This is a genomic window from Burkholderia sp. YHN3-13 (assembly GCF_055810675.1).
In genome coordinates, this window is the sequence record NZ_JBVVNQ010000024.1 from 1 (window position 1) to 94,478 (window position 94,478).

The following is a 94,478-nucleotide window of genomic DNA, read 5'->3' on the forward strand; positions in this document are numbered from 1 at the left end:
CAGAAGGCGGCGGCGCTCGGCCTGACGCCGCTGGCGCGGATCAAGGCGTACGCGAACGCGGGCGTGGATCCGAGCGTGATGGGCATGGGCCCGGTGCCGGCGTCGCGCCGGTGTCTGGAGCGCGCGGGCTGGACGCCGGGCGACCTGGACCTGATGGAAATCAACGAGGCGTTCGCGGCGCAGGCGCTGGCGGTGCACAAGCAGATGGGCTGGGACACGTCGAAGGTGAACGTGAACGGCGGGGCGATCGCGATCGGCCATCCGATCGGCGCGTCGGGCTGCCGGATCCTGGTGACGCTGCTGCACGAGATGGCCAAGCGCGACGCGAAGCGCGGGCTGGCGTCGCTGTGCATCGGCGGCGGGATGGGTGTCGCGCTCGCGGTCGAGCGCCCGTAACCGGCTGTTCGTCACCGTCGAACCGAATCCGGGCGCCGGCCGATTGCGGCTTCGGCCGGCGCCACGTGAAGTCAGAGGGAGCCTCGATAGCTCTCGAAACCAAAAAATGGAGTGAGATTCATGTCTCAGCGAATTGCGTACGTAACGGGCGGGATGGGCGGCATCGGCACCAGCATCTGCCAGCGTCTGTCGAAGGACGGCTTCAAGGTCGTCGCGGGTTGCGGCCCGAACTCGCCGCGCCGCGTGAAGTGGCTCGAGGACCAGAAGGCGCTCGGCTACGACTTCATCGCGTCGGAAGGCAACGTCGGCGACTGGGACTCGACCAAGGAAGCATTCGACAAGGTCAAGGCCGAAGTCGGCGAGATCGACGTGCTGGTCAACAACGCGGGCATCACGCGCGACGTCGTGTTCCGCAAGATGACGCATGAAGACTGGACGGCCGTGATCGACACCAACCTGACGAGCCTCTTCAACGTGACGAAGCAGGTGATCGACGGGATGGTCGAGCGTGGCTGGGGCCGCATCATCAACATTTCGTCGGTGAACGGCCAGAAGGGGCAGTTCGGCCAGACCAACTACTCGACCGCGAAGGCCGGCATTCACGGCTTCACGATGTCGCTCGCGCAGGAAGTCGCGACGAAGGGCGTGACGGTCAACACCGTGTCGCCGGGCTACATCGGCACCGACATGGTGAAGGCGATCCGTCCCGACGTGCTCGAGAAGATCGTCGCGACGATCCCGGTGCGGCGTCTGGGCGGCCCGGAGGAAATCGGCTCGATCGTCGCGTGGCTCGCGTCGAACGATTCCGGCTTCGCGACGGGCGCCGACTTCTCGCTGAACGGCGGCCTGCACATGGGCTGACGCCCGGGCTGCGCGGGCCGGGTGGCCGCGCAGCCGGGTGGGTTCCGAAGGCCCCCGCCTCCCGGATTCGGGCGGCGGGGATTCGTCACTTGCGCTTGCGCTACGCTGCACTGAAAGGCGTTACATGACTACTACAAAGAAGACTGCCGAACGGCTCATCAAGAAGTACCCGAACCGCCGGCTCTACGATACCGAGACAAGCACGTACATTACGCTCACGGACGTCAAGCAGCTCGTGCTGGAGCAGGAGGACTTCAAGGTCGTCGATGCGAAATCCAACGAAGACCTGACGCGCAGCATCCTCCTGCAGATCATTCTCGAAGAGGAAAGCGGCGGCGTGCCGATGTTCTCGTCGTCGATGCTGTCGCAAATCATCCGTTTCTACGGCCATGCGATGCAGGGCATGATGGGCACGTACCTGGAAAAGAACATCCAGGCGTTCATCGACATCCAGAACAAGCTCGCGGATCAGTCGAAGAACCTGTACGACACCAACGCGATGAATCCGGAAGTCTGGTCGCAGTTCATGAACATGCAGGCGCCGATGATGCAGGGGATGATGACCAGCTACATCGAGCAGTCGAAGAACATGTTCGTGCAGATGCAGGAGCAGATGCAGAACCAGGCGAAGTCGATGTTCAGCACGTTCCCGTTCAAGCAGCCGGGTGCGTCGGAGCCGGAAAAGAAGTAATTAATCGTGGCGCGGCACGCCGGCCGCGGCGGCGCGAGCCGTCGGGCGACGGGGCCGCAAAGCAGCGCGGGCAGCGCAGCCGATCGTGTGTTCGGGCATGACGATGCGCGGCCGCTGCCTGCCGTGAGATGCCGCCGACGGTCGTTCATGATCGTCGGCACCGATGCGCGTGCCGGGCAACGGCGTGCATGACCGTCGTCCAGTCGATCGAGATCCCGTCATCAACGAATGAAAGCCGGGGTGCGCTGCGCCGGAGCGCGTGCGTTCGCACCGCGGCGCGGGGTGTGTGCCTGTCGCACCCGAAGCGGCGCTGCACGGTGACGCGCGGTACCGGTTCCGGTTGCGACGATACAGGCGATGCCGGGTCGACCCGGCGCGACCAAGAACAACAAACCGATTGAGAGAGCGCATGCGAGGGATTCGAATGGCATCGGCCGGCAGGCTCGCCGGTCTTGCTTCGATGTTCATGTGTGGCATGGGCCTGGCCTTGCCGGCCCTGGCGATCGATTGCGCGAAGGCCGTGCAACCGGTCGAGAAGCGCATCTGCGCGAGCCCCGCGCTGCGGGCAGCCGACGCGAGGATGAATACGGCCTATGCGGGCGCGCTGAAGGCCGCGCCGGACGCCGCGATCCGCGACATGCTCGTGCGCAGCCAGCGGCGCTGGATCGGCGCACGCAACAACCGACTCGATGCCGATTACGATGGCCATCCGATGGCGGTCGACGAAGTGCGCAAGGCCATCGATCGGCGCACGGCGATGCTGGCCGATCGGTCGGCCAAAGGGCTGATCGCGCGGGCGCTGGCCGAGCGGCAGTGGCTCGCGAAATATACGGGCGGCCCGTTGACCGGTTTCGATGGCAACTGCGATTTCATTCCGGACGACGCGAGCGGCACGCACGTGTCCTACGCGTGCTTCGGCGCGGTCCACGTGCAGCATCGTGCGCGGATCTGCAGCCAGAGCGAGGACTGGGCGACCGGCGCGGTCTATCAATACCGCTCGGTGAGTGCGACCGTCGGCGGGAAGGTGCATCCGGTGGCGTTCTGCGAGGCGCAGGCGCATGCGCAATCGTGCGATGGCGGCGGCGCGCAGTCAGGATGGGTACGGGCCGGTGCGTCCGGCGTGGATGGCCGCGCGCCTGCGCCGGCCGCGGGCATGCCGCAACTGGATGCGGAAATGTGGCCGATCGGCGACGGCGACGATGCAGTGTGGTTCGAGCGGTGTCTGACTGCGCCGGTGTTTCCGGATGCGCGGTGACGGGCAACGCTTCATGTTCCTGCACGGCCCGCGATCGCGGGCCGGGTCGTTTTTCGTCGGCAGGGGTTTCGTGCGCAGCCGATGTCGATCGATCGTCGACTGCGATGTCGCGCACGCGTGCGCTGCGTGGTCATCGGTTCGGGCCGATGGCATGCGTTGCTGCGGTGCTCAGTGCGCGGGACCGAAGTCCTGATCGTCGTCCGGCGGAGGAAGGTCGAGCACGAGCTTGACGGCGCAGTAATTCGCCTTGAGCGAAAACACGCGGCCGATCACGAGGAACGTCTGTCGCGAATGCTCGAGCTCGACGAAGTCGCCCGGTTGCGGCACATGCGCGCCCTGGTCGTAGGAGAAACTGGTGCTGGTTTGCTCGCCGACGGCTTCCGCTGCGTGTTCGGTGAATTCGATCGTGATGTGGGTGGTCATGCGAGCCCCGTCATGGGTGGTGTGAAGCGGTTGGAGGTTCCGATTCTCGCATAACGGCGCCTCGCGTCCGGGGCGATTGTCGTGCGCCGGGCTCCGGCGCACTCGAGTCCACACGCGTCGAGGATGTTCCACGAGCGTTGCAGCGAACCTCCCGTTGGAGAGCCGTGGCAGTGCGATGGCGGCGGCCCGGCCGAAGCCGGGCGCGGCGCGGAACGAAGCGAGGTTGCGGTTATTTCTCCGCAAACGTGCCCGCTTCCACCAACGTCATCTTGCCGGGGTCCAGGTACGTGCGGATGGCGGTGTTGACCTGCTCGACGGTCAACGCGCGCACGCGCTCGGGATAGGTGTCCAGGTCGCTCAGCGGGCGGTCCTGGAGCACCGTCTGGGCGATCATGGCGGCCATCTGGCCGGTCGTTTCCATGGCGACTTGATGGCGGCCGATCATGCCGTCCTTGCGGGCATCCAGTTCCGCCTGCGTCACGCCCTGTTTCCACCAGGTGTCCAGAATGCGGCGCGTGCTGGTGACGCCCTTGTCCAGCAGAGGCGGGGCGAAACTGCTGGTGATGACGAATCCGCCGTCCATCAGCGAGAGCCCGGACAGGCCGGCACGGATGCCGTAGGTCAGGCCCTCCTGATCGCGCACCCCTGCCATCAGCCGGCCGGTGAAGCCGTTGCCCAGGATGTTGACGGCCGCGCTGAGCGGCAGGTAGTCGGCATCGTTGGCGCGCAGGTCGATGGCCTGACCCAGCATCACGCTGATGGATTCCTTGTCCCCCATGGCGATGCGCTGTATGTCGGGCTGACTTGCCTTGCGCGGCGGCCCCCGCCGCACGAGCGCCTGGCCGCCGCTCCAGCCCGCGAACGCTTCGGTCACGAGGGACTGCAGGCGGCGAGGGTCCGCGCCGCCGACCACGACCAGCGTCATGTGTGCAGGCCCGTAATAGGCTTGATGAAAGGCCTTGATGTCGTCCAGCGTGGCGGCGGCGATGGCCTCGAGCATCCGCTCGCGCGGCACCGGGGCGTTGAGGTGCGCGGCGGGGTAGATCGACTGGTTCAGCGCCTCGCTGGCCCGGACCGACGGGTTTTCCGCGGCGTTGCGGACCGCGGCCTCCAGCCGCGTCTTGGCCTTGGCCAGTTCCTCCGGCTTGAAGGCCGGCCGGCGCAACTGCTCGGCCATCAGGTCGATCAGCGTCGGCAAATCCTTGGTCAGGCTTTGGCCGTAGATGCCGACGTAGCCTCCGTCGGTCCGGAACGACAACTGGGCGCCCAGGCTCTCCAGCAGCGCGGAGATCGCCACCTTGTCGCGACGGGTGCTGCCCTCCTGCAGCAACATGCCCGTCAGCAACGGCACGGCGGGATTGGCTGCCTTGCTGGCCGTGTCGGCATCGCCCAGCGGCATCACGCCGGCAACGGACACCATTTCCCGCGGCGACATCGAATAGGTCAGCAGCGCGATGCTGCCGGCCTGGGTGCGCACGATGCGATCGGCGATGCCCGCATGAGCGGCAACAGGCAGCCACAGCACGGCGAACCACACGAACCACGTCCGCAGATGGTTGAAACGAGCCTGCATCATGACGATTTCTCCGGAACGAACCAGCCGGTGGTGCTCTGGTTTTCAACGAGGTACTTGCGGGCGACGCGCTGCACATCGGCGGGCGTCACCTTCTCCAGTTCTTCGAGCTCGGTGACGAACCGTGTCCAGTCGCCCAGCGAGACCGCGTGGCCCAATCGGGCGGACGTCAAGCCGACGCCGTCACGCTGGTAGATCTGATCGGCCCGGTAAGGGCCCAGCACCCGCTGGATATCGTCGCGCGTGACGCCCTCGGTCTTGACTCGCTCCAGTTCGGTCCAGACGACTTTCTCGGCCTGCTCGTGTTTCGCGTCGGGCGGCAGGCTGACCGTCACCACGAACGGGCCGGGATCACGCAGCGCATGGAAGCTGGCGCCGGCATGCGTGGCAACCGCGGTGTCGACCAGTGCGCGATACAGCCGGCTGCTCTTGCCCTGGCTCAATACCAGGCCCAGGACGGTCAGGGCCGCCGCATCGGGGTCGAGCGCGCGCGGCGCCTTGAAGGCGATGATCAGATTGCCTGTCGCGCCGGCGCGCTTGAGCACCAGCCGTCGTGGCCCCTGCTGCGGAGGTTCCTCGGTCGTGACCACCGGGATGGGCTGGGGCGCGCGCGGAATGCCGCCGTAATACTGCTTGATCCAGCCCAATGCCTGGTCCGGCCGGAAATTGCCGACCAGGATGACGACGGCATTGTCCGGCCAGTAGAAGGTGTCGTAGAAGCGGCGCAGCTTGTCCACGCTCGCATGCTCGATGTCGCTACGCCAGCCGATGGTGGGATGGTGGTAGGGGTGTGCCTGGTAAGCCGTGGCCATGACCTGCTGGAACAACGCGGTGACAGGACTGTTCTCGCCCCGCTCGTACTCGTTGCGTACCACCGTCATCTCGCTGGCCAGGTCTTCCGGGCGCAGCAGGAGGTTGCGCATGCGGTCGGCCTCGATGGCGATGTAGCCTTCCAGCGCGTCGCGCCCCAGCGTGCCGAAGTAGTTGGTGCGGTCCATCGAGGTGGTTGCGTTGAAGGTCGCGCCCACGCGCTCCATGTAGCTGTTCAGCGAATTGCCGAGCGCCTTGTTGTAATGCTGGCTGCCCTTGAACATCAGGTGCTCGAGCAGGTGGGTGTCGCCGGTCGTGCCGGCGGCCTCGTTGCGTGAACCCACCTGGTACAGCACCTGGAAACTGACCACCGTCGCTGCAGGATCGGGCAGGGCCAGCACGGTGAGGCCGTTGGCATCCAGGCGGTATTCGTCGATGCCGCCCAGGGAGCGCACGTGGGTAAAGCCCGCGACCTCGACGGGTTGAGCCATCGCGGTGCCTGCAATCAACAGGTACAACGAGAGCCCGGTGCATATCAAACGTCGTACTGACATGAAACGTCCTTTCGTGTGGGCGGGATGAACGCGGAAGATCGGGCGCCGGCTCGACGGTCGGTCGACCTGACCTGCGCCGAGTGCGGCGAACGTGAAGTTTTTCATATTTTCCGATGCGCGTTGAGCGATGGTGCGTGGCGAGGGCATCGCCGCCGGGATGCACCCGTTGAACGTGCAGGTCACCTGAACGCGATTGTCGGGCCCGGACGTCTTTCGATGGCGCATCGCGCCGAGGTCTGCCGGCGAGCAACGGTGGGCAGGCGATTGTTTCAGAATGAAAAGGGACGCATCAAGTCGCCTCGCATGACAGGCCGTTGACGCGTCGTGCCGCCGATTTGACGGTCGACGCCGTCGCCGACCGCCTGTTTTGCCTCGCCACCCCTAAATCGCTGTAAACTCACGCTTTTGCTGCCACGCCCCCACATTCCAGATGTCCCAATCCCCCAAAGTAGGGTTCGTATCCCTCGGGTGCCCGTAAGATGCTAAATATAACCTTTCCGTGACGGGATACACTGCGGTCTTTTTCCGCGCTAGGGTGAAGCCTAGGCGCACGCCACTTCTAGGTCTGCTGTTCATAAGGTAAGATTTTCGGCACCAAGGCCAGTCGCAGCGGCGCGAGAATTTCCGCCGAGCCACTTTGCCGCGCTTGCGGAACTTACCAAGATGGTAAACAATCGAAGAAACGTGGGAAAGTGGGACGGCGCTCCGCCTCCCGATGAAGGGGCAGATCAAAAGATCGCGGATGGCCCGCTGTACAGTCCGGACGAGTTGAAGCCGCTGCTGCTTGGCGGTCATGTTGTGCTGTGGACACGAAAGTGCGTTGCTGATGCGGCCAGCTTGGGTCTGGATGAGGTGGAAGCCGGAGCTCTCATCTGGGAGGCAGTCACCAAGGGTCGGTATCATTGCTCCGAATGGTGCGCGCAGAAACCAGATGGCCCGGTGGCGGCCTGTGACGCATATGTGCTCTCCAGGAAGGAGTGGAACGAAGCTGCACACCGCGATCTTGATTGCGAGTACTTCGTTAAATTTGCGATTGGTAAGACGGGGAAGGTGGTCTTGACCATCTCTTGCCATACGAGCCGATAGGCAACATCTATGAAATCAAATCTCGGGCCGTGCCCCGTTTGCGGAGAGGGGCAACTTCACCAGCAGCACTTTTCTCAGGAGTTCACTGAGAACGGCAAGTCTTCCATGATCGACATGCGGATGGAGGTTTGCGACCTTTGCGGAGCGGAGGTCGCAGGCAAGGAGTCCGCGCGTGCGAACAAGCGTGCTGTCGCGAAGTTCCGCAAAGAAGCAGATGGGTTGCTCACGGGGGACGAGGTCGCTGCATTTCGTCGCAAGTACGGTCTTCGCCAGGACGACGCAGCTGCCATTTTTGGCGGTGGTCCAGTCGCATTTTCCAAGTACGAGGCGGATGACGTCGCGCAATCTACTGCGATGGACAGGGCGCTTCGGGTATGTGATTCGTTCCCGCCAGCGTTGTTTCAATACGCATGGATTGCGGGAAGAGTCGATGCGGTCGAGGCACACATCGAGCCCTTTGTTAGCTGCGCAGCGAGAAACATTAAGGCGAAGGGTGTGGCGCCGCGTTGCGACATTCAGACAATTAGAGACATAGTTTTCGAAACGCTGAGATTCGATATTTGGCATGCAGACGACATGGCGACTCATGTGGAGGGCGCTGAGCCGGAGATCAAGTCTTCTCATGTGATTCTCGAGGAATCAGCAATAACAACATCGTGGAGTTGGAACTGGGGTGATTCGGGTCTAAATGTTGGAATGTTCAGGATCGAAGATCCAGTGACTTCGACTATTGTATTGAAGGCAGCATAAAGCCATGGACTTGAGCCCTATCCAATTGGTCAACCTTAGGTTTTTGAAGGTTTTGGTTGAGCCAACGGAATCTATCGAAATTGAAACTCCGCATCCTCGTAATGAGAGTCCTTTTGATTTCTCCGGCGTACAATTTCAATCAGAATTGGGCCATGGATATGGGGAAACTGTCGCGCCTACGGATAATGAGTCTGGGGACAAGGTTGAGATTCAGCCATACATTGTCACATTGGCTGTTCGGTTGTTGGGAACCGAAGGTAAAGTTGCTCCTTATCGTATAGATATTAAATGTGTCGGATATTTTAACGTGCTGACGGAGATATTTCCTGAAGAGGCGCGGCGTCAAAATATCGTTGTGGTCAATGGTGCGGCTGTGGTTTATAGCGCAATCCGTGAAATGGTTTCTAATATTACTGCCAGATCGTGGCATGGTGAATTGCTGCTGCCGGCGATGAATTTCCTTGGGGAAGCGCCAAATAAGCTCGATCAGTAATTGGACACAACAATGGCGCCTTGTGGCGCCATTGTTCATTTTGTTCTCACGTTTTGCGGTTGAGTGAGAACACGCAGGTGTCCATTGCCGATCAGGAAGTTTCGGTACGAACGGATTGCGACGTCCCACACCGCGCGCATGACGCTCGGACCAGCGTCGATGACCTTGCCGTTTTGGTCGAGGACTGCAAGCGTCGCAGGCTGACCATCCGGAGTCACGATGCTGAGCCCTTGAAAGCTCACTGCGCTGATCGTGCTGGTGATAGCCGATGCTACCTGCGTGTCGGCAGTCGGAGCTTCATGTTTCGCTTGTTTCTTCGTCATTCCGACGTACCTCCCACTCGTTTGAATTCGACTACCCAGACCCACGCGTTCGTGTCCCAGCCGCAGCCGCGTGCACCGTTGAGGCCATCCCATAGCACCCGGTAGTCGTCGCGCAGCGCGATGTAGGCGTCGTGCTCGCGCAACGTCGTCGCCATGCCCTCCGCGACGCAGTCCTCCGCGCTGATCGCTTGCAGTCGCTCGGCGCGCACGTCAGTGATCTCGAGCGTGATGCGCGACGCCCAGCGCGGCATGTGGATGGATGGCGACCAGCCACGGGATTCCTTGGCGTCGAGCGCCTGGAACGTGTTGTGGTCGATGTCGACTTCGGCGCGGCCGTCGTCGGCCCGGTACGCGATGCCGGCATAGCGGCGTGTCGGTCGGCTGCCTTCGAACGTCTCGGTGCCGATGCGGCGCACCTCATGCGTTTCGCGCACCCACAGACGGTCGCCGACGTCGCCATGCGGGCAGACGTAGCAATCGCCGGTGCGTGTGTGCCAGATCGCGGCCAGGTCCGGCGCGGGCGTCCCGCCGGCATACTTCACCGAGCCGCCGCCGGCCGTTGTCGGTTCCCACACGCCGAGCGGATTGTTGTGCGGCAGCTTCACGATGCGCCGCGTCTGCGTCTTGCGACCTTCGAGGATGGCTCGTACCATCGGGCCAGAAAACAATATTGGGAGTTCACGCATGGCCATCTCTCCGCGTGGTTTGCCACATCAGCGAAGTGCCGACGAAGCAGTGCTGGCGCTTGAGCAGGAATATGGGCTTAGCCGAGCCTGTCAGCAGAAACTGGGCGCGTTCATGACCTATATGGGCATGTTTGAACGCCTCATCGAGGTCGCCGCTTGGGCAATTCTCGAAGAGGGGGTCACGGGAAAGCGCCCGTCCACCGATAAGATCGGAATTTCGGACATCATTGGACGTATCAAGAAGCGAGCCCGCGGACGTGATGGCGCGCTCGGCGACGCAATAAATTTGACTTGCGAATGCGCGGACGATCTTCTTGCATATCGAAATGCAATCGCTCACGGTTGGCTGTTTCCATCGACGCAAGATGCACCGTATTTCATGAGCAACGTTTCTTTTCACGGGGAACACCGCGCGCGTGCATTCCAGGATGCGCATATATCGGAAAATTTGTTGGATCTCGCAATTGACGCGGCAGTTGTGCTTGTTACGTCCGCGCGTGGCATTTTTTTGTCTTGCTCCGGACCAAACGCTTTCTGCGAAGACCAGATGGCACATGCGATAGATCGCCTGACGCGCGCACGAAGCGAAGCAAACGAGTTGCGCAATCTCCGAGCGCTGATGGGTGCCGACAAGTACTGACGTAGTCATTGGACCCCTCTCGGGAATTCGTCGTGCGTGCGACCGTCGAGCAGCCGGCCGGCGGCGCGCTTGCCGACCTTGGCGAAGTGGTGGTTCGCCGCGAAGCGAAAGGCAGGCTCACGAACAGGCGTCACCCCGCACCCGCTGATGGCCGCGCCGTTCGGCTCGACGGGGAGCCATTCACCCCATTGCTTGAACGTGAAGGGCACGCCGTATGCCGTGCACTGGTCGCGAAGGTCGCGCGCCCATTCGGGGTGCATCGGCCGCGCGCCAGTGCCGCTTTCGCCGCCAACGATCACCCAGTTGATCTCGGGCGAGCTGAAGCCCGTCCCGTCCTCCGCGTATTCGGTGGTCGGTCCATGAATCCACGGCGCGTCGGCGGGGCAGTCGGCGCAGGACTGCATTTCCTGCATGCAGCAGACGCCAGTCGGATCGAACCACGCTCGAAGATCGACCGGCCCCAGAAGCGGCTCCATGGATAGGAACCGGCGGTGCGCCGGCGTCATGAGAAGCTTCTCGATGTCGCGGTCGGCCTCTTCCTGGTTGACGATCGTCGCGCCGATCCAGACATTCGACCACGGCCACGGTGTATTGACGCCGCGCCCGGCGAGTTCGAGCGCCAGGCTGATCATCGGCCCGGCATTCCCGATGCGTTTCGTGAGCAGCAGCCAGTCGAGGTGCGGGGTGTTCCAGATCAGATCGAACAGGTCCGCGCGCCATGCGTCCGGGACGGCATTGTCGAACACATCGGCGAGCGACGCGCAGAACACGCGCTGGCGCCGGCCGTGCGCGGCGAAGAACTCGGCATGCGCCGCTTCCCAGGCGAGCGGCTTCCGCCAGTTCGCGGGCGACGTGCGGCGCCGCGGCGCGCCGTGGCCCCAGTTTACGGCTGTGCCGCCCGCGAAACGCGCGTTGCGCGACTCGGCGTAGCAGTGGTCACAGCCAGGGCCGACCTTCGCACAGCCCTCCCACGGATTGAATGTCGAATCGGTCCATTCGATTTTGCTCTTCTCGCTCATGCTACGATTCCTTGGATTTTTCCAGCGAGCACCAGATGAAGACGGTTTTCCTGATGCGTGGGTACGAGATGAATTGCACGCCACGCCCGACCGACGACGGCAAGTTCGCCGCGCAGGTCGAAGTGACGAAGGTGGGATTCAGCCGCGAGGCGGCATTTCGGAAACTCGGCGAATTCGACACCGAGGCCGAAGCAGTCGCCTATGCGAAGCAGTTTTCCGAAGAGTGGCTGACGCGGTACGCTTAAGTGCCGTGAGCACTCGCGCAAAAATCAATCAGTTTCGTGGGGTTCAAGATGCGCAGAGGTATTGAGCACTTCATTGACGAGTTCGATGGCTATCAAATTGTCGTCGATTGCGAGCAGCCGGCGCCTGATAGCTCTTGGGTTCTGAGCGTGCAGATCTACAGAGACGGAGAACCGGTGCTTCCGCGGCGGGATGATTCAGACAATTCATACGCCACTGCGCAAGAGGCGAAGCTAGCAGGTGTTGAGCTTGGGCGAAACATCATCCGCAATATCAACCGATAGTAGCTATCGGCTCCGTCTCCGGCAGCGTGTCGCCTGCGATCGTCACGCTCGCACCCATCCTTTCGACGTCGAGCGGATCGTCCCGGTCTTGCGCACGGCCTGAAGCCGCCGGTCGACGATGCGCCAGCCCACGACTTCGCCGAACGTGTTCGGCCGACATTCTTCTCGCGCGAGTCGCTCGCTTTCTTCACGCACTGCGCCGGTGTTGACGGCTGCGAATTTCTTCGGAGTGTCGTCGATCGACGCGACGATCAGGTCGTCGAGCTTCTTGTACTTGCTCATGATGGGTCTCCCGGCTCGGCGCATGCGGTGCACACGCCGCGCCACTCGCCGGTGGCGTCATGCACGTCGCCCGTGCCGTCGCAGGCTGAGCAGCGCGGCGTCAGCTCCGGATACAGCTTCTCGCGCAGGTCGTCAGGCGGCCCGGCCGCGCGAATCGCGAACACTTCGACGTCGGTCAGCATGATGAGGCTCCGGTGCGGGCGGCGGCGATTGCATCGCGAATATCCGAAACGAATATGCCCCAGAACTTCCGGGTGAAATAAATGCCGCCCGATTCATCGAATTCACCGCGGCAGTCCTTCGCGATGGCATCCACATCGACGTCGGAATGCGTCACCTCGGCGCGCGGCTCCGGCAGTTTGAACATGCCTCGCTGGATCTTGATGGCGATGTCGAGCGCGTCAACGAGTTCGTTTGTCAGCGTCTGCGACCGGTCCGCCTCGATCACGGCAAGCGCGGCCGCAATCACGCCGGGCGATGCGGCCGGCTCCGGCTGGCCCGGATGGGCGGCGAGACGTATTGCTGCGGCCGAGAGAAGGGCGCGTGCGTGGCCGCCGACACCATGCGGAACCAGTGCGCCTTCGGCGTCGAGTTCAAGCAGCGCTTCGATGCTGCGGACGAGCTGCGCATTGTCGCCGCGGAAATTGTCCGTCAGCACGTTGTCATTCGGCATGGTTAGCTCCATTCGATAAGCGGTTGGTCGGCGCGAACGTACAACGGATGACGTGGAGATCCGTCCTTCGTGGTGCCGAGACACCAGAGGCGCGCACCCGCTTCGTGGAGGATTGTCTTGACTGCCGACACGCGTTTGGGCAGTGCATTGGCGCCCCATGCGCATACGACATCGCCATATTCACGGGCGAACTGCCGCAGATAGGCGTCGTTGTCAGGGCCGACCGGATCTGTGTGCGACCAGAGCGCAGCGGGATCGGTCGAGCGAAGGGCATAGAGGTTCGCGACGGAGATTCCGTTGCAGTCCCATGCCTTCGCGAAGCCGCGGCATCGCCGAATCGTCGGATCATCGAGGCTCGCGTCTGCGGTGCTCGGATTTAGCATCAGGAACAGCGCGGTTGATTTCATCGGTGTCACGCAATCCGCCGGACGGTTGAGTAGATAGCGGTATTGGCCGCATTCGCTGATGATGGCGCTCATTGGTTGGCTCCTTGGAGAAGGGCAACAGCCTTTCGGATAGCCTCGCGCTCGGCTTCAAACAGGCGCGGATCACTCGTCATGCCCCTCAATTCGCGCAGGTCGTCGGCCGTCAGCCCGACCCGAGCGTCTGCCTGCGCGGGCTGCGGGGCGGCGTAGAGCGGCACGATCTTGCCATCACCATGGGCATCAGACAGCCGCTGTGCAGCGCCCTTGTCGCGGACGATCGGGGCAAAGTCATTGCTGGCCGAGCACACATATGCCACCGCTTCCGCCGCCATAGCGGGCGGGATACCGAGATAGCACGGGATCGAGTATGGCCGGACTGCTGAAGCAGTCGCGCCACCTTCGTGCAAGGCGCGCTGCTTTTGCGCGGCAGTAATGGCCCGATCGTCTTCGGCTACCCACGCGCCTACGATCGCCGCTTCCGCCGCCATAGCGGGTGGGCGGACAATGCGGAGCGCCCACAGGCCATTGCCGCGATCAATCCACTCGCCAGCGTTGAACGATCGTCCGTGTTCGTCTTCGACTTCCACGAAGCGGCCAAACTCTCGCGACGGCGGCCCGTCAAACACGATGTCGATGAATGCCCCTTCCGCCACCGTCTCGTTGGCAGATGCGGCGCGGGCTTCGCCTGCCATCCTGATAGCCTCGCGAGCAAAAGCGGCTGACGTCTTCGCATAGCTTCCGAACACATTCGGAATGCTGGCGCTGACTCGTTCGAAAACTTTGAGCCATTCCATGTCGGTCAGATCGAACGCCGCCCACTCGTCCGCCGGCTTCGGGGCAGATGCGGCGCGGGCTTGCCAAGCAATCCACATGCAGTTGGTATAGCCGTTTGCATATTGTGATTCGTCGTCTTCGTCTCTGGCTACACTCCTGCCTAGATTTCGCATCGATGCCTCGAACGCCGCCCGTTCATCCGCCGCGTGGCTCGCTTGTTCGGGAGCGAGACCATTTCCTTGGCTAAGGTTTTGGCACGGCGTGCCGTTATCTGCTGAGGACAGTGCTCGTGCCTCGATTGCTGCTCCGTTTTCTTGCCCGCTTGCGTTCCGCGTGAGTGGGCTGTTTTCGTTCCCAGTCGTCATGAATATTCCTTCGGCCAATGATGGAGAGCTGTGGTGAGAATCTTGTACTTTGCCGTTCTGGCTATGATTTTTGCAATTGCCTATCCGATGTTCCGGATGTACACCAAAACGGAAAAGACTTGCATGGACGCAGCTGTGTATCTGCACGACACGGTGGGTAGTTCGGATCCCGCCGATAGGGCGCGCCAGGAGCAGATGCTAGGCGAGTGCGCCGCGAATGCGAAAGCCGGTGCGTCATATGGCGACGCGGTCGCCCGAGGTCTCAATCTTTCGAAGTAGATTGAAAAAAGCTGGGCGCTATACAAGCCGCCCACAAGAAAAGCCGCGCATCCGAGGCACCGGAATTCGCGCGGCATGGGGATCTGTATTGCTGAGATCTTGTGGTCGCTAGTCGAACTGCTCGACACCGAGAGCGGACTCGGTGAGAATCTGCGCGAGACCAATCGGCTAATAGGCGTCGACCATGGCAGGGATTACGATTTCGAAAGTTAGTCGTATTGCTTTGATAATGGCGGCGGTCGGTGTCATCAATGTCGGGATGGGGCTGGCCGTGCGACCACCGACTAAGCTGTCGGATATGTGCGCCGTCGACGCAACGGGAAATGTCGTTATCGACAAGGTTGCTGAGGGAACCTTAACGACGCTCGACCATGACTACTTCGTTGAAGAGCCCGGATCTAACGCTGTGCTCTTGTCCCGTTGCGCCAAGGGCGCCTGTGCCCCGTTAGATCCTTCGTATTTGAAGGGCCACGTCGGAGAACCTGTCCGTGCCGAATTTTGCGACCGACATGCCGCGAAGCTCACCATATCCGACAAAATTGTCTTTCAACTGACCCAGCACTATCTCGATCAGAACTTGGAAGCGACCCAGAAGAATCGCAATCTGCTGAACACAATCGCGTTCTTCTGGATTGGTTTCTGGCTCGTGCTAATGGCAGTCGTGGAGATCAGTGCACGCTCGCAGGCTGCGTAGAGGCTAGCGTGCTACGATTTGCACCAAAACATACGGGGGTGCAATGGAGCGTGGCCTTTACAAGTACGTTGCGATGGTGCTCGCAGCGATTGTGGGTATTACTGGGTATTTCGAGATCCCGTGGTCGGATTTGTCGAAAAGCGATTGGGCTTCATGGGTCCAGGCAGTTGGCTCAATCCTGGCGATCGTTGGTGCGTATTACGTTGCTCGCGATCAGGCGAGAAGGCAGAGTGAACAGCAGAGTAGAACCGATAATCTGGCTCATTTGGCTGAAGGCGAGCTTGTCGAGATAGTCTGCCGAGATGCACGCGATGCAATAGCAGTTGCTACCCAGTACATGGTGAATTTCAAGAACGGACCGACGTTTAATTTTGACCTTGATCGCTTGACGGATGTGCAACTGTCGATCCGTAGTCTCTATGGTCGGTCCGTACCATCTATCCTTCTTCCTCGGATCGTGACGATCCAGCGAGTGTTGACATATACGATTCGAGCTGTCCAGCAGCGACAAGGTGTGAGCACAAGCTTAAGCCCTGAGTCCCGGACGAAGGCTTCGGAGCGACTGCAGTTGACTGACGTCAAGCTTACGGAAATTCAAAACTGGGTTCGCGCCGAGCGTAAGAGGCTCGAAGTGCCTCCACAGACGATTCCTGAACCTGATAAGTCGTAAAACTGATCGTCGCCTGGTGAACGCGCACCTCAATAGCGGAGCGCACCCACGACGAGGAGAAAGCTGCGGCAGAGCAAAGGGAAGGCGGAGTGACTTGACGACAGCCGCAAGAGCGCTGAGCCAGACTTTCGCTAGTCATGTAAGCCCGCTATCCCGTGATGAGCAGGCGCGGCAAATACCCGGTCAGCCAGCGTGCTACGATTCGCATCAAAGCGAGCGGGGGCGCAATGCAAAATTCGCAAATGATTTGCTGGCTCGGCGTTGGAGCAGTTGCCGGCGTGCTAATGGCATGGGGTGGCTCTACTACAGGTTGGACGAGACCGTATGACCCAGCAGTGATGGCGTACTGGGTCCAAGCGATTGGCTCAATCGGCGCCGTTTGTGCTGCGATAGCAGTGTCCGCGCTTCAACGAAAGAACGACCAAATTCGAGAGCGGGAAAGGGACTATGCAGCGCGAATGCAAACTCTTGACGGAATTGTCGCGATTCTGGAAGAGGCATATCGAGTCGTCGATGAAGCTCCGAAGTCATCATCGAGTGACGAAGATGTCGAAAAATATTTTGCTGATGGTCCCCATACGAGCGAATTCGACCATGTTTATCAAGCGCTCGACCGAATGCCGCTCCACACGGTTCCTTGGTGGCAGATCAGCCGAGCCGCGCTCGAGCTTCAAACTGCGGTGCGTCGGTGCAATCCTCTGGTTATCCAACTGATGTCGGAGTTTTATCAACGCCACAATGTGAGTCCGAAGGACTATTGGCGCCGCTACCTGAGAAATATTGATGATTCTGCTGACCTTGCGTCGTCGGCAATCGAGGTAGTCCGTTCAATGCAGGAAGTACTCCGTCGGAAACCGTCTTTGAACTCAATTTGAACCTAAGGGATTGTGACCCTCACGCAACAGGGCTCCACTGGGGAAGCAGTAACACCGGTTGAGGCGGATAGCATTATCGTGGCACCCACTGCGTACCGCGCACGATCCGGCCGACCGGTTCGAGCACAAGCACCTCGGATTCCTTCTCGCTGCGCACGAGCGCGCTGCCGCGCCGCTGGGCTTTCTCGAGCGACGTGTGACGCCGTGGTTTGCAATATCTGCCGACCGTCACGAACAGCGGCGCGCGCGCGCCGACCGGGCCGAGTGTCAGCTCGTCGATGCGCGCCTCGAGCGCCGCGGTATTCGCGCGCCAGGTGTCGGCTCGTTGCTGTGCGGCGTCGCGCTCGGCGGTAAGGCGTTCGACCTCGGCTCGCAGCTCCGCGATGACGCGTGAGGTGGTGTCGGCCGCAACGGCCGACGGCGGCAGGCTCGTGATGGCCTCGGCCAGCGACAGTGCGACGACCGGCGGCGCGGCGTTGGCCGGCGCGGCGCCGCGTGCGAGCCAGTACACGTATTCGTTGCCGCCGCCCGCGCGCTTTTCGCGCTCGACGATCGCCTCGCCGAGCATCCGGTTCAGCTCCTTCGTCACGTCGAGCTGCGGGAGCCCGGTTCCGGTCGCCACGGCCTTCGCCGTGGCTTCCGACGTCTCGGCGAGATACTTCTCGATGTCCTCTCTCACGCTGCCTCCCGTATTGCGTGCTGCGCGGCCGGCCCGACCTGACCGTCCTCGACCCAGAAAGCTTCGATGGCTTCAGGCAGGCCGCCGGGCGGCGTTTTCAGGCTCATGAAAACGAGCGCCGTGTCGATCTGGTCGCTGTACGCGAGATCGTCGAGCCAGTAGAGCAGTCGGTCGCGCTCGGGGCCGACCAGGACGTCGGCGCGATCGAGCACGAGCAGCTTCAGGCCCGAGAAATGGCTGATCGCCGCGGCGATGTGTGCATCGACGCGCCAGCGCTCCGATTCGGACAGCAGGGCATACGCGCGGCCGTCGGCGAAGATCTCCATCTCCGGCGTGATCGTCACGTCAGCCCACTCGGACATCTCGGCGAGCGCGACGAGGCGCTCGTTCATCGGCGTCAACGCTTCGCTGAGCAGGTCGGCCGGGATGCCATTCGGCGCGAGTGCGTCGGCGATCGCCTCGTACGCCGCGACGTCCTCATGCAGCGCCGCAGCCTGCTTCGCCAGATCGGCGGCGCCGGCTGCGCGCCGTTCGATTTCGCGAAGCGTCGTGATGTCGGTGTCGAGCTGCTTGCGGCGGCGCTGAAGGTCGGCCAGCTCCGAGCGCGCAGCGTCGCCGCTCTCGCGTGCGGCGGCCGCGCCGCTGTCCTCCGCGTCGTCTTCGAGTGCGCGCAGCTGCGTCGCGGCCGCATCTGCCGCTTCGACGTCGCGTTTGCGATTCGCGGCCGCATTTTGCAGCGTCTTCAAGCCCTGCTCATACTCGGGCAGCTTCGCGGCCGCCTCAGCGTCGCGCGGACCGGCTGCTGCCGCCGCCGACAGAACGCCGTTGAGGTAGCGCAGGAGAGCGCCGCACTCGGGGCACGAGCATTCGGTGCCGGCCGGCGCCGCGCCAGCGCGCACACGAAGGGCTTCGACCTTCGGCAGGAATTCTGCAACCTGCTCGTCGGCGATCTGCGCGAGCTCGACCGCCTTCGCGTAACCGGCGGCGCGCGTGCGCAGATCGGCGATTTTCGATGCGCGCGTACGTGCCGCAGTGTCCGCCGCGTCGGCCGCGCCGATCTGCTGCTGCAGTTCGCCAATCCGGTCGTCGAGCGCCGCGCGGTCGCCCGTGAGCTTCCGCAATGCTGCCTCGTCGAATTCGACCAGTGCCGGGCGCCAAGTCGCTCCCTTCTGGCTGCCGTACGTCTCGCCGGTCGCGTTGCGCCACGACTGCTTCGCGCCGCGCGCGCGGTCGGCGGCTTCCTTCTGCGCCGCTTCGAAGCCGGCGCGCAACATCGGCGTGATCGCCGCGAGCCGTGCGGCGGCCGGCGCCGGTACCGCCGCGGCGCGCAGCCCGAGCTTGTCCAGCAGCCGGGCGCGCATTTCGTCGACGCCGATTTTCACGCCCATCAGGTCGTACAGGAACGCACGACGCTCGGCGGCGCCCAAGTGCGCGAACCGCTGCGCGTCGAGCACCAGCGGAAGGCGCGGATCCTCGGCGAGCTCGCGCTTCAGTTTACCGGACGGCAGCATGACGCTGTTCGCCTGCTCGCCGCACGCGACCACGATCTGGCCGCCGTCGGCCCCCTCGGTGACGAGCGAGCCGTATTCCTTTTTCAGCGCGACGCGCACGGTGTCGCCGGTGAGCGCCATGCGCACGGCTTCCTGCAGGCTGCTCTTGCCGGCTCCGTTCGGGCCGGTGAAGAGGGTGACGGGCTTCGCGAGCCGGATATCCGCCGTGCGGATACCGAGCACGTTCGCCACGTAGATGTCGGTGATTTTCACGATTCCTCCTCCGTTCCACGCGGCCGCAGTACCGTGCGGCCGCCGTCCGAATCCATCGCACTGACGATTCCCTTCGCTTCGAGCAGCTCGACCAGGCGCGCGGCGCGGTTGTAGCCGATCTTGAACTGCCGCTGCACGCTCGAGATCGTGACCTTCTGCTGCTCGATCACGAACGCTTCGACTTGGGCGTAGAGCGGATCCTCGTTGCCGGAGCCGGCTTGTTCCTCGTGCCACTCCTTCCAACCCTTCACCCATGCGATGCACAGCTCGCCGGCCATCACGGGGCATTCGCTCTCGGGCTTGCCTTCGGCGGCCGCTTGCCGGCCGGCCTGATGCTGCTCGTCGAGCTGCGCCTTGGTCGGGCCGTCGCCGAGCTTCGGCACCTCGCGGAAATCGGCGTCGACGACGTCGCTATCGGGCTTGTCGCCGTCCATGCCGTCGCCGTCCTGGTCGGTGTACTCGCGGCCGAGGTCCAAACCGCGCTGATCCGATTCGCCGCGGATCTCGTCCATGCCGCCGGTGTGTGCGGTGGCATTCGCAACGACCAGCAGAACCGCCTTGCCTTGTGCGTCGTACAGGTCATGGAGATTCGGCGCTGCGCTGCTGAACTCGACCGCAGCCTTGACGCCATCCTTGATGGTGATCTGCACGAGGTCGCCTTGCACGACGACGCGGCCGTCGCTCGCGATCAGGTGCGTTGCCATCTTCACGTTATGCTCGACGCGCGCACGCAGCCGATCGATGACGTCGTTCTGCTTCTTCTCGGACAGCTTGACCCATAGGTCCGGCAGCAGCTTGATTTCGGTGACGAGCGCGGAGAGCAGGTCTTTCCCGATCGATTCGGCGGTCATCTGGAGCACGTGTTTGTCGGTCATGTCGAAATCCTTGGTGACGGTAGGCGCGCGTTAGTCGGCGTTGATCGGGCCGCGGGGCCGACGGGCCGCCGGCGCGGTCGTCTGGGCGCTTGCCTTGCCGGCGGCCGCCTGTTCGGCTGCCGCCGTAATGGCGCGCATGCGCGCCGAAGCGAGGGCGTTCAGTTCGGCCTTGGCAGTTTCGTCCGGCACGCCGGTGATCGCGCTGCGCGCGAGGTCGAGATCCTCGGGGGTTTTGGCCGACTCGATGTCCTCGCGGATGCCGCGCACCAGGCCTGCGACGTCGAAGTCGAAACCGCCTTGGCCGTGGCCGTCATCCTCCTGCGGGCCGTTCTCGTCGTCGACGGGATCTGCTTGCGTGGCGGTCGTCGTCTCGCGGGTGTCGGTCGTGGTCGGAGTGGTATGCGGTTGGCGTACCGTCTGCGAAGTGTCACGCGCAGCGTCGTACGCGCCATGCTGCCAACCCGGCTGCGGATCGGATTGCGTTGCGCGGCCGACTTCTTCGGCTTGCTGCGTGCGGCCGCCGCGCATCTCGTCGAGAGTCGTGCGATTGACCGAGTACGAACCGTCCGGGTTGACGTCCACGATGTCTGCTGCCTCTTCGACAGTCGTCAGGCCCATCAGCAGCTCGGGCGCGTATAGCTTTCCGAAGAACGATGCACTGCGGTACCGAAGCATCACTTCGGGCATCGTCTGCCACTTGCTGCCATTCTTCGTATACCAGCCTTCCTTCACTGCGAGCTCGATCGATACGGGCGGCGATTCGAGGCGCGTGTCGGTTCCGCGCTCGAGCGCCCAAGCGATGCACTCGATATCCTCGATCTCGACGTCCTGGCGTTTCTCGGTGCGAGAACGATTCCCGCTCGGGCCGCTCCATTCGAACGTCACGTAGGACACGGTTTTCCGGCCGAGCTTGCGGATGTCGAAGCGCAGCGGCGAGAATCGGCCGCAACCGTTCACGGCCGCGATGATCCACTGCGACGACCAGGACGGTCGCCCTTCGACGATGTACAGGTTCTGCATCACCATCAGCGGGTCTGCGCCCATGCGTTGCGCCATGTTCAGCGCAACGACGGCGTTCGCGAGCGCATTCGGGTTCTCACGCGATTCGGTGACCTCGCCGTAGCGGTTGGTTTTTTCGATTACCTTGCGGTACGCAGCGGGCACGAGCGTTGACGACGCAAGCAGGTTCGCAGCGCGTTGCATGAGCTCGAACGACTGCAACGAGCCGAAGCCGGGCGTGACGGCGGGCAAATTGGCCTCGCGCGGGAGCGGCGAGCGGACAGATTCCAGGGTGGTGGGCGTGGACATAGAGGTCTCGCGAGTTATTCGTGGAATTGACAGGTGCCGTAGCGCGGGCAGTACTTCTTGTCGCACAACAGCGATTTCGGGTTGGGGTAGAAGCGTCCAGATCGGAACATGTCGGCAGCGAACTGGATCAGTCCCGGCGTTTCCTCGGTGCCGAGCATCACGCGCTTGGCGTTCTTGACCGTGGCAGTCGCGACCTCCGGCGTGCCCTTCGTCTTGAGCCCGATGATCTCGGCCGTGTCGGCGATCAGCTCGCCGGTCGTGTGCTCGTAGAGCATCTCGTAGGTGCCGATCTGCGGGCCGTGCCCCTTCGTGACAGCGACGCCCTGGGCGACAGCCTTCGATCCACTCTTCAGGTCAGCGATGCCCGGACCGAGCGCTGTGCGACGAACGCGTGCGCGGTCCATCGTGCCAGTGAGGCGAATCACGATCCCACCACCGCAGTCGATGTCGAGCGGCTTCGTTTCCATCTCGACCGCGACGAAGTCGTACCGCGGCGTGATTTCGAGGCAGTACTTCGTCGTGAGCGAGATGCCGATGCGCTCGGCTTCCTTCAGGTTGAGATCGTCGCTCGCCGGGTTGTACTCGTTCGACGGGTCGTGCAGCTTGTCGACGAATGCTCCGGCCGCGTCGTCGACGGTCAGGCCAGAGCCATCGAGCACGCTCTGGTCATAAGCGGCCGTGCCAGCGTGGATCGCGGTGCCGAGCGCGGCGCGCAGACCGACGACGTTGCGCATCTTCAGGAGGTGGATTGCCTCCCACCTGTAGGCGCATTCAAACAGTGCGCCCCAGCTCGACGCGCGCACGGTATAGACCGAGGGGGTCATGCCGCACCTGCGGTTTCGGCGTCGACGTCGGCGGCCGGCGCCGGCATCTTCTCGACGCACACGTACGGGAAGCGGTCGGGGAACGGCTTGATGTGCTTGTAGAAGTGCGAGCCGAGCGAGTCGGCCGTCTTGAGCGCGTCGAAGTTCGCCTGCGTGAAGCCGGTGTAGTGGTACAGCGACGTCGGCGCATTCGTCTTGCGATCCTTGAAGCGGACCGCGAGCGTTTCGGACTCGGCGTCGTAGCCGATGCTATGGATCTGCGACGACTCGACGGGTTGGGTGTCGATGGTTTTCATCTCATGGTGCTCCAGGTGAATGGGGAGGGCGTGCACCGACAGCGCACCAGTGAGCGGCGTGCGCGGTTGATTCGGGACGTGATGGGGACGCTACGTGTAGAGCGAGGCAGTGCTGCTTAGAAAATTCCGAAGTGCTTTGCGAGGCGGTCGATCGCCACAGCGAGAAGTGCGACGGCCACGAGTATCGCCAGCACCAGCACCCGGGCCGCGCGCGGGTGATGGATTTCGAAGCGTTCTGCGTGATCGGTAAAGCGGCTCATGTGGGCCTCGTCGAAACGGTCACGGGTGCGTCGTCCGGCGCACTGATCAGCGTCGGCACGACGAGCCAGACGAAGACGAACAGGATCGTCGCGACGACGAACCAGAGGCCGACAAGCTCGCCGACCTTGCGCAGAAAGGATTTCATCCGAGGCTCCGAAGGTACGGGCCGGCGACGAGCGCGCCGTACCACAGGAACCCGATCGCGACGCCGTAGGCGGCTGCCCATGCTGATCCTTCGAGCACGTAGCGCATGCGCGATACAACCGATCGGCTGTAGCCGCGAAATGCAGGCTGCAGGCTGTTGTGAGGCGTATCCATCAGTGCCCCCTGCGAAGGTTTTGTTCGGTAAACGTAGCGACGTTGCGCTTCGTACGATCGAGGATCTGTTGGGAAATTGCCTCGCTGCCGACCATAGCGATGCCGAGCGCTGCTTTGCTGATCAGCATCTCCATCACTTTCGCGAGCGCGTTCGGGTTGCCGTATGCGCCGCAGTCGCGAACATAGTCGGCGATCAGCTTCTCAGCGAGGTCGCCACATTGGGCCGTGGATTTGAGGTTGCTCATCGGTCTACTCCAGCGATAGTCACGTGCTGCACCTGATGCGGCGCAGCCTCGGGCGCCTGCGTGGCGAGTGCGATAGCTGCGGCCGCTTCCGTCACGCGAAGGTATTGTTCGTCCGGCACGCTGAGCGTCGAGACGAGTTCGTAGAGGCCCGACAGCGCCGCGAGCAGCGCTGGAGACGCAGCGAACAGCCGGGCGTATTCCTTGCCGTGCGGCACGGTCGAGCAGTCGGCGACGAGCCAGCCAGCCGTGTCGACGTCGGTGCGCTTCGTGCGCACATACCAGCCGCACGCTTCGAGCTCGGGCCCGGTGGTGATCTCGCTCATGGTCTATCCTCGGTGTGGTGTGCGGCCGGCGTTACGCGATGACTTCGCCGCGCAGATTCACGGCGGTTTGCCCGGTCGCACGCAGGAACTCCGGTCCAGTCGTTGTCTGCGATACGTGCGCGCCCTTGCTGTCGATCACGACGCGGAATTCGGTCGTGTACTCGTGCGACTGCTCTTTGATCTGGCGATGCAGCTCGGCGATGAGTTGCGTGATGTTTGCGGCAACTTTGCCGCTCTGTTCGACATTCAGCATGTGGGCTCTCGGTGTGGTGTGATTGCCCGCAGGGCGGGCGCGGTTGGTCAGTCGGCTCGCACAACGCGCAGCGCCCGTGCGCGGTGGTCATTGCAGTTGCTCACGCCGGCGTTGCCCGGCCCGAGTTCCGCTCCGCAGGACGAGCAGTACGTCTGCGCGAAACGCGGCGCGGCGGTCCCGCGATCAGCGTTCGCGATGCGCCGCGCAATCTCGTCGTCGAGAGCGGCCTTGCAGACGTTCCAAACCTCGTACACGTCCTCGATCTGGCCGCGACGTAGCGCTGCATCCAGCACCGCGACCTGCTCGGCCGAGAACGGCAGCACGTCGAACGTGACGCGCTCGGCGATCGCTTCGTTGCGCTCGTCGCGCGCCAGCGCTGCGTCGTCCGCCGCGGCCTGCAGCTGGTCGACTTGTCGGTCGACCCGCGCGGGCAGCACGCGGACATTGTTGTGATGGGTTCGAGGAGGGTGCATCGCTTCACCTTGAATAAAGGATTCCTAAGCAAATTGCGGTCTTGAACTGCAACGCTGCGTGCGCAGCTCTCACTGGTGACGCCTCGAGAGTACGAACCGCCACCGGTCAGAGCAGTGAGAGGTGCCGGTTACGTTATCCGGCGCCGGTTAGCATCCCGGCCGTCCTCTTGACCTTCCGTCGGCTCGCCAAGCCCGCTTTCTGAGGTGACGGGCCCACTTCGTTTATCCCTCGCAGGGCTGGCGAGTCGCGCTCACCGATGGAGTTGGTTGTCCATCTACCCGAGCGCATTTTCGAATGTCGGCGCGTGTCTTTCCACGCCGTCAGCGCCACGTCGGCCGGCTGCTCGCACTCTACGGTTTCGCCCGTCTGCCTTCTGCGATCCGACTATCTCGAAGCCGGCACAACGTCCGTCCGTGGACATTTATGGGGACCGTCTTGGACGAAGAGGTCATCCAGTCCCGGCAAATGCACTCGTTGAATGCGCTTGCCGGGAGTAATGCTGCATCGCTCGCGCGCCCGGCTACACCCGGCCGTGCCGGCTCCGGGCCGCGCGAGGTTTGTGCCGATTACGACGCCATCGGTCACGTGGTTCTGGCTGTCTTGTGTCAGGTTCGTTCAAGCCTGCAAGCGGTAGCCAAACATCGGCCTAGCGCGCTGCGCCTGTCCTAACTCACGACGCTGATCGCGCCGGCCGGTTGCTCCGCGTTTGCGGTCCCGGCGTACCTTCGATTGTTAGAGAGCGATCCGCCTGGGGCGGTGGCGCGGCGTCGGTGTCGCGTTGGAAGAGACTTTAGCGAAACGCGAAAGTCGTGTCTATAGCGAAACGCGAAAATTTGGTGGGAAATTTGTAACAGCCGAGCTAGCCGAGCCTCTCTCAAGCGACTGTTGACGGCAGTTGAAAGAATTTCGGATATGGGGATAAACTACTGTACATTCATACAGTATTGGTGACGAAGAAGAGCGGGGGCTGGGATGTATCGAAAAGCGAAGGGGAGCGATCTGCGGTGCAAGGCGGGCGATTTCGCGCGCGTCGTGCACTCGTCGAACAAGGCCTTAATCGATCGAATCGTTGCAGTGGTGCAGCTGTACGAAGACGGGCGCTGGGAATGCGAACTCGTCGACGGACCGGTGCTCGGTTTGGCCGACGATGGAGAGGGATTGATCTTGACCAGGGATTGGCTGTTTCCGGATTCGTGCCTCCAGCCGCGCGTAGACACGCGGGTAGAAGCGTCAGACTCCTTTGCCGAACCGCTTTTTTGCTAACTGGGTATCGTCTACGTGCGCGGGTGATTGCGACAAAATCCAACCAATGAAGGATTCAACCTGCGCTCGCTGTGCAGGATTCAATTTTTCCCATCCAGCTGGGGCGTCTGTTGACTGGCCGGCTGGCGCCCCCAAAGAGTGGTCGGTATCGAGCCAGCCCACAGGCTTGCCGATGTTCTCTTCAATCTTGCGTGCCGTGGCGGCACGCATTCCGCGCGGCCGGCCGGTTTTCGAATCCCTGGCGCCGTCTCGCAGATTCGTGAACTGCGAATGGGACATACCGCATGCCGCTGCAGCAGCAGCTGGGCCGTGGTGCTCCGCTTCAATGAGCCGGAGGTTATCCCGGCGGATTTCGTCGATGTCCTTCATGTGTGGCATTCAATAGCAAAACGCTAAAGGCGTATATGCGCGAAACGCTATAGACATTCCTTTCGCGTTTCGCTAAAGTCCGTGCATGGACCTGAAAACCTACCTTTCCGCCGAGCGCGGCCGGCTCACGGCTCTTAGCCGAGCAATCGACGCTCACGCATCCGACGTTAGTCGCTGGGCAAGCGGCGAGCGTCCCATTCCGATTCCGTTCGGCCGGCCCATCGAGCAGGAGACAGGGGGGCAAGTCACGCGTGCGGAGATGTTTCCGGTCGAGGTAATCAAGCGCGTATGGCCGGAGCTGCTCGAGGCACCTCCCGTGTAACGGGTCGCGCTGGTCCTGTTTGTTGAATCGGCCAGGCACGTCCTGGCCGTTATTTCGCCCCGGCGCCAACTGGGTAAGCAAGTGGGTAATCAACTGGGTAACGATTGATTTTTCGTATGAACCAGCCAGAAATCAGGATGTTCGCGCTGTGGACGCCGGCCGCCACGCTTCCCGAAAGCGAGATCGAGGCCATGACGTTCGAGGAGTGCCTGGCGAAGGCGCTCGAGATCGGCATCACGCGCTTCGATCGAAAGACGCTCGCGAAGAAATCGAAGATCCACTATCCGCATCTGGGCGACCTGATCGCCGGACGCCGGCCGTTTCCAGCGACGAAGCTGCACCTGTTCTGCATGTTCAGCGGCTGCGACTACCCGCGCCAGTGGCTTGCCATTCAGGAGCGCAAGGCGATCGAGGAATACCGCCGGCTCAGCCAGCAGGCAATCGGCGAGTTCGTCCAGCAAGCTTTCGGCCAGCGCCAGGCGGCGGCATGACGTTGACGCTCAGCCACCGCGACGTCGGCAAGCACTTCGCCCGCAAGCTCGGGCGCCCCATGACCTACCTCGGCCTCATCGAGGAAAAGCACCTTTTCATCTTTCGCGATCCCCCGCAGGACTACCTCGCGTTCCGTCCCGACCAGCTCTGGATGCTCGAGCGCGTGCGTCCCGAGGCAGCACCGATCGAAGACACAAAGGAGGGGGCGTGGTGATGCATCTGTCTCAACGCAAACCAATCCTCGAGCTACCGATTGCCATACTTGGCGTCGAAGATTTTGGTGTCAATTGGACCGCAATGGTCAGTGCACAATCGAATGGCGTTCTTGAGCAGCGCTTCCGCTTCAGTGAGTCGGTCCCGAGCGTTAGACAAGAGATCGCTTTGATACTGCGCGTCGATACTGACGTGCATCGCTTTGATTTCCAGTTTCATGTCGTGGTCACTATATTCGTCCGCCTCGATCTCGGCGATTTCTTTGACCAGCCCTGCCTGTCTGACTTCCACTTCGCGGAGATCGGTCATTGCGGCACGCATGCGTCCCTGTGCTGCCTCAATCTGCATCGCGCAGTTATCGGGCAGCTCGACCATGCTTCGAATCTCGTCGAAGCTGAGATACGGAATTCCCTTGAGACTTTCCGCAGCTCTCTTGGCCGCTTGCATGTGTTTTTCAAGCGATTCGGCCGTCTGCTCACTCACGTCCTGCAGGTCGGTAACGGCAAATTCGAGGGCAACACATGCGGATCCAGTCTTCCAAAGCGCGCTCTCAAGTTTTGGGACCGCGCCGGCTGCGAAAAGGCTGGCTCGTATGGCGTCGTCATTTTTCTGCTGCCTGCGCTGATCTTTCGAAATCCACAGTGCAGCGCCCGCTGCTCCAAACGTGCCAATCGCAACCAGGCCATTGACTGGAACTCCGAAGGCCGTCCAAAAGTCTTTCGGATCGACGTTCGCCCGAAATATCGCGATAGCGGCGCAAATGACAGCCAAATAGCCAATAGCGATCAACAACCCGACGAATGCGAGGTGAGTGACTTCCCACGCGCGTTTCATGCTTTCCCCGTTTTCAATTTTTGGGCGATCGTAGCACGCCCGGCGGAGGGCGCATGAATTGGAAACACGACGATCTCGCTCGAGATCTCGCCGCGCATCTTCGCGGCGCGTCCGATCGCCTCGTATGGACCGACATGCAGCTCGGTCCGGCCGGCTCGCCGCGGCCGGACGTCTACACCGTGCCGTGCTCGTTCGCGCGTTTCCAGCCGGTCGCGTACGAATGCAAGATCAGCGTCGCCGACTTCCGGCGTGACGTGACGGCCGGCAAGTGGACGTCGTACCTGCGCTTCGCCGCCGGCGTGATCTTCGCCGCGCCGGCCGGGCTGCTGAAGAAAGAGGACATTCCCGCCGGTTGCGGGCTGATCGTACGCGGCCCGGACGGCTGGCGATCGCTGAAGGGCCCGACGCTGAAGAACATGGAGAACCTGCCGCGCGACGCGTGGATCAAGCTGATCATCGACGGTATGGCGCGGCTCGCGGATCAGGGCCGCGAGCAACTGCGGGCCGGACTCTGCAACGAATGGACGCTCGAGAAGAAGCTTCGCGCGCGCCTCGGCAACATCGTCGCGGATGCCGTACTGGATCAACTGCACGCGGAACGCCGCCTGAAGACGGCCACCGAGCGGCTTGAGAGCCTGGCCGAAGAGGCGGAAAAAGAACGGCGGCTGATCCTCGATCGGGCGAAGGAGCATGCGGAGCGCGACGCGATGCAAATCGACAGCGCGCGCGGCGAGCTCGCGCGTGCGCTTGGGCTGCCGGCGAGCGCCGGCGCATGGGAGATCGCCAGCGCTTGCAAACAGGCCGCGCGCCGGCTCAGCGTTGATCCGGAGGTCAAGCGACTCCGTCAGCAGCTGGAGCGCATCCAGGTTGCGATCGAATCGGCTGCCGAGCCGCTGCCGCACATCGCGCGGGAGGTGGCGTGAACTGGCTAGTGCAATCCCACCGTGGCGTTGACCATGATCCGAGACGCGCGATTTGCCTCGATAAGTCTCGGAGAGGGAAGAGGACGCGCGCCACCTCAAATTCAGCGATTGCCCATAAGTTAAAAACTTTCTCGGAACGTTTGAGAGCACGCGTGAACGGTCTCCGACGCCCGGTCGAGCATGGTTATGGCCTCGAGCAGAATCGCATTGACGAAATTGAGGCACTCTTGCTGCCCCTGCTTTGTGGGGCGAGGCTTCGCTCCTTCGATACCAATAAGCTTCCTAGAAACTTGAATCCTATCAATCGCCGCCGAGATGTTTTCGGCGCATTGGTCCCCAAGCGGTATCAAGGCGCGGAGCTCCTCACCTTCAATGGTCGGGATCTCGGCGAAACTCGCCTCAATAATCGGGATGATCACGGGGCCTCGATCGATTACCAGCGCTTCCGAAACTCGGATTTGTATCGTGCGAACAGCGCCAATGGCTACCCCGAGGCGCGCATATATGCCAGTTGCGCTGACGCGCGCGGCGCTGAGTTCATCTTCGCGTTTGCGTCGTTTATCGGCATGGGCAATGTAGAGCGCCACGATAACGGCGCCGCACGTCCCAAAAGCGGCTGCAATATCCCAGAAGTCCTTCGTCGATCCGACCGCGTGCGAGACGATCGTCCATATACGAAATACGGCCAAAAAACCAATTGCGATCAGCAGCCAAACGAATGCGAGTTGAGTGATTTCCCACGCGCGTTTCACGATTCCCCCGTATTTGATTTTTGGGCGATCGTAGCATGCTGGACGGAGGTCGCATGGGGTTCGTGATTGTCCCGATCTCCCTAGGCGAAGCGAACGCCTTCGTCGCCGAGCATCACCGGCACCACGCGCGTGTCGTCGGCCACAAGTTCAGCATCGCTGTCGCAGATGACATGTTGATGGGCCGAGCCGACTGCACAGGCATCTGCGGCGTTGCGATCGTCGGCCGTCCGGTCGCGCGCGGCAACGACGACGGCTGGACGCTCGAGGTGACGCGTTGCTGCACCGACGGCACGCGCAATGCCTGCTCGGCACTCTACGGCGCCGCGTGGCGCGCGGCGCGCGCGCTCGGTTACGCGCGGCTCATCACCTACACGCTGCCGGCCGAGGGCGGCGCAAGTCTCCGCGGCGCCGGCTGGCATCTGGTCGGCGCGCGCGGTGGCGGCAACTGGAACACGCCTTCGCGACCGCGCATCGATACCGCTGCGCGTCTGCGTGGGCAGAAATTGTTGTGGGAAGCCCAATGAACGATCTCCCGAATCCTCTCACCCCTGTGGACTGCGACCTGCGCAACTTCCGCGAAATGCCGATCGACGTGCCGCGACTCCTCGGCTCCGACCTCGTGCACGATGAGTCGCCCGAGGCGTGCTGGTCGGCGATGCTGCTCTGGTGTGTGTCGTGGCACGAGGTGCCGGCCGGCAGCATACCGGACAACGACGATTGGCTCGCGAAACGCGCAGGGTACTGGCACAAAGGCAAGCTCGATCCGACGTGGCACGACGTGCGCGACGGCGCTCTGCATGGTTGGATCAAGTGCAGCGACGGGCGCCTTTATCACCCGGTCCTCGCTGAAAAGGTCAATGCCGCATGGTTCTCGAAGCATCGCCACGCGCACGACAAGCTCGGCGAGCGCATCCGGAAGCGCAATAAGGCCAGGGCGGAGCGTGGGCTTGTTCCGTTGGAAGTGCCCGACCTGGACGCATGGATCGATATGGGTCGTCCGATGGAACGCGATCTTTTTCCGGAGGAATTTAGCACTCCTTCCGGTGGAAACGATGTGGAATTCCGGCGGAAGAAGGAGCCTGTTCCGGCGGAAGGCGGCCACGCTCAGGCGGAAGCTGGCGGAAAAAACGGGCGACCGGCAGGGCGTCGACCCGCTGTCCACTCGGCTCAAGGTCACTCGAATGGTAAAAATTACGGCTCCGCCGGAATTCCCGGATTTTCCGGCGGAAACGAAGGATCTTCCGGCGGAAGAGATGGAAATTCCGACGGAAGCGATAGCGGTTCCACTGGAATTCCCTCGAAAAACGCTCTGAACAGAGCGGAGCGGAATAGAACAGAACATGTAAACACAGCAAGCGGCGGCGGTACAGCACAGGCAGTAGCGCGCGACGACGCGCCGATCGCCGCCGCCGCATTCGTCGAAATCCTTCGCTCGTCGGGCGTCGGCTTCGCCGTCGATGACGCGCGGTTGGCCTGTTGGCCAGGCCGCGGCGTGACGGCCGACGACCTGCGCGCGGCCATCGCCACGGGCCGCAAACGCCGGGAGCGCGAGCGCTCCGAACAGCCGCTGAACGTCGGATTCCTCGACACGATCCTCGGCGATCTCCTCGCCGCGCGCGCCGCGACGGCCGCGACAGGCACGCGCGCCGTCGGCGACTGGTGGCGCTCGTGGACCGGGATCGTTGACCACGGCGGCACGCTCGGCATCGAGCAGGGTCGCGACGAACCTCCGTTCGATTTCAAGCTGCGCGTGTTCGACGCGGCCGGCGACGGCCCGTGGTGGGACGAGCACAACCGCGCATTTCGCAACACTGCCGGGCCCATCGCGGCCGGCGCATTGATGGGGGACGGGCGATGAACTGCAAAGTCGGCGACATGGCCGTGATCACGCGCGGCAAAGCCCGCGACCGCATCGTCGAGGTGAAGGCACCCTACGGCGACTACCTGGGCTTCGGCTTCTGCTGGTATGTCGAGGCACCGACGCCGATCCCGGGAACGGACGTCCTCACGTTTCGGCCATGCGAGCTGAAGACCGGTTGGATTCCCGATGCGTGGCTGCGCCCGATCAGCGGCGTGCCGGTGACGGACAACGTGAGCGACGAGGTGACGGCATGAAGCGAATCACGAAGGCGATGAAGCAGGCCGGCGGCCATCGCTACTGCTGCGAATGCGCAGCGCATGGCCCGCGCGTGAAGGCGCACTGGACGCACAAGGGGCGCGACTACTGCGATGCGCACAAGCCGGTCGAGACGGCTGCGCGGCCCACGCGCGAGGTGCCGGCATGCTGATCAAAATCTCCCGCGACACGTTTGTCTGTGTGCATCGGCAGGGCTTCTTCTTCCGTCTGCGCGGCAAGGGGCTCGCATTTGAGATCGACCACCGGCGGTACTTCTCCGAGCGCTATGGCTACCGGAAGGTCTACCGGTTCGGCCGGCTCTCGTTGGAGGTGCTTCGGTGACCCAGCAATCTCTCATCGCGCAATCGCCCGTCGCGCGGCGCGTCGAGTTCGTCGTACCGGGCAAACCGGTTGCGAAGGGGCGTCCGCGTTTCTCGCGCCGCAACGGCATCGTGCGGACGCACACGCCCGAGGAATCCGAGCGCTACGAGAACCTCGTGAAGATGGCCGCCCGCACGGCGATGCGCAGCGCCGCGCCGTACGCCGGTCCGATCCGTCTGATCGTGCACATCGGTCTGCCGATCCCGGCGAGCTGGTCGATGAAGCGGCAGGGCGAAGCGGCGGCCGGCGCCATCGGCGCGACGAAGAAGCCGGACGCCGACAACGTTGTAAAGGCGTTGAAGGACGGCATGAACGGGGTGGTGTACGTCGACGACGGCCAGGTCGTCGACCTCTGGGTGTCGAAGCGCTACGCGCGCACGCCGGGCGTGCGCATCGAGGCGATCGAGTTGAATTTGAAGTCAGCATAAGGAGCGGGGCCTTGAAAGCTAAAAGCAAACTCACCATCAACGAGATGATCGGGAAGATGAAGCCCGGCGTCCGGTATTCGGCACACGACCTCGCACGCCGCTTGAAGCACCCCGTTTCGTCGGTGCGCCAGCTGCTGTCGCTCGACGTCGCGCTTGCGCGGCTCGACTGCCATTCGGAGAGCCGCGGCCGGATGTACTCGCTCACGGGCACTAGCCGCTCGCCGGGCACGCACGTGGACACGCGCATCCGGCCGGACTTCACGAGCAACCTCTCGGGCTACATGGCGGAGCTCAACACGCGCCAGGCGCTGGCGATGATGACGCGGGGTGGCCGGTGATCGCCATCTTCGAGAACACGCAGCAGGCGCTGCACGTCAGCTTTCTCGTGACGTCGCTGCCGCCGCGGCAGAAGCAGCAGTTCCGCCTCGCGCTGATCCAGATCCTCGAATCGGTCGGTCGTCTCAGCACGCGCCAGGCTGAATTCCTCGACTACCTGTACGGCACCTCGTCGGGGACGATCAACTTCGATGGGTTGAGCGGTGACGAAATCCGGGCCCAGTGCGCGATGGTCGTCGGCGCGGTGCGCGATCATCTGCTGAAGCCGGAACGCAACGCGGTGTGGCTGCGATACGCCTGCGGGATGCCGGCGCGCCCCGCGAGCGCCACGCGCGCGGCAGACCCGGGTATCCCGCCGTCGGCCGAGTGGAAGCGGGCGCTGGTCGAGATGCGGACGTACCTGCGGCCGTCGCTGACGGTAACCAACGGCAAGGCGATCATGGCGCTGATCGCAGGGCACTCGCAGGTGCGGCTGCGTCAGGACGGGTTGTCGTATCGGGAAATCTCCGAAGAGACGCACGTCACGGTCCGGACACTCGAGCGGAACGCGCAGATCATCCGGAAGCGCCTCGCCGAGTTAGAGCGCCAAGCCGTGAAGCGGCTGACGCCGCTCTTCGAGCGAAACAACGTGACGATCGCGGAGGCCGTTGAGGCATAAGGGGTACGGCGAAAATTCCCCTTGCTATTGTGGCGGACAGGGTATAGATTTTCGCCAGATTGCAGAGTTGCGACCAAAGCCCGCTGAGCCGACAAGCCAGCGGGCTTTTTCGTTGTGGCCTGTCCGGGCTATACTGCCCTCGGCCTTAGCTGCGCCGGCGGGAAAGACGCACCGAGGTGATCAGCCAGCGCGCCGAAAGGTGCAGACGGGTTTCCGCCGCCCTGCTGGCACCAGACATATCGAGCCCGCTGCGCGAAAGCCAGCGGGCTTTTTCGCTTACTGGCCTTTACTGCGCTCCAGTATCATTCGGCGCAATTCTTCGATCTGCGTTCGGATATCGCGGAGCTGCTCAGTGATTTCGGATTGCGTTGCACGCTGCGTGTTATCCAGAATCCGCGTTTGACTCAGGATAGCTCGAATGACCATGTTGCTATCCTTCATACCGAGAGTCCATGAGTTCTCGTTGAGATTGCGCAGATCGTTGTAGTGTTTATCGTTGATATCGTCTGTCATTTTTGGCCCCGATTTTGTGGAGGGTGCATCCTACTGCGTTTCGACTAGCCTTGTCATGCGGCTAGCGAGATAAGGAGCACTCGATTTGGTAATGATCCGCGAGTAGGGGAAGTCTATGCCCAAATCTCGGGCCTACATCAATAGTCCCGTCGTTACCCGACCGGTGCCCCCAGACTTTATGGTCGACGGCTCGAACTGGTTTCGCTATGTGGTGCCGGCCGACGGCGTCACCGAGTGGGTGAACGAGACGCTTTTGCGCGACGGCGCTCCGCTGCACAACCCTGATCACGAGCACCTGGTCGATGCCGACGTCGCCTACCTCTGGGCGGCCGTCGAGAACGTGCGCCAGATGCGCCGCGTCGTCGGCCAGTGCGAAGAGGTGACGATCCGCGCGGGCGGCTGGCAGCGCGCCCGGCAGGAACAGCAGTTCCTCGAATGGTTCGGCCGCGTGCCGGCGTTCCTGATCACGCTCGATGCGCACTACGCGCGCGAGTGCAACGACCTGCAGTGGTGCGCGCTCGTTGAGCATGAGCTGTATCACATCGGCCAGCGCACCGACGAGTTCGGCGCGCCGGCATTCACGAAGGACGGCATGCCGAAGCTCGGCATCCGCGGGCACGACGTTGAGGAGTTCGTCGGCATCGTCCGGCGCTACGGCGTGGCTGGCGGCGCGGGCGATACCGCGAAGCTAGTTGACGCCGCACGGCGCGCGCCCGAGGTCGGCCACGTCGACATCGCCCGCGCCTGCGGTACCTGCATCCTGCGGGCCGCATAACCCGAACGTTTCCCCGCTATGGCAGCACTTCCCGACGCGATCAAGGTGTTCATCGTGCAGTCGCTGGCGTGCTTCGACACGATCTCGCGCACCGCGAAGGCCGTGCGGGAAGAGTTCGGCGTCGAGGTGTCGCCGCAGCAGTGCGAGCGCTACGACCCGACGAAGCGCGCCGGATCGACGCTGAGCAAGAAATACCGCGAGATCTTCGAGCGCACGCGCGAGGAGTTCCTCAACGACACATCGCGCATCGGCGTGTCGCACCGTGCCGTGCGCCTGCGTGCGCTCGACCGTGCCGTCGCGGAAGCGGAGCGACGCAACAACCTGCCGCTGATGGCGCAGCTGCTCGAACAGGCTGCGAAGGAATCCGGCGACGCCTACACGAACCGGCGCCGCCTCGAACATACTGGGGAGAACGGCGGCCCGATCGAGAACAGGACGGTCGTCGTCGATGAAAGCCAGGTCGCAGCCGCCGTCGCCAAACTCGAAGACGAGTATTGACCCCGCCATCGAGCGGGCCGTCCTGAAGGCGAAGTGCGAGCGGGATCACCTGTTCTTCAGCCGGTACTTCTTCAAGCACCGCCAGGCGATCAAGTTCCGGGTCAACTGGCACCACGTGCTGATCGCCGACACGGTGCAGCGCGTGATCGACGGCACGCTGAAGAACGTCGTCATCAACGTGCCGCCGGGCTCGTCGAAGACTGAGCTGGTCGCGATCAACCTGATCGCTCGCGGCCTCGCGCTGAACCCGCGCGCGCGGTTCCTGCACATCAGCTACTCGGACGACCTCGCGCTGCTGAACAGCGAGACGGCGCGCGACATCGTCGCATCCGATGAGTACCAAGCGCTCTGGCCGCTTAAGGTGGCTGACGACGCGAAGTCGAAGAAGCGCTGGAATGTGCTCCTCGACGGGAAGAAAGCCGGCGGCGTGTACGCCGTTTCGCTCGGCGGTCAGATCACCGGCTTCCGTGCCGGGCACATGACCGAGGGTTGGCAGGGCGCGATCATCATCGACGACCCGCTGAAGGTCGAGGACGCGTACAGCAAGACGAACCGGGACAAAGCCAACCGCAAGCTGCAGTCGACCGTGAAGAGCCGAAAGGCGAATCCGGACACGCCGATCATCGTGATCATGCAGCGGCTCGCCGAGGAAGACCCGACGGGCTTCATCAAGGCAGGGAAGCTGCCGGGCGACTGGGAATTCATCGAGATTCCCGCGCTGATCACGGACGAGTACGTCGCGAAGCTGCCGGCGCACATCCGCAACCGCGTCGAGTGCGACGAGCGGGACGCGGACGGCCGGTACAGCTACTGGTCGTACAAGGAACCGCTGCACGAACTGCTCGCGTCCGAGAAGGCCGACGCGTACGTGTTCAACGGCCAGTACATGCAGCGGCCGTCGCCGTTGGGCGGCGGCATCATCCAGAGCGGCAAGTTCCTGCGCTACGGCGCGCTGCCGCAGCTCCAGTACCGGAAGATCTTCGCCGACACCGCGCAGAAGACCGCCGAGCGCAACGACTACAGCGTGTTCGAGTGCTGGGGTCTGGGATACGACAACCGTCTGTATCTGATAGACCTGATCCGCGGAAAGTGGAAGGCGCCGGAGCTGAAGCAGCACGCGCTCGACTTCTGGAACAAGCACAACGCGATCGGCGCCGGCGACCCGGGCGCGCCGGTGCTGCGCCAGATGAAGGTCGAGGACAAGTCCAGCGGTACCGGGCTGATCCAGGACATTCAGGCCGAGGGCGGAATCCCGATCGAAGGTATCGAGCGCGTGAAGGACAAGCTGACGCGCGTCATGGATGTCGTCAGCCATATCGATGCCGGCAACGTTGCGATCCCGTCCGAGGCCGACTGGGTGAGCGACTTCGTCGCCGAGTGTGACTCGTTCACCGCGGACGACACGCACATGCACGACGACCAGATCGACCCCATGGTCGATGCCATCAACGACATGCTGGGAGTTGCTCGAGACCTGTCGGTCTGGGAGCGGCTCGCCGGCTGAGCACCACCGGACCAACCCAGAATGTCGCGAAAGAAACCGCAGACCCGGCCGTCGACGCCGACGCCCGGCGCGGCGGCCGTAGGCATGCGCACGGCCGACTCGTTCGCCAACTTCCAGGCTCGTCTCGGTTGGGGCGCCGACAATCAGTCGTCCGCCTCGCAATACACGCTCACGTACCAGAGCCGCAACCGGATCTGGCTCGAGGCGGCATACCGCGGCTCGTGGATCGTGCGCGCGGCCGTCGATGCAATTCCGGAGGACATGACCCGCAAGGGCATTGAGATGTCCGGGCTCGACCCGACGGACGTCACGAAGATCGAGACGGCGATGACGCGCCTCGCGATCTGGGACCAGCTCTGCGACACCGGGAAGTGGGCCCAGCTGTACGGCGGCGCGATCGCGGTGATGCTGATCGACGGCCAGGACATGTCGACACAGCTGCGCGTCGAGACGATCGGGAGGGGGCAGTTCAAGGGCCTGTTGGTGCTCGATCGCTGGATGGTGGCGCCGCCGGTCGGCGAGACGGTGACCGAGTTCGGGCCGCATCTGGGCATGCCGAAGTTCTACGACGTGTTGCCGTCGGCTATCGGGCTGCCGCAGGGCCGCATCCATTACTCGCGCGTCATCCGGCTGGATGGCGAAGCGCTGCCGTTCTACCAGCGCATCAGCGAAAACGGATGGGGCCTGTCGATCCTTGAGCCGATGTGGGATCGACTGATTGCGTTCGACAGCGCGACCGTCGGCATCGGCCAGCTCGTCTACAAGGCGCACCTGCGCACGCTGAGCGTGAAGGGCTTGCGCCAGATCATCGCGCAGGGCGGCCCGGCGCTCGCCGGGCTGATGAAGCAGGTCGAGATGATCCGCTTCGCGCAGACGAACGAGGGCCTCACTCTTGTCGACGGCGAGGATACGTTCCAGACGCATCAGTTCTCGTTCAGTGGACTGCCGGACGTGCTGCTGCAGTTCGCGATGCAGCTCAGCGGCGCGACCGGCATTCCGCTCGATCGCCTGTTCGGCCAGCAGCCGGCCGGCCTGAGCGATACCGGCGAGGGATCGCGTCAGCTGTACCACGAGAAGGTGCACGCGCGGCAGGAGCGGAAGTTTCGGAACCCGCTGCACGTGCTGATCGACGTGGTGAGTCGTTCGACTGTCGGTCAGCAGTTGCCGGAGGACTTCGGCTACGAGTTCCGGCCGCTGCAGGAGATGACCGCCGCTGAGAAGGCTGAGATCGGCAACAAGACGGTCGACTCGGTCTCGAAGGCAGTCGACGCCGACCTGATCACGCGCAGCCAAGGCATGCGCGAGCTGAAGGCGTCGTCGCCGGATACAGGCATGTTTGGCGACATCTCCGACGAGTCGATCGAGCAAGCCGAGGCCGACGAGCAGTTGCCCGAGCCGCCGGCGATCGAAACGTCGCTGCCTGGCGGCGGAGCACTGCCGTCGCCGGCGGCGCGCACCGGCGATTCGCTGATTCGCCGCCTGTTCCGACGCTCATGATCCTCACCCTCGACCGAAAGCGTGACCGGAAGAAAAACCCGGTCCGGCTGACCGTGCCCGAGCAGCAGTACGGCACGCAGCTGCGCAAAATCGCTGATCAGGTCGGCGTCCTGGTGAAAGGCTTCCCGCCCGGGGACGCGTCCTTCGCACCGACGATCGAGGAACTGCTGCGTCGCTATGCCGACGCGCTCGCGCCGTGGGCCGAGTCGACGGCGGCGCGCATGCTCGCTGATCTGAGCCGGCGCGACGAACAGGCGTGGATGCAGCGCGAGGCCGACATGTCGCGCGCGCTGCGCGACGAGATCCAGAACGCGCCGACCGGCGAGACGCTTCGCCAGCTCATGGCCGAGCAGGTGACGCTGATCACGTCGATTCCGCGCGAGGCCGCCGACCGCGTGCACAAGCTGACGCTGGAAGGCCTGGTCGACAGCACCCGCTCGAGCGACATCGCGAAGATGATCGCCGCCTCGGGCGAGGGCGCAGCCAGCCGCGCCACGATGATCGCGCGTACCGAGGTGTCGCGCGCGTCGACGGTGCTGACCGAGGCGCGGGCGCGCGGCATCGGCGGCACGCACTACATCTGGCGCACCAGCGGCGACGGCGCCGTGCGGCCCGGCCATCGCGAGATGGAAGGGAAGGTCTGTTCTTGGGACGAGCCGCCGGAGGTCGAGGAGAACGGCGTCTACATGCGGTTCCACCCGGGCTGCATCTGGAATTGCCGCTGCTGGGCCGAACCGATCATCGGGGATTGACCATGCCGAAGATGCACCTGACCGCGCTGGGTTCGCTGCTGTTCGAATGCCCGTGCGGCGATCTGCACGTCATCTATCCGGCCGGCTGCTCGGCGCAGCATCCGGCTCGGTGGCAGTGGAACGGTAGCCTCGACGCGCCGACGTTTTCCCCGTCGCTGCGCGTCTCGTATGACCTGCCCGGTGGCGCTGAACACGTCTGCCACTCGTTCATCACCGATGGGCGCATCCAGTTCTGTGCCGACAGCACGCATCCACTCGCGGGCCAAACCGCTGACATCCCCGATTGGGTCGATTGACCCGCCAGATACCGATGAAACTCTTCCGCTTTCGAACGGCCGACCACGCGTGCACGTGCGGCGGCACGCACGCGGCGCCGGCGCGCGCTCGCACTCGTGACGGCGTGACCGCGTCGGGAATGTACACAACCGAGCAGATCGGCGAGCGTCAGTCGATGACGCCCGAAGGCTTCCTCCTCTGTGAGGCCGTGCCTATCGCGCGGATCGGCTCGCAGGACTACGTATACAGCGAACTGCCCGAGCTGGAAGCGAAGGACGGAATCATCGTCGCCGAGCGCACCGCGGATGTGCTGTTCAGTCCGGAGACGCTCGCGAGCTTCGAGGGCAAGCCGGTCACGATCAACCATCCGTCGGATTTCGTGACGCCCGCCAACTACATGTCGGTCGCGCGCGGCACCGTGCGAAACGTGCGCCGCGGCGAGGGTGAGCATGCCGACCTGATGCTGGCTGACCTGCTGATCACCGATGCCGAGGCGATTCGCCGTGTGCAGTCGAAAGACCTGACGGAGGTCAGCAACGGCTACGACGCCGACTACGAGCAAATCGCGCCGGGGCGGGCGCGACAGGTGACGATCGTGGGCAACCACGTCGCACTCGTGAAGAACGCCCGCTGTGGCCCGGTCTGTTCGATCGGGGATAGCAGTCCCAACCTACTCCCGACAGGAGATTCCAGCATGGCAACGAAGAAGAAGCCCGCGCAGTCGACGCTCATGGAGAAGCTGCGCAAGGCGTTCATGACGCGCGATTCCGACGCGTTCGAGCAGGTCGCGGGCGAGATGACCGGCGACGAGGGCGACGAGCCCGGCGACGGCCAGCCGCAGATCCACATCCACATGCCCGGAACTGCCGAGGCGAAACCGGCCGTCGCAGCCACCGGTGACGACGATGCGGGCGGTGCTGGCGGCGCGGATGCGCTGCAGCAGGTGCTCGATGCGATCAAAGCGGTGGACGGCAAGGTCGATGCGGTGGTCGCGCGGGTGACGAAGCTCGAGACCGGCGGTGCGGCGACGGGCGATGGCGATGGCCTCGACGACGACGATGACGACGACGCCATGCTCACTGGCGATGGCGAAGGCGGCGGCGACGACAAGGGCGGAACGAAGACCGGCGACAGCAAGGACCTGGCTGACGAGTTCAAGCAAGCGCTGTCCCTCGCCGAAATCCTCGCGCCCGGCGTGCGCCTGCCGACGTTCGACGCGAAGGCGGTCCGCAAGAAGACGACCGACTCGCTCTGCGTGCTGCGCCGGCGCGCGCTGCGCGCGGCACTCGACAACGAGAACGCCGAGACGGTGAAGTCGGTGCTCGGCGGCGTGGATCCCTCGGGATTGCCTTGCGCCGTCGTGGCCGGCTATTTCAACGCAGCGGCCGCTCTCGTGCGCAGCAAGAACTCGGCCGTCACGTCGCGCAAGACCGGCGACGCCGGCGCGCCGGAAAAGAAGGATATCAACCAGGTTCACGCCGAATTCTGGGCGAACCACAAGTAAGGAGCCGACATGCCTTCCGTGTATCAAGCAATTCAGTACCGCATGCCGGCTGGCTTTGCCGGTGATCTCCAACGTGCCGAAGTCGCGACGATCGAGACGCAGTTGATCGATCCGACTGCGCCGCCGACCGCCTTCGGCGTTGCCGTGAAGATGGTGAACGGCAAGGTGCAGCCGATCAACAATGCAGCCGACACCGCGGCGATCGTCTACGGCGTGAACCTCCGGGCATATCCGATCCAGGGCAACGGCTCGGATCCGCTCGGCACGTCGACGCCGCCGACCAGCGGGCCGACCGACATCCTGAAGCGCGGCTACGTCGATGTTTCGCTCGGCGGCACGACCGCTGCAGCGAAGAACGGGACGGTGTACGTGCGTGTCGCGGCCGCAGCCGCCGGCAAACCGCTGGGCGGCTTCGAAGCCGCTGCGGACGGCGCCAACACGGTCGCGATGCCGGCCAGCTGGTATTTCACCGGGCCGGCCGATTCGTACGGCGTCACCGAGATCGCCGTCAATATCTGATTCCCGGCGCTGACTCAGCGCTTCACCCGAAGCCCCGCTCTTGCGGGGCTTTTGCATTTCTGGAGCCATTGAATGGACATGTCCGAACTGAAGCACCTGCGCCGGGCCGGGGCCTCGATCCCGATGTCGGCAGCCGTCGCGGAAGCAACGCGCCGGCTCGTCCGCGCACGCACGCAGGACCAGCAGTACACCTACGATCGCGCGACGATCGATTCGACCGGGGTTTTCCTCGTCGGACAGCTCGAACGCCTCGACCAGACGCTGAACGAGCCGCTCGTCGAATACACGTGGTCGCGCGACGTTTTCATCCGCACCGACGTGTCGGCGGCCGACGAGATCGCGTCGTTCACGAACTCGGCATACGGGATGAGCGGCGGAATCAACCCGGCCGGCCTGAACTGGATCTCGAACGAGGGCAATGCCCTCGCTGGTCCGTCGGTCGACATCGGCAAGACGGGGCAGCCGATGCGCCTCTGGGGTGCCGAGGTCAAGTACACGGTGCCCGAGCTGGTGAAATCGCAGCTTCTCGGCACGCCGATCGACGCGCAGAAGGTCGATGCCATGAACCTCAAGCGGAACATGGACATCGACCAGATCGTGTATTTCGGCGATCCGCAGCTCGGCTTCACCGGCCTGGTCAACTCGAACAGCGCGGTCGCGAGCGTGACGAACGTTCCGAATGGCGCGAAGGGCACGCCGCAGTGGACGACGAAGACGCCCGACGAGATTCTCGCCGACGTCAACGAAATCCTGACGTCGGCATGGCAGGCGTCCGGCTGGAAGGTCAAGCCGAATCGCCTCATGCTGCCGCCGGCTCAGCTCGGCTGGGTCGCCTCGCAGGTCATCAGCTCGGCCGGCAACAAGTCGATCCTGACCTACCTGCTCGAGAACAACATCTGCACGCAGCAGGGCGTGAAGCTCGAGATTCTGCCGCTGAAGTGGCTGATCGGCGCCGGCGTCGGCGGTACGCCGGGCACGCTCGGCACGGTGGACCGGATGGTCGCGTACAACAGCGACAAGAAGTACGTCCAGTACCCGATGACCGACCTGCAACGCACGCCGCTGGAATACCGCTCGCTGTTCCAGATCACGACCTACTGGTCGCGCCTGGGCCAGATCGAGTGGCGCTACGGCGTGACGGCGGCTTACCGGGACGGGATCTGACATGCCGAAGCTCTACGTTCATACCCCGTTCACGCTCCGGCACGACGACGGCGCGCTGGAGCATTTCCCGGCCGGTGAGCGCGATTTCCCGGAACCCGTTGCTGCGCACTGGTACGTGAAGCACCACACGCGCGAGCCGGGCGACGCGACGCCGACGGCGGCCGTCGCGCCGGCCGACGGAGCAGAACTCGCCGCGGCGCGCGCGGCACTGGAAGCGCAGGCCGCGCAACTGGCGTCCGCGCGCGAAGATGCCTCGAAAGAGGCCGCACGCCTCGCCGAGCAGCGTGCCGAGCTCGAGACGTTCGGCAAGGATCTCGACGCGCGCGCGGGCGAGCTCGACGCGCGCGAGGCGGCGATCGTTACGCGTGAGCAGGAACACGCTGCCGCCGCACGGGAACATGCCGAACGCGTCGCGGCTTTCGAAGCCGCACAGAAGGCGTCCCAGTCGGACGCTGGCAGTCAGCGCGGGAACGGGAAGAAGGCATAATTGCCTGTCGGCGGCGCGCCGCAAATCGGCGGCCGCCGGCCCCGCTCAATCGAATAGGTGACCAGTGGACATCGCCCAGTTTCGCCAGACGTTCCCTGAATTCGCGAACACGACGCTTTACCCCGATCCTGTCGTCCAGATCTGGTTGACGGTGGCTGTGTCGCTGGTGAACCCGTTGCGGTGGATGGAGCTGACCGACATCGGTATTGGCTTGGTCACTGCGCACCACCTTGCGATCGGGATGCGCGACCAGAATACCGCGGCAGTGGGCGGCGTCCCCGGCCAAGTCACTGGCCCGCAGACGTCCAAGTCCGTCGACAAGGTCAGCGCCAGTCAGGACACGAGTGCCGTAACGTTCGACGATGCCGGGTTCTGGAACAGCACGATGTACGGCGTTCGCTATTACACCCTTGCGCGATCGATGGGTGCAGGTGGATTGCAGATTTAGGAAACGAAGGTCGAGGTCTCCATGGTCGTGAAGATGCCGAAGGACAACCTCGACGCGGTGTTGAAGTCGATCAGCTCGCTCGTCCAGCAACAGGTGCTGGTCGGCGTGCCCGATAGCACCGCCGGCCGCAAGGATGAAGGCGACCCGATCAGCAACGCGGAAATCGGCTACATCATGGAGACCGGTTCCCCGGCGAACAACGTGCCGGCGCGGCCGCACCTCGTGCCGGGAGTCGAACACGCGCTGCCGGCCGTGACCGCGCAGTTGCAGCGCGGCGTCGGCGCGGCGCTTGACGGCAAGATCGAGAAGGTCGATCAGCAGCTTCACGCGGCCGGCACGCTGGCCGTGTCGTCGGTCCGGCTGACGATCAGGAACAGCGTCCCACCGCCGCTCGCGCCATCAACGGTGGCGAACCGGTACCGGCAGCGCCGCACGAAGGGCCCGCGCAAGGCCGAGAAGGACTATGCCGCGCTGATCGACGCCGGCGCGCAGGCGGCAGGCATGAGCCTAGCCGAGATCCAGTCGGCGGCCGGCATCATCCCGCTGATCAACACCGGCGAGTATCTGAAGTCGATCACCTACGTGGTGCGGCGCCGGAAGAAGTAACTCAACACCTCACACCTGATGGGCCGCCGCGTGCGGCCCTTTTGCATTGGAGTCGCGCATGGCGTTCCTCGACGTAACCGACGTCCTGCTCGATCCGGATTTCATGGACATGGGCCTGATCTGCAATCGCATGACGCAGACGGTTGATGGCCACGGCCGCGCGCAGAACACCGCGGCGTCGACGCAGTTCGCCGCTGTCGTGACGAGCGACACGGGCGACATCCTGCACCGCAACGCTGACGGGAGCCGAATCATCGGCTCGATCACGCTGCATACGATGTTCCGGCTGATCGACGGGAGCGCGGGTTACGACGCCGACGAAGTCGTGTGGGCCGGACGCACCTACACCGTCGTCAACGTGAACGACTACTCGCACTTCGGCCGCGGCTTCGTCTGCGCGACGTGCGATCTGAAGCCTCTTTCGGGATGACGCTATGACCGACAGCTCGACAGGCGGATACCTGGCGCCAGCCGTCGATACGCCGCCGCCCGAGGACGATGCACTCGACGATCTGGTCCACGACCTGATCGCGGGCATCACGGCTCTTCCGGCGGACCTCGTACGGCCGCGCTGGCAGCAGACCGTGCCGAAGCAGCCCGAGCCGACTGTGAACTGGTGCGCGTTCGGCGCGCAAGAACAGGAGCCGGACGCAGGGCCCGTGATCCAACACGACGGCGCGGGAGATGGGCACGACACGTACATCCGGCATCAGGACGTCGACGTGATGTGTACGTTCTACGGGCCGAGCGCTAAGGGCTATGCGCAGCGCCTCGCCGACGGCCTCGCAATCCCGCAGAACCGCGAGCAGCTCCAACTCCTCGACATGGCGTTTGTCGGCGTCGGCACGATTCGCCCAGCCCCGGACCTCGTCAACCAGCAATGGGTGCGTCGCTACGACATGACAGTGAATCTGCGACGCAAGATCACGCGCACCTATGCAGTTCTGAACCTGTTGTCGACGGAGTTCTCGTTTTCCACCGATGAAACGGAGCCGGTGACATCGCGCGGGCGCGTGCACCAATAGCTCTATTTGCGCTTGCCGGAGAACGCCGATCCGCTCACGACGCGTTCGAGCATGTCGACCTTGCCGTGGTTCTTTATGGTTCCAGCCGGCGGCAGTTCGGGGCTGATTGGGCCAAGCGCCCTGATGCAACCGCTACATAAACGGATCAACCCTTGACTTGTATCGGCCAAAGAAAGGTTTCCTTCAGAGCCGCACCGAAAGCACGGACCGCGCTGATCGAGAACTCGTGTTTTTCCGACCAGGCGCATTCGTGATTTGAGTGGGTGGTCCTTCTTCTTAGGCATTCGCAGATCTCCGAGGCATCGCTACGGAGACTATATCCGAACCGATCTATACCCCCCGATAAGGGGAACCTTCAACTTTTGGGGATCAGTATGTCCAACGGACTGCCGGTATCGCGCCGGATCAACGTGACGCTCAGCCTCGCGGCGCTCGCGGCGCAGGGCGCCAACCTGAACACCGCGCTCATTCTGGGCGCATCGACGGTGATCGACACGAACGAGCGGATGCGCCCATATGCTGGGATCACCGACGTGGAGGCTGACTACGGCACCGCGGCGCCGGAGTACTCCGCTGCCGCGCTGTACTTCGGCCAGACGCCGAAGCCGCAGAGCGTATGCATCGGCCGCTGGGCGAAGACGGCGACGTCGGGCTCGCTGCGCGGCGGCGTGCTGTCGACGGCGCAGCAGTCGCTCGCGCTGTGGCAGGCGGTCACGAACGGCGCGTTCAACATCACGATCGACGGCACCGCGCGCAACGTGTCCGCGCTGAACTTCTCGGGCGTGTCGAACCTGAACGGCGTGGCCTCGATCGTGCAGGCGGCACTGGCGTCGTACGCGACGGTCGTGTGGACGGGCAGCCAGTTCCAGGTGACGAGCAAGTCGAGCGGGATCGGCGCGGCCGCGAGCGGCACGATCACGTTGACGGCGAATCCCGCGGCAAACGACACGGTCACGATCAACGGCACCGCCGTGACGTTCGTCGCGGCCGCGCCGGCTGGCAGCCAGGTGCTGATCGGAGCGAACGCCGCGGCCACGGCTGCCAACCTGCAGGCATTCCTCGCCGCTTCGGCGGACGCCAACCTGTCGCAGTGCAGCTACGCGACGGTCGGTACCGTCACGACCGTCACCGCGATCGCATTGGGCAACGCCGGCAACGCGATCACGCTCGCGAAGTCGAGCACCGCCATCACGCTTTCGGGCGCCACGCTCGCCGGCGGCGTCGCGGCATCGACGGTCAGCTATGCGACCGCGCCCGGCGCCGGCACCGACGTATCCGCGATGCTCGGCCTGACGAGCGCGCTCGCGTCGCCGCCGGTGAGCGGGATCTCGGCAGAGCAGCCGACGGATGCAGTCACGATTTTCCTCGACCGCTTCGCGAACAAGTTCCTCGGGATCGAGTTCGCGGACACCGCGGTGACGGACGACCAGCACGTTGCGGTTGCGGCGATGATTGAGGCCGATCAGGCGCATATCTACGGGATCACGACCCAGAACCCGCAGACGCTGGACTCGACCGTGACGACCGACCTGGCGAGCCGTCTCAAGGCGCTCGGCTACCAGTACACGGCGATTCAGTACTCGAGCGCGAGCCCGTACGCGATCAGTTCGTTCCTCGGCCGTCTGCTGACCGTCGATTTCAACGGCAACAGCACGACGATCACGATGGACTACAAGCAGGAGCCGGGCATCGTCGCCGAAACGCTGTCGACTTCGCAGGCCAATGCGCTGCAGGCAAAGAACTGCAACGTGTTCGCCGCATACCAGAACAACACCGCGATCGTGCAGTACGGCGTCACGCCGAGCGGCATCTTCGTCGACTCGATCTACAACGCGATCTGGTTCAAGAACGCGGTGCAGACGGCGGTCTACAACCTGCAGTACCAGAGCCCCACGAAGATCCCGCAGACGGACGCCGGCAACGCGCTGATCGCCGGCGCGATCTCGTCGGTGTGCGACCAGGCAGTGACGAACGGGTACCTCGCGCCGGGCGTCTGGAACTCGGCCGGCTTCGGCGCCATCGTGCAAGGGCAGACGCTGTCGAAGGGCTACTACGTCTATGCGCCGCCGATTTCGTCGCAATCGCAGGCGGACCGCGAGGCCCGCAAGTCCGTGTCGTTTCAGGTCGCGGCGAAGGAAGCCGGCGCGATCGGCGACGTCGACATCGCGCTCACCGTCAACCGGTAAAGGGAACGCACAGCCATGGCAACTTACAGCTTCATCGATGTCACTGCGACGCTCGTCGGACCGACGGGCATTATCACCCTCGGGTACGGAGAAGCTACCGCCGAGGAAGGCATCGTGATCGCTCGTGCAAACGACACGAACACGATGACGATCGGATCGGACGGCGAGGGCATGCACAGCCTGCACGCCGACAAGTCCGGCCAGGTCACGATCCGGTATCTGAAGACCGCTCCGAACAACGCCAAGCTGATGGCGATGTACGACGCACAGCGCTTGTCGAGTGCGTTGTGGGGTAAGAACCTGATCGAAATCGGCCAGACGGCGGCCGGCGACATCATCACGGCGCGCTCGTGCGCTTTCAAGAAACCGCCGAACATCGCGTACGCCAAGGATGGTGACATCCTCGAATGGGTGTTCGACGCGATCAAGATCGACAGCCTGCTCGGGACGTACTGACCATGGCAACGGAAAAGGAAGTTGGCGGCCAGCGATACCAGCTCGGTCGCATGAACGCGATGCAGCAGTTCCACGTGAGCCGCCGTATCGCGACCGTGCTGCCGCCGCTGATCCGGTCGTACCTCGACATGCAGTCGTCCGACGTGCCGCTCACGAAGAACCTGAAACTGCTCGCGTCGTCGATCGAGCCGGTGATGGACGCGCTGTCGCGTATGAAGGACGACGACGCGGAATACGTCGTCGGCGCCTGCATGCGCGTCGTCGAGCGGCATCATGGCGCTGGCTGGGCGCGCGTCTGGTCACCGACGCAGGACGTCTGCATGTTCGACGACATCGACATGGGCACGATGCTGACGCTCACCGGCTACGTGATCATGGAGAACCTCGGGCCTTTTATTCAAGGGCTGCTTACCGGTCTGGCGAGCAGCCCGAGCGAGGCGACACCAGCTGGGTAAAGACGCTGCCCGGCGGCGAGGACTGGGTGCTGGCGCCCGTGCACGCGCAGATGTGTCTCTACGAATCGCTGCTCGACGGGAAACTCGGCCTGGCCGACATCGCCCTGATGAACGACTCGCTCGCCGTTCGGGCGGACAACGAGGCGGCCGCGCGCCGCAGACAGGAAAGCAAGAATGGCTGAGTCCTCCGTCATCCGCGAGTTTCTGGTCGGACTGGGCTTCAAGATCGATGTCGATCAGGAGAAGAAATTCCGGGACGGCGTCGAGGGGGCGACGAAGAAGACCGAGGAACTCGATAAGGCGCAGGTCAAGGCAGGAAAGTCGGCCGTCACGATGGCGGCCGCGTTCGTCGGCGCTACTGCATTCGTTGCCTCGCGCACTGTCGACTTCGCACAGAAGCTCGAAAGCCTGCACTTCGCTGCCCGTCGGACCAATTCTGCCGCGAGCAGCCTGAAGGCTGTCGCGAACGCCGCGCAGGACGTCGGCGTGAGCGCCGACCAGGCGCAGAGCAGCATCGAGAACGTTGCGCGTTTCATGCGTAACAACCCGGCCGGCGAGAGCTATATCGGCTCGCTCGGCGTGCAGACTCGCGATGCGAACGGGCAACTTCGCGATACCGTCGATATCGTCAACGACATCGGCAAGGCGATGGCGAAGAAGCCGGCGTGGTTGGGAGCGCAGTACGCGCAGCAGCTCGGCATCGACGAAAATTACATGCTGGGTATGCGCGATCAGGCATACCAGCAATCGTACGATCGAGCGAAGGGGGATTACGCGCGGAGCGGCGTCGACACGGCGAACAATGGCGGGCACAGCCTGATGAGCGCGCTGCGCCATCTCCAGAGCGGAATGGAAGGGACGTTCGGCACCGTCGGCACTTTCGGCATTGAGACGGGCGCGACGCTGGGCGGTGGCCTCTTGACTGCGATGGCGGCGAAGAAGGCAGTGCAAGCGGCTGTCGGCCGGGCGCTCGGCGTTGGCGTCGAGAAAGCCGCGACAACCGCCGCGGCCGCAGCTGCGGAGACCGCCGCGACTGCCGCAGCCGGAACGGGTGCTGAAGTCGGCGCCGCTGCTACGGGAGCTGCGATCGCTGGGCGCGCAGGCGTGCTTTCCCGCTTATTGCCGTGGGCCGGCCGTTTCCTTGGGCGGGCCGGTGCGCTCGGGTTGCTGTTTCATAGTGAGGGGCTGAACCAAGGCGAGGGTGAAGAACTGAAGCGACGGCAAGCGCTTGGCCCGACGATCGACGGCCCTGGCTCGAAGAGGGCCGAGGCGTCGGCGCCGGCGGATGCGACACGGGCGTCACCTCCCATCGCAGCAGGACAGCCGGCCGCTGCGAATGCGCCGCCGAGCACGCTCGCCCAGCGAATCTCCGATGCGATCGCAGCATCGAAGGAATCGGAGGCGCGGTCAGGCATTCCCGCGCTCGTTACCTTCGCCCAGTGGGCTCAAGAAAGTGGCTGGGGCAAGAAGATGTCCGGGAAGAACAACCCGTTCGGCATCAAGGCGAGAAAGGGCCAAGCTGGCACTGACGTTGTGACGCATGAAGAGGTGAACGGGAAGCGCGTGAAGATGGTGCAGCGCTTCGCGGACTACGACTCGATGGCAGACGCTTTCACCGCACATGCGAACCTGCTGGCGAAGGGCAAGCCGTACTCGAAAGCGCGCACGCACCTCGACGATCCATTCGCATTTGCCGATGCACTGACGGGCGTGTATGCGACGGATTCGAAGTACGGCGAGAATTTGAAGAGGATTATGCGAGGCATGCTGCAGAAGTCGGAATGGATGCAAGCTCCCGACGTGCGGCGTGACCGGCCGACCCATATCGAAGTGCACAACGACGTGAAGATTCAGGTTACGGGCACTAGCGATCCCGATGCGACGGCGCGGTCCGTGGCGCGAGAGCAGCAAAGCGTGGCGAATGAAACCATCAGGTATGCGGGAGGGATCGGCGGATGACCAGTCTCTCTGACATCCTCGACGTCACGCTGGTCGGTAGCAAGAAGATCGGCAGCATCACAATCTCGGCCGTCGTCGAAGAGGCCTACAACGACAACCTCACGATCACCGAGCAGCCGATCGAGGATGGCGCTCCCGTCAATGACCACGCGTTTATGCGGCCGCGCGCGATCGTCATCAAATGCGGCTGGAGCAATTCCGACTACTCGGCGCTTCTAGGCGCACCGGTCGTGTCGTTTGATCAGACCGGTGCGAACACGATGGCGACCGGTACGTACGTCGATGCCATTTACAGCCAACTGTTGCGACTGCAGGCGAACCGCGAACGGATTGACGTTGTGACGACGCGCCGGAAGTACTCGAACATGCTGATCCAGGGGTTGTCGACCGTCACCGATCGAAAAACGAGCGCCGCGCTGATGGTCACCGCGACGTTGAAGCAGGTGATCATCGTGAGCACCCAGGCGACGAAGCTGCCACCGCGCGACAACCAGGCGAATCCGGCAGCCACTGCCGAGACGCAGAATGCCGGAGTGAAGTCCGCCGCGCCGGCAACACCTTCGCCGGGAGGATCGGTACCCGCTGGATCATGGTGAACTGATGGCGACCTTTCTCGAAATTCCGCTGACTGCGGATCCACAGGTGTTCACGATCACGCTGAGCGGTGTCGACTACCAGATGACGCTCCAGTATCGCGAGGCCGGGGGAGCCGGCTGGATCCTCGACATCGCGGATGCTAGCGGCAACCCGCTGGTCAACGGCATTCCGTTGGTGACGGGAATCGACCTGCTCGGGCAGTATGCTTATCTCGGTTTCGGTGGCCGTTTATGGGTGCAGGGCGCGGCAGATCCTGATGACGTTCCGACGTTCGATGATCTTGGGGTAGGCAGTAAGGTATATTGGGTGACCGACTAGTTCAGGAACGGTATGAGTGACGACAAAGAGCAGAAGGATCGGCTCGACTGGATCGAGAAATCAGCGATCGAGAATTTGAAGGCGCACCACGCCACGGCTGATGTGATCGCAAAGGAAGCATCTACCACGTTGACCGTATTGCTTGCCGGCGCAGCGGGTGGCCTTGCATATGCGGGTAAGGCACTCGATGCGCACAGCTGGACGTGGTACTCGTTTGGAGCTGCTGCATTCACGGCCTGGATGACCTGGCTCTGTTACCGGTGCGTGAAAGAGTGTTTGATGATTTCCCCGATTCCGCAAATCTATAATGAGCCGAGGAATTTGGATGCACCTGAGCTCACGTTGAATGAGCTTCGTGAGCAGGAAATAGCCGGCCTGCAAAATAGAATAGACGAGGCTGCTAAGAGGAATGGCGAGCTCTCGAAGAAAATGAACGATATTCGGAAGCTGGCCGTAGCCAGCCCCCTGGTTTTTGCTATTTCTTCACTGGCGTGGGCGGCGGGCTACTCTTTGGGGGCGTCCGGTTGAAGCCGTCCTGTGAAGGCGTTCGATAGATCGGCTGCGGGTTCGGCCGCGGAGTAACCGGTTTGTTGTTCGATGTAGCCATGGTCTCTGGTGTGGTTAAGGTGTAGGAACCGGTAAACATACCAGAGTTGTAGATGGGCCCCGCCTCGGCGGGGCCTTTTCGTTGGCGGTCGCGATGGCTGAACAGTTCGGACGGAAGTTTTCGCTCATCGTCGGTCAGGACGCGGGCGATGCGCTCGACTTCTCGGACCTGCGAGTCAAGTTCGATATCAAGCGCGGCGACCGGGAAACTCCGAATTCTGCGCTTGTCCAGATCTACAACCTGTCCGACAACACGTCGAAGCGCGTTGAGAAGGAATTCACGCGCATGGTGATCCAGGCCGGCTATCCGGGCAACTTTTCGATCATCTTCGATGGGCAAATCAAGCAGGTATGGCGTGGCCGTGACAACCCGACCGACACGTTCCTGAACGTTCTTGCGGCAGACGGCGATTCTGCGTACTGCTTCGCGAAGGTGATCCAAACGCTGGCGGCCGGTTCGACATATCAGGATCAGGTCAAGGTCGCTCTACAGGCGATGGCTCCGTACGGCGTCACGGCAGGCTATATCGCGCCGCTTCCGAGCAATCCATTGCCGCGCGGGAAGCCGGTTTTCAGCCTGGCTCGCGACGTGCTACGCAGTGTTGCGCGCGCTACGCAGACAGTCTGGAGCATTCAAGACGGTAAGGTGATCATGATCCCTGAAACGTCGTACGCGCCGTACGATATCCCCGAGATCAACTCGAAGACTGGCATGGTGGGATGGCCCGTCCAAATGATCAACGGCGTGAGTTTCCAGACGCTGCTGAATCCGAGCCTGAAGATCGGCGGTTTGGTGCATCTCAACAACGCTAGCATTCAGCAGTATCAGTACAGCTTGAATATCAACCAGCAAGCCGATCAAGGCCGGGCACAACTTGAGAACAAAATCGATTCAGACGGTTTCTATTATCTGATGTCGGTAAACCATCGCGGTGATACACGCGGGAACGAGTGGCATAGCGAGGCTCTGTGCCTTGCCACGGATTCTACGTCGGTGGCCAGATCTATTACAGATAATTTGGTTGTTCAGCCTGAGAATGCGATCAAGAGGTTTGGCTAATCCGAGCGGTGCTGTGATTTTTTGATGTTGCTGAAATATTCATCGAAGCTCATCGCTCGCCCCTTGAGATGACCGGTCCCGTTCTTGTCGAGGGTTGCCGAGTAAAACTCGGTTAATGCCGCCGTGCTCTTGTGTCCGTACGGCCCGATGATCAATACCTCTGCGTTGCTCGCATCGAGCGTTTTACCCCAGCAACCGATATCTGGGTTTTCTGTATTGAATATCGCCGCCTTGTGCATGTAAGGCGCGTCTGCGATCGGGAGCTTGCAAGGCTTGTTTTTGAATAGAACGTAGATGTATCGATCTGCAGACACGTCTTCCGTTGCCGGTGACCCTTTAAACATTACGTAGGCATCTTGTGCCGATGCAGCACCGGACACCAGCATCGCCAGCAAAACGAGCATTTTCATTGTGATTCCCCATGGATAGACGCGAGCGAACCGACGACGAGTTGGAGGCGTTGAAGCATGCCATCGGTGCAAGATTAACCGAAGTCTGGACGGCTCTTCCTGGAACGGTGGAATCGTTCGACCCGGAGACGATGACGGTAACCGTGCAACTGGGCACGAAGGACTCGATTCGAAACGAGGACGGCACCGTCAGCACGTCGCCGTTCCCGCTGCTTACCGACTGCCCAGTCGTCTGGCAGGGCGGTGGCGGCGTGACGGCGACATTCCCGATTGCAGCCGGCGACGAATGCTTGGTCGTGTTCGCCTCGCGTTGCATCGACGCGTGGTGGCAGTCAGGCGGCGTGCAGGAGCAGGCCGAACCGAGGACGCATTCGCTTGCCGACGGTTTCGCACTGGTTGGCGTGCGTTCGCGGCCGCGCGTACTGGCCGGTGTCAGCGGCAGCTCGGCGCAGCTGCGCAGCGACGATGGCGCGACGTACATCGATCTGAACCCGACGCTGCAGAAGGTCAGGATCGTCGCGCCGGGCGGCTTCGACGTCGTCGCGCCGCTCTCGACGTTCTCGGCGGCCGTCACGATCACCGGGCTGCTGACCTTCGTCGGCGGCATGGTCGGGAGCGCGCTGAGCGGCGCCGCCGCGGTGTTCAACGGCGTGCTCAACGTGATCGGACAGATCACAGCGAACGGCAAGCGCGTCGACGACACGCATACGCACCCGGATGCACAAGGCGGGAACACCGGCCCGGTCAACTGAGACACCTATGCGATACCGAAAACTCGACGCTGACGACGACTACGTCTTCGGCAGGTCGGCGAACGACTTCCTCGTGAACTCGCCGGACGCCGTCGCACAGGCCGTGCTGACACGCCTGCGGTTGCTGCAGGGCGAGTGGTTCCTCGATACAACGGCCGGAATGGACTGGCCTGCAGTGATCGGAAAGAACACGCAGGGCACGGCTGACGCGGCGATCCGCGCGTGCATCCTCGGCACGACGGGCGTCACCGAGATCACCGCGTACGCGAGCTCGCTCGACAGCACTACCCGCAAGCTGACCGTCACGGCGACGATCGCGACGCTTTACGGCACCACCACCATCGAGACCACCCTGTGACGACGACGCTCACCACTGTCGCGCCGACCATCAGCGCGAGCGGCATCACCGCGCCGACCTACGCGGACATTTACGCGTACCTGCAGGCGCAGTACCAGGCGATCTATGGGACCGACGTCTATATCGATCCGGACAGCCAGGACGGTCAACTGCTCGCGGTGTTTGCTCAGGCGATCGCGGACGTGAACTCCTTCTGCATCGGCGTCTACAACTCGTTCAGCCCGTCGAAGGCGGTCGGCGCCGGGCTGTCGAGCAACGTGAAGATCAACGGCATCGCGCGGCAGGTAGCGTCCTACTCGACGGCCGACCTGCTGATCGTCGGCCAGGCCGGCACGACCATCACGAACGGCGTTGCGAAGGACGGGAACGGAAACCAGTGGGCGCTCCCAGCGACGGTCACTATTCCGCCGGCCGGCGAGATCACCGTGACGGCGACTTGCCAGACGCTCGGTGCGATCGCTGCGCTGGCCGGCACGATCGACCAGATCGGCACGCCGACGCGCGGCTGGCAGACGGTGAACAACGCGGCCGACGCGGCCGTCGGCGCGCCGGTCGAGACGGATGCGGCGTTGCGCCAGCGGCAGACCGTGTCGACGGCGCTGCCGTCCCAAACGGTGCTGGAGGGCATCGTCGGCGCGGTCGAGAACGTCAGCGGCGTCGCGCGGCTGGCCGCCTATGAGAACGACACGAGCCTCGTGGATTCGAACGGGCTGCCGCCGCACTCGATTTCGCTGGTCGTGGAGGGTGGCGACGCGACAGCTATCGCGAGTGCCATGGCGAAGAAGAAGACACCGGGCGGCGGCACGTATGGCACGACCCCCGTGATCGTTCTGAACCGGTACAACATGCCGGTCACGATGCGGTTCTTCCGCCCGACAGACGCGCCGATCGCCGTCGCGATTTCCCTCAGGGTGCTGCAGGGCTACACGACGGCGACTGGCGCGGCGATACAGCAGGCCGTGTCGGATTACATCAACGCTGTCGCGATCGGCGGCGGCACGGCTCAGTGCGTCGAGTGGGATTCGAGCATCACGGCCGCGAAGGGTGTTGCTGGCTCGGCCACGTTCAAGATCGTGACCCTCACGCTCACCGGTCCGCGCGGCGTTGGTACGCCCGACATCGCACTGTTGTTCAACGAAGCGGCGTCGTGCACGCCTGATCAGGTAGTCATCACACCGGTTTGAACATGGCAGAACTGGACGATTACACCGCGCTGATCACGTCGGAGCATCAGCCGCGGCCTCGCTTCATGGCCGTGGTCGCGGCACTTATGTCGCCCGTCGTTGACCAGATCAATGTGCTCGAGGGCATGCCCGCGCTGTTCGATCTGGACGTCGCCGTCGGTGACCAGCTCGATACCGTGGCCGAATGGGTCGGCACAAGTCGACGGGTGAGCACGCCATTGACCGGCGTCTATTTTTCGTTCGACCTGAACGGCCTGGGCTTCGATCAAGGCGTGTGGAAGGGGCCGTTCGATCCGGACACCGGGCTGACGCTGCTGGACGACGACACGTTTCGGATGGTGATTCGCGCGCAGATCGCTGCGAACCACTGGGACGGCACGCCGGACGGCGCCGCGGCGATCCTCGAGTTGTTGGCGCCGCCCGGGTCGCTGGTGTTCATCCAGGACAACCAGGACATGTCGATGACGATCGGCGTGGCCGGCAAACAGCCCTCGGCGTTGTTTGTAGCGTTGCTCAATAGCGGCCTGCTGAGCGTCAAGCCAGAGGCCGTGCGCGTCCGATACGAGATAACGACGATCGATGGCGATCCGCTGTTCGGATTCGACAACGACAACCAGTATTGCGCCGGCTTCGATAGAGGGGCGTGGGGTGCGCCCACGATCATCGCGCAGGACCTGCTCGACTACACGTTCGTCCTCGACGTTTCACTTCTCGGCTGATACCTACCATGAAGACTTACCTGACGCGCGCCTTTGTGGCGCTGGCTTTGCTGTGCTCGCTGCCGTCGCATGCGCAGTTTGCCCCTGGTCAACCGCTGACAGCGTCTCAGCTGAACGCGACGTTGGCCGCGAAAACGAGCAACGCCGCGGCAGCAATTACCGGCGGCACGATCACCGGAGTCACGATCAGTGGCTTGCCCGCGCCGATTCCCGTCGCGTCGGGCGGCACCGGCGTGACGACGTCAACCGGCACGGGCTCGCTGGTGCTGGCGAGCGGCGCTACGCTGAGCAACGTTACTGCGACCGGAGCATTCGCGTCGCCTGCGTTCGCGTCGTTCGGCAATCAGTCGACCTGGTTGCGCTCGCTGATCTCGTGCTCGACGGACTGCGCGCAAACGTGGTCGCAGTCGACCGGCGGTGGCAGCGGGCTGCTCGGCGCGACGCGATCGTCGGACAACACGTTGGCTGGCTCCATGGCCGCGCAAGGTATCGCAGGATATGCGATCAACGACAACACGGCGCAGGTGCAGACCGTCTACGGCGGTTACCTCGAAGCGCGGCGCGCGGCCGGAGCGGGCACCACGCAGGGTAGCGAAATCGACATCGTGAACCAGGGGTCCGTCGTCGGGCTCGATCCCTACAACATGTTCACGACCGGAACGACGCCCGCGCTGTGGTTGTCGTCGGGACGCCCAGACGTCACGTCCGGCGCTGCGAACGCGAGCGCAGCGCTCGGCATCATCAACAACAACACCGCCTTCGAGAACGGGATCGTGTTTCACAGCACCGCGCTGAACACGACGACTGGCGAAGGCAATGCGATCGTGCTGCCGCAGAAGGACGCGATCGTGTGGTACGGCAGCGCGGGTAACAAGGTCGCGGCGATCCGCAGCGATGCGACCGCGTTTTCCGTGCGGATCGTGTTCGCCAATGGGCTGATGGCGATTCAAAACGCCTCCGGTACCAACCTGGTCACGATCAACGGATCGACCGGCGCCATTACCTCGTCCAGCAGCATTCAAGGTGCGACGGTCTATGGCACGAACGGCGTCGTGCTACCCGCCACGACGGTGGCCGGGTTGCCCGGTTGCGGTTCCAGCACGCGCGGCTACATGTACGTGGTCACCGATGCGTCGTCGCCGACATACAACAGCGCCGTGACTGGCGGCGGCTCAACCACGATCCCCGTGCTCTGTAACGCCACGTCGTGGACCGCTCACTGATTTTCTAGCCATTCAGCATCAGGCCACCTTCGGGTGGCCTTTTTTTGGCCGCTCGATAGCGGCCCAGGAGAGGCAATGTCCGGAACGAATGACTTTCAGCCGTTTGCGACGGGTGGGGGCGCGAATGTGCTGTCGCAGGCCGACTATCTCGCGCTCGCTGCGTTGGCGACCGGCTTCCAGGCGGGAACCGCGCAATCGGCAGCACTGAACAAGGTGTGGCGGCAGTCGAGCATCATGTCGGCTGTCCTCGCGCAGCTCATCGTCGATTTGACCGGCCAGAACGCGACGGATGACGGAACGACCGCGACGTTGCTCGCGAACCTAAAGCAAGCGCTCATCGCAGGCGGTGGTGGTATCGCCCGGTTCACGTCAAGCACTTCGTGGACTGTCCCGACTGGTGTCACGCAGGTTTGGGGGACGGGAGTTCCGGCGGGGGGCGCCGGCGGATCGGGCGGTGCCGGTTCAGTTTCCAGCACTGCGGCATGGTCAGCTGGGGGCGGTGGCGGCGGGGCCGGGCAGCCGATTATTCGGGTGCCGTACCCGGTTGTCCCGTTGAGCGTGGTCAACATCACGATTCCTGCAGCCGCAACCGGCGGCGCAGCGCCGACATCCGGAAACGGTAACAACGGGGCATCGGGCGGCAGCCTGGTGATTTCCGGCACAGGCTTCAACGGGGGCACGCCGGTGACGCTGCCGGGTGGTAACGGTGGCTCCGGTGGGCTGGCGGTCACGGCCTCCAATGCAGCAGGCGGCGCAGGCGGTACCGGCTTCCCGAGCGGCACGTACGGTTCCGACACGACGGCGAACAACGCGAGCGGCACTGGGGGAATGGGCGCTAGCTCGCCCTTCGGTGGTGGCGGCGGCGCAGGCCGCGGTGCCGCCGGCGGTGGCATTGCAGGCGCGAGCGGATATGGATTCGGTTCGGGCGGCGGCGGTGGCGGGGGCGTCTACATCGCGGGCGGCGGAAACGGCGGCGCAGGCGGCAATAGCGGCCCTGGTTTTCTGATCTTCGAATGGTGATCACATGACGATTTCGAAATACGCGATCGTGGAAAGCGGCATCGTTGCCAACATCGTGCTGTGGGACGGCACGTCGGAATGGGTCGCTCCCGCTGGTGCGCAGGTCGTCCCGGTACCGGCCGGCACTCTCGTCTGCCTCGGCTACACGTACGACGGCGCGAAGTTCTCGCCTGGGGCCGCTCCCGCTGCATAACGCATCGTTGCCGCACAACGTTTCAAGCCGCCCGTCGAGGCGGCTTTTTTCTTTTCCGGGGGATGAATGACCGACAACGCATCGGCACGCGCGCGCGTCGAGGAACGATTTCGCGCTGGGGAAAGGCGCTTTTCGAAATTGGAACGACGAATCGATGAGAGCGACGAGCAGGTGAAGGCTCACCTGCAGCTTCAGGACGAACACCTTCAGCGCCAGGACGAAAAGATCGACTCGATCGTCACGGCGTTGTCGACGATCCAGGTGAATACGCAATCCATGGTTGACACGTGGGAGGGCGGCGCGCGCGTCGTCCGCGCGCTCTGTCGGCTCGCCGATGCGTGGCGGTTCCTCGTCCGGAACGTGGCCGGCCCGACGATCGCGTTCGGCACGATCGGCGTGATCGTCTTCCGTTACCTGAGACACGAACCGATCCCCGATTGGGCGAGCGCGGTCGTGAAACTGCTTCTGGGATGACCATGACACCACAAATCCTTTCCGCCGCGTTGCAGATCCCGCTCGCGCGCGCAACGCCCTGGGCCGACCCGTTATCGGCCGCGATGGCGCTGTATGCGATCGATTCTCCCGCCCGGCAGGCCGCGTTTCTCGCGCAGTGCGGACACGAGACAGGCGGTTTCCAGTGGCTCCGCGAGATCTGGGGGCCGACGCTGGCGCAGCGCGCGTACGAGCCGCCGGCCGCGAAGGCGGCCACGCTCGGCAACACGCATTCCGGCGACGGGTTCCGGTACCGCGGCGGTGGCCTGCTGCAAATCACCGGCCGCTACAACTTTCGCGTGATGGGTCAGAAGATCGACGTCGACCTCGAGGGCAACCCCGACCAGATCGCGCAGCCCAGCGTCGCCGCCGAGGCATCCGCGCAGTTCTGGGCGGACCATGCCCTGAGCGCGTTCGCCGACGCTGGCGACTTTCTGTCGATCAGCCGCGCGATCAACATCGGTAATCCGCGCTCGGCGGCTACGCCGAACGGCATGCCCGACCGCCTGGCGCTCTGGGATTCCTGCAAGAAGGCGCTCGGCGTGGCCTGACGCGCCAGTTTTCGATGTTTCGAAATTTCGCAATCCCGCCCGGCCGCGTGCCGGGCTTTTTCATTTCTGGACCAGACATGACCCGATGCAGCCATGACGTGCCGCTCGAGCAGCGGTGCGAGAAGTGCACAACCGAGGGGCTTGCGCATGTGACGCATGCGCACACGGAGAAGGAAACGCTCTCGGTGGCCGTGAACATCCCGGAGCACGCCGAACGCAAGACGACGGCGTTATTCGAGCGCACGCGCAAGGAACTGATCGCGCGCGAGAGCGGCCGCTGCTTCATTTGCAATGCAACGGCCGAGGAATCCGGCCATCCGCTCGAGGCCCACCACCATCCGATCGAGCGCTCGCTTGCCGAGTTGATCGACTGGGGGCGCTTTAAGTTCGACGCGCAGGCCGGGTTCTGGGGCGAGCGCATCAAGGCGTTCGACTGGGACGGCTTCACCGACTGGACCACGTTCGTCGACGACATGACCGTCAACGGCATGTTGCTCTGCAAGGCGCATCACATCGGTAAGAACGAAGGGCTGCACGTGATGCCTTTCCCGCTCTGGATCGCCCAGAAATACGCCAAGGAGGGCTACCGGTTCTCCGACGTCGAAGTCATCCACCACAACCAGGAGTAAGCCATGCCCGCACCTACCTCGAGCATCGTGACCGGCGGCGTCACGATCAGCGCTGCAACGGTCGAGCCCGCCGTCCAATGGGCGCTGACCGCGGTGTTCCATGCGCCGGTCCCGGAAAGCGTTTCGGTTCTCGTCACCGGCTTGGTGTGCGCGGCTGCGCACGCCGTCATCAACAGCCTGATCGCGCGCAACGCCGTTCCGGCAGCACCCCAGCAATAAACTCCCGCCGCGCGCTGCGGCACCATCCCCCCGAAGGAACTCCCATGAAGAATCTCATGCTGCTCGCGGCAGGCGTCGTCGCGTCCGTCGTCATTGTCGCCTGCAACTCCCTTCCGACCGTCCAACAGCAGTTCCAGACGGGCTGCATGATCGTCAACGGCGATCTGGCCATCCTCGCGACGTCGCCGCTGCTGAATGCCGACCAGCAGGCCACGATCTCGAAAACGATCCTGCCGGCCAATCAGGCCATCTGCAAGGCCGGCTCGCAGCTGAACGTCGCCGATCTGAAAGCGTTCCACGATTCGCTGCTGCCGGCCGCGATCACGATCGTGCAGGCCGTGCCCGCGCTGCCGCAGCAGCAGTCCGTCCTGCTTGGCCTGCAAACGTTCGGCCCGATGGTTCAGGCGCTCATCGACCAGATCCTGACGACGGCGCCGACCGCCGCCTCGACGCCGCTCGCGGGCGCGCCGCTGCAATGAGCCCGCGCGATTTCGCGCTGCTGGCCCAGGAGGCGTATTCGGCCAAGCCGGACATCGGCAAAGCCGACAGTGCCTCGCGCGCGATCGTGCGGGAGATGGCCGGCGCCCTGGTCGTCGCGTTCCCCGGCACGGACAACCTCGACTGCGTCGCGGCCGATCTTGACGCCCACCCGATCGACGTGATCGGTATCGGCCAGGTGCATCACGGATTCTGGAAGGCGTGGGGCGCGATCGCCGTCGACGTGCTTGCGGCGATCGATGGTCGGCCGGTGACGCTGGTCGGACACTCGCTCGGCGCCGCGATCGCGATCATGGCCGCGGCGGCGATGGTGGTCGGCGGGAAAGCGCCGGCGGCCGTCTATGGATTCGAGCCGCCGAGGGTGAGCACAAATGGGAGTGTGGCGGCCGTGCTCGCGGCCGTGCCGCTGAACCTGTTTAAGAACGGAAACGACATCGTGCCCGAGCTCCCGATCGATTGGCATCACGCAGGCATCATCCAGTCGATTGGGAAGCCGATGTTTCCGTTTCCGAACGTGACCGACCACGCGATCGCGCGAGTGATAGCGGCACTCGCTGAAAGCGAGTCGCCGGCCAGCAGTGCGAGCGCGACTACGACGCGCTGACGGCATCTGCACGCTAGCGCATCCCGGCCCGCCTCATCTCCTCGCGTAGCAGGTGCATCAGCCGATACAACTGCCCCTGTGCGCCGGCGAGGTCACCCTTGTTCGCGACGTTCTTATCGGTGTAGAGGTACCACTCCTCGATGCGCTCGAGAGACCGGCGTAACGCGCGGATCTCGAGGATGAGCCAACGCACTTGAAGGTCGGTGTACTCGCGCCACAGCGCTCGAAGCTCGGCGTCGGTTGGCGCGTCAAATTCCGGGACCGCCGGCCGGAGCTTGAACCGCGGATCCGTGAGTGGAACCCGATTGCGATCGATCCTGGTCGCCTCGATCGGCACGCATGTGCCAAGGAACGTCGATCGAGGATCCTCGTCGATCCAGTGCTCAAATTCACGTTTCGTGAGCTCGATCGGAGTCCTCCGGCGCGTCTTGTCGCCTTGGAACCCGTACTCCCAGATGTATGCCCACTGCGGCTTGATCACGGCGAAACCACTGTATAAAAACACAGTGTATCGCGTGACACAGTTCCCACGTCAAGTATCAGAAACAGGGAGCGAACTAGTCCGTTGACGGGTGTACGATCAGGTTTGAAGCGAGATAAAAGGGGCCGGGATCATGTCGACTGTCGCGACTCTGATGGACACGGCTGTAGCCGACGTTGAGCTCCCGCGTGTCTTAGATGCCGATGGAGACGATTTCAGCATTACGCGCGATGTGGAATTTTTGCTCCGGGGGACTTCCGCGGAGAAAGCATCGATTGTCGCAAGCTTTGTTAATGACCATCAGTACGGCCGAGCCTCCGTCGACGAGTCGGGAGACTTGCACCGCGTCTTGGTGGTGATCAACATGCCGATCCAGCAACACAACATCTTGTCCGTCTCCGGCTTCATGGCATGCTTGAGCATGCTTTACGGTATGGAGTATGACGGGTGGGGGTGTCTTGCCCAAAGGCGCCACTGAACACCGCACGAATCATTGGAGGGTGTCTCCGAGATGTGCACGAACTACGTCGCGCCGGGCGAGGACCCGGGCCTGAGCGAACTCAAGATCGACAGCTTCCGCGACCTGTACCGCTGGACGCCGTGGAAGCCCGAGATTTACCAGGACTATGACGCACCGATCGTCGGCTACGTCGATGGTCAGTTCAAGCCGCTGATCGCCAACTTCGGCTTCTGGCCGTGCGCTCTCCAGAAGGCCAACGTCGAGAAGGCGAAGGAGCAGGGCCGCAAGCCGCCGATCATCCGGAGCACGATGAACGTGCGCGACGACAACCTCGGGAAGTCGCCGCTGTACGGGCCGGCGTGGCGCGCCGGACGGCGCTGCCTGATCCCCGCGAAATGGATCTATGAACCGAACTGGGAGACGGGCAAGCACATCCGATACCGGATTGGGCTGGCCAGTTGGCGGCCGCTCTGCGTTGCAGGCATCTGGCGCACGCTGCAGCGCCCGGACGGCACCGAGCAGCACACCATGGCGATGATCACGGTCAACGGCGATGAGCATCCGATCATGAAGCGAATGCACCGGCCCGGCGACGAGAAGCGGTCGGTCGTGATCCTGCGGCCGGCTGACTGGGAGGAGTGGCTGACAACATCGAATTCCGAGGCCGCACGCGCGATGCTGCAGTTATATCCAGCTGATGGGATGGATGGACAGCCGGCGTAAGTTTGTGACAGCACAAAATTCAGGATTTGAGGGGGATAGAACCCCTGAGATACACGGGTGGAGGTTTGTGAACCGTGACACACTGCAAGTGCGTTCGATGAGGCCTGCTCGAATCTGATTGTGTATTATGCGGCCTAGACGCATGGCCAACTTGGCTAGCAACCAACATACAAAGCGATCACGGGATGCTCCATACAGTTCACATCAGCGAATTTCGATCTTGCATGGACGTGCGCCTTTCGAACCTGTCGGAAGTCACTGCGCTCGTCGGTAGGAACGGGGCAGGGAAGACGAACATCATGCAGGCGATCGACTGGGTCGGGACGGTCGTTGTTGGTGTAAAGAGTTTTGCAGATAACCCCGAAAACGGAAAAATTTCTCTTGAATTTTCTGTTAGAAGAAATCGATACACATACAGTGTTAATCGAGTGAGTACGTATTCTCTTGTTGATGGGAAGTATACTGAAAATATAACATTCGAAGAGTCGCTTTCGTTAATCGGTTCTCTTGGCAATGAAGTTTTGCTTCTGGAGCGAAACGGAGAGAGTGTGCATTTGCCTGGAAATGAAGAGCCGTTTGCTATCTCGAACTCTATATCTGCATTGAGCTGGTTGATTTCTTTTCTTCCAAAAACGGATGATCGACGTAAGTCGATACTTGAGGTGTGGCACTATTTCACAAAAGTTACTTATTATCCTCTTTCGGATGTTGGCTCAGCGGAAGAGGTGACTTTTGTTAGATCGGATGAGCTAAGTAAATGGTCGGATGGGGTTGATAGTTGGAAGTGCGTTAGTGCATCGGACACGATTCGTCAAATTATCAAAATGCATCTTGAGGATGGATCTGATAAATTTGAGGAGCTTCAGACTCTTTTGGGACCTGATCACTTGGATGTGATTTCAGAAATTGCAATTGATAAGGTGCCGTTACGTTCGAGTGTTCGAGAAGGCAATCAGAGTGAGCCTGTTGCATATGTTGTCTCGTTCAAACCTGCCGGGCATACTAGTGCCTTTTCATTTGATCGACTTTCATTTGGTACGAAGAGGGTGATCCAGATGATAACCTCGATGCTTGGTGATATGCCTAACGTAAGTTTGATTGAGCAACCAGAGGATGGTATTCATCCGGCGCTTCTGTACAAAATTGTGCCAATCGTTCGCTCTTACATGACCGGGCGCCAGTTTATATTTGCCAGTCACTCTCCGGCAGTTCTCAATGCGGTCGCTCCTGAAGAGGTGCGGCTCGTTGAAATGGCAAACGGGCGTACCTATGCACGCTCGTTGAGCGATGTTGAAATAGGGGCAGCACATAACTACTTGGCGCGCGAAGGTCCGCTTTCTGATTTCATTAACTCCCTTTAAAAAATAATATTAGGAGTTGAGGTGTACGCAATCATCGGGGAACATCAGTCTGATGTTGACACAATATCGCAGATTGTGAGGCGGATCGTAAACGATGCGTCGGTTTTGGTGCGAGGTAAAGGGTTTGATGGGTCAGGGGAGTTGCTGAAGCGTGGTGCCTCACAGCTTCAATTGTATCGCGACCTAAATTATTCTAAGTTTATTGCTTGCTACGACGCTGATGGTGGATGTCCTGCGGACAAAAAGCAGGAACTGATAGAGCGGGTATTTGTGCCGAGTGGAGTGCAAAAGGATTGCTGTGTCGCGCTGATTCCGGTTCATATGATCGAGTCGTGGATACTGGCGGATATTGGGGCAGTATCAAATGTGATAAAGAATTGGCGTGTAAAAAAGGAAATAAAAAACCCAGAATCAATTCGCTACCCGAAGAAGCATCTTGAGGATTTGAGTGAGATTCATCACAAGCCGAGATATAATCATGTCACGATGAATCCGGCTATCGCAAAACATATTGATATAGACACCGTTTTTAAGAGGTGTCCATCGTTTCGTCCGCTGCATGAATTTGTTAGAAACGGAGTGGGGAATCTCCAATAGAGCGCGACGACCAATTATGGCGACGGTGAGTTCGTGAGACAGAATTCTTCCGCGCTGCGCCATTCGCCAGTTTTTCGATCTATGTGAAGCATGCGCATGGTGCCACGCTTCGCGACGAGTAGAATTCCGATGGTTCCTACGTCGATGTCGGGACGGAATCCGGACTGATAGATCACGATACGCGAGAACGTATCCGCGACGAGTTGGCGGGCCAGCATTCGAGCGTCGTAGTCGAGCTGTTCGACGCCATTTACCAGTTCTCGCCAAGCATCGGCGGCGGCCGGCGCGACGTTCGATGCCGACGCAGCGAGATGATGTTCGAACGAATCGACATCCCGGCGCTCGCTCGCGAGCTGGTTTTCGAGCTCGCGGACACGGCGCAACACGGCTGCCGGTGCTTCGCCATCATCAAGCAGCAGCGCGTCTGTGACGCGTTGAACCTGAGCCTCGAGATCCGCGACGCGTTGCCGAGCGCTCGCCAACTGCGCGGCCAGAGAAGCAGTCCCAGCATCACCTTCGAGCAGGCGCGTCAAATTTATCTGGTCTGAGCAATAGAGCATTAAGGCACGTTCAACTGGAACCACGCTGCAGCTACCACTGATCTTGCACCCGGCGCTCTGGCTGTACGTGACACAGTGCAACCGGCGATGGCCGGGGTATGGGCGCCCGTCGGCGGCGCGCCGGCGCCCCATGATGTTCTGCGCCACGATTGCCGCGCCGCAGTATCCGCAATAGGTGATCCCCAGCCCGGTCACGACTCCGGGAATTTCTCCCTTGCCCTTACGGCGCCCGCGCTGCTCAGCCAGGTATCGCAGATCCGCAAACTCAGCAGGCGTCAGCAGGGCGGGATAGTAGCCTTCGAGCCGGAACGTTTCCCCGTCGACCTCGACGGATTTCTCGCCGATCAGCATTCGGTTTGCGAGCAGCCGGTAAATGTGACTTGACGCCGAGCGGCCGCTGTCGGTGATCTTGAGCCCGCGGTCGGCGAGCTCGCGCACAATCCGGACGGCGCCGTGTCCCTGCTTGAACATTTCGATGACGAGGCGTACGGCGAACGCTCGTTCGTCGGCCAGTTCGAACCCGCCGGCCTCGGTTTCCCTCACCCAGTGCGGATCCTTCCCGACCCGGATCGGCGCGCGCCACGTGCCGGCGATCCAGCCCTGGCATTGCCGGCGAATCGCCGCCTTGACGCGCTTGCTCTTCGTGTCCGATTCCTCGTGCGCGCGGATCATCACCAGCAGGCTGTAAACGAGATCCATCGGCTGCGCCTTGAGGCGCTCGCGGTTGTACTCGCGGCCGTCGCTGGCCGTCACGACCGTGATACCGGCGTTCACGATCTGGGCGAGCTGCGCCTGCGCTTGCAACGGCTCTGCGCGGCTCAAGCGATCCAACCCCTCAACGATCAGCACCGAGCCTGCCGGCACTTGGCCGTCCTCGACAGCGCGCAGGAACACCCCCAGCGCGCCTTGCCGCACATGGCGCTGATGGTATGCCGATAACCCTTCGTCCCGCAGTGATAGGGACGCATCAAGCTCCATCTCGTTGTCGGCCGCCCAGCGGGCGGCGTACTCGAGCTGCCGATCAACGCTGCCCCCGGCCGCTTGTTTTGGGTCGCTGAACCGTAAATAGCTGTAAACTCTCGCTTTTGCTGCCACGCCCCACACTCCAGATGTCTCAACAGAAATCACCGGCTCACTCCCCGGCTCCGCGTATAGGTATGGTATCCCTCGGGTGCCCCAAGGCGCTCGTCGACTCCGAACAGATCATCACGCAGTTGCGCGCCGAAGGTTATGAAATCTCCGGCACCTACGACGGCGCCGACCTCGTCGTCGTGAACACCTGCGGCTTCATCGACGAAGCCGTGCAGGAAAGCCTCGACGCGATCGGCGAAGCGCTGACCGAGAACGGCAAGGTGATCGTCACCGGCTGCCTCGGCGCGAAGTCGAGCGCGAGCGGCTCGAACCTGATCGAGGAAGTCCATCCGAAGGTGCTCGCCGTCACCGGCCCGCACGCGGTGGGCGAAGTGATGCAGGCCGTGCATTCGCACCTGCCGAAGCCGCACGACCCGTTCACCGATCTCGTGCCCGCCGCCGGCATCAAGCTCACGCCGCGTCACTACGCATACCTGAAGATTTCCGAAGGCTGCAACCACCGCTGCACGTTCTGCATCATCCCGTCGATGCGCGGCGACCTCGTGTCGCGTCCGGTCGCCGAAGTGATGCTGGAAGCCGAGAACCTGTTCAAGTCGGGCGTGAAGGAACTGCTCGTGATCTCGCAGGACACGAGCGCCTACGGCGTCGACGTGAAGTACCGCACGGGCTTCTGGAACGGCAAGCCGATCAAGACGCGCATGACCGACCTGGTCGCCGCGCTCGGCGAACTCGCCGCGCAGTACGGCGCGTGGGTGCGCCTGCACTACGTGTACCCGTATCCGAGCGTCGACGAAGTGATTCCGCTGATGGCCGAAGGTCCGTTCAAGGGCCACGTGCTGCCGTATCTCGACGTGCCGTTCCAGCACGCGCACCCCGAGGTGCTGAAGCGCATGAAGCGCCCGGCGAACGCCGAGAAGGTGCTCGAGCGCGTGCAGAAGTGGCGCGAGATCTGCCCGGACCTGACGATCCGCAGCACGTTCATCGCGGGCTTCCCCGGCGAGACGGAAGAGCAGTTCGAAACGCTGCTGGACTTCATCCGCGAGGCGGAACTCGACCGCGTCGGCTGTTTCGCGTATTCGCCGGTCGAAGGCGCGACCGCGAACGAACTCGACGGCGCGCTGCCGGACGACGTCCGCGAGGCACGCCGCGCGCGCTTCATGGAAGTCGCCGAGGAAGTGTCGGCGAATCGCATCCAGCGCAAGGTCGGCAAGACGCTCAAGGTGCTGATCGACGAAGTCAGCGAGGAAGGCGGCATCGGCCGCACCGCGGCCGACGCGCCGGAGATCGACGGCGTCGTCTATGTCGAACCGGCGGCGAAGGCATCGAAGCGCTACAAGGTCGGCGATTTCGTGTCCGTGAAGATCACGGGCGCGGACGGTCACGATCTGTGGGGCGAGGTGTAAGCGATGGCCGCCGCCTTTCCGGAGATCCTCGCGCTCGGTGAGGCGATGATCGAATTCAACCAGTCGCAGCCGGGCCGTCCCGAATTCCTGCAGGGCTTCGGCGGCGACACGTCGAACTTCTGCATCGCGGCGGCGCGCCAGGGCGCGTCGACGGGCTTCGTGTCGGCGATCGGCGACGATCCGTTCGGCCGGCTGCTGGCCGGCATGTGGCAGGCGGAACAGGTCGACACGACGTACGTGCGGATCGACCGCACGGCACCGACCGGCGTGTATTTCGTCACGCATGGCGCGGACGGTCACCAGTTCGACTATCTGCGCGCGGGTTCCGCGGCGAGCCGCTATGCGGCGGCCGACCTGCCGCTCGACGCGCTCGCGGCCGCGAAGGCCGTGCACCTGTCGGGCATCAGCCTAGCGATCAGCACGGCCGCGTGCGACGCGGCGTTCGCGGCGATCGACCATGCGCGCCGCCACGGCGCGAAGGTCAGCTTCGACACGAACCTGCGCCTGAAGCTGTGGCCGCTGCCGCGGGCCCGCGCGGTGATGCGCGAGGCGCTGCGCCAGACGGACATCTGCCTGCCGAGCTGGGACGACGTCACCGCACTGACGGGCGCGAACGATCGCGATGCGATCGTCGATGCGATGCTCGAACACGGGCCGCAGGTCGTCGCGCTGAAACTCGGCAAGGAAGGCGCGTATGTCGCGACGCCGAGCGAGCGGCGCGTCGTGCCGGGCTTCACCGTCGAGGCCGTCGATGCGACGGGCGCGGGCGATTGTTTCGGCGGCGCCTTCGTCGCGCGGATCGTCGCGGGCGACGATCCGTTCGCGGCCGCACGTTACGCGAACGCGGCGGCGGCGCTGTCGACGACGGGCTACGGCGCGGTCGCGCCGATTCCGCACCGCGACGCGGTCGCGCGCCTGATGCAGGGCTGACGCGAAATACGCGCGCCGGCCGTGGTTCCGCACGACGGGCGGCGCGTCGCCGCGATTTTCGAGCGAATCTGAAGCAAGGAGCAACACAAGGTGGGTCGATATTCGGAATGGCAACGGGCGCTCGTCGTCGCAGGCGCGCTGGCCGCGAGCCTCGCGATGCCGCGCGTGGTCGCGGCGCAGGCCGTCGCGCCGGGCGTGCAGCAGGATGAACCGGCACCGGCGCGGCCGCTGAAGCCGAATCCCGAGTTTGCCCGCCTGCCGCGCTACGAAGGCACGCTCGGCGACCGGCCGATCGTCGTGCATCTCGGCCCGAAGACGGACGAGGAGGGCGTGCACGGCGAGTACCAGTTCGCCGATACCGGCGAGGTCGTGCTGCTGGCGGGCGATCGCGACGGCGACACACTCGAGATCGAGGAGTCGAACGACGGCACGAACATCACCGGCGTGTGGATCGGCCGCTTCGACGCGACGGGCGACCTGAAGGCCGACCGGATGAACTCGGACGAGTCGGACCCGCAGCCGGTCGTGCTGCATCTCGCACCGGGCAAGCGCGCGGCGCTGCAGGTGCGCGACGGCCGCGTGCGGGAAATCGAGACGGTGGGCGGCGTCGTGAACCTGCGCACCGACGACTGAGCGCGCGCTGGCTCGGCGGGCGCGGCGCGCATTGTACCGGGCCAAGCGCGCCGATTTTGGCTAATCTAGCGGCATATTCCGCAACCGAACGGCCTCGTGCCCGGCTTCCCGACATGACTGCATCCACCCCCAAGCGCGCGCTGCAAACCCGCATCGTTCAACCCGACGACGTCATTCCGGAAGGCTTCCGGTCGTTCGTGCCGCCGGTCGCGCGCGCGTCGACGGTCGTGTTCCCCGATCTCGCGACGATGCGCGCGCTCGTCTGGCACAACGACAACCAGTGGCGCTACGGGCTGCATGCCACGCCGACGTCGCTCGCGCTCGCGCAGCGGCTCGCCGAGATCGAGGGTGGCGCGCATGCGCTGCTGCAGCCGTCGGGGCTCGCGGCGATCATGAACGTCTACTTCGGGATCGTGAAAGCGGGCGACGACGTGCTGATTCCGCACAACGTATACGGCCCGAACGCCGATTTCGGCAACTGGCTCGCGAAGGATTTCGGCATCACCGCGCGCTTCTACGATCCGCTGATCGGCGCCGGCATCGCCGACCTGATCCAGCCGAACACGCGGCTGATCTGGATCGAGGCACCGGGCTCGGTAACGATGGAAGTGCCCGACGTGCAGGCGATCACCGCGGCCGCGAAGGCGCGCGGCATCGTCACCGCGATCGACAACACCTTCTCGGCCGGGCTCGCGTTCAAGCCGTTCGAGCACGGCGTCGACATTTCGGTGCAGGCGCTGACCAAGTACCAGTCGGGCGGCAGCGATGTGCTGATGGGCGCGACGATCACCGCGGACGCGGCGTTGCACGCGCAACTGAAGCTCGCGCGGATGCGCTGCGGGATCGGCGTGTCGGTCGACGATTGTTCGCTCGTGCTGCGCAGCCTGCCGAGCATGCAGGTGCGCTTCGATGCGCACAGCAAGAGCGCGCTCGCGCTCGCGCAATGGCTGAAGGCGCGGCCGGAGATCACGGCGGTGCTGCATCCGCAGATCGCCGACTGCCCGGGGCACGCGTCGTTCGTGCGCGATTTCACGGGCGCGGGCGGGCTGTTCTCGGTGGTGTTCGACGAACGCTATAGCGCGGAGCAGATCGATCGCTTCGTCGAGTCGCTCGACCTGTTCGCGATCGGCTGGAGCTGGGGCGGCGCATGCAGCCTCGCGATGCCTTACGACGTCGCGTCGATGCGCCCGGACTGGCCGCATCGCGGCACGCTGGTGCGTTTCTACGTCGGTCTGGAGGACGAAGCCGACTTGCGCGCGGACATCGAGCGCGCGCTGCAGGACGTACTCGGCTGATCGCCGGTCGCGACGACCCGCGGAAAAACGAAACGCCGGCGCGATGCACGATCGCGCCGGCGTTTTTCATGGGGGGTGCGGCGCGATCAGAACAGCCGCAGCAGCCCGTCGAGGCCGACATGGTCGAACGCGACCGTCGCCGCGTCGCGCACGACCGGCTTCGCGTGAAACGCGACCGAGAGCCCCGCTTCGGCCATCATCTTCAGGTCGTTCGACCCGTCGCCCATCGCGATCGCGCGGCTCGGCTCGAGGCCGAGCGACGCGCACGTGTCGCGCAGCAGGCGCGCCTTCACGTCGGCGTTGACGATCTCGCCGAGCACCTTGCCGGTCAGCTTGCCGTCGACGATCTCGAGCGTGTTCGCGTACGCGTAGTCGAGGCCGAGACGTGCCTTCAGCCGCTCGGTGAAGAACGTGAAGCCGCCCGACACGAGCAGCGTCTTCATGCCGGCGGCCTTCACGCCGGCCAGCATCGTCTCGGCGCCCGGCGACAGTTGCAGCCGTTCCTCGTACACGCGTTCGAGCGCCCGCGCGTCGAGCCCGGCCAGCAGCGCGACGCGGCGCGTGAGGCTTTCGTTGAAGTCGCGGATCTCGCCGCGCATCGACGCTTCGGTGATCTCGGCGACCTGCGTCTTCAGCCCGCAGAAATCGGCGATCTCGTCGATGCATTCGATCGTGATCAGCGTCGAGTCCATGTCCATCACGGCGAGCCCGAAGTCGCCGAGCGTGCGGCCGGCCTCGACGAACCCGAAATCGAGCGCGTGCGTGCCGCAATACGCGTCGATGTCGAGGCGTTGCGCCGGGTTCGCGTTTTCGATGCGCAGCGCGTGATCGTCGGTCTGCACGATGCGGGTGCCGCGCGACAGCGCGAGCAGCGGTTTGTGATGGGTGTCCGACAGCGGCGCAAGACTCTGGATGACGAGATTGTGGGTCATGACGAGTGGTTGGAAAGCAAATGAAATGCGTGTGCGGCCAACGGGCGGCCGCCTGCCGATGCGGGCCCCGTCCGGCGTCGGGCCCTTGCGTGGCGAACGCGCCATTGTAGCCGGTTGGCGGGGGCGGGGCGGACGCGGCCGTTTCGGTTCCGGGGGCCGGAATCGAAGCGGCAACGCCGCGGCACGCGCGCGGACATCGATGCCTATCGCCCGTCCGCTCGATCCCAGTACGGCGGATCGCCGAAATGCTCGGCGAGGAACGCGATAAACGCGAGCGTTTTCAACGGCACGTGCGCGCGGCTCGGATAGACGGCCCAGATCGCCACCTCGTCCGCGAACGGATAGTCGTCGAGCACCGTGACGAGCGTGCCGCTCGCGAGCAGCGGGCCGACGTCCCAGGTCGACTTGATCGCGATTCCGAAGCCGTCGACGAGCGCTTCGCGGATCGCCTCGCCGTTGCTCGCGACGAGCCGGCCGGCGACCCGCACGGTCAGCGGGCCTTGCGGTGTCGCGAACGACCAGTCGCGCTGGTCGCCGAGGATCACGCATTCGTGCTGCGTCAGGTCGGCCGGATGGCGCGGCGTGCCGCGCTCGGCGAGATACGCGGGCGAGCAGCACAGCACGCGGCGGTTGGTAGCGAGCTTGCGCGCGACGAGCGTCGAGTCCTTCAGCGCGCCGAGGCGGATCGCGACGTCGTAGCCGTCGTCGACGAGATCGACGATCTCGTCGGACAGCCGCAGGTCGAGCGATACCGACGGATAGCGGCGCAGGAACGCGGGAATCACCGGCGCGACGTGCTGGCGGCCGAACGACGACGACATCGACACCTTCAGCCGCCCGTACGGCTCGCTGCGGCCATGGCCGACCGAGGCGCGCGCGGCGTCGGCGGCCGACAGCAGCGCGTCGGCGCGCGCCATGAAGATTTCGCCGTCCTGCGTGAGGCTGATGCGGCGCGTGGTGCGGTGCAGCAACCGTGCGCCGAGCTGGCGTTCGAGCTGCGCGATGCGCGCGCTGGCAACGGCGGCCGACACGCCGAACTCGCGGCCGGCCGCCGTGACGTTCGCGAGCAGCGCCGCGCGCACGAACAGCGCGACGTCGAGCAGGTCGAGCGGCTTGTCGGGTGCCGGAATCGGATCGGACGCCATTATTCTGAAATTCCTGAAAATGTTTCAGGAAATATAGCGGTTTTCTCGAAGGATCGGGTTGCCTACGATGATGTTCATGGGGCCGCGCCGCGGCCCGCCCGGATTCCATGAAAGGAGTATCGAGATGAAAGCCGTTGGACTGACCCGCTATCTGCCGATCGACGACCCGCAAGCCTTGCTTGACGTGGAACTGCCGCAGCCCGTGCCGGGCCCGCGTGACCTGCTCGTGAAGGTCGAGGCGATTTCCGTGAACCCGGTGGACACCAAGGTGCGCGCGCCGAAGCCGCAGGTCGAGGAGACGCCGCGCGTGCTCGGCTGGGATGCGGCCGGCACGGTCGTCGCGGTCGGCGCCGACGTCACGCTGTTTCGCCCCGGCGACGAGGTGTTCTACGCGGGCAGCATCACGCGGCCCGGCGCGAACAGCGAATTCCATACGGTCGACGAACGGATCGCCGCGCTGAAGCCGCGCACGCTCGACTGCGCCGCGTCGGCCGCGCTGCCGCTGACCGCGTTGACCGCGTGGGAAGCGCTGTTCGACCGGCTGCGCGTGTCGCCGCAGGGCGCGGACGCCGGCAAGTCGGTGCTGATCATCGGCGGCGCGGGCGGCGTGGGGTCGATCGCGATCCAGCTCGCGAAGACGCTCGGCAAGCTGCACGTGATCGCGACCGCGTCGCGGCCGGCGTCGGCCGACTGGGTGCGCGCGCTCGGCGCCGACGCGGTGGTCGACCATTTCGGCGACCTGCCGGCGCAGTTGCGCGAGGCCGGCCATCCGAACGTCGACTACGTGCTGATCTTCAACGACACGGATCGTCATTTCCCTGCCGCCGCGGAAGTCATCCGGCCGCAGGGCGGCATTTGCACGATCGTCGAGAACGACAAGCCGGTGCCGGTCGAACTGCTGAAGGCGAAGAGCGCCGCGTTTCACTGGGAGTTCATGTTCACGCGCGCGATGTTCGAGACGCCGGACATGATCGAGCAGCACCGGATCCTCGGCGAAGTCGCGCGGCTCGTCGACGGCGGCACGCTGCGCACGACGCTCGGCGAACAGCTCGGCACGATCAACGCGGCGAACGTGCGGCGCGCGCACCAGTTGCTCGAGGGCGGCCGCGCGATCGGCAAGCTCGTGCTGAGCGGTTTCTGATTCCGTCGCGCGCATAAGGTTGCGGCGCCGCGAACGCAAGCGGGGTAACACCCGATGCGTTTGCGGCGCATTGCATCGAGCTTGGCGGTAGACTGGCAGCGCATCATGCATCGAAAACCGCGCGGCACGCGCGTGCCGCCGCATTACAAGGAGGTCAGCATGAGCCAACGCAGCTTGTCAGTCGCCGCATCGTGGTCGGTCGTGTTCGCGGCGGCGTGCGTCAGCGCGAGCGTATTCGCGGCGCCGCCGGTCAAGGGCAGCCTGAAGGGCGGCGGTACCGGACAGCTCGAATACACCGTCAAGGTCGATTCGAAGACCTTCGGCAATACGCAGGAGACGCGCAAGATCCGCTCGGGCGAGACGGACGATTTCAACTGGAAGTCGGTGCCGCCGAGCGGCGCGGTCGCGATGCCGGACGGCTGCCCGAACGCCGACACCCTGCCGCGCGACGCGAACGGCGCGATGGTGCGCCAGACCCAGGTACGGCTCGCGCCGTCGGTCGACGCGAAGGGCGTCGCCAACGTGCAGCTGAGCTTCCAGGCGGCCGCGCCGAAGGGCACGCGCAGCGTGACGGCCGGCGGCAAGTCGCTGCAATGCCCGGACGTCGTGTCGGTCAGCCAGGTGAAGTGGGTGTCGATTCCGACCAACGGCGGATCGAAATCCGTGACGATGAGCGACGGCACCAAGGTGACGGTGTCGATCAAGCGCTGAACGGCGCGCGCGGGCCGGCGTTTCGCCCGGTGCGCGCGCCACGGATTCGACGGGTGGCGTGGGCGGGGCGGCGCATGAGCGCTGCGTGCAGGCGTCGCGATGTTTTCCCGTCATCTTCTTCGTGGGACGGTGCCGCTGCCGTGCGGCGGCCGTGCGTGACGTCATGCAGCTGTCGCGTGACGTTCACCCGCTTCCTTTCCTCCCCGTAACGATTCCGATGAAACCTCGAATGCGCGTGCTGCTGTCTGCCATTGCGTTCGTCGCCGTGCATGCGCACGCGGCCGACGACTGCAGTTTCGTGAAGAAGGTCGGGCTGCCGTCGCGGCAGCAGGTAGCCGTCGTGTCGAGCGGCGCACTCGAACCGTGCTCGACCGGCAGCTACGCGGTACGCGTGTACTCGACCGCGCACGCCGCCCCGGGCTTCGATACCGACGATTACGTGACGGGCACGCTGCATGCGCGCGACGGTACGGTCACCGATGCGTTCACGGCCGACCTCGGCGCACGCGCGCCGCAGGCGCTCGTCGTGACGACGCGTTCGGCCGGCAGCGGCGGTTATGTCGGCGCGCAGGCTTATGTGACGACGCCGCGCGCGGTGCGGCTCGTTGCGTCGGTCGACGGGCTCGCACCCGAGGCGGACGTCGCGGCCGCGTTGCGGCAGGCGATCGGCAAGCGCCGCGTCGCGCGCTGACCGTCCGGCGCGCGAACGCATCGCGCGGTACCCGGGCCGGTCAGGGCGCGCGCTCTTCGAGCCGCGACGCGAGAAAGCGGTGATCGGCCGAGAACAGCCGGCGATAGGTCATCAGTACCGCGCCGACGGTGCCGAGCGCGGACGCGGCGGCGATCAGGAACATGATCACGATCTGGTAGCGCACGGCCTGCAGCGGCGACTGGCCGGCCAGCACCTGGCCCGTCATCATCCCCGGCAGGCTGACGACGCCGACGACGGCCATCTGGTTCAGCGTCGGCAGCATGCCCGCGCGTACGGCCTGGCGCGCGGCATCCTGCGCGGCTTCCCAGCGCGTCGCGCCGAGCGCGAGTGCGGTCTCGACCCGATCGCGCCGCGCGGTGAGTTCTTCCATCATCCGCTCGACGCCGAGCGACACGCCCGTGAGCGTATTGCCGAGAATCATCCCCAGGATCGGAATCGCGTATTGCGGCGCATACCATGGATGAATGCGGATCACGACGAACAACCCGACCGCCGCGACGAACCAGCTGCTGAACCAGATCGACGCAATGCTGTCGATGCGCTGGCCGCGATATGTGCGCTTGCCGCGGCCGGCGCCGGCGAAACCGGCGATCAGCGTCATCAGCGCGGTGAGCGGCAGCACGACGTACCAGTGCGGATGGCCGAACACCCAGCCGAGCACGTAGCCGATCGCGAGCAGCTGCACGACGGTGCGCACCGCCGCGAGCGCGAGCTTGCGGCCGAGGCCGAGCGACAAGGCCGCCGAAATCGCGCCGTTGACGGCGACGAGCGCGGCGGCGATGCCGACGTCGACGAGGCTCAGGTCCTGCAGGGCCGGGCTCATTGCGCCGCCTCCGTCGGGTTCGCGACATGCATGACGCCTGCCTGCATCACGAGCCGCATCGTGCCGATCCGGGCGGCCTGGGCCGGATCGTGCGAGATCCACATGTAGGCGCGCGTGTCGGGTGCCGCGTCGAACCACGCGCCGACCAGCGCCTCGATCGCGCGCGCCGAGTCGGGATCGAGTGCGGACGTCGGCTCGTCGAGCAGCAGCACGTCGGGGTCGAGCTGCAGCACGCGCAGCAGCGCGGCGATCTGCGCTTCGCCGCCGGACAGGTCGCTCGCGCGCTTGTCGAGAAAGTCCGGGCCGCGGCCGGCCTGCGCGGCGAGCGCTTCGGCACGTGCGCGATCGAATGCGACGTCGCGATAGATCGCGAGCGAATACGGATAGCGCAATTGCGATTCGACGGTGCCGTCCATTTGCGCGGGGCGCTGGCGCACGTACGCGACGCTGCGCCGGTAGCGCGGAATCGCGCCGCGCCGGATCCGGCGGCCGCGCCACAGGATCTGCCCGCCGTCGAGCGGATCGAGCAGCGCGAGCGCGCGCAGCAGCACGCTCTTGCCGGAGCCGGACGGTCCCGTGATAGCAATTCGCGATCCCGCGGCGAGGCTGAAATCGGTCGGCGCCAGCAGCGTCTTGCCGCTGCTGGCGTCGCGCCGCGCGATGTGCCGCGCATCGATGAGACCGGTGGGGGCTGTCATGTCACAAATGAAAAAAAGCGTTAATGGCGCCGAAGAGGCGGTATCGCGTGCGTCATAATACCGATTGAAAAGCCGCGGGTGTCGTGCGCCGTTCGTTCACGCAAGCGGTCCGGCATGGCGCGGTAACACTTCAGAACAACAACGGAACCGCCATGACGCTAACCCGAGCCATCGGCAAATCGGCTGCATGGGTCGTCGGTATCGTCGCGGTGCTCATCGCGGCGGCCGGCGTCTTTCTCTTCACGTTCGACTGGAACCGCGCGAAACCGTGGGTCAACGAACAGGTGAGCGCCGCACTCGGCCGCCCGTTCGCGATCAACGGCGATCTCAAGGTCGGCTGGCGTCGCCCCGACGGCGAGACCGGCTGGCGCGCATGGGTGCCCTGGCCGAGCTTTTCGGCCACGCAGCTCGAGATCGGCAACCCCGACTGGGCGAAGTCGCCCAAGTTCGTCACGCTCGATGCCGCGCACTTCGATCTCGCGATCCTGCCGCTGCTCGCGCATGAAATCGTCATTCCGTCGATCGACGTCGTGAATCCGGCTGTCGACCTCGAGCGGCTTGCCGACGGCCGCAACACGTGGACCTTCCAGTTCAAGCAATCGTCGCAGCCGTCGCCGTGGAAGGTGCGGCTCGACAGCTTCGGCTTCGCGAAGGGCACCGTCACGTATCGCGATGCGATCACGAAGGCCGACCTGACCGTCGCGATCGATACGCTCGGCCAGCCGATCCCGCTCGGCGACGTGCTCAAGGAGCAGGAGCAGACGTCGCGCGCGGCGTCCGCGCAGCGTGTCGGCAAGCATGGCGCCGCGCAGTTGAGCGCGAAGGCCAATGCGGAAGCCGCATCGAGCGCTTCCGGCGCGCAGGCGGCGAGTGCGGCATCGGCGACGGGCGCGTCGGCTGCGGCTTCCGTCGCTTCGGCGGCGTCCGGTTCGTCCGCTTCTTCTGCTTCTTCCGCATCGACGGTTGCCGTGGCATCCGGCGCATCCGGCGCCGCGGCGCCCGCGAAGCCGTCCGGCCCGACCTATGCGTTCGGGCTGAAGGTCGACGGCCGCTACAAGAACGTGCCGATCAACGGGACCGGCAAGCTCGGCGGCGTGCTCGCGATCCAGGACGCATCGCGGCCGTTCCCGCTGCAGGCCGACGTGAAGGCCGGCGATACGCGGCTCGCGATCGTCGGTACGCTGACCGATCCGATGCATCTCGCGGCGATCGACCTGCGGCTGTGGCTGCAGGGCACGTCGATGTCGCACCTTTACCCGCTCACCGGCATCACGCTGCCCGATACGCCGCCTTACGCGACCGAAGGGCGGTTGATCGGCAACTTCAAGCGGCACGCGAGCACGTTCCGCTACGAGAACTTCAACGGCCGCGTCGGCGGCAGCGATCTCGGCGGCACGCTCACGTATGCGCAGCGCGAGCCGCGACCGAAGCTGTCGGGCGAACTCGTGTCGAACCTGCTGCAGTTCTCCGATCTCGCGCCGGTGATCGGTGCCGATACGGCCGCGAGCAAGGCCAAGCGAGGCGACACGACGCATCAGCCGCCGGGCCGCGTGCTGCCGGTCGAGACGTTCCGGACCGACCGCTGGCGGGCGCTCGACGCGGACGTCAAGTTCACGGGCCGCAAGCTGGTCAAGAGTTCGAACCTGCCGATCACGAACCTGTATACGCACATCCTGATGCAGGACGGCGTGCTGTCGCTCGAGCCGCTGCAGTTCGGCGTCGCGGGCGGCACGCTCGCGACGACCGCGCATCTCGACGGCAGCGGCACGCCGCTGAAGGGCCGTTTCACGGTGGCCGCGCGGCACCTGAAGCTCAAGCAACTGTTCCCGACGCAGAAGGTCATGCAGTCGGCGCTCGGCGAAATCAATGGCGACGCGTCGCTGTCGGCGACCGGCAACTCGCCGGCGGCGCTCGCCGCGACGTCGAACGGCGAAGTGAAGGCGCTCGTGACGGACGGCCGCATCAGTCGCCTGCTGATGGAAGCGGCGGGGCTGAACGTGGCCAACGTCGTCTACGAGAAGCTGTTCGGCAACAACGACGTGAAGATCAACTGCGCGGCGATCGATTTCGTCGCGACCAACGGCATGCTCGACCCGAAAGTGTTCGCGCTCGATACCGACGATGCGCTGATCAACGTCGATGGCCCGATCAGCCTGCGCGACGAATCGCTCGACCTGAAGATCCACCCGCATACGAAGGGGTTCCGGATCTTCTCGCTGCGCTCGCCGCTGTATGCGAAGGGGACGTTCAAGGACCCGAAGGTCGGCGTCGATGCGACCGCGCTCGCGCTGCGCGCCGGCGCGATGGTCGGGCTCGGGCTGATCAACCCGTTCGCGGCGCTGATCCCGCTGATCGCGCCGAGCAACAACCGCGACGTGCCGTGCTCCGAGCTGTTCGGGCAGATGAAGGCGAAGGCCGCGCAGAAGGCGGCCGCGAAGGCCGGCAAGTGACGCGCGTCAACGGCCCGCGCGCACCCACAGCAGCACGGCGTCCACTTCGCGGCCGTCGATCCGCACCGGCGCGGCGGTGCCGAGCTGAAGGCGGTCGCCGTCGAGCATGACGGCGCGCTGCTGGACGTTGCCGAGCCAGTTCGGGAACAGGCTGACGTCCATTTCATGGGTCAGCGTGCCGTCGTCGGTCACTTGAAAGGGGCCGGAATAGGCGATGTAGCCGCGGGCGGCGGCCGCGTACTCGGCGTCGGTGCCGTGGTGCAGGTCGCCGTTCGCGTAGGGCGGCCGGCCGGTAGCCATCAGCTGGGCGGACATGTAGCCGTCCGGCGTATAGAGAATCCATCCGCGCGCGTCGCGGCCGAGCGGATAGGCGGTCGCGCTACCGTCGCGCGGGCGGACTTCGTAGGACACGAGGCGCCATGCGCCGACGAGTTGTTCGCGAAGCTGGCTGGCAAGCATGCTGGATTCCGGTCGGGCGGCGTTGGGGCGCGTGCCGCCGTGTTGGCGGGCCGCCGGGCGGAGGGCCAGATGGCCTCGAATGCGCTGCCCGGGCAGTATGGTCGGCAGTTTCTCCGACTCCTGCTAAAATACACGGTTTTCCGTCGATTTCTCTCTTAACGGGACCTGCCGTGCTTTCTACTGCCAACATCACGATGCAATTCGGGCCAAAGCCCCTGTTCGAGAATATCTCGGTCAAATTCGGCGAGGGCAACCGCTATGGTCTGATCGGCGCGAACGGCTGTGGCAAGTCGACGTTCATGAAGATCCTCGGTGGCGACCTCGAGCCGAGCGCCGGCAACGTCGCGCTGGAGCCGAACGTCCGCCTGGGCAAGCTGCGCCAGGACCAGTTCGCGTACGAAGACGTGCGCGTGCTCGACGTCGTGATGATGGGCCACACCGAAATGTGGGCCGCCATGACCGAGCGTGACGCGATCTACGCGAACCCGGAAGCCACCGACGACGACTACATGCACGCGGCCGAACTCGAAGGCAAGTTCGCCGAATACGGCGGTTACGACGCCGAGGCGCGCGCGGGCGCGCTGCTGCTGGGCATCGGCATCGAGGAGAAATTCCACAACGGCACGATGGCCGACGTCGCGCCGGGCTGGAAGCTGCGCGTGCTGCTCGCGCAGGCGCTGTTCTCGAAGCCGGACGTGCTGCTGCTCGACGAACCGACCAACAACCTCGACATCAACTCGATCCGTTGGCTCGAGCACACGCTCAACGAGTACAACTCGACGATGATCATCATCTCGCACGATCGTCACTTCCTGAACTCGGTGTGCACGCACATGGCCGACATGGACTTCGGCACGCTGAAGGTCTGGCCGGGTAATTACGACGACTACATGCTCGCATCGGCACAGGCGCGCGAGCGCCAGGCCGCCGCGAACGCACGTGCGAAGGAGCGCGTGGCCGAACTGCAGGACTTCGTGCGCCGCTTCTCGGCGAACAAGTCGAAGGCCCGCCAGGCAACGAGCCGTGCGAAGCAGATCGACAAGATCAAGATCGAGGAATTCAAGCCGTCGTCGCGCCAGAACCCGTTCATCCGCTTCGAGTTCGAGAAGAAGCTGCACAACGTCGCGGTGGTCGCGGAAGACATCACGAAGAAGTACGAGCGCACGATCTTCCAGAACTTCAACCTGTCGGTGCAGCCGGGCGAACGCATCGCGATCATCGGCGAGAACGGCGCGGGCAAGACGACGCTGCTGCGCTCGCTGCTCGGCGCGCTCGAACTCGATCACGGCACGGTGAAGTGGTCCGAGAACGCGAATGTCGGCTACATGCCGCAGGACACGTACGAGGAATTCCCGAACGACATCACGCTGATGGACTGGATCGACCAGTACCGCAAGGACGGCGACGACGAAACGATGGTGCGCGGCACGCTGGGCCGCCTGCTGTTCTCGTCGGACGACATCAAGAAGTCGGTGAAGGTGCTGTCGGGCGGCGAGAAGGGCCGCATGATCTGGGGCAAGCTGATGCTCGGCCGCCACAACGTGCTGCTGATGGACGAGCCGACCAACCACATGGACATGGAGTCGATCGAGTCGCTGCAGATCGCGCTCGAGCAGTTCGAAGGCACGCTGATCTTCGTGTCGCACGACCGCGAGTTCGTGAGCGGGCTGGCGAACCGGATCATCGAAGTGCGTACGGACGGCACGCTGTTCGACTTCGGCGGGAATTACGAGGAATTCCTGACGAGTCAGGGGCAGGAGTAATTCTGCCGGGTTGTCCCAAGACCACCTTTCATGCGTCTCGGCTTGTCCCGCGGAATTGTCCCGTTGGGACGGCCGGCTTCCTGGTGCCCCTTCTTGGCGAGCGAACGCTAAAGCATCTCAGGGAAGTCTTGTAAAGCCTGAAGCCCGTACTGGCGGCATGCCTGTATGGGCTTTTTCATTTTGGGCGAGGCACTCGCCGTTGTTGCGGTACGTAGAAGCCGACCTTGTTGTACTCAACCCACCAATCAGCTCGGACAGTGCGCATTTGGGATATTCATGATTCGAATCGTATGAGTGTGACGAGGGTAGGAGAGCGATGCCTTCGCTCGAAATCGACAGTGCTGGCATCGCGCTTTTAGTTGCCACTGCAAAAATGAGGAAAAAGAGGGTGGGCGCCATCGACGTCAGAAAAAGGGCGCCGGCACGGCGTCCAAAACAACATCTCGCCTATCCCAATAAATTCGGATCTTGCCTCGAATTGACAATCTGAAAGAATTATTAAAAATATTAAATCGAGCGTGTTTTTACAGAATACCCAAGTTTTTAGAGCGGATGTAATCGATGCCCCCGTGCATCGCATTAATCATTCCTGACATTCAGCGGTGGTTGCTTCTGCTAGGATCGCGCAGTGGATAAGAGGGGACCAATTGCGAGCGCTGGCTCGCAATCGTGACAGCATGAGAGACGTTGTCGCGCTGACTATCCGTTGCAAGCGCGTTCAAGACTAGACGACGAATTGCGTTTGGTCCTATCGGCGCTGAATTCAAACAAGATCGCAAGCAGGGACGCAGTTTGCGTCAACGAAGAATGAACAAGAAACGCTATCGGGTTGTGTTCAATCGCGCACGGGGCGCGATGATGGTCGTTCAGGAAAATGGCAGTTCGGCGCGCGCAGTAGGGAATTCACAAGGAGCGCGCGCACCATCGGGCTTGCCGGGGTTGCGAATCGTATGGCAGCCGATTGCGATGGCGGCCGCATTGTTGTTCGGTGTGCCGTTATTCAGCTTCGCGCAAATCGCGCCGACTCCTGGCACGAGCACACACGTGATCCAGACGCAGAACGGCATTCCGCAAGTGAATATCGCCGCGCCGTCTGGCGCAGGCGTCTCGGTGAACACGTACAACCAGTTCGATGTTCAAAAACCAGGCGCGATACTGAACAACTCGCCGACGATCGCGAACACGCAGCAGGCGGGGATGATCAATGGCAACCCGAATTTCGGTGTCGGCCAGTCCGCGCGGATCATCGTCAACCAGGTCAACAGCAATGCGCCTTCGCAACTCAGAGGTTACGTTGAGGTGGCGGGCAACCGTGCCGAAGTGATCTTGTCAAACAGTGCGGGTATTCAGGTCGACGGCGGCGGGTTTATCAATACGTCGCGAGCCGTCCTCACCACCGGTACGCCTTACTACGGCACCGACGGATCACTCGGTGGATTCAACGTATCGCGCGGCCTGATTTCCGTGAGCGGTGCTGGCCTGAACGCATCGAACGTCGATCAGGTTGACTTGATTTCGCGCGCGGTGCAGGCCAACGCAGCGATTTACGCCAAGAATCTGAACGTCGTCGCAGGTTCGAACCAAGTCAACCACGACACGCTCGCGGCGACACCGATCGCTGGCGATGGTGCGGCACCGGCGATCGCAATCGACGTGAGCCAACTCGGCGGCATGTACGCGAACAGGGTCTTTCTCGTATCGAACGAGTTTGGTGTCGGTGTCGCGAACGCCGGGACGATCGCGGCACAAGCAGGCGACCTGACGCTGCAATCCAACGGCCAGCTTGTACTAACGGGCAAGACGACTGCAAGCGGTAATCTTTCCGCAACGGCGAGCAGTATTCAAAACACCGGCACGACGTATGCGCAACAGAGCGCAAACGTTTCAGCAGCCGGTGTGTTGTCGAACAGCGGGACGCTCGCTGCGCAGCAAAATACGACGGTCGACGCAGGTAGCATCAACTCGACCGGAACGCTCGGTGCGGGCGTAAATAACGATGGCTCAGTCGGAAAAGGCGGCGACCTGAATCTGTCGAGCACGGGACAACTGACGGCGACCGGGCAGAACGTCGCGGGCGGGAGCGCGTCGATTTCCGGCAGCGGCGTCAATCTCGCAGGCAGCCAGACGGCCGCGAACGGCAATGTGTCGCTGAACGCGAACGCGGGCGACCTGAACCTTGCGAACGCGACGACGAGTGCGCAGGGGGCACTCAATGCGAAGGCAGCGGGTGCGTTGATCAACGATCAAGGCGCGCTGTCGAGCCAAGGCAACGCAACGTTGACCGCGGACAGCATTTCAAATCAAAGCGGCAAGATATCGGCGCAAGGTTCGTTGAACGTGCAATCGAACGGTGCGATCGCGAATCAGGGCGGTACGCTGGTTTCGGAAAATTCGGTACAGGTGCGCGGCGGTGCGATCGCAAACAACCAAGGTACGATCCAGAGCGCGGCCGGAATGAACATTTCGGGAAGCTCGTTGGACAACAGTGCGGGTCGCGTTACGTCGCTGAATTCGGATGGTTTGTCCATTACGACGACGGGGCAACTGACGAATGACGCCGGTACGACCGCACTTGGCGCACAAGGCGGTGTGATTGGCGGTAACGGCAGTGTGGCGATTCAATCGGGCAGCGTCGTGAACCACGGCACGGTCAGTGCACAAACGAATTTGAACGTCGGCACGCAATCACTCGACAATGGTAGTGGTGCGTTGTCAGCTGCGCAAAACGCGGTGATCGATGCAGGTGCGCGGTTGACGAATGGTTCGGGCAGTATCACCGCCGGACAATCCGCGACAGTGGATGCCGCGTCGCTGAATAATGATGCGGGTTCGGTACAGGCGGCACAGTTGTCGCTCGTGGCGACGAATTTGTCGAACCATGGCGGCACGATTACACAAACCGGGACGGGCACAATGAATGTTGCCGTCTCGAACATGCTCGATAACTCAAGCAACGGCGTGATTCAGACCAACAGCACGGACCTGAACCTCACGCCCGCGACACTGATCAACGATCACGGAAAAATTGCTCATGCCGGGAGCGGTGCGCTGTCGATTTTCACCGGTGCATTGTCGAATCAAGGCGGCACGATCGCGACCAACGGGGCATTGAGCCTGAAAGCCTCAGCCGTATCGAATAGCGCAGGTACGCTGGCCGCGCAGCGTCACGCGGCGCTTGACGTGCAGTCGTTCGATAACCGTGCGGGCGGCTATGTCGGTGCGGACAGCATGACGCTGAAAGCTCAAGGCGGTGTCGATAACCGTACTGGCACGCTCGAAGCTAACAACGGCGTTTCAGTGACGGCCGACAGTCTCGCGAATGATGGAGGCTCACTTAAAAACGTGGGTGCAGGCGCGCTGTCAGTCATGACAGTAAACGCACTGACGAATACGGCGGGCGGCACCATCGGCGGCAACGGAGACGTTTCGGTATCAGCGGGCAGCATCGATAATTCCAGCGGCTAGCTGCTCGCGGGACAGGCGCTTTCAGTACAGTCGAACAGCGCGATCACGAATGCTGCCGGTCTTGTCCAGGCGAATGGGAATCTGTCGCTGCGAGCACAAGGCGCGATCAACAACAGCGCAGGGCAAATCGAAGCGAACGGTACGAATGCGGCGTTCGCACTGTCGGGGAGCAGCGTCGACAACAGCGACGGGCGCATCGTCAATATCGGTAGCGGAGCGACAACGATCGATGGCGGTACGTCGATCACAAACACGAACGCCTCCGGAAAAGCGGGGGCAGGCACGATTGGCGGAAACGGCGATGTTACGCTGACCGCGCAAACGCTCACGAATGCACAAGGTGGTCAGACGCTGTCCGGGCGAGATTTGACGCTGAATATTGCAAACGACGTAAGGAATGCGAGTGGCGTGCTGTCAGCCGCGAACAACCTCAAGTTGAGCGCGGTAAACGCAGCACTGTCGAATCAGGCTGGATCGATTCATGCAAATGGCGCGCTGTCGCTCAACACTGCGTCTATCGACAACGCGTTCGGCAAAATCGGCAACGACACTGGCACCGGCGGCAGTGTGTCAATTCAGACCGGCACGCTTACCAACCAGAATGGCGTGATCGGCAGCGATCAGGATCTGACGCTAACCGCGAGCACGTTGAGCGGTGATGGTTCGATTGTGGCGGGCCGAAACGGTGCGGTGGCACTCGGTAGCGATTACACGCAGACCACGGCGAGCAAGTTGCACGCAAATGGGGACCTCACGTTTTCCACGTCGGGAAAACTGACGAACCAAGGCGTGCTGGATGCCAACGGCGCGCTGACCGTGAACGCTGCGAACGTGGAGAACCAAGCAGGCGCCGATCTGAATTCCAGTAAGACGACGGTCAACGCGAACGGCGGCGCGATCGATAACGCAGGTCGCATCGAAGGCGATACGGTTGCGACCAACAGCGCGACGCTGAACAACACCGCGACGATCATCGGCCGCGAAGTCAGCACCACTGCGAACACGATCAACAATACCGGTGCGGCGGCCGTGATTGCGGCAGCCGAACGGGTGAATTTGTTCGCGTCCAACCAGTTGTCGAACACGGGCGGCGCGAATATCTTCAGCGCGGGCGATATCAATATCGCTGCGGACGGTCAGCGCGACGCGAACGGGTTTCTCGCGAACCGTACGCAAAATGTCTTGAACGATCAGTCCACGATCGAAGCGCAAGGCAGCGTCGAACTCGCGGCTGGTACGTTCACGAACACACGTCCGGCTCCCGTAGTGACCACTGAAACCACGAGCACGACGAGCAAGCACGAAACCAAACGTCAGAAGTACATCGTGTGCGCGACGATGAATGCAGACCCGAACGGCGGGTGTTCGCAGGCGATGTGGGTCAACGGTTACAAGACGCCGCTCACTTCAACCTATAGTCCTTCGCAGGTTGTATCGGAAACGTCCGGACCAAACGCGACTGACAAGGTATTGGTCGTGAACGTGAACGGCAAGCAGCAGACGATTTATTACAACACGCTGACGACCAACGCGGACGGTACGGTTACGGTCAACTATTGGGATGCATACGATCCACACGTCAACTACGTTCCGGATACGGAATACACGACGCGCAGCGATGGGCACAACGGCTATCAGCGTGTCGAAATCTGGCGCGACACGACAACCACGGTCCAGCAGGACAAGGTAACGAGCCAGGCGCAACAGGCGCAACTCGTGGCTGGCAACAACATCGTGATGAAGAACGTCGGGACGATCAACAACGAATACAGCTCAATTGCGGCGGGCGGGTCGATCAAAATAGGCGACTCGGATGTGTCCGGCAGTGCAGGTTCAGGCAGCTACGGTGGCACGGTCGTGAACAACGTCGGGCGGACGCTGTATCAGTATCAGACCGACAGTATCGTATCGATGTACGCGTGGAACGAGGATACGACGCGGGATCGCGGAACGATCGTTCAGCCTTCGAAGGTCTATACACCCGTTGCCATCGGCGGCACGGGGGGCACGATTGTCGCCAACCAGTCGGTGATCATCGACGCGAAGGATGTCAACAACCAGAACGTCGCGGCGCAGAATTCTTCGACGGGCGCAACTGGCGGCACGCTTGGAAATAATTCGGCCAATGAGGGCGTGTCCGGTGGAAAGTTGACGCCGGTCGGTGCCGCAGGCGGGGCATCGACGCCTGTTGGTGCGCAGCAATCGGTGGCGAATGCGTCCGGCGCATTGCCGATCACGTTACCGACGAGCGGTCTTTATTCGATTCACGACGCACCTGGCCAGCCGTATCTGATCGTCACCGATCCGCGGTTGACGAGCTATACGAATTTCATTTCGAGCGACTACATGCTCGGCCAGTTGAACCTGAACCCGGCGAGCATCGAAAAGCGCTTGGGCGACGGGATGTATGAGCAGCAGATGGTGCGCAATCAGATTACGCAACTGACGGGGCGCACTTTCTTGCCGGGTTACGCGAGCGCCGAAGATGAGTATCGTGCGCTGATGACGAACGGTGCGAACTACGCGAAGTCATTCGGATTGGTGCCCGGTATGGCACTGACGGCCGCGCAAATGGACGCGCTGACGAGCGATATCGTTTGGCTCGTTGATCAGACCGTGACGCTGCCCGACGGCAGCACGACGCACGTGTTGGCTCCGGTCGTCTACATGGCGCAAACGCATGCGAACGATCTGCAACCGACCGGTGCCCTGATTGCGGCGGACGACGTTGAGATTCACACGACGGGCAGCACGACCAACACGGGCGTCATCAAGGGCGGCACAAAGACGGTTCTCACCGCGACCGATATCCTGAATCGCGGCGGCACGATTTCGAGCAGCAGCGCGAACGGCACGACGGTCGTATCGGCCAGCAACGACGTGGTGAACTCGTCGGGGATGATCACTGGCAACCGGGTTGCAGTCAGCGCTGGCCGGGATATCGTCAACACGACGCTGGTTGATGCCGTGGGCGCGACCGGTACATCGGGCGCAAGCAAGGCCAATACAAGCTTGATCGGCCAGCAAGGCACGATCGCGGCAACGGGCGACCTTTCCGTGCAGGCTGGTCGCGACCTGACGCTTCACGGTGCAAATCTGTCGGCCGGCGGCGATGCGCTGGTCACGGCGGGCCGCGATATCAACGTCGATACGGTTCAGTCTACGACGAACCAATCGATGTATCTGAACGATCAGCATCATTGGGAAGAATCCACGACGAAGAACGTGACGAGCGGCATCACCGCAGGCGGCAGCGTGGGGATGCAAAGCGGCAACGATACGACGCTCAAAGGCGTGACGGTAACCGCCGGTAAGGATTTGTCGGTGCTTGCGGGCGGCAACCTGACGGCAACGACGGTCACGGATACCGCGAAGCTCGATAACGTCGCGGCAGACAGCAAGACGCGCAAGGAAGTCGATCACAATTACGACGAGCACACAGTCGGTACGCAATTCACGGCGGCCCGTAACGTAAATCTGGCCGCAGCGAGTACCGATACGTCGAAAGGTAACGTGACGCTTACGGGGTCGTCCGTTACCGCTGGTATGACGAACGGTGTCGAGAACGCGACTGGTGCAGCGAACATTGCAGCAACGGGTAACGTAACGATCAACGAGGCTCGCGAGGAACACGACAAGTACCAGTCGGTGCAGGTTCAACGCGGCAGCTTCGTCAGCAGCACGAAAACCGATGGCATGACGGACACGCATGCGAACGTTGGCGTCGGCAGTACGGTGTCGGGCAATACCGTCAACATCCAATCGGGCCACGACCTGACGGTTCAAGGCAGCACGGTCGTTGGCACGAACGATGTGAATCTTGGGGCGACGAACAACGTCAATATCACAACATCCAAGGATACGGTTTCGCAGGACAGCTACTATCACGAAACGCATTCCGGTATCGGCACAAGTGGCCTGAGCGTGAGTATCGGCACGCAGAAAAAGACCGATACGGATCACGCTTCGTCCGTCATGAACAACGCGAGCACGATTGGTTCGCTCAACGGCAACCTGACCGTCAAGGCCGGCGATACCCTGCATGTGACGGGCGGCGACCTGATTGCCGGAAAGAACCTGACGGGCAGCGCCGCGAACGTCGTGATCGATTCCGCAACGGATACCAGCAACAAGACCCATAGTGAGACGACCAGCAGCAGCGGCGTCACGCTCGGCCTGTCGGGTAGCATCGGCGACGCGATCAATGGCGCGTATCAGCAGGCGCAGGCGGCAAAGAGCGGCGCTGGCGACAGCCGTGCGACGGCACTGCATGCGATTGCGGCGGCTGGTGATGCAGCAATGGGCGTAGCGGGCTTGACCGGCGGCGCGCTGGCGGGCGGCGGCACGCCTAGCATTGGCGTTCAAGTCAGCGTCGGTTCGAGTCATAGCCGACTCGATACGTCGGAAAACCAGACGACGCAGCGCGGATCGAGCCTGTCGGCTGGCGGCACCACGTCGCTGATTGCGACCGGCAACGGCACGCCGGGCAGCGGCAATATCACCGTGGCGGGTTCGAACGTGTCGGGCAACGATGTGTTGCTGGCCGCGAAGAATCAGATCGACCTGCAGAACACGACGAACACTGATTCGACGCGCAGTTCGAATTCGTCGTCAAGCGCAAGCATCGGCGTGTCGATCGGCACGAACGGCATCGGGGTGTCGGCCGCCATGTCGCGCGCGCACGGCGACGGCAACAGCGACGCCGTGATGCAGAACAATACGCACGTGACCGGTGCGAACAGCGTCACCATGATCAGCGGCGGAGATACGAACATCGTCGCTTCGGACGTATCGGGTCGCGCCGTGACGGCCGACGTAGGCGGCAACCTGAACATTCGAAGCGTGCAGGATACGACCGTCAGCAGCGCGTATCAAAGCAGCGCGGGCGGTGGCATCAGCGTCAGCACGATGGGCGGTAGCGCGAGTTTCAGTTCGTCGCACGGAAGCGCGACCGGCAATTATGCAGGCGTCGCTGAACAGGCCGGGATTCAAGCCGGCGAGGGCGGGTTCAATGTGAACGTCAAGGGCAATACCGACCTGACGGGCGCAGTGATCGCTAGCACGGCCGACGCGTCAAAGAACATGTTGACAACGGGCACGCTGACCACCAGTGACATCGCGAACCATTCGACCTACAACGCGGATAGCAGCGGATTCAGCGCGGGTGCAGGCGTCGGCGTTACTGGTAAAGCAATCGGTCCGGGAGCGGTCAGCGGTTCGGGCGGCGTAACGCCGATGATTTCGCAATCGGATAGCGGAAGCGAGAACGCGACCACCCGTAGCGGTGTCAGCGCAGGGACGATTAACATCACGAACACGGCAGGTCAGACGCAGGACCTGGCTAACCTGAATCGCGATACGTCGAATCTGAACGGGACGGTATCGAAGACGCCTGACGTACGGCATTTGCTGGATAGTCAGGCCGACACGATGAACGCGGCGCAGGCTGCCGGTCAGGTCGTCGCGCAAGGTGTCGGCGCTTACGCGGATATGAAGCGTAGTCAGGCGCTCTCGGATGCTCGCGCGGCGCTGGCGAGTGGCGACCTTGATGCGCTGTCGACCGCGCTGGATAACTTCGATTCGTGGAAGGAAGGCGGCGCGAATCGCGCCCTGCTGCAAATGGGTGGCGGCGCGCTGATCGGCGGCTTGGGTGGCAGCAGCGCCGCAATCGGGGCATTCGGCGGCGCTGCGGGTGCCGGGTTGTCGAGTTACCTTGCAGGTCAAACGAACAAGATTTCGAGCGCTGTCGGTGATGCATCGGGTTCGTCGTTGCTCGGGAATATCGCCGGGAACGTGTTGTCAGGCGTCGGAGGTATGCTTGTAGGCGGCAGCGCAGGCGCGGCTACGGCATCGGCCGTCAATCTGTACAACCATGGCAACAATCCCCGCGAACAGGAAGAAGAGCGGGAAAAAGAGGCGTTTCAGAAGGAGCTGGACAAAGAACGCGCGATGATGGGTCAAGTTGACCTGACGAAGCGCCTTGAGGATGGACAGGTTACGATACCGGTTACAGCCATAACTGGTGCGTTGGGTAGCGGAAAGATTGGGAGCAACATTAAAGCAAATAAGGCGGCCGGTGATGCTTGGGAAAAGGACGTGGTGACAAATGTATTGCCGCAAACGCAAACCAATATTCAACAGCAAATTACAATTAAATCTAATGGCCCCTCCGGCTTAAAAACGCGAGTAGATGCAGTAGGGCAGGATTTGACCACAGATGGAACCAAACTGTCGGAAGCGAAGGGGTCACCAACCGCTCGATTGACGCCCAATCAAACTGTGGTTTATCCAGAATTGGAGCAGTATGGCGGCGTAGTTGTTGGAAAAGGGAAGCCTCCGTATGTTGGTGGTACGGTAATTCCGCCGACTCAAGTTGATCTTTATAGGAAGCCGGATGATGGCTCTGGAAAAAAGTGACGTTGTTGATGCTATCGGACTTGAATCTGATACGGGTGCAATCGTATTGAGCATTATTGATTCATGGGATTGGAGTGATCCAGAATCCCATCTCAATGCGCTGCGAAATAAATTGAATTGCTATTTTCAGTTTATCGAGTCCGGTCAAATTTTTGAGGCGTACCCGGATTCCAAGTCGCGCCATCTTATTATTGATGTAGTTGAGAGATTTGAGGTGCCCGATTATGCAATTGATTTTTTTGAAAATGTTACAACTCTTGCGCTAAAATTAAACGTGACGATGCGTAGAAGGGTTGTATAGGTTTTGGAATGGCGCACCAATGGGTTTGAGGGCGCGCCATTCAATTCCGACGCGCACTAATAACTTGTAATGAAAAAAATCTCGCGATTCACGTCTTTATCGATTGCTGTGGCAATTTCATTCGCCGCCCACGCACAACAGTCATTTACGCCCGCAGACGAAGCAGCTGCCGCGCGCGCCAATGCTGAACGGGATCGGCAAGCACAGCAGCAACGCGACGCGCAACAGCGCGACGCGGCGTTGCGCGCCCCTTCTGTGCGTTCAGACGTGCCGCGCGCCGAAATGTATCCACCGCTGCCGAGCGAACAGCCGTGCTTCCGGATCGACCGGTTCGCGCTCGACGTGCCGGATTCGTTGCCCGATGCCGCAAAGTCGGCCGGCGCTTCCGCACTGCCGATGGATCGCTTTGCCTTTGCGCGCGATTGGCTCGGCCACTACGCCGGCCAGTGTGTCGGTAAGCAAGGCGTCGATATGATCGTCAAGGCGTTGTCGCGGGAAATCTTGGCGCGTGGTTACATCACGACGCGCGTGCTTTTGCCCGAGCAAGATTTGTCGTCGGGTACGTTGAAAGTTTCGCTGATTCCCGGCGTGATCCGACACGTGCGTTTCGCTGATGAAAAACAGCGCGGCACATGGAAAACTGCGTTTCCGACGCGCGACGGCGAACTGTTGAACCTGCGCGACCTTGAGCAAGGTCTGGAGCAAATGAAGCGCGTCACCAGTCAGGACGTATCGATGCAGATTGTCCCCGCTGACCAGCCCGGCGAAAGCGATGTTGTGTTGGACGTGAAGCGTGGCAAGCCGTGGACCGTCGTCGCATCGATCGACAATTCGGGCACGCGCGCAACGGGCAAGCTACAGGGCATCCTGTCGATCGGCATCGATAATCCGCTCGGCCTGAACGACATCTTCAACGTCGGCGTGAGCCAAGACCTCGAACTTGGCGACAAGCGCCTTGGTTCGCACGGCTGGAATGGTTTCTATTCGATTCCGTGGGGTTACTGGACCGCGACGTTATCGGCATACACGAACACGTACTACCAGCAGATCGCTGGCGTGAATCAAACATTTATTGCAAGCGGCAATTCAAAGACGATCGATTTCAAGCTTGCCCGAGTGCTTGCCCGCAGTCAGAACGACGTGTTCGGCGGCTATGTCCGCTTGTCCCGTCGCTTCGGCCAGAGCTTCATCGAAGATACGGAAATCCCGCAGCAGCGTCGCAACAACACGTTCGTTGAATTCGGCCTGACCGATCGTCACTACTTCGACGGGGCGCAGTTCGACGGTACGCTTGCGTACCGACAGGGCGTCGGGGGCTTGGGTGCGCAGGACGACATTCTTGCTGCCGGTGGTGGTCCGACTTACCATTTCAAGATGGCGGTACTCGATGCGAACCTGTCGGTGCCTTTCGCGATCGCGAAGCAGCCGTTCCGATACGTGACGAGCATCCACGGCCAATATACCGGGAACTCGCTGTACTACATCGATGACCTGACCATCGGCAGCCGCTACACGGTGCGTGGCTTCGACGGTGAAACCATGTTGGCGGCAGCGCGCGGGCTCTACTGGCGCAACGAACTGCAGATGCCGATCGGACAGACCGGACAGGCGATCTATGCAGGACTGGATTACGGTCGTGTGTGGGGACCTCAGCCGGTGGCGTTGGTCGGTACGCAGTTGGCCGGTGCAGTAATCGGCATCAAGGGCAGCGTCGCGACGCGCTTCGGTGGCTACGGCTATGACCTGTTCGCCGGTACGCCGGTCTACAAGCCATCCGGATTTCCGACAGCACGTGTGACGGTCGGATTTCAGGTGACGGCGCAATTCTAGAGCATCGATACAAGGACGGACACGATGGCACAGACTGACCCTGACCCAAGAAATAGTCCGGTGCAAAAGTAGAGAAATTCGGCATGATGTGTCCACGCGGACACGAAGGCCATGCCATGAAGACGAGCAAGTTTACGGAAGAGCAGATCGCATTTGCCCTGAAGCAAGCCGAGCTGGGTACGAAGGTCGAGGAGATCTGCCGCAAACTC

Annotated in this window: 115 protein-coding genes and 2 pseudogenes; 80 read left to right on the forward strand and 37 right to left on the reverse strand. The window is 63.1% G+C overall.

What is annotated here, in order from left to right:
* The 4 genes and pseudogenes from AC0KUR_RS33230 to AC0KUR_RS33245 all read left to right on the forward strand — a co-directional run.
* Nucleotides 1–396, forward strand: a pseudogene (locus tag AC0KUR_RS33230) (acetyl-CoA C-acetyltransferase); the annotation flags it as partial.
* Between the two features lie 120 nt (nucleotides 397–516).
* Nucleotides 517–1,257: a 3-ketoacyl-ACP reductase gene (locus AC0KUR_RS33235; RefSeq protein WP_006491801.1), complete on the forward strand. Its 741-nt coding sequence runs from the start codon at nucleotides 517–519 to the stop codon at nucleotides 1,255–1,257.
* A 124-nt stretch (nucleotides 1,258–1,381) separates the two neighbouring features.
* Nucleotides 1,382–1,948 (forward strand): polyhydroxyalkanoate synthesis repressor PhaR, encoded by a 567-nt coding sequence (phaR, locus tag AC0KUR_RS33240; RefSeq protein ID WP_034186777.1) that lies wholly within the window; start codon nucleotides 1,382–1,384, stop codon nucleotides 1,946–1,948.
* A 286-nt stretch (nucleotides 1,949–2,234) separates the two neighbouring features.
* Nucleotides 2,235–3,203 (forward strand): lysozyme inhibitor LprI family protein, encoded by a 969-nt coding sequence (locus tag AC0KUR_RS33245; protein ID WP_226103848.1) that lies wholly within the window; start codon nucleotides 2,235–2,237, stop codon nucleotides 3,201–3,203.
* A 168-nt stretch (nucleotides 3,204–3,371) separates the two neighbouring features.
* Here the strand turns inward: AC0KUR_RS33245 and AC0KUR_RS33250 are convergent, their stop codons facing one another.
* The 3 genes from AC0KUR_RS33250 to AC0KUR_RS33260 all read right to left on the reverse strand — a co-directional run bounded on the left by AC0KUR_RS33250 (nucleotide 3,372) and on the right by AC0KUR_RS33260 (nucleotide 6,668).
* Nucleotides 3,372–3,626 carry a hypothetical protein gene (locus tag AC0KUR_RS33250; protein ID WP_034186779.1) on the reverse strand — a complete coding sequence of 85 codons (255 nt, stop codon included), beginning with the start codon at nucleotides 3,624–3,626 and terminating at the stop codon, nucleotides 3,372–3,374.
* A 229-nt stretch (nucleotides 3,627–3,855) separates the two neighbouring features.
* Entirely contained in the window at nucleotides 3,856–5,202 is a 1,347-nt protein-coding gene (locus AC0KUR_RS33255; protein WP_059557612.1) for a M16 family metallopeptidase, read from the reverse strand.
* Nucleotides 5,199–6,668: a M16 family metallopeptidase gene (locus AC0KUR_RS33260; protein ID WP_226103849.1), complete on the reverse strand. Its 1,470-nt coding sequence runs from the start codon at nucleotides 6,666–6,668 to the stop codon at nucleotides 5,199–5,201. The genes AC0KUR_RS33255 and AC0KUR_RS33260 overlap by 4 nt, the downstream gene beginning before the upstream one ends.
* Before the next feature lie 558 nt (nucleotides 6,669–7,226).
* On the opposite strand from AC0KUR_RS33260, the gene AC0KUR_RS33265 reads away from it, so the two are divergent.
* Genes AC0KUR_RS33265 through AC0KUR_RS33275 form a run of 3 tightly spaced genes read left to right on the forward strand, consistent with a single transcriptional unit; the run spans nucleotide 7,227 to nucleotide 8,892 of the window.
* Nucleotides 7,227–7,649 (forward strand): hypothetical protein, encoded by a 423-nt coding sequence (locus AC0KUR_RS33265; protein WP_473376979.1) that lies wholly within the window; start codon nucleotides 7,227–7,229, stop codon nucleotides 7,647–7,649.
* A 9-nt stretch (nucleotides 7,650–7,658) separates the two neighbouring features.
* On the forward strand, nucleotides 7,659–8,399 hold the full coding sequence (locus AC0KUR_RS33270) for a type II toxin-antitoxin system MqsA family antitoxin (RefSeq protein WP_473376980.1): 741 nt from the start codon (nucleotides 7,659–7,661) through the stop codon (nucleotides 8,397–8,399).
* Between the two features lie 4 nt (nucleotides 8,400–8,403).
* Entirely contained in the window at nucleotides 8,404–8,892 is a 489-nt protein-coding gene (locus AC0KUR_RS33275; protein WP_473376981.1) for a hypothetical protein, read from the forward strand.
* A 35-nt stretch (nucleotides 8,893–8,927) separates the two neighbouring features.
* Here AC0KUR_RS33275 and AC0KUR_RS33280 read toward each other — a convergent pair whose 3' ends face one another.
* Both AC0KUR_RS33280 and AC0KUR_RS33285 read right to left on the reverse strand, forming a co-directional pair.
* A complete protein-coding gene (locus tag AC0KUR_RS33280) occupies nucleotides 8,928–9,215 on the reverse strand; it encodes a hypothetical protein (RefSeq protein WP_473376982.1) in 288 nt (95 codons plus the stop codon).
* Nucleotides 9,212–9,907, reverse strand: coding sequence for an ASCH domain-containing protein (locus AC0KUR_RS33285; RefSeq protein ID WP_473376983.1), 696 nt, complete (start codon nucleotides 9,905–9,907; stop codon nucleotides 9,212–9,214). The genes AC0KUR_RS33280 and AC0KUR_RS33285 overlap by 4 nt, the downstream gene beginning before the upstream one ends.
* Between AC0KUR_RS33285 and AC0KUR_RS33290 the strand changes: the two genes are divergently transcribed.
* Nucleotides 9,900–10,541 (forward strand): hypothetical protein, encoded by a 642-nt coding sequence (locus tag AC0KUR_RS33290; protein ID WP_152861545.1) that lies wholly within the window; start codon nucleotides 9,900–9,902, stop codon nucleotides 10,539–10,541. The two genes, AC0KUR_RS33285 and AC0KUR_RS33290, sit on opposite strands and share 8 nt — an antisense overlap.
* A gap of 5 nt (nucleotides 10,542–10,546) precedes the next feature.
* Here the strand turns inward: AC0KUR_RS33290 and AC0KUR_RS33295 are convergent, their stop codons facing one another.
* Complete coding sequence (locus tag AC0KUR_RS33295; protein WP_473376984.1) at nucleotides 10,547–11,560, reverse strand: phage Gp37/Gp68 family protein; 1,014 nt, start codon at nucleotides 11,558–11,560, stop codon at nucleotides 10,547–10,549.
* 35 nt (nucleotides 11,561–11,595) lie between these two features.
* On the opposite strand from AC0KUR_RS33295, the gene AC0KUR_RS33300 reads away from it, so the two are divergent.
* On the forward strand, nucleotides 11,596–11,805 hold the full coding sequence (locus AC0KUR_RS33300; protein WP_023474754.1) for a hypothetical protein: 210 nt from the start codon (nucleotides 11,596–11,598) through the stop codon (nucleotides 11,803–11,805).
* 48 nt (nucleotides 11,806–11,853) lie between these two features.
* Nucleotides 11,854–12,087, forward strand: a complete 234-nt coding sequence (locus tag AC0KUR_RS33305) for a DUF6566 family protein (RefSeq protein ID WP_374105017.1) — start codon at nucleotides 11,854–11,856, stop codon at nucleotides 12,085–12,087.
* Nucleotides 12,088–12,129: 42 nt separating this feature from the next.
* On the opposite strand, the gene AC0KUR_RS33310 is transcribed toward AC0KUR_RS33305, so the two are convergent.
* From AC0KUR_RS33310 to AC0KUR_RS33330, 5 genes are read right to left on the reverse strand one after another with little or no spacing between them, the layout of a single operon-like run.
* Complete coding sequence (locus tag AC0KUR_RS33310; protein WP_473376985.1) at nucleotides 12,130–12,369, reverse strand: hypothetical protein; 240 nt, start codon at nucleotides 12,367–12,369, stop codon at nucleotides 12,130–12,132.
* A complete protein-coding gene (locus AC0KUR_RS33315) occupies nucleotides 12,366–12,551 on the reverse strand; it encodes a hypothetical protein (RefSeq protein ID WP_473376986.1) in 186 nt (61 codons plus the stop codon). Before AC0KUR_RS33315 ends, AC0KUR_RS33310 begins: the two co-directional genes overlap by 4 nt.
* The gene (locus AC0KUR_RS33320; RefSeq protein WP_473376987.1) at nucleotides 12,545–13,042 is read right to left on the reverse strand and encodes a hypothetical protein; all 498 of its coding nucleotides are present in this window, start codon (nucleotides 13,040–13,042) and stop codon (nucleotides 12,545–12,547) included. The genes AC0KUR_RS33315 and AC0KUR_RS33320 overlap by 7 nt, the downstream gene beginning before the upstream one ends.
* Before the next feature lie 2 nt (nucleotides 13,043–13,044).
* On the reverse strand, nucleotides 13,045–13,521 hold the full coding sequence (locus AC0KUR_RS33325) for a DUF1643 domain-containing protein (RefSeq protein ID WP_473376988.1): 477 nt from the start codon (nucleotides 13,519–13,521) through the stop codon (nucleotides 13,045–13,047).
* A complete protein-coding gene (locus AC0KUR_RS33330) occupies nucleotides 13,518–14,606 on the reverse strand; it encodes a hypothetical protein (RefSeq protein WP_473376989.1) in 1,089 nt (362 codons plus the stop codon). The genes AC0KUR_RS33325 and AC0KUR_RS33330 overlap by 4 nt, the downstream gene beginning before the upstream one ends.
* A gap of 463 nt (nucleotides 14,607–15,069) precedes the next feature.
* On the opposite strand from AC0KUR_RS33330, the gene AC0KUR_RS33335 reads away from it, so the two are divergent.
* The 3 genes from AC0KUR_RS33335 (at nucleotide 15,070) to AC0KUR_RS33345 (ending at nucleotide 17,124) form a co-directional block, all read left to right on the forward strand.
* Nucleotides 15,070–15,579 carry a hypothetical protein gene (locus AC0KUR_RS33335; RefSeq protein WP_473376990.1) on the forward strand — a complete coding sequence of 170 codons (510 nt, stop codon included), beginning with the start codon at nucleotides 15,070–15,072 and terminating at the stop codon, nucleotides 15,577–15,579.
* A 43-nt stretch (nucleotides 15,580–15,622) separates the two neighbouring features.
* Nucleotides 15,623–16,249, forward strand: coding sequence for a hypothetical protein (locus AC0KUR_RS33340; protein ID WP_473376991.1), 627 nt, complete (start codon nucleotides 15,623–15,625; stop codon nucleotides 16,247–16,249).
* Nucleotides 16,250–16,707: 458 nt separating this feature from the next.
* Complete coding sequence (locus AC0KUR_RS33345) at nucleotides 16,708–17,124, forward strand: hypothetical protein (RefSeq protein ID WP_473376992.1); 417 nt, start codon at nucleotides 16,708–16,710, stop codon at nucleotides 17,122–17,124.
* A gap of 73 nt (nucleotides 17,125–17,197) precedes the next feature.
* On the opposite strand, the gene AC0KUR_RS33350 is transcribed toward AC0KUR_RS33345, so the two are convergent.
* The 14 genes from AC0KUR_RS33350 to AC0KUR_RS33415 form a co-directional block, all read right to left on the reverse strand.
* Nucleotides 17,198–17,803: a 1-pyrroline-5-carboxylate dehydrogenase gene (locus tag AC0KUR_RS33350; protein WP_473376993.1), complete on the reverse strand. Its 606-nt coding sequence runs from the start codon at nucleotides 17,801–17,803 to the stop codon at nucleotides 17,198–17,200.
* The gene (locus AC0KUR_RS33355) at nucleotides 17,800–19,566 is read right to left on the reverse strand and encodes an AAA family ATPase (RefSeq protein ID WP_473376994.1); all 1,767 of its coding nucleotides are present in this window, start codon (nucleotides 19,564–19,566) and stop codon (nucleotides 17,800–17,802) included. The genes AC0KUR_RS33350 and AC0KUR_RS33355 overlap by 4 nt, the downstream gene beginning before the upstream one ends.
* On the reverse strand, nucleotides 19,563–20,441 hold the full coding sequence (locus tag AC0KUR_RS33360; RefSeq protein WP_473376995.1) for a DNA translocase FtsK: 879 nt from the start codon (nucleotides 20,439–20,441) through the stop codon (nucleotides 19,563–19,565). The genes AC0KUR_RS33355 and AC0KUR_RS33360 overlap by 4 nt, the downstream gene beginning before the upstream one ends.
* Before the next feature lie 30 nt (nucleotides 20,442–20,471).
* A complete protein-coding gene (locus AC0KUR_RS33365; protein WP_473376996.1) occupies nucleotides 20,472–21,749 on the reverse strand; it encodes a hypothetical protein in 1,278 nt (425 codons plus the stop codon).
* Between the two features lie 14 nt (nucleotides 21,750–21,763).
* The gene (locus AC0KUR_RS33370) at nucleotides 21,764–22,573 is read right to left on the reverse strand and encodes a RecB family exonuclease (protein WP_473376997.1); all 810 of its coding nucleotides are present in this window, start codon (nucleotides 22,571–22,573) and stop codon (nucleotides 21,764–21,766) included.
* Nucleotides 22,570–22,869: a KTSC domain-containing protein gene (locus AC0KUR_RS33375; protein WP_473376998.1), complete on the reverse strand. Its 300-nt coding sequence runs from the start codon at nucleotides 22,867–22,869 to the stop codon at nucleotides 22,570–22,572. The genes AC0KUR_RS33370 and AC0KUR_RS33375 overlap by 4 nt, the downstream gene beginning before the upstream one ends.
* Before the next feature lie 116 nt (nucleotides 22,870–22,985).
* Entirely contained in the window at nucleotides 22,986–23,129 is a 144-nt protein-coding gene (locus AC0KUR_RS33380; protein WP_473376999.1) for a hypothetical protein, read from the reverse strand.
* The gene (locus AC0KUR_RS33385; protein ID WP_171983997.1) at nucleotides 23,126–23,275 is read right to left on the reverse strand and encodes a hypothetical protein; all 150 of its coding nucleotides are present in this window, start codon (nucleotides 23,273–23,275) and stop codon (nucleotides 23,126–23,128) included. The genes AC0KUR_RS33380 and AC0KUR_RS33385 overlap by 4 nt, the downstream gene beginning before the upstream one ends.
* On the reverse strand, nucleotides 23,272–23,448 hold the full coding sequence (locus AC0KUR_RS33390) for a hypothetical protein (RefSeq protein WP_473377000.1): 177 nt from the start codon (nucleotides 23,446–23,448) through the stop codon (nucleotides 23,272–23,274). The genes AC0KUR_RS33385 and AC0KUR_RS33390 overlap by 4 nt, the downstream gene beginning before the upstream one ends.
* On the reverse strand, nucleotides 23,448–23,693 hold the full coding sequence (locus tag AC0KUR_RS33395; RefSeq protein WP_473377001.1) for a hypothetical protein: 246 nt from the start codon (nucleotides 23,691–23,693) through the stop codon (nucleotides 23,448–23,450). Before AC0KUR_RS33395 ends, AC0KUR_RS33390 begins: the two co-directional genes overlap by 1 nt.
* Nucleotides 23,690–24,016, reverse strand: a complete 327-nt coding sequence (locus AC0KUR_RS33400) for a hypothetical protein (protein WP_473377002.1) — start codon at nucleotides 24,014–24,016, stop codon at nucleotides 23,690–23,692. The genes AC0KUR_RS33395 and AC0KUR_RS33400 overlap by 4 nt, the downstream gene beginning before the upstream one ends.
* Nucleotides 24,017–24,047: 31 nt before the next feature.
* Entirely contained in the window at nucleotides 24,048–24,269 is a 222-nt protein-coding gene (locus AC0KUR_RS33405; protein ID WP_011853576.1) for a hypothetical protein, read from the reverse strand.
* A gap of 47 nt (nucleotides 24,270–24,316) precedes the next feature.
* A complete protein-coding gene (locus tag AC0KUR_RS33410; RefSeq protein ID WP_473377003.1) occupies nucleotides 24,317–24,706 on the reverse strand; it encodes a hypothetical protein in 390 nt (129 codons plus the stop codon).
* Nucleotides 24,707–25,973: 1,267 nt separating this feature from the next.
* Entirely contained in the window at nucleotides 25,974–26,375 is a 402-nt protein-coding gene (locus AC0KUR_RS33415) for a hypothetical protein (RefSeq protein ID WP_473377004.1), read from the reverse strand.
* Nucleotides 26,376–26,460: 85 nt separating this feature from the next.
* Between AC0KUR_RS33415 and AC0KUR_RS33420 the strand changes: the two genes are divergently transcribed.
* The 3 genes from AC0KUR_RS33420 (at nucleotide 26,461) to AC0KUR_RS33430 (ending at nucleotide 27,403) form a co-directional block, all read left to right on the forward strand.
* Nucleotides 26,461–26,697, forward strand: a complete 237-nt coding sequence (locus tag AC0KUR_RS33420) for a YdaS family helix-turn-helix protein (protein WP_473377005.1) — start codon at nucleotides 26,461–26,463, stop codon at nucleotides 26,695–26,697.
* Nucleotides 26,698–26,813: 116 nt separating this feature from the next.
* A complete protein-coding gene (locus tag AC0KUR_RS33425) occupies nucleotides 26,814–27,188 on the forward strand; it encodes a hypothetical protein (protein ID WP_473377006.1) in 375 nt (124 codons plus the stop codon).
* Nucleotides 27,185–27,403 carry a hypothetical protein gene (locus AC0KUR_RS33430; protein ID WP_473377007.1) on the forward strand — a complete coding sequence of 73 codons (219 nt, stop codon included), beginning with the start codon at nucleotides 27,185–27,187 and terminating at the stop codon, nucleotides 27,401–27,403. The genes AC0KUR_RS33425 and AC0KUR_RS33430 overlap by 4 nt, the downstream gene beginning before the upstream one ends.
* Nucleotides 27,404–27,435: 32 nt before the next feature.
* On the opposite strand, the gene AC0KUR_RS33435 is transcribed toward AC0KUR_RS33430, so the two are convergent.
* A complete protein-coding gene (locus AC0KUR_RS33435) occupies nucleotides 27,436–28,236 on the reverse strand; it encodes a hypothetical protein (RefSeq protein WP_473377008.1) in 801 nt (266 codons plus the stop codon).
* A 53-nt stretch (nucleotides 28,237–28,289) separates the two neighbouring features.
* Between AC0KUR_RS33435 and AC0KUR_RS33440 the strand changes: the two genes are divergently transcribed.
* Complete coding sequence (locus tag AC0KUR_RS33440; RefSeq protein ID WP_473377009.1) at nucleotides 28,290–29,159, forward strand: hypothetical protein; 870 nt, start codon at nucleotides 28,290–28,292, stop codon at nucleotides 29,157–29,159.
* A gap of 119 nt (nucleotides 29,160–29,278) precedes the next feature.
* Here the strand turns inward: AC0KUR_RS33440 and AC0KUR_RS33445 are convergent, their stop codons facing one another.
* Nucleotides 29,279–29,911 carry a hypothetical protein gene (locus tag AC0KUR_RS33445; protein WP_473377010.1) on the reverse strand — a complete coding sequence of 211 codons (633 nt, stop codon included), beginning with the start codon at nucleotides 29,909–29,911 and terminating at the stop codon, nucleotides 29,279–29,281.
* A gap of 53 nt (nucleotides 29,912–29,964) precedes the next feature.
* Between AC0KUR_RS33445 and AC0KUR_RS33450 the strand changes: the two genes are divergently transcribed.
* From AC0KUR_RS33450 to AC0KUR_RS33485, 8 genes are read left to right on the forward strand one after another with little or no spacing between them, the layout of a single operon-like run.
* Entirely contained in the window at nucleotides 29,965–30,435 is a 471-nt protein-coding gene (locus AC0KUR_RS33450) for an XF1762 family protein (RefSeq protein ID WP_473377011.1), read from the forward strand.
* Nucleotides 30,432–31,769 (forward strand): hypothetical protein, encoded by a 1,338-nt coding sequence (locus AC0KUR_RS33455; protein ID WP_473377012.1) that lies wholly within the window; start codon nucleotides 30,432–30,434, stop codon nucleotides 31,767–31,769. Before AC0KUR_RS33450 ends, AC0KUR_RS33455 begins: the two co-directional genes overlap by 4 nt.
* Nucleotides 31,766–32,026, forward strand: a complete 261-nt coding sequence (locus AC0KUR_RS33460) for a hypothetical protein (RefSeq protein ID WP_473377013.1) — start codon at nucleotides 31,766–31,768, stop codon at nucleotides 32,024–32,026. The genes AC0KUR_RS33455 and AC0KUR_RS33460 overlap by 4 nt, the downstream gene beginning before the upstream one ends.
* Complete coding sequence (locus AC0KUR_RS33465) at nucleotides 32,023–32,199, forward strand: hypothetical protein (RefSeq protein ID WP_473377014.1); 177 nt, start codon at nucleotides 32,023–32,025, stop codon at nucleotides 32,197–32,199. Before AC0KUR_RS33460 ends, AC0KUR_RS33465 begins: the two co-directional genes overlap by 4 nt.
* A complete protein-coding gene (locus AC0KUR_RS33470) occupies nucleotides 32,193–32,369 on the forward strand; it encodes a hypothetical protein (protein WP_175878880.1) in 177 nt (58 codons plus the stop codon). The genes AC0KUR_RS33465 and AC0KUR_RS33470 overlap by 7 nt, the downstream gene beginning before the upstream one ends.
* Nucleotides 32,366–32,836, forward strand: a complete 471-nt coding sequence (locus AC0KUR_RS33475; protein WP_473377015.1) for a RusA family crossover junction endodeoxyribonuclease — start codon at nucleotides 32,366–32,368, stop codon at nucleotides 32,834–32,836. Before AC0KUR_RS33470 ends, AC0KUR_RS33475 begins: the two co-directional genes overlap by 4 nt.
* A gap of 11 nt (nucleotides 32,837–32,847) precedes the next feature.
* On the forward strand, nucleotides 32,848–33,174 hold the full coding sequence (locus AC0KUR_RS33480) for a hypothetical protein (protein WP_473377016.1): 327 nt from the start codon (nucleotides 32,848–32,850) through the stop codon (nucleotides 33,172–33,174).
* On the forward strand, nucleotides 33,171–33,830 hold the full coding sequence (locus tag AC0KUR_RS33485) for a hypothetical protein (protein ID WP_473377017.1): 660 nt from the start codon (nucleotides 33,171–33,173) through the stop codon (nucleotides 33,828–33,830). The genes AC0KUR_RS33480 and AC0KUR_RS33485 overlap by 4 nt, the downstream gene beginning before the upstream one ends.
* 276 nt (nucleotides 33,831–34,106) lie before the next feature.
* On the opposite strand, the gene AC0KUR_RS33490 is transcribed toward AC0KUR_RS33485, so the two are convergent.
* A complete protein-coding gene (locus AC0KUR_RS33490; RefSeq protein WP_473377018.1) occupies nucleotides 34,107–34,343 on the reverse strand; it encodes a hypothetical protein in 237 nt (78 codons plus the stop codon).
* 178 nt (nucleotides 34,344–34,521) lie between these two features.
* Here AC0KUR_RS33490 and AC0KUR_RS33495 point away from each other — a divergent pair, with 178 nt between their 5' ends.
* From AC0KUR_RS33495 to AC0KUR_RS33560, 14 genes are all read left to right on the forward strand, one after another.
* On the forward strand, nucleotides 34,522–35,118 hold the full coding sequence (locus AC0KUR_RS33495) for a putative metallopeptidase (protein ID WP_473377019.1): 597 nt from the start codon (nucleotides 34,522–34,524) through the stop codon (nucleotides 35,116–35,118).
* Between the two features lie 18 nt (nucleotides 35,119–35,136).
* Entirely contained in the window at nucleotides 35,137–35,616 is a 480-nt protein-coding gene (locus AC0KUR_RS33500; protein ID WP_054927745.1) for a DUF2280 domain-containing protein, read from the forward strand.
* Entirely contained in the window at nucleotides 35,567–37,120 is a 1,554-nt protein-coding gene (gene terL / locus AC0KUR_RS33505) for a phage terminase large subunit (RefSeq protein ID WP_473377020.1), read from the forward strand. The genes AC0KUR_RS33500 and terL overlap by 50 nt, the downstream gene beginning before the upstream one ends.
* A gap of 21 nt (nucleotides 37,121–37,141) precedes the next feature.
* Entirely contained in the window at nucleotides 37,142–38,617 is a 1,476-nt protein-coding gene (locus AC0KUR_RS33510; RefSeq protein WP_473377021.1) for a DUF1073 domain-containing protein, read from the forward strand.
* Nucleotides 38,614–39,369, forward strand: a complete 756-nt coding sequence (locus tag AC0KUR_RS33515; RefSeq protein ID WP_473377022.1) for a phage head morphogenesis protein — start codon at nucleotides 38,614–38,616, stop codon at nucleotides 39,367–39,369. The genes AC0KUR_RS33510 and AC0KUR_RS33515 overlap by 4 nt, the downstream gene beginning before the upstream one ends.
* 2 nt (nucleotides 39,370–39,371) lie before the next feature.
* The gene (locus tag AC0KUR_RS33520; protein WP_473377023.1) at nucleotides 39,372–39,665 is read left to right on the forward strand and encodes a ubiquitination-like system serine protease family protein; all 294 of its coding nucleotides are present in this window, start codon (nucleotides 39,372–39,374) and stop codon (nucleotides 39,663–39,665) included.
* 14 nt (nucleotides 39,666–39,679) lie between these two features.
* Nucleotides 39,680–41,149, forward strand: a complete 1,470-nt coding sequence (locus tag AC0KUR_RS33525; RefSeq protein ID WP_473377024.1) for a DUF2213 domain-containing protein — start codon at nucleotides 39,680–39,682, stop codon at nucleotides 41,147–41,149.
* A 9-nt stretch (nucleotides 41,150–41,158) separates the two neighbouring features.
* Nucleotides 41,159–41,668, forward strand: a complete 510-nt coding sequence (locus AC0KUR_RS33530; protein ID WP_473377025.1) for a structural cement protein Gp24 — start codon at nucleotides 41,159–41,161, stop codon at nucleotides 41,666–41,668.
* A 72-nt stretch (nucleotides 41,669–41,740) separates the two neighbouring features.
* A complete protein-coding gene (locus AC0KUR_RS33535; RefSeq protein ID WP_473377026.1) occupies nucleotides 41,741–42,832 on the forward strand; it encodes a DUF2184 domain-containing protein in 1,092 nt (363 codons plus the stop codon).
* 1 nt (nucleotide 42,833) lies between these two features.
* Entirely contained in the window at nucleotides 42,834–43,319 is a 486-nt protein-coding gene (locus AC0KUR_RS33540; RefSeq protein ID WP_473377027.1) for an STY1053 family phage-associated protein, read from the forward strand.
* A gap of 64 nt (nucleotides 43,320–43,383) precedes the next feature.
* Nucleotides 43,384–43,767 carry a DUF4054 domain-containing protein gene (locus AC0KUR_RS33545; RefSeq protein ID WP_021161612.1) on the forward strand — a complete coding sequence of 128 codons (384 nt, stop codon included), beginning with the start codon at nucleotides 43,384–43,386 and terminating at the stop codon, nucleotides 43,765–43,767.
* A 21-nt stretch (nucleotides 43,768–43,788) separates the two neighbouring features.
* On the forward strand, nucleotides 43,789–44,373 hold the full coding sequence (locus tag AC0KUR_RS33550) for a hypothetical protein (RefSeq protein ID WP_473377028.1): 585 nt from the start codon (nucleotides 43,789–43,791) through the stop codon (nucleotides 44,371–44,373).
* A gap of 58 nt (nucleotides 44,374–44,431) precedes the next feature.
* On the forward strand, nucleotides 44,432–44,803 hold the full coding sequence (locus AC0KUR_RS33555; RefSeq protein WP_473377029.1) for a hypothetical protein: 372 nt from the start codon (nucleotides 44,432–44,434) through the stop codon (nucleotides 44,801–44,803).
* A gap of 4 nt (nucleotides 44,804–44,807) precedes the next feature.
* The gene (locus AC0KUR_RS33560) at nucleotides 44,808–45,398 is read left to right on the forward strand and encodes a phage neck terminator protein (protein ID WP_473377030.1); all 591 of its coding nucleotides are present in this window, start codon (nucleotides 44,808–44,810) and stop codon (nucleotides 45,396–45,398) included.
* 2 nt (nucleotides 45,399–45,400) lie between these two features.
* On the opposite strand, the gene AC0KUR_RS33565 is transcribed toward AC0KUR_RS33560, so the two are convergent.
* Nucleotides 45,401–45,682 carry a hypothetical protein gene (locus AC0KUR_RS33565; RefSeq protein ID WP_473377031.1) on the reverse strand — a complete coding sequence of 94 codons (282 nt, stop codon included), beginning with the start codon at nucleotides 45,680–45,682 and terminating at the stop codon, nucleotides 45,401–45,403.
* A gap of 90 nt (nucleotides 45,683–45,772) precedes the next feature.
* Here AC0KUR_RS33565 and AC0KUR_RS33570 point away from each other — a divergent pair, with 90 nt between their 5' ends.
* The 9 genes from AC0KUR_RS33570 to AC0KUR_RS33610 all read left to right on the forward strand — a co-directional run bounded on the left by AC0KUR_RS33570 (nucleotide 45,773) and on the right by AC0KUR_RS33610 (nucleotide 53,035).
* Nucleotides 45,773–47,584 carry a DUF3383 domain-containing protein gene (locus AC0KUR_RS33570; protein ID WP_473377032.1) on the forward strand — a complete coding sequence of 604 codons (1,812 nt, stop codon included), beginning with the start codon at nucleotides 45,773–45,775 and terminating at the stop codon, nucleotides 47,582–47,584.
* Nucleotides 47,585–47,599: 15 nt separating this feature from the next.
* A complete protein-coding gene (locus AC0KUR_RS33575; protein ID WP_212174630.1) occupies nucleotides 47,600–48,040 on the forward strand; it encodes a tail tube family protein in 441 nt (146 codons plus the stop codon).
* A gap of 2 nt (nucleotides 48,041–48,042) precedes the next feature.
* Complete coding sequence (locus AC0KUR_RS33580; RefSeq protein WP_473377033.1) at nucleotides 48,043–48,495, forward strand: phage tail assembly chaperone; 453 nt, start codon at nucleotides 48,043–48,045, stop codon at nucleotides 48,493–48,495.
* Nucleotides 48,496–48,521: 26 nt separating this feature from the next.
* Nucleotides 48,522–48,677 carry a DUF6889 family protein gene (locus AC0KUR_RS33585; protein ID WP_212174733.1) on the forward strand — a complete coding sequence of 52 codons (156 nt, stop codon included), beginning with the start codon at nucleotides 48,522–48,524 and terminating at the stop codon, nucleotides 48,675–48,677.
* Nucleotides 48,670–50,454 (forward strand): glycoside hydrolase family 73 protein, encoded by a 1,785-nt coding sequence (locus AC0KUR_RS33590; protein ID WP_473377034.1) that lies wholly within the window; start codon nucleotides 48,670–48,672, stop codon nucleotides 50,452–50,454. The genes AC0KUR_RS33585 and AC0KUR_RS33590 overlap by 8 nt, the downstream gene beginning before the upstream one ends.
* Nucleotides 50,451–51,050: a phage baseplate protein gene (locus AC0KUR_RS33595; protein ID WP_473377035.1), complete on the forward strand. Its 600-nt coding sequence runs from the start codon at nucleotides 50,451–50,453 to the stop codon at nucleotides 51,048–51,050. Before AC0KUR_RS33590 ends, AC0KUR_RS33595 begins: the two co-directional genes overlap by 4 nt.
* 4 nt (nucleotides 51,051–51,054) lie before the next feature.
* Nucleotides 51,055–51,369 carry a phage baseplate plug family protein gene (locus AC0KUR_RS33600; protein WP_473377036.1) on the forward strand — a complete coding sequence of 105 codons (315 nt, stop codon included), beginning with the start codon at nucleotides 51,055–51,057 and terminating at the stop codon, nucleotides 51,367–51,369.
* 12 nt (nucleotides 51,370–51,381) lie between these two features.
* Nucleotides 51,382–51,897 carry a hypothetical protein gene (locus tag AC0KUR_RS33605; RefSeq protein WP_473377037.1) on the forward strand — a complete coding sequence of 172 codons (516 nt, stop codon included), beginning with the start codon at nucleotides 51,382–51,384 and terminating at the stop codon, nucleotides 51,895–51,897.
* Between the two features lie 172 nt (nucleotides 51,898–52,069).
* On the forward strand, nucleotides 52,070–53,035 hold the full coding sequence (locus AC0KUR_RS33610; RefSeq protein ID WP_473377038.1) for a phage protein: 966 nt from the start codon (nucleotides 52,070–52,072) through the stop codon (nucleotides 53,033–53,035).
* Here the strand turns inward: AC0KUR_RS33610 and AC0KUR_RS33615 are convergent.
* Nucleotides 53,032–53,445 (reverse strand): hypothetical protein, encoded by a 414-nt coding sequence (locus tag AC0KUR_RS33615; protein WP_473377039.1) that lies wholly within the window; start codon nucleotides 53,443–53,445, stop codon nucleotides 53,032–53,034. The two genes, AC0KUR_RS33610 and AC0KUR_RS33615, sit on opposite strands and share 4 nt — an antisense overlap.
* 11 nt (nucleotides 53,446–53,456) lie before the next feature.
* On the opposite strand from AC0KUR_RS33615, the gene AC0KUR_RS33620 reads away from it, so the two are divergent.
* The 13 genes from AC0KUR_RS33620 to AC0KUR_RS33680 all read left to right on the forward strand — a co-directional run bounded on the left by AC0KUR_RS33620 (nucleotide 53,457) and on the right by AC0KUR_RS33680 (nucleotide 61,887).
* A complete protein-coding gene (locus tag AC0KUR_RS33620) occupies nucleotides 53,457–54,197 on the forward strand; it encodes a Gp138 family membrane-puncturing spike protein (protein WP_473377040.1) in 741 nt (246 codons plus the stop codon).
* Between the two features lie 7 nt (nucleotides 54,198–54,204).
* Entirely contained in the window at nucleotides 54,205–54,555 is a 351-nt protein-coding gene (locus AC0KUR_RS33625; protein WP_473377041.1) for a contractile injection system sheath initiator, read from the forward strand.
* On the forward strand, nucleotides 54,552–55,739 hold the full coding sequence (locus tag AC0KUR_RS33630) for a baseplate J/gp47 family protein (RefSeq protein ID WP_473377042.1): 1,188 nt from the start codon (nucleotides 54,552–54,554) through the stop codon (nucleotides 55,737–55,739). Before AC0KUR_RS33625 ends, AC0KUR_RS33630 begins: the two co-directional genes overlap by 4 nt.
* 2 nt (nucleotides 55,740–55,741) lie before the next feature.
* A complete protein-coding gene (locus tag AC0KUR_RS33635) occupies nucleotides 55,742–56,458 on the forward strand; it encodes a DUF2612 domain-containing protein (protein WP_473377043.1) in 717 nt (238 codons plus the stop codon).
* Nucleotides 56,459–56,466: 8 nt separating this feature from the next.
* On the forward strand, nucleotides 56,467–57,681 hold the full coding sequence (locus tag AC0KUR_RS33640) for a hypothetical protein (RefSeq protein WP_473377044.1): 1,215 nt from the start codon (nucleotides 56,467–56,469) through the stop codon (nucleotides 57,679–57,681).
* A 75-nt stretch (nucleotides 57,682–57,756) separates the two neighbouring features.
* A complete protein-coding gene (locus tag AC0KUR_RS33645; protein WP_473377045.1) occupies nucleotides 57,757–58,701 on the forward strand; it encodes a phage tail protein in 945 nt (314 codons plus the stop codon).
* 4 nt (nucleotides 58,702–58,705) lie between these two features.
* Nucleotides 58,706–58,894, forward strand: a complete 189-nt coding sequence (locus AC0KUR_RS33650; RefSeq protein WP_473377046.1) for a hypothetical protein — start codon at nucleotides 58,706–58,708, stop codon at nucleotides 58,892–58,894.
* 66 nt (nucleotides 58,895–58,960) lie between these two features.
* Entirely contained in the window at nucleotides 58,961–59,368 is a 408-nt protein-coding gene (locus tag AC0KUR_RS33655) for a hypothetical protein (protein WP_212185683.1), read from the forward strand.
* Nucleotides 59,369–59,370: 2 nt separating this feature from the next.
* Complete coding sequence (locus AC0KUR_RS33660) at nucleotides 59,371–59,937, forward strand: glycoside hydrolase family 19 protein (RefSeq protein ID WP_473377062.1); 567 nt, start codon at nucleotides 59,371–59,373, stop codon at nucleotides 59,935–59,937.
* Between the two features lie 14 nt (nucleotides 59,938–59,951).
* Nucleotides 59,952–60,566 (forward strand): hypothetical protein, encoded by a 615-nt coding sequence (locus tag AC0KUR_RS33665; RefSeq protein ID WP_473377047.1) that lies wholly within the window; start codon nucleotides 59,952–59,954, stop codon nucleotides 60,564–60,566.
* Between the two features lie 3 nt (nucleotides 60,567–60,569).
* The gene (locus tag AC0KUR_RS33670) at nucleotides 60,570–60,785 is read left to right on the forward strand and encodes a hypothetical protein (RefSeq protein WP_473377048.1); all 216 of its coding nucleotides are present in this window, start codon (nucleotides 60,570–60,572) and stop codon (nucleotides 60,783–60,785) included.
* A 44-nt stretch (nucleotides 60,786–60,829) separates the two neighbouring features.
* On the forward strand, nucleotides 60,830–61,264 hold the full coding sequence (locus AC0KUR_RS33675) for a hypothetical protein (RefSeq protein WP_473377049.1): 435 nt from the start codon (nucleotides 60,830–60,832) through the stop codon (nucleotides 61,262–61,264).
* On the forward strand, nucleotides 61,261–61,887 hold the full coding sequence (locus AC0KUR_RS33680; protein ID WP_473377050.1) for a lipase family protein: 627 nt from the start codon (nucleotides 61,261–61,263) through the stop codon (nucleotides 61,885–61,887). Before AC0KUR_RS33675 ends, AC0KUR_RS33680 begins: the two co-directional genes overlap by 4 nt.
* 13 nt (nucleotides 61,888–61,900) lie before the next feature.
* On the opposite strand, the gene AC0KUR_RS33685 is transcribed toward AC0KUR_RS33680, so the two are convergent.
* Nucleotides 61,901–62,392, reverse strand: a complete 492-nt coding sequence (locus AC0KUR_RS33685) for a hypothetical protein (protein ID WP_473377051.1) — start codon at nucleotides 62,390–62,392, stop codon at nucleotides 61,901–61,903.
* Between the two features lie 130 nt (nucleotides 62,393–62,522).
* Between AC0KUR_RS33685 and AC0KUR_RS33690 the strand changes: the two genes are divergently transcribed.
* From AC0KUR_RS33690 to AC0KUR_RS33705, 4 genes are all read left to right on the forward strand, one after another.
* Nucleotides 62,523–62,846 (forward strand): ribonuclease E inhibitor RraB, encoded by a 324-nt coding sequence (locus AC0KUR_RS33690; protein ID WP_473377063.1) that lies wholly within the window; start codon nucleotides 62,523–62,525, stop codon nucleotides 62,844–62,846.
* Nucleotides 62,847–62,879: 33 nt separating this feature from the next.
* Entirely contained in the window at nucleotides 62,880–63,551 is a 672-nt protein-coding gene (locus tag AC0KUR_RS33695) for an SOS response-associated peptidase family protein (protein ID WP_473377052.1), read from the forward strand.
* Nucleotides 63,552–63,736: 185 nt separating this feature from the next.
* Nucleotides 63,737–64,912: an AAA family ATPase gene (locus tag AC0KUR_RS33700; protein ID WP_473377053.1), complete on the forward strand. Its 1,176-nt coding sequence runs from the start codon at nucleotides 63,737–63,739 to the stop codon at nucleotides 64,910–64,912.
* Nucleotides 64,913–64,933: 21 nt separating this feature from the next.
* Nucleotides 64,934–65,509, forward strand: a complete 576-nt coding sequence (locus AC0KUR_RS33705) for a DUF4276 family protein (protein WP_473377054.1) — start codon at nucleotides 64,934–64,936, stop codon at nucleotides 65,507–65,509.
* A 14-nt stretch (nucleotides 65,510–65,523) separates the two neighbouring features.
* On the opposite strand, the gene AC0KUR_RS33710 is transcribed toward AC0KUR_RS33705, so the two are convergent.
* Nucleotides 65,524–67,164: a recombinase family protein gene (locus AC0KUR_RS33710; RefSeq protein WP_473377055.1), complete on the reverse strand. Its 1,641-nt coding sequence runs from the start codon at nucleotides 67,162–67,164 to the stop codon at nucleotides 65,524–65,526.
* 14 nt (nucleotides 67,165–67,178) lie between these two features.
* Between AC0KUR_RS33710 and rimO the strand changes: the two genes are divergently transcribed.
* The 4 genes from rimO to AC0KUR_RS33730 all read left to right on the forward strand — a co-directional run bounded on the left by rimO (nucleotide 67,179) and on the right by AC0KUR_RS33730 (nucleotide 71,422).
* Entirely contained in the window at nucleotides 67,179–68,564 is a 1,386-nt protein-coding gene (rimO, locus tag AC0KUR_RS33715; RefSeq protein ID WP_473377056.1) for a 30S ribosomal protein S12 methylthiotransferase RimO, read from the forward strand.
* A gap of 3 nt (nucleotides 68,565–68,567) precedes the next feature.
* Nucleotides 68,568–69,494 (forward strand): sugar kinase, encoded by a 927-nt coding sequence (locus AC0KUR_RS33720; RefSeq protein ID WP_069706227.1) that lies wholly within the window; start codon nucleotides 68,568–68,570, stop codon nucleotides 69,492–69,494.
* Between the two features lie 90 nt (nucleotides 69,495–69,584).
* Complete coding sequence (locus AC0KUR_RS33725; protein WP_473377057.1) at nucleotides 69,585–70,127, forward strand: hypothetical protein; 543 nt, start codon at nucleotides 69,585–69,587, stop codon at nucleotides 70,125–70,127.
* 113 nt (nucleotides 70,128–70,240) lie between these two features.
* Entirely contained in the window at nucleotides 70,241–71,422 is a 1,182-nt protein-coding gene (locus AC0KUR_RS33730; RefSeq protein ID WP_059557614.1) for a cystathionine beta-lyase, read from the forward strand.
* A gap of 86 nt (nucleotides 71,423–71,508) precedes the next feature.
* Here AC0KUR_RS33730 and serB read toward each other — a convergent pair whose 3' ends face one another.
* Together serB and AC0KUR_RS33740 are read right to left on the reverse strand one after the other, a co-directional pair.
* Nucleotides 71,509–72,354, reverse strand: a complete 846-nt coding sequence (serB, locus tag AC0KUR_RS33735; protein WP_034186785.1) for a phosphoserine phosphatase SerB — start codon at nucleotides 72,352–72,354, stop codon at nucleotides 71,509–71,511.
* Between the two features lie 203 nt (nucleotides 72,355–72,557).
* Entirely contained in the window at nucleotides 72,558–73,499 is a 942-nt protein-coding gene (locus AC0KUR_RS33740; RefSeq protein WP_034186786.1) for a LysR family transcriptional regulator, read from the reverse strand.
* Between the two features lie 124 nt (nucleotides 73,500–73,623).
* Here AC0KUR_RS33740 and AC0KUR_RS33745 point away from each other — a divergent pair, with 124 nt between their 5' ends.
* The 3 genes from AC0KUR_RS33745 to AC0KUR_RS33755 all read left to right on the forward strand — a co-directional run bounded on the left by AC0KUR_RS33745 (nucleotide 73,624) and on the right by AC0KUR_RS33755 (nucleotide 76,042).
* Nucleotides 73,624–74,640, forward strand: a complete 1,017-nt coding sequence (locus AC0KUR_RS33745) for a zinc-binding alcohol dehydrogenase family protein (protein WP_473377058.1) — start codon at nucleotides 73,624–73,626, stop codon at nucleotides 74,638–74,640.
* Between the two features lie 159 nt (nucleotides 74,641–74,799).
* Nucleotides 74,800–75,351 (forward strand): DUF6013 family protein, encoded by a 552-nt coding sequence (locus AC0KUR_RS33750; protein WP_034187004.1) that lies wholly within the window; start codon nucleotides 74,800–74,802, stop codon nucleotides 75,349–75,351.
* A gap of 217 nt (nucleotides 75,352–75,568) precedes the next feature.
* The gene (locus tag AC0KUR_RS33755) at nucleotides 75,569–76,042 is read left to right on the forward strand and encodes a PliI family lysozyme inhibitor of I-type lysozyme (protein ID WP_069706229.1); all 474 of its coding nucleotides are present in this window, start codon (nucleotides 75,569–75,571) and stop codon (nucleotides 76,040–76,042) included.
* Nucleotides 76,043–76,082: 40 nt separating this feature from the next.
* Here AC0KUR_RS33755 and AC0KUR_RS33760 read toward each other — a convergent pair whose 3' ends face one another.
* Nucleotides 76,083–76,886: an ABC transporter permease gene (locus AC0KUR_RS33760; RefSeq protein ID WP_034186789.1), complete on the reverse strand. Its 804-nt coding sequence runs from the start codon at nucleotides 76,884–76,886 to the stop codon at nucleotides 76,083–76,085.
* Entirely contained in the window at nucleotides 76,883–77,584 is a 702-nt protein-coding gene (locus AC0KUR_RS33765; protein WP_059557616.1) for an ABC transporter ATP-binding protein, read from the reverse strand. Before AC0KUR_RS33765 ends, AC0KUR_RS33760 begins: the two co-directional genes overlap by 4 nt.
* A 152-nt stretch (nucleotides 77,585–77,736) precedes the next feature.
* Between AC0KUR_RS33765 and AC0KUR_RS33770 the strand changes: the two genes are divergently transcribed.
* Nucleotides 77,737–80,034 (forward strand): AsmA family protein, encoded by a 2,298-nt coding sequence (locus AC0KUR_RS33770; RefSeq protein WP_059557617.1) that lies wholly within the window; start codon nucleotides 77,737–77,739, stop codon nucleotides 80,032–80,034.
* Nucleotides 80,035–80,040: 6 nt separating this feature from the next.
* Here AC0KUR_RS33770 and AC0KUR_RS33775 read toward each other — a convergent pair whose 3' ends face one another.
* The gene (locus AC0KUR_RS33775; protein ID WP_034186792.1) at nucleotides 80,041–80,493 is read right to left on the reverse strand and encodes a lipocalin-like domain-containing protein; all 453 of its coding nucleotides are present in this window, start codon (nucleotides 80,491–80,493) and stop codon (nucleotides 80,041–80,043) included.
* A 170-nt stretch (nucleotides 80,494–80,663) separates the two neighbouring features.
* Between AC0KUR_RS33775 and AC0KUR_RS33780 the strand changes: the two genes are divergently transcribed.
* The 7 genes and pseudogenes from AC0KUR_RS33780 to AC0KUR_RS33810 form a co-directional block, all read left to right on the forward strand.
* Complete coding sequence (locus AC0KUR_RS33780) at nucleotides 80,664–82,256, forward strand: ABC-F family ATPase (protein WP_034186793.1); 1,593 nt, start codon at nucleotides 80,664–80,666, stop codon at nucleotides 82,254–82,256.
* 316 nt (nucleotides 82,257–82,572) lie between these two features.
* Entirely contained in the window at nucleotides 82,573–82,746 is a 174-nt protein-coding gene (locus tag AC0KUR_RS33785) for a hypothetical protein (RefSeq protein ID WP_154233711.1), read from the forward strand.
* A gap of 317 nt (nucleotides 82,747–83,063) precedes the next feature.
* Nucleotides 83,064–85,721 carry a two-partner secretion domain-containing protein gene (locus AC0KUR_RS33790; protein WP_473377059.1) on the forward strand — a complete coding sequence of 886 codons (2,658 nt, stop codon included), beginning with the start codon at nucleotides 83,064–83,066 and terminating at the stop codon, nucleotides 85,719–85,721.
* A gap of 408 nt (nucleotides 85,722–86,129) precedes the next feature.
* Nucleotides 86,130–92,138, forward strand: a pseudogene (locus tag AC0KUR_RS33795) (hemagglutinin repeat-containing protein); the annotation flags it as partial.
* Nucleotides 92,116–92,439 (forward strand): DUF6572 domain-containing protein, encoded by a 324-nt coding sequence (locus AC0KUR_RS33800; protein ID WP_473377060.1) that lies wholly within the window; start codon nucleotides 92,116–92,118, stop codon nucleotides 92,437–92,439. The pseudogene AC0KUR_RS33795 and the gene AC0KUR_RS33800, both read left to right, overlap by 23 nt.
* Before the next feature lie 69 nt (nucleotides 92,440–92,508).
* Nucleotides 92,509–94,269 (forward strand): ShlB/FhaC/HecB family hemolysin secretion/activation protein, encoded by a 1,761-nt coding sequence (locus tag AC0KUR_RS33805; RefSeq protein ID WP_473377061.1) that lies wholly within the window; start codon nucleotides 92,509–92,511, stop codon nucleotides 94,267–94,269.
* A gap of 116 nt (nucleotides 94,270–94,385) precedes the next feature.
* On the forward strand, nucleotides 94,386–94,478 hold a 93-nt coding region (locus tag AC0KUR_RS33810), incomplete at its 3' end, for a transposase (RefSeq protein WP_175904328.1).

What these genes read in the sequence shown, in the direction of transcription:
- AC0KUR_RS33745 (WP_473377058.1), top strand. Translation starts at nt 73,624, where the DNA reads ATGAAAGCCGTTGGACTGACCCGCTATCTGCCGATCGACGACCCGCAA.
- AC0KUR_RS33515 (WP_473377022.1), top strand. Translation starts at nt 38,614, where the DNA reads ATGATCCTCACCCTCGACCGAAAGCGTGACCGGAAGAAAAACCCGGTC.
- AC0KUR_RS33790 (WP_473377059.1), top strand. Translation starts at nt 83,064, where the DNA reads ATGAACAAGAAACGCTATCGGGTTGTGTTCAATCGCGCACGGGGCGCG.
- AC0KUR_RS33570 (WP_473377032.1), top strand. Translation starts at nt 45,773, where the DNA reads ATGTCCAACGGACTGCCGGTATCGCGCCGGATCAACGTGACGCTCAGC.
- AC0KUR_RS33285 (WP_473376983.1), bottom strand. Translation starts at nt 9,907, where the DNA reads ATGGCCATGCGTGAACTCCCAATATTGTTTTCTGGCCCGATGGTACGA.
- AC0KUR_RS33395 (WP_473377001.1), bottom strand. Translation starts at nt 23,693, where the DNA reads ATGAGCAACCTCAAATCCACGGCCCAATGTGGCGACCTCGCTGAGAAG.
- AC0KUR_RS33610 (WP_473377038.1), top strand. Translation starts at nt 52,070, where the DNA reads ATGGCTGAACAGTTCGGACGGAAGTTTTCGCTCATCGTCGGTCAGGAC.
- AC0KUR_RS33660 (WP_473377062.1), top strand. Translation starts at nt 59,371, where the DNA reads ATGACACCACAAATCCTTTCCGCCGCGTTGCAGATCCCGCTCGCGCGC.
- AC0KUR_RS33800 (WP_473377060.1), top strand. Translation starts at nt 92,116, where the DNA reads ATGATGGCTCTGGAAAAAAGTGACGTTGTTGATGCTATCGGACTTGAA.
- AC0KUR_RS33300 (WP_023474754.1), top strand. Translation starts at nt 11,596, where the DNA reads ATGAAGACGGTTTTCCTGATGCGTGGGTACGAGATGAATTGCACGCCA.
- AC0KUR_RS33785 (WP_154233711.1), top strand. Translation starts at nt 82,573, where the DNA reads ATGCCTTCGCTCGAAATCGACAGTGCTGGCATCGCGCTTTTAGTTGCC.
- AC0KUR_RS33675 (WP_473377049.1), top strand. Translation starts at nt 60,830, where the DNA reads ATGAAGAATCTCATGCTGCTCGCGGCAGGCGTCGTCGCGTCCGTCGTC.
- AC0KUR_RS33575 (WP_212174630.1), top strand. Translation starts at nt 47,600, where the DNA reads ATGGCAACTTACAGCTTCATCGATGTCACTGCGACGCTCGTCGGACCG.
- AC0KUR_RS33400 (WP_473377002.1), bottom strand. Translation starts at nt 24,016, where the DNA reads ATGAGCGAGATCACCACCGGGCCCGAGCTCGAAGCGTGCGGCTGGTAT.
- AC0KUR_RS33555 (WP_473377029.1), top strand. Translation starts at nt 44,432, where the DNA reads ATGGCGTTCCTCGACGTAACCGACGTCCTGCTCGATCCGGATTTCATG.
- AC0KUR_RS33740 (WP_034186786.1), bottom strand. Translation starts at nt 73,499, where the DNA reads ATGGCGTCCGATCCGATTCCGGCACCCGACAAGCCGCTCGACCTGCTC.
- AC0KUR_RS33255 (WP_059557612.1), bottom strand. Translation starts at nt 5,202, where the DNA reads ATGATGCAGGCTCGTTTCAACCATCTGCGGACGTGGTTCGTGTGGTTC.
- AC0KUR_RS33565 (WP_473377031.1), bottom strand. Translation starts at nt 45,682, where the DNA reads ATGCCTAAGAAGAAGGACCACCCACTCAAATCACGAATGCGCCTGGTC.
- AC0KUR_RS33435 (WP_473377008.1), bottom strand. Translation starts at nt 28,236, where the DNA reads ATGAAACGCGCGTGGGAAGTCACTCACCTCGCATTCGTCGGGTTGTTG.
- AC0KUR_RS33465 (WP_473377014.1), top strand. Translation starts at nt 32,023, where the DNA reads ATGAAGCGAATCACGAAGGCGATGAAGCAGGCCGGCGGCCATCGCTAC.
- AC0KUR_RS33415 (WP_473377004.1), bottom strand. Translation starts at nt 26,375, where the DNA reads ATGAAGGACATCGACGAAATCCGCCGGGATAACCTCCGGCTCATTGAA.
- AC0KUR_RS33460 (WP_473377013.1), top strand. Translation starts at nt 31,766, where the DNA reads ATGAACTGCAAAGTCGGCGACATGGCCGTGATCACGCGCGGCAAAGCC.
- AC0KUR_RS33380 (WP_473376999.1), bottom strand. Translation starts at nt 23,129, where the DNA reads ATGAGCCGCTTTACCGATCACGCAGAACGCTTCGAAATCCATCACCCG.
- AC0KUR_RS33640 (WP_473377044.1), top strand. Translation starts at nt 56,467, where the DNA reads ATGAAGACTTACCTGACGCGCGCCTTTGTGGCGCTGGCTTTGCTGTGC.
- AC0KUR_RS33450 (WP_473377011.1), top strand. Translation starts at nt 29,965, where the DNA reads ATGGGGTTCGTGATTGTCCCGATCTCCCTAGGCGAAGCGAACGCCTTC.
- AC0KUR_RS33310 (WP_473376985.1), bottom strand. Translation starts at nt 12,369, where the DNA reads ATGAGCAAGTACAAGAAGCTCGACGACCTGATCGTCGCGTCGATCGAC.
- AC0KUR_RS33615 (WP_473377039.1), bottom strand. Translation starts at nt 53,445, where the DNA reads ATGAAAATGCTCGTTTTGCTGGCGATGCTGGTGTCCGGTGCTGCATCG.
- terL (WP_473377020.1), top strand. Translation starts at nt 35,567, where the DNA reads ATGAAAGCCAGGTCGCAGCCGCCGTCGCCAAACTCGAAGACGAGTATT.
- AC0KUR_RS33530 (WP_473377025.1), top strand. Translation starts at nt 41,159, where the DNA reads ATGCCTTCCGTGTATCAAGCAATTCAGTACCGCATGCCGGCTGGCTTT.
- AC0KUR_RS33430 (WP_473377007.1), top strand. Translation starts at nt 27,185, where the DNA reads ATGACGTTGACGCTCAGCCACCGCGACGTCGGCAAGCACTTCGCCCGC.
- AC0KUR_RS33270 (WP_473376980.1), top strand. Translation starts at nt 7,659, where the DNA reads ATGAAATCAAATCTCGGGCCGTGCCCCGTTTGCGGAGAGGGGCAACTT.
- AC0KUR_RS33320 (WP_473376987.1), bottom strand. Translation starts at nt 13,042, where the DNA reads ATGCCGAATGACAACGTGCTGACGGACAATTTCCGCGGCGACAATGCG.
- AC0KUR_RS33605 (WP_473377037.1), top strand. Translation starts at nt 51,382, where the DNA reads ATGAGTGACGACAAAGAGCAGAAGGATCGGCTCGACTGGATCGAGAAA.
- AC0KUR_RS33370 (WP_473376997.1), bottom strand. Translation starts at nt 22,573, where the DNA reads ATGACCCCCTCGGTCTATACCGTGCGCGCGTCGAGCTGGGGCGCACTG.
- AC0KUR_RS33535 (WP_473377026.1), top strand. Translation starts at nt 41,741, where the DNA reads ATGGACATGTCCGAACTGAAGCACCTGCGCCGGGCCGGGGCCTCGATC.
- AC0KUR_RS33385 (WP_171983997.1), bottom strand. Translation starts at nt 23,275, where the DNA reads ATGAAATCCTTTCTGCGCAAGGTCGGCGAGCTTGTCGGCCTCTGGTTC.
- AC0KUR_RS33690 (WP_473377063.1), top strand. Translation starts at nt 62,523, where the DNA reads ATGGACACGGCTGTAGCCGACGTTGAGCTCCCGCGTGTCTTAGATGCC.
- AC0KUR_RS33295 (WP_473376984.1), bottom strand. Translation starts at nt 11,560, where the DNA reads ATGAGCGAGAAGAGCAAAATCGAATGGACCGATTCGACATTCAATCCG.
- AC0KUR_RS33305 (WP_374105017.1), top strand. Translation starts at nt 11,854, where the DNA reads ATGCGCAGAGGTATTGAGCACTTCATTGACGAGTTCGATGGCTATCAA.
- AC0KUR_RS33670 (WP_473377048.1), top strand. Translation starts at nt 60,570, where the DNA reads ATGCCCGCACCTACCTCGAGCATCGTGACCGGCGGCGTCACGATCAGC.
- AC0KUR_RS33420 (WP_473377005.1), top strand. Translation starts at nt 26,461, where the DNA reads ATGGACCTGAAAACCTACCTTTCCGCCGAGCGCGGCCGGCTCACGGCT.
- AC0KUR_RS33290 (WP_152861545.1), top strand. Translation starts at nt 9,900, where the DNA reads ATGGCCATCTCTCCGCGTGGTTTGCCACATCAGCGAAGTGCCGACGAA.
- AC0KUR_RS33345 (WP_473376992.1), top strand. Translation starts at nt 16,708, where the DNA reads ATGCAAACTCTTGACGGAATTGTCGCGATTCTGGAAGAGGCATATCGA.
- AC0KUR_RS33805 (WP_473377061.1), top strand. Translation starts at nt 92,509, where the DNA reads ATGAAAAAAATCTCGCGATTCACGTCTTTATCGATTGCTGTGGCAATT.
- AC0KUR_RS33770 (WP_059557617.1), top strand. Translation starts at nt 77,737, where the DNA reads ATGACGCTAACCCGAGCCATCGGCAAATCGGCTGCATGGGTCGTCGGT.
- AC0KUR_RS33600 (WP_473377036.1), top strand. Translation starts at nt 51,055, where the DNA reads ATGGCGACCTTTCTCGAAATTCCGCTGACTGCGGATCCACAGGTGTTC.
- AC0KUR_RS33540 (WP_473377027.1), top strand. Translation starts at nt 42,834, where the DNA reads ATGCCGAAGCTCTACGTTCATACCCCGTTCACGCTCCGGCACGACGAC.
- AC0KUR_RS33375 (WP_473376998.1), bottom strand. Translation starts at nt 22,869, where the DNA reads ATGAAAACCATCGACACCCAACCCGTCGAGTCGTCGCAGATCCATAGC.
- AC0KUR_RS33340 (WP_473376991.1), top strand. Translation starts at nt 15,623, where the DNA reads ATGGAGCGTGGCCTTTACAAGTACGTTGCGATGGTGCTCGCAGCGATT.
- AC0KUR_RS33390 (WP_473377000.1), bottom strand. Translation starts at nt 23,448, where the DNA reads ATGGATACGCCTCACAACAGCCTGCAGCCTGCATTTCGCGGCTACAGC.
- AC0KUR_RS33680 (WP_473377050.1), top strand. Translation starts at nt 61,261, where the DNA reads ATGAGCCCGCGCGATTTCGCGCTGCTGGCCCAGGAGGCGTATTCGGCC.
- AC0KUR_RS33700 (WP_473377053.1), top strand. Translation starts at nt 63,737, where the DNA reads ATGCTCCATACAGTTCACATCAGCGAATTTCGATCTTGCATGGACGTG.
- AC0KUR_RS33755 (WP_069706229.1), top strand. Translation starts at nt 75,569, where the DNA reads ATGAAACCTCGAATGCGCGTGCTGCTGTCTGCCATTGCGTTCGTCGCC.
- AC0KUR_RS33335 (WP_473376990.1), top strand. Translation starts at nt 15,070, where the DNA reads ATGGCAGGGATTACGATTTCGAAAGTTAGTCGTATTGCTTTGATAATG.
- AC0KUR_RS33590 (WP_473377034.1), top strand. Translation starts at nt 48,670, where the DNA reads ATGGCTGAGTCCTCCGTCATCCGCGAGTTTCTGGTCGGACTGGGCTTC.
- AC0KUR_RS33325 (WP_473376988.1), bottom strand. Translation starts at nt 13,521, where the DNA reads ATGAGCGCCATCATCAGCGAATGCGGCCAATACCGCTATCTACTCAAC.
- AC0KUR_RS33520 (WP_473377023.1), top strand. Translation starts at nt 39,372, where the DNA reads ATGCCGAAGATGCACCTGACCGCGCTGGGTTCGCTGCTGTTCGAATGC.
- AC0KUR_RS33765 (WP_059557616.1), bottom strand. Translation starts at nt 77,584, where the DNA reads ATGACAGCCCCCACCGGTCTCATCGATGCGCGGCACATCGCGCGGCGC.
- AC0KUR_RS33645 (WP_473377045.1), top strand. Translation starts at nt 57,757, where the DNA reads ATGTCCGGAACGAATGACTTTCAGCCGTTTGCGACGGGTGGGGGCGCG.
- AC0KUR_RS33760 (WP_034186789.1), bottom strand. Translation starts at nt 76,886, where the DNA reads ATGAGCCCGGCCCTGCAGGACCTGAGCCTCGTCGACGTCGGCATCGCC.
- AC0KUR_RS33265 (WP_473376979.1), top strand. Translation starts at nt 7,227, where the DNA reads ATGGTAAACAATCGAAGAAACGTGGGAAAGTGGGACGGCGCTCCGCCT.
- AC0KUR_RS33730 (WP_059557614.1), top strand. Translation starts at nt 70,241, where the DNA reads ATGACTGCATCCACCCCCAAGCGCGCGCTGCAAACCCGCATCGTTCAA.
- AC0KUR_RS33490 (WP_473377018.1), bottom strand. Translation starts at nt 34,343, where the DNA reads ATGACAGACGATATCAACGATAAACACTACAACGATCTGCGCAATCTC.
- AC0KUR_RS33470 (WP_175878880.1), top strand. Translation starts at nt 32,193, where the DNA reads ATGCTGATCAAAATCTCCCGCGACACGTTTGTCTGTGTGCATCGGCAG.
- AC0KUR_RS33750 (WP_034187004.1), top strand. Translation starts at nt 74,800, where the DNA reads ATGAGCCAACGCAGCTTGTCAGTCGCCGCATCGTGGTCGGTCGTGTTC.
- AC0KUR_RS33650 (WP_473377046.1), top strand. Translation starts at nt 58,706, where the DNA reads ATGACGATTTCGAAATACGCGATCGTGGAAAGCGGCATCGTTGCCAAC.
- AC0KUR_RS33695 (WP_473377052.1), top strand. Translation starts at nt 62,880, where the DNA reads ATGTGCACGAACTACGTCGCGCCGGGCGAGGACCCGGGCCTGAGCGAA.
- AC0KUR_RS33250 (WP_034186779.1), bottom strand. Translation starts at nt 3,626, where the DNA reads ATGACCACCCACATCACGATCGAATTCACCGAACACGCAGCGGAAGCC.
- AC0KUR_RS33500 (WP_054927745.1), top strand. Translation starts at nt 35,137, where the DNA reads ATGGCAGCACTTCCCGACGCGATCAAGGTGTTCATCGTGCAGTCGCTG.
- AC0KUR_RS33625 (WP_473377041.1), top strand. Translation starts at nt 54,205, where the DNA reads ATGCGATACCGAAAACTCGACGCTGACGACGACTACGTCTTCGGCAGG.
- AC0KUR_RS33720 (WP_069706227.1), top strand. Translation starts at nt 68,568, where the DNA reads ATGGCCGCCGCCTTTCCGGAGATCCTCGCGCTCGGTGAGGCGATGATC.
- AC0KUR_RS33510 (WP_473377021.1), top strand. Translation starts at nt 37,142, where the DNA reads ATGTCGCGAAAGAAACCGCAGACCCGGCCGTCGACGCCGACGCCCGGC.
- AC0KUR_RS33655 (WP_212185683.1), top strand. Translation starts at nt 58,961, where the DNA reads ATGACCGACAACGCATCGGCACGCGCGCGCGTCGAGGAACGATTTCGC.
- AC0KUR_RS33280 (WP_473376982.1), bottom strand. Translation starts at nt 9,215, where the DNA reads ATGACGAAGAAACAAGCGAAACATGAAGCTCCGACTGCCGACACGCAG.
- AC0KUR_RS33330 (WP_473376989.1), bottom strand. Translation starts at nt 14,606, where the DNA reads ATGACGACTGGGAACGAAAACAGCCCACTCACGCGGAACGCAAGCGGG.
- AC0KUR_RS33495 (WP_473377019.1), top strand. Translation starts at nt 34,522, where the DNA reads ATGGTCGACGGCTCGAACTGGTTTCGCTATGTGGTGCCGGCCGACGGC.
- rimO (WP_473377056.1), top strand. Translation starts at nt 67,179, where the DNA reads ATGTCTCAACAGAAATCACCGGCTCACTCCCCGGCTCCGCGTATAGGT.
- AC0KUR_RS33560 (WP_473377030.1), top strand. Translation starts at nt 44,808, where the DNA reads ATGACCGACAGCTCGACAGGCGGATACCTGGCGCCAGCCGTCGATACG.
- AC0KUR_RS33620 (WP_473377040.1), top strand. Translation starts at nt 53,457, where the DNA reads ATGGATAGACGCGAGCGAACCGACGACGAGTTGGAGGCGTTGAAGCAT.
- AC0KUR_RS33455 (WP_473377012.1), top strand. Translation starts at nt 30,432, where the DNA reads ATGAACGATCTCCCGAATCCTCTCACCCCTGTGGACTGCGACCTGCGC.
- AC0KUR_RS33595 (WP_473377035.1), top strand. Translation starts at nt 50,451, where the DNA reads ATGACCAGTCTCTCTGACATCCTCGACGTCACGCTGGTCGGTAGCAAG.
- AC0KUR_RS33365 (WP_473376996.1), bottom strand. Translation starts at nt 21,749, where the DNA reads ATGTCCACGCCCACCACCCTGGAATCTGTCCGCTCGCCGCTCCCGCGC.
- AC0KUR_RS33775 (WP_034186792.1), bottom strand. Translation starts at nt 80,493, where the DNA reads ATGCTTGCCAGCCAGCTTCGCGAACAACTCGTCGGCGCATGGCGCCTC.
- phaR (WP_034186777.1), top strand. Translation starts at nt 1,382, where the DNA reads ATGACTACTACAAAGAAGACTGCCGAACGGCTCATCAAGAAGTACCCG.
- AC0KUR_RS33580 (WP_473377033.1), top strand. Translation starts at nt 48,043, where the DNA reads ATGGCAACGGAAAAGGAAGTTGGCGGCCAGCGATACCAGCTCGGTCGC.
- AC0KUR_RS33550 (WP_473377028.1), top strand. Translation starts at nt 43,789, where the DNA reads ATGGTCGTGAAGATGCCGAAGGACAACCTCGACGCGGTGTTGAAGTCG.
- AC0KUR_RS33425 (WP_473377006.1), top strand. Translation starts at nt 26,814, where the DNA reads ATGAACCAGCCAGAAATCAGGATGTTCGCGCTGTGGACGCCGGCCGCC.
- serB (WP_034186785.1), bottom strand. Translation starts at nt 72,354, where the DNA reads ATGACCCACAATCTCGTCATCCAGAGTCTTGCGCCGCTGTCGGACACC.
- AC0KUR_RS33665 (WP_473377047.1), top strand. Translation starts at nt 59,952, where the DNA reads ATGTTTCGAAATTTCGCAATCCCGCCCGGCCGCGTGCCGGGCTTTTTC.
- AC0KUR_RS33440 (WP_473377009.1), top strand. Translation starts at nt 28,290, where the DNA reads ATGAATTGGAAACACGACGATCTCGCTCGAGATCTCGCCGCGCATCTT.
- AC0KUR_RS33360 (WP_473376995.1), bottom strand. Translation starts at nt 20,441, where the DNA reads ATGACCGACAAACACGTGCTCCAGATGACCGCCGAATCGATCGGGAAA.
- AC0KUR_RS33235 (WP_006491801.1), top strand. Translation starts at nt 517, where the DNA reads ATGTCTCAGCGAATTGCGTACGTAACGGGCGGGATGGGCGGCATCGGC.
- AC0KUR_RS33525 (WP_473377024.1), top strand. Translation starts at nt 39,680, where the DNA reads ATGAAACTCTTCCGCTTTCGAACGGCCGACCACGCGTGCACGTGCGGC.
- AC0KUR_RS33315 (WP_473376986.1), bottom strand. Translation starts at nt 12,551, where the DNA reads ATGCTGACCGACGTCGAAGTGTTCGCGATTCGCGCGGCCGGGCCGCCT.
- AC0KUR_RS33275 (WP_473376981.1), top strand. Translation starts at nt 8,404, where the DNA reads ATGGACTTGAGCCCTATCCAATTGGTCAACCTTAGGTTTTTGAAGGTT.
- AC0KUR_RS33405 (WP_011853576.1), bottom strand. Translation starts at nt 24,269, where the DNA reads ATGCTGAATGTCGAACAGAGCGGCAAAGTTGCCGCAAACATCACGCAA.
- AC0KUR_RS33635 (WP_473377043.1), top strand. Translation starts at nt 55,742, where the DNA reads ATGGCAGAACTGGACGATTACACCGCGCTGATCACGTCGGAGCATCAG.
- AC0KUR_RS33260 (WP_226103849.1), bottom strand. Translation starts at nt 6,668, where the DNA reads ATGAAAAACTTCACGTTCGCCGCACTCGGCGCAGGTCAGGTCGACCGA.